Origin of the sequence: Sorangium sp. So ce117, assembly GCF_051524395.1 — a bacterium.
GTDB classification, from domain to species: Bacteria; Myxococcota_A; Polyangia; order Polyangiales; family Polyangiaceae; genus Sorangium; species Sorangium cellulosum_B.
The window spans coordinates 2,997,819-3,113,161 of record NZ_CP150309.1; the positions used below are offsets into that span (position 1 = coordinate 2,997,819).

The window sequence follows — 115,343 nt, forward strand, 5'->3', positions numbered from 1 at the left end:
GTGGCCCAGCGCCTCGGGCAGCCTCGCGGCCCCGATCTGCGCGACGCGGAGCCCCGGGATCGCGAGCGCGAAGTCCGCGTCGGCGAGGCCGGCGGAGCGCTCGAACGCGGGGCTCCCGAGATCGGGCAGCGCGAGCCCCGCGGCGGCCAGCGCGGCGCCGTACAGGGCGCCGTGGTGCCGCGCGGGGTCGCCCTCGCCGCACTCGAGATAGAACGCGTCGAGGCAGGCCGCGCCGAGCGCCCCGTCCGCGTGGCGCACGCGCACCACCGCGGCGAGCCAGCACCCGTCGAGCAGCGCGGTCGGCGCGTAGCCGAGCAGGGCCCGCGCCGGGTCGGTGCTCTCGTCGCCGGGCGCGGCGCCTCGCTCGTCCTCATCGCGGAGCGCGGTCAGGGCCGCAAAGAACGCCTCGATGCCGTCGGGGGCCGCGGCTTCCGGCGCGGGCTCGTCCGCGAGATCCTCCGGGGCCGGCTCGCCGGCCCGCAGCCTGCGATAGATCGCGCGCGGCGACGCACCCGAGGCGCGCGACCGAGGGCTCACCGCGCGGTCCGATACCGGGGTATGAAGGGCGTTCATACGACCGGACGACGCAGGCTGCCGGCGCCTACCCGCATCTGAACGACGTTATGCGGGCGCGCGACCGGCGTCCACACAGGGCACGGATCTCACGCGAGCCGCTGCAGGAGCCCCGCGAGCCCCAGCGCCACCAGCGCCCAGCCGAGGCCGCGCACCAGGCGCCCGTGCCATGCGCCGAGCCGCTCGCGGTAGCGCGCCAGCAAGCGCCCGAGCGTCGCGAACCAGCTCACCACGCCCGCGGCTGCGCCCACCGCGAGCGCGGCCGCGTGGGCCGGCGCGACCGCAGGCGCGAGGGCAGGGTACGCGCGGAGCACGGCGCACGAGGCGATCCACGACGCCAGAAACGACGGGTTGAACGCGACGAGGAGGAACCCGGTCAGGAGGGCCGAGAGCGCCGATGTCGCGCGCCCGGAGGAGGGCGCCTCCGAGGCGCGTCGCGGCGCGAGCGCCAGGGCGAGGCCCATCGCCACGACGAGCGCCGCTCCGCCCGTCCGGAGGGCGCGATCGATCGCGGGGTGCGCCTCGAGGACCCACCCGAGCCCGCGCGCCGCGGCGAGCGCCCAGAGGCCCTCCGCGAAGGCTCCTCCGATGGCGAGCAGAAGGACGCGCCGGGGCTGCCCCGCGAGCGCGGCGGCCACGAGCAGGACGGCCAGCGGCCCCGCCGCCGGGATCGAGCCGAAATAGCCGAGCAGGAACCCCACGACCAGCGCGAGCGCCATGGTTCATCATTATCAGCGTGCACCTCATCAGCGTGCACTTCGTGCTTTCACTTGAGCGCGGATCCATGCCCCTTGAGACGATTTTCCCTCCGCTGGCGAAGCCAGGAGGGGTATGGCCGGCGGCGCTGGGTCGAGGTTCATTCACACAACAAGGAGACCAGTTGAATGTCGGTAATTGCAGCGCGGCGACCGAATACTGGTACGTGAATACGGCGGCTCTCGCGGCGCGTCGCGGGCCCGGGGATGGCGGCGGCCTGCGAGGGGGCGAAGGCGGGCGGCCCGGCCCGTTGACCGCGGGGAGCGCAAGCGGCGAGACTGCCCCCGCCATGAGCGAGAGGCCGGCCCCCAATCCTTTCCAGCCCCCGCAGGCGAGCCTCAGCCTTGGGCCGGCGCGGGCGCACGGATCCGCCGGCAAGGCGCTGCTCTTCGGCTTGCTCGCAGACCTCGGGCTCACGATGGTGCTCGGGATTGCGTTCTTGTTCGCCTATGCGGTGTTCCTTGCCTCCATGGGCGCGACCGACGACGGTCTCGCGAAGGCACTCACGTCGCCCTCGGAGGGCTTCACGATCACCCTCACGGTGATCGGCACCTTCGGTTCCGCGATCGGTGGCTACACCTGCGCCCGCACCGCGCGGCACATGGAGTACCGGCTGGCGTGGGTGCTCATCGCGCTCTCGCTCGTGCTGGGATGGGTGCTCGTGGGAGACGGGACTTCCGTGACGCTGGCGCTCGTCACGACGGTCCTCACGATCGGTGGCACCCTGTTCGGCGCCTGGGCCGGCGCACAGCAGAATCGGCGGCGGGGGTAGACTCTATGCCCCGCGTGATGCCCGAGCTCGAGACGGAGCGCCTGCGGATCCGCCCCTTCACCCGCGGGGATCTGGATGCCTGCCATCGAATCCTGGATGGCGGCGACGAGCAGGGAATGAGCCTGGAGCAGCGCCAAGAGTGGCTCGAGTGGTGCGTGCTGAGCACCAAGTTCCTGGCCGAGCTGTACCAGCCGCCGTATGGAGAGCGAGCCGTGACGCTCAGGGACGGCTCGCTGGTGGGCGTGGTCGGCGTAGTGCCCTTCGTCGACTCGCTGCGCGGCGGTCCGGGCGGCGTCGCCAGCGCGGATGTCGCGCTGTACTGGTTCATCGCGGCCGAGCTGCGCGGCCGGGGCCTGGCCGCCGAGGCCGCCCGAGCGGTAGTGCGCCACCTGTTCGACGAGGAGCGCCTCGACCACGTCATCGCCACCACCGAGCCCGACAACCTCGCGTCGCAGGCCGTGATGCGCAAGCTCGGCATGACCGTCGAGTGGGCGCCGAACCCCCACGCGCCCGAGCCGCGCGTGATCGGGACGCTGACACGCGACGCCTTCCGCTGAGCTCCGATCGCGCGCGCTTCACGAGGCAGCACACTCTCTTCTGGCAGTTTCAACCCGGTCGTCGCCTTAACGTAGCGCCAGCGTGAACGCGAGCCCGAGGCTCACGCGCAGATCATGGACCGCCTGCACATCGAGGGCGGGCGGCAGCAGCCGGTACTCGCCCTCGAACACCGCGGCGATGGGTTGATCGTCGATCGCGGCCAGGATCCTCTCGACGTGCGCGGCCGAGCGCACGAGGACTCGCCAGCGCTCTTCGCTCGTCCAGTGCGGGACGACGTCGCCTCGACCATCGAAGACCGTCAGCCCGTCGCCGCTCTGGAGCCGCAGCCGCAGCGAGCCCGCGGTCATGGGTGCGATCCGGTGGACGACCCTGGGCTCACCGAGCGTGCGGCGCGCGGGCGCGGCCTGGGGAGCGGGGGACTCCGCGTAAGCGTCGATGTCGTAACGGACCCCGAGCCCGATCTCGAAGCTGCGGCCCGCCTCGCCCGTGCGCCACGGATCGAGCATCGCCGTGGCGCGCGCCACGCCGAGCCGGATCAGCGGCGCCGAGGATCCGTCGCCCTGGCGCCGCGGGATCGAGGGGATGCTCACCCGGCCCACCTCGGCTTCCACGCCGATGTCGAAGGGGAAGGGGACCGCGATCGGCGGCGACATCGGCAAGACCACCCGCGGCGCTTCGTCGTGCCGCAAGAACGACGCGCCGTACAGGGCCGCGTCGAGCGCGGGCACGCCGTCGAGCGCCTGCCCCGCCGGAGACACCCGGCCGGCGAGGACGCGGTGATCCGCCTGCCAGACCACGCGGCCAGGCCCGGAGCCCGTCACGCTGCGCGCGCGGTAGGACAGGCCCGCGTCGATCTCGGGCTCGATCGCGATCGCCCCGCCCGCGCCCCGGTGCAGCGCGGACGCGACGCCGAGCCACACCCGGCTCGCCGGGTCGAAGCGCACGCGGAAGCGCCGGCCCTCCTCGGAAACAGCGGTATCGCCGCCGCCCGCGCGCTCGCTCTCCTCGCTCTCCTCGCGCGCCGGCTCGGCGCGGCCGGCGCGCGGGGAGAGCGCCGCGGCCGCCGCCAGGACGAGCAGCGCGGCGAGGCGCCGAGCCGTCACGGGTCCTCGAAGACGGGCATCGGCTCGAACACCCGTGGGGGAGCCCAGAACGACACCCGTAGGCCCGCGGCGGCCTTGACCTCCACGTCGCGAATGTCGCTGTCGAGGTCGTTGCGGCTCACCCCCATCGCGGCGAGCCGCAGCGAGATGGGCTGATCGTTGATCGCGAGGAGGATGCCCTCGTAAGCGATGGTGGCCTCGAGTCGGTTCATCACCTCTCCCCTCCCGCTCCCGGCCGCGATGCTCGGGCGCCGGTAGGTGAACGCGGTCGAGAGCGCGTGGAGGCCGCCCTCGCCGAGGCTGAAGCGCGATTTGAGGGCGCCCGTCGGGCCGACGTACAAAGCGCCTGTATCCAGGCCGTCGTCGATCTCCGATCGGCGCTCCCAGTACTCCCCCAGATCGGCGCCCGCCTCGAGCCGGATGTGGCTGTACATGTCGTTCGACTGCCACGGACTCCACGCGAGGTGGACCTCGCCGAACTCCACGTCGAGCGTGTCGCGGCGCGCGGGAGGGCGGTCGTTCACCGACACCACCCGGAAGCCCCAGCCCATCCGCGGCGAGATCGCGTGAAGCCGCGGCTTGCCGACGAAGGTGCTGAGCCAGTGGGCCGGCCGCCGGTGCAGGTGCTGGTAATCGTAGCTGAGGAGCACCCCGGAGAGCTCGAGATCGTCGAACGTGGCCGACCCCTCGAGGATGCGCAGGTCATGGCGGGCGCGGGAGCGCGTCGAGAGCACGCTCACGTGGATGCCGGCCTCGGCCCTCCCGCGGCCCAGGGGGAAGCTCGCGGGCACGGGGAGCCCGTTCTCGCCATGGAACGTGGGCAGCCAGGACGCGCCCAGGTAAAGCCGGTTCAGCAGATCGAACTTGACCTGAAATGCCTTGCCCTCGGCCGAGCGCGCGTAGCCCGGCGGCGACTCGGGGATCGCGGCGACGAGGCGGGCGCCGCGCGCGGTCAGGGCCCGGTAGGCCGAGGCGTCTTCGATGACGTTGCACGGCTGCACCTTGTCGAGCGCGCCGCCGTCGTGGGCCAGGTGATCGGGCGCGACGAGGCAGCGCTCGCCGTCCGGGCCTGGCTCGCATTGAACGCGCACCGCGCCGCCGTCTGGCGACCGGATGCAGCGAACGGGCTTGTCCCAGGAGAGCTGCGGCGGCTCGCCGGGGCGAGCAGGCGCGGACCAGAGCATCGCCGCCGACAGGGGGGCGAGCAACGCGTGAATCCGAGGCGGACGTCGTCTCAAAGCACCCTCACGAGGCAAAGGAGCTCCACGGCGGCAAAGCCGCCCGCGCTGTACGCGAGCGATTCATCAGGCGCTTCGCGGGCGCCGGAGGCGATAAAGCACGCGTCGTGCCCTGCGAGACGGTGTCGGGGCGCGCGCCGCGCATCCGAGAATTCCGAGAATTCAGAATGCACCGACTTCTTCGCGGGGGCGAGGTGCGAAGCGGTCAGCGCGGCGACCCCTGCTTGGGGGGCAATACATTACCCAGGCGCGCAGGGTTCTTCACGGCAGGCTGCGGGCGCTTCGCCATCGACGGTCGCGGCTCGCGTCGTTCGGGTCGAGCCACCGGCGTCGAGGGACCGGCGACGTGGTAATTGCCGCGCAGGTTCGAGTGGAACCTCTGATTCTCCGGGGTGTATCCGCAGTGGAACACCCAGTTGTAGACGAGGTTGTTACTCCACTTCGTCGGCGGATCGCCCACCTCGGACCCGAAGCGAGGGGTGCGGGTCCGAGTCGACGTTCTAGCCGGCCTCCGCCCGCGAGATCCACCGGAGCGCCTCGGGCAGGACGTCGGCGACGGCGGCGAGCGCGTCGTCCCCGCCGATGCGCGCGATGAGGGGCGCGAGCTGTTCGACGCCGCCCCAGCGGCTCAGGGTCGCGACGAGCGTGACCTGATCGGCTGCGTCCCCGAGGCTCACGGAGAACAGCTTCGCTGCGTCCGCCAGTGACATCCAGGGTGCGCAGCGCACCACGCTCTCCAGCCCGTCGGTGCCCGGGTCGTCGTGGTAGGCAGCGACGGCGCGCGCGGCGAGCGCGGGGCGCGACGGCTCGGGACCAGCGCGGCAGAGCGCCGCGAGCGCCATGATACGCGCGGCCTCCGAGCCGCCTCCGCCACCTCGTTCGGCGATCTCCACCGCGGCCTCGAGCCCGAGCACCCGGATCGCCTCGGCTGGGTGATCGCACACGAGCCCCGCGGCGACCCATGCAGGATCGAGCGCAGCCACCGCCTTGCGTGCGGCTTGCACGAGGGAGCGGCCGCCCTCGGTCGCCGCGGCGCGGAGCAGCGGCCGAGCGCCGTCGATGCCGCCGCCACAGAGCTGTCGGATGACGTCGATCGTGCGCCCAGTGGCGTCGAGCTCGGCGAAGCGCACGGCCACGGCGCTGGGGAGAGGGGAGGCCTCCTCCACTAGCCTGGAGAGCTCGGCGAGCCCGAGGAACGGAAGCAGCGCCGCGGTGCACGCGTCGGTGTCGTGCCTCTCGGCGTCCTCGTCGTAGTCGACGAAGAAGGCATCGAACGACATCGAGACCGCGCGGACACGCTCGTCGTCGGGAAGTACTCGCAAGAGCGGCGCTAGCGCGTTCGCGCGCGACGTCGGTGGAAGAGGCAGCGCCGCGCGAAAGAGGGCGAGCGCCTGGTCCTGGCCGAGCAACTCCGCCGCGGCGAGGCACGCGAGCGCGTGCCCCGGCTTCGCGCTCGACAGCGCGCGCTCGATGGCTTGCTGGACGAGGGCTTCAGCCTCGGATGGCGGCAGGATGTTGGCGGCGGTGAGCCACGCATCCAAGTAGATGTCGGGCCCTTTCTCTGCGCGCCACGTGGCGGAGACCGCCCACCGCGCCCACATCGCTGCCTCATCGCCCGATGCCGCGCGCGCCGCTGCGAGCAATGCCGACGCATCTTCCCATCCATCGCCGCACCAGGACGAGCCGCGTTGCCGCACCACGCCCAGCGCGCGCCCTGTGATGCGCTCGCGGATCGGTGGAGAAGCGTGCGCCGCCAGCCCGAAGAGCGCGACGGCGAGCGCTCGCTGCGTGTCGTTCCACGTCTCGTTGTCGGGCTGGTCCGCTCCAGGGGGCCACGCGTGATGCAGGGTTGCGAGCGCGCCTTGCGCGATCGCGAGCCTCACGATGCTGGTCACCGCTTCGGGCGGGAGCGTCAGCGCGTCCGACGCGTGAAGCTGCGCTGCCATCGAGCGTCGCACGCGCACAAGCTCCGTACGGCGCGCCGCGAGATCTTCTCGTGAGCGCGGCCAGGCCCACCGCGGATCGCAGAGCGGGAGGAGATCGGCGTCCCGCGCGCTAAATCCGACGAGGTGGTCGCCGGCGTAACGGCGGAGATAGGTGACCGCGCCGAGCTCGGGTGAGCGGATGTCCTCCCAGGCGCCGACGAACGCTCGGGCAGCTTCTGCGAACCGCCGAGCGGCGAGCGCGGCTTGCTCCGGTCTCGCTGCCACCCACGCGGCGCGCAACACTTCGTGATGAAAGCGGAGCCGGTGATCCTCCGTGCGCCGTTGGAGCACCGAGCCGATGATGTCGCCATGCGCGTCGAGCCATCTGGCTACCTCGTCTGCCTGTGTGTCGAGGAGCGACGCAAGTTCGGCGATGTCGAGCGGTGCGAACGCGCACGCGACCAGGGATACGAGCATCGCCAGCCGCTCGGCGCCGCGGTCGCCGAGCGACGTCGCCGCCGTGTCTACATAGGCGCTTGGACCTGGCCCATCGATCGCCGCCCAGGCGAGTTGGTCGCGGAGAGGCGGGTCGATCTCGTCCATGCGGAACCCGTCGACCAAGACATACGCCACGCTCTCGGGGTGGAAACCGCACCGTTCTGCCCACCGCTCAGCGACGTCTCGCGCGCCAGAGACCGCCACCACGACACGGGCGGCTGGCCCCAATTCGCCAAGCACCGAGCAGCGGGCGTCATCCGGCCAGTCCACGCAAGCGTCGGGGGAGATGAGACCTATCAGGAGCTGCGGCTGGCCGTCGTCGCCATCCCAGTTCACGATCCGATTTCTGAGGCTCGATCGCACGCCGAAGTGAAATTCGTCAAACCCTGTTCCTTCGGGCCAGGGGCCGGCCGAGAGCCGCGCGAGCGCCTCTTCCTCGAAGGCGGCGCCAAACACGCGTCCGGCGTGCACGAGGAGCTTCAACGTCCCAGGAACCGTGATCGAGCCAAAGAAGCGCTCAACAATCGTGCTCTTTCCCGTGCCGGGTGGGCCGTGGACGACGCACGCCGCCGGACGCCCTGCCTCGTGCCAGGAACGGAGGGCGCTCAGCGCTCCGGACTGGCCTTCTCCCAAGAACCGTCCCACCATCGGGCTCTCCTCAGCATGAGAAAGATGCAACGTTATCTTCGTCTGTACTTGCCGAATTTGCCGCGCTTCCCCTCCTCGCCGACGACCGCATGGCTGATCTCGAGGTTCGCGAACATTTGTTGGCAGAGGTCGCAGGGGTTGACGCGATTGCCTCCTTTTGTTTGAAACGTTTCGATCGCTATGTTGGGGTTGTCGAATTTTGCTTTGAGCCGGCGGTTCACTTCTGCTTCTTTTTCCTCAGGGGTCATCGGCGTGAACGGGCTCTTCCTGCTTCCCTTCTTTTTCGCCGCGCTCTGCTCGCTTTCGACCTCGGCTTTGATGTCGTTCTTCATGCGCTGGAGCGCCTGGGTCTCTGCGCACGAGTTCTTGTGGTAATCGTGCGGGATCTGTCCGCCCGCCTCAGGTCGTTTGTGCCTTGCTTCGTCGATGTTGTATCCTTCGTACAGCACCGTCGCCGGCCGCGTGCTGTTGTCGACGATGCGCGTATAGACGAGCCCCCACGGGTCCCCGTAATCGAACGGGTTGTTCCTGGCGTACGCGAACGCGTTGAGTCCGCCGAGCGGTCCCGCCGGATCCGGCGAGATGTACCGGCCGAGCGCGGGGTCGTAGTACCTGTAGCGGTTGTAGTGGAGCCCCGTCTCTGCGTCGGCGTACTGCCCCAGGAACCGCAGCGGCGTCGCCGCCTGCGCCCCCTCCCGCATCGCGGCTGCTCCCCACGCCGTCCTCGCGATCTCGGCAAGGATCTGGCCGTCTCCGTCGACGAGCCGCTCCGGGAAGCCCGCCAGATCGTTCACATAGTAGACCCACGCCCCCTCGTGGAGCTCGCCGCCGCGCCGCACGATCTCCCGGTGCGCCCACGGCTCGCCGTCCGGACCGAAGCAGTAGCGCCGCTCGAACCTCACCGCGTCGGCCTCGGTGGTCTCGTGCAGCAGCGTGTTTCCGTGCCAGTAGAAGCGTGTGCGCCGGAGCAGCGCCCAGCGACCGTCGACCGCTCTCCGATACACCTCCTTCTTGAGCCGCCGCGCGAACGCGTCGTAGGTGAACTTGACCACGCTCCCATCGGGCAAGATCACCTCGGACAGCGTGCCCGCCTCCGCCCACCTGTAGGATGTGACGCGCTCGCCAGCGCTGGTCTGCATGTGCCGTTCGGCGAGCCTTCCGAACTCATCCCAAAGAAGCGCCATCGCGTCCGCGCGTAGGAGCACGTCGCCGCCGCGGTATTCCCGGCCCGCGCCCGTCTCGCTCGCGTCGTGCACGTTGCCAGCCGGGTCATAGGCGAAGAGCTCGCCGCGCGTGCCCTCCGGGACCGCGGCGAGGAGCTGTCCGAGCGCGTCGTGCTGGTAGCGGGTCAATCCGAAGCGCGCGTCCCACAGGGCTGTGAGCTCGGACGACCCGTTGTACTCCATGCGTTGATAGATGGTCGCCCCGGCCTCGGGCGCGCTCACCCACGCGGGCTCCCCTGGGCGCGCGCGTTGCTCCATCGCCGGCGATGTCACGTACCGCTCGGCGAGCCTGCCCGCGAGATCGTAGCGCAGCAGCACACGCCCGCCGCGCGAGAGCGCGCGCTCGATCTCGCGCCCTGCGCGGTCGAGCCGCACCGCCATCTCTTCGGTCCCGTCGAGCCGCACCGTGAAGCGACGCCCTGCGTAGTCCCGCCGCCATTCCGCGCTATGGCCGAGCGACGTCCGTAGGCGCACCGGGAGGCCGATGGCGTCGTTTTCGACGTGGACCTCGAACCCCTGGCCGTCGACGATCTGCCGCTCCTTGACGATCGCGCCCCCGGCGTCGCGCACGAACTCCACCCTCCCGGACGCATTCTCGGCGGCCAGCACGTCATCACGGAAGTCGTACTCGAACGTCTCCTCGCTGCCGTCGGCTCGCGTCCGCTTCACGATCCGCCCGAGGAGGTCGCGCTCGAGGAACACCTCGTGGCCGTTCGCGAACGACACCCGCACCACGCGGCCCGCCAGGTCGTGATCGTAGCGGATCTCGCGCCCGTCGAACGTGTGCTCGCCCAGCTTCAGGCCGGTCGGCCCCAGCTCGAACGCATACGTTTCGCCGTGCGCGTTGACGATGCGGACGAGCCGCTCCTTGCGGTCGTAGCGCAGCCGGACGGTGCTCCCGTCGGGCAGCCGCGCCTCGGCGAGCGAGCCCGTGCCTCCCCTCACGAGGACCGTCTGCCGCCCGCTGGGATCGACCTCCTCGATCATGTTGCCCAGACCGTCGTGCTTGAACCGCCACATGAGGCCCCCAGGCTCTTCCACCGAGAGGAGCAGCCCCTTCTCGCTGTACCGGTAGCGGGTGACCGCGCCGGCCTCATCGCGCACCGACGTGCATCGGCTGAGCTCGTCGTATGTCGCCTGCCAGAGCACCACGCCGCGCTCGTCCGAGGCCTCGACGGAGTTGCCGTGATCGTCGTAGCGGTAGCGCCGGCCCCGCCCGTTCGGGGCGATCGTCTCAACCGGCAGCCCGCGCGTGTCGTAACGCACCTCGAACAGCGCGCCGGTGGGATCCTTGATGAGGAGCGCGTCCTTCAGGTACTCGACGACGGTCTCGCCGCCGTCAGGATCGACGATCCGGGTGATGTCGCCGTTCGGCAAGCGCTCGATGCACGTCACCTGCCCGAGCGCGTCGACGACACGCGTCTCGTTGCCGAACAGATCGCGTTCCCAGCGCGTGGTCGCGCCCATCGCGTCCGTGTACGAGGTCAGGTGGCCGCGCGCATCGTAGGTCCGGGCGAAGACGCGCCCGTTCGCTACCGCCTTGTCGGCCTTGCCGTGCTCGTTGCCGACGTACCGGAATGTGCACGCCGCGTCGGCGACCTCGCTGTAGCCGTGAGGGCCATACTCGACCTTGACATGGTGGATGCCCTTGGCCCTGGTGCGCCGGTCGGCGAGGAGCTCGGGCAGGTCGTCGGCGAGGCACGGATCGATGCCGCTCTCATGCTCGCCCCACGACTCGACGCCTCTGCCCTCGTCGTCGTAGCGGAAGAAGAAGGTCTGGCCAGTCGGCAAGCGATAGGAGACGAGCCGATGGTCGTCATCGTACATGTACGCCGTCGCGTGCCCGTCCGCGTCGGTCACCTTGGCGAGGTTTCCTGCGGGATCGTGCTCGTACGTCGCGAAGCGCACGACGCGTCCGGAGGCGCACACGACCCCGAGCGCCGCCATCCGCCCCTCGCGGGTCGTCAGGACACGGATCGTCCGTCCTACGCAGTCCACGATGCGCGACAGCGATGCCCCGCTGTAGTGGAGCTGGATCCGGTTCCGGGCGCGGTCCTCGACCGCCGTGAGGTGGAGGCGCCGGCGCGCCGGCTCGCCTAGGTCCGGCTCGAAGATCCGCCGCGTGCCGTCGGGCATGTCCAGCGCGAACCCCTCCTCGTGCCGGTGGAGCACCCATCCGTGCGGCCCCATCACGCCCGTATCCCGCTCGACGACGCCGAAGGGCACGTCGAGTCCGTCCTCCGTCCAGACTTTGGCGCTCCCGCCGCGGCTCAGCTCCACCTCCCACGCGAACGTGTGCGTCCAGCCGTGCCCTAGGCCGATGTCCCGTTCGCGGCTCGTCGTGGAGTAGGAGCGCGCGATCTCGAGCGGCAGCGGCCCGCGCAGGGCGAGGTCCACGACGGGCGCGGTGAACACGCGGCCGGTGATCACGTCGATGGGATCGCCGTGCGACGCCGCGCCGCTGTTCTTGCCGCCGTGGTGCTGCGGGCATCCGCCGCCATCCTTCCCCGGCGAGCCGCAGGCGCTCTTACCGCCACCGCCAGCGTCGCTGCCTCCGCTGCTGCCGTCGGAGCCTTGGCCGTTCTTCGACCCCTTGCCGCCGCCCGACCCGCTCCCGCCTCCGTTGCCCCCTCCGCCCATCACGAAGATGCCGGGGTTCATGCCGGGAATCGCGGGGATGTTGGGTACGGGAGCGGTTCGCGCCAAGCGAGCACCTCTGGTAAGGAGCTCGGAGCAGGCCCGAGCTCCTCCGAGCTGTCAAGCACACCGGTGGCACGGCGACCCAAACGGCTGGACAACGGTAGAGGCTGTGGTTCGATGCGGCAGGAGCGAGGCGATCGTGGCCGGCAGCGGTACGGCCCTGTACGCTGGCGCAGGCGTTGCCGCGTCGAAACTGGAGCTTCTGATGCGTGCCTTCAAGGTAGGGGAATGAGCACCTGGAACATTCGCTCCGAGACGGAGCTGGTCTCGCCGGGCGCTGCGGAGACCGAGGGCAAGGCGGAAGCGGTCGGGGAGCTCGCGACGACCGGCGTGACGCTGGACGAGATCGTCGAGACGACGGCGGCGGTGCTCCCGGAACGACAGGCGCCGCCGATCGCTGCCGTCGCAATGTGCACGGCGCGTGTCGTATCGATCGAGGGCAAGACGCGGAGAGCGTCGATCCTCGCCCGGGGCGCCAATGTGCCCGTACTTGCCGAGATCGCACCCGATGTCGATCTCGAGGTGATCGAGGACGCCCGCGCGAACGGCGACGCCGTTCTGGTCGAGACCTGCGGGGGTGAGCCGCCGCTGATCATCGCCGCGCTCAGGACGCGGAGGCCGCGCGAGCTCCGCCTCCGCGGGGAGAAGATCTCGATCGAGGGCAGCAAGGAAGTGTTGCTTCGCTCGGGTTTCGGTGCGCTCCGAATCCACGAGAGCGGCGATATCGAGCTGGTCGGCGGCGCCATCAACGCGGTGTCACGGGGGCTCTTCCGCCTCGTGGGGCGGCTCGTGCGGTTGAACTAGTACAGCGTTCCCCAACTTCGTCCCTGGATCGGCGATGTGCCTGCCCCGCTACGAGCTGAGCCGGCCGGGCTGACGAACAAAGCGAGTTCGTCGCTGGACGTCGACGCAACGCCGGCGGCGCAACGCCAGCGCCGGGCCAGCTACTCGATAGGCGCGAGCGTCCAGGGGAAGTCGGTCATCATCAACTTGAGCAAGTCCTGCCACAGGCCACGGAGGCCGGTCTTCTCCCACTTGCCGGTGTGGGTTGCGATCTCGAGCGGCCACGGAGCCGCGCGCCCGCTGAGGAGGACGGCCACGCTCTCGACCGGGGGGATCGCACCGTCGCCCCGGCACGGGTCGCCCGCGGCGCGGAGCGAGAGGACGAGCAGAACAGCGTACTCGCACATGCGGAGCGCGAGGTCGCTCTCTGGCGCGACGATGAACTCCAGCTGCACGAGGCGCCGCTGACCGCCGCCGCGGAGCTCGAGGACCCGGGCGATCCTGCGCTCCAGCGCGGTCAGCTGTGTCTCGACCCACGAGAACGCTTCGACTGGAAATGAAAGCCTCAGCCCCTGAGCAAGCTCGTCGCCACAGCGCAGCGCGATGTGCCGCAAGGCGATGTCGTACTGACCCATTCAACCGCTCTCCACCTCGGGCGCATGCAGCGAGAGAGGCCGCTGCGCCCGGCTGCCCCAGCGCTCCACCTCGACCCTCGACCGGCCCTGTGCCGGCCGAGGTGCTCTCGTTGTGGATTCCGGGCAGGAGGCGCTGACGATCGGGAAATGAGACGAGAGGCCCGCCGCGCTCGCGTTTTTACGTCATCTCGTATCCCGGAGTGCCCTCTCGCGGAGCCCCGTGTCCTGATGTCGGGGCGCACGCAGGTCACACGGCGTGACCAATCCGGGAGTCTGGCCGGAATTCATCGAGTGGGAGACGGCTGCTCCGGCGCGCGCGGGATCACCGCATGAGCCCGGCACGCCGTTCGAGGATCCAGCACGACCGTACCCACCCGAGAGACGCCCCGATGCCTTCCGTGACCCACGAAGCCCTGGTAGAGCTGTTCAAGAACCGACCCACGCTGGCCGCCGAGATGCTGCAGGACGCGCTCGGCCAGCGGGTACCGGCCTTCACGGAGGCGCGCGTCGTGGCCTCCGATCTCGCCGAGATCGTGCCCTCGGATCGCCGGGCGGATGTCGTCGTCGTGCTGCTGGTCGGCGAGCAGCAGCGGCCCGCGATGGCGACCGTGGTCGAGGTCCAGCTCGGCGTGGACCCGGACAAGCCGTACGTCTGGCCGGTGTACCTCGCCCAGACGAGGGCGCAGCACCGCTGCCCGACCTGGCTGCTGGTCGTGACGACCGACCAGGACATGGCGCGGTGGTGCTCGCGGGTGATCGCCATGGGCCATCCTGGAGCGACGCTGACGCCGCTCGTGCTCGGGCCGGAGGGCGTCCCGGTCGTCACGGGCGCCGAGCAGGCGAAGGCCGCGCCCGAGGTGGTCGTGCTGTCGGCGATGGCGCATGGGCAGAGCGCGGCGGGCGAGGCGATCGGCGTGGCATTCCTGGCGGCGGCCGTCGAGCTCGGCGAGGAGCGCCGCGCCGTCTACGGGGACCTGGTGCTATCCTCGCTGAACGAAGCGGCGAGGCGGACATTGGAGGCGATGATGAAGGCCGGATACCAGTTTCAGAGCGAGTTCGCACGTAGCTACGTCGCGAAGGGGAAGATCGAAGCCAAGGCGCAGGCCGTTGTCGCCGTCCTGGAGGCGCGTGGTTTGGAGATCCCAGCCGAGGTCAGGGAGCGCGTCCTCGCGAGCACCGACCTCGACGAGCTGGACCGCTGGATCCGCCGCTCCGCGTTGATCAGCGACGCCAGGGAGCTCCTCGCCACGACCGCTTCCTGAACGCGTTCCCCACGCCATCCGGGCACGCGCAGCGAGCGAGGCCGCTGCGCCCGGGTCCGGCCATCAGGACACGCCACCCGGTCATCAGGACACGTCACCCGGCCATCAGGACACGTCACCCGGCCATCAGGACACGTCACCCGGCCATCAGGACACGTCGCCGGCCATCAGGACACGCTGGCCGGCCATCAGGACATGCGCCCGGCCATCAGGACATCCCACCCCGACTCTTTCCCCACCGGTCCCCCTCGCTCGCGTCCGGATCGTGCGTCTGCTCTGAACAGCGCTTCGAGCGGACTCATCTTCGCGTCTCCGCGCCGCGCCCGGAGGGGGCGAGGGACGCAGGAGGAGGGGTCGAGCAATCATCATGGCAAAGCAGGGGAAGGATTACGATCGCTGGGTCAAGGCCGCCGCCGAGCAAGGGCGGACCGACAACCCGCTGAGCCTGCCGTACGATGTCGCCGTGCGCGAGGCGGTCGCCGCCGCGGCGTTCGTGAAGAGGTACTGGGAGCCCGACGGCGATCGCCCGGGCCTCAAGCGCGTCAAGAATCGCCTGCCCGCTTCGAGCAGCGACGATCTGCTCTCCATCGTCCATGCCGTGCAGGAGGCGCAGACTCGGCTGCTCCTCATCGTCGACCCCGCCGTCGCCGACGTCGGAGAGCGCGCCAGGTTCGTTGTCGATGAGCTCGAGTCGGCCCTCGAGTTCCTGCTCGACGACGACGTCGACGAGCCCGCCGACGCGCAGCTCGCGCGCATCAAGGAGTTCCACGCGCAGGACTGCCAGCGCTCCAGCGCCCTCTCCCAGGCGCTCCGCGACTACGCGGGGCTCGCGGCGTCGCTCGAGGAACGCCTGGTCGAGGCCGATGAGGAGTTCGATGTCCGCCTCATCGCCGAGGCCAGGAAGCTCGCGGAAGACCTGCAACGGCGAGCGCTGGAGACGATCCCCGACGGCGACACCTCGGCCGCCGCGGCCGCGATCCGCAACCAGCTCCTTCACCTCATGATCGAGCGCGTCGGCGCCATCCGGAAGACGGCGGCGCACGTCTTCCGCCGCCATCCGGAGATCGTCCGCGAGGTCACGAGCGCCTACGAGCGGCGCCGCCGCGCTGCAGCGCGGCGGGAAAAGGCCCGCAAGGCCGCAGAGGGCAAGGTTGTCGGCAACCGGCCGGGAGCAGCGCCTCCGCCTCCACCCGCGGCGTCCGCGATGTCGGCTGGCGCTCAGCCCGCGTAAGCTTCGCCATCCCCCGCCCGCGCCGCGCTTTCTTTCCGCATCTGCGGTGCGTCGGTCCTCCGTGACAACTTGACAACCGCACCCGTTGGCCGGGCGCGTCTCCGCAATCCATGCTCCCGCCCGCTTGCGCTCCGCCCGCGACCGGCGCAACCCTCGGGCTCATGAAGACCCGCGTGCGTCACCCGCCGCTCCCGCGCTTCACGGGGCCGATCCTGGTCGCCGTGGCCGCGGCCCTCTCTCTGTCCGGGCCGAAGCCCGCCCTGGCAGCTCCGCCCGAGGCTACATCCTCGCCACCGCAGTCCGCGGCCTCCCAGCCGCCGAAGCTCGACATCCCGTTCACCAAGTACACCCTCAAGAACGGCCTCACCGTGATCCTCCACGAGGACCGCGCGCTGCCGATGGTCGCCCTGAACCTCATGGTCAAGGTCGGCTCGCGGTTCGAGGAGCCGGGGCGCACCGGCTTCGCGCACCTGTTCGAGCACCTCATGTTCATGGGCACGCGCCGCGTCCCCACGAAGCAGTTCGACGCCTGGATGGAGGCCGAGGGCGGCTGGAACAACGCGTGGACCAGCGAGGACCGGACCGCCTACCACGAGGTGGCGCCGGCCCACGCGCTGCCGCTCCTGCTCTGGCTCGAGGCCGATCGGTTCTCGTCGCTCGCGGACAGCATGGACCTCCCCAAGCTCAACGCGCAGCGCGACGTCGTGCGGAACGAGCGGCGCCAGACGAGCGAGAACGAGCCCTACGGCAAGGTCGACCTCCTCATGCCCTCGCTGATGTACCCGCAGGGACACCCCTACCACCACCCCGTGATCGGCTCGCACGAGGACCTCCAGGCCGCGACCGTCGACGACGTCACGACGTTCTTCCGGCGGTGGTACGTGCCGAACAACGTCTCCCTCGTCGTGGCCGGCGACTTCGATGCGCAGAAGACGCGCGATCTCATCGAGCGGCTCTTCGGCGGCATCCCGGAGCGGCCCGTCCCGGCGGCGACCACGCCCTCGCCCGTGAAGCTGAGCGGCGTCGTGCGCAAGACGATCGAGGACAACGTGAACCTCCCCAAGGTGATCATGGCCTGGCATAGCCCCGCGCACTTCGCGCCGGGCGACGCCGAGCTCGACCTCCTCGCCACGGCGCTCGATCAGGGGAAGGCGAGCCGCCTCTACAAGGCCCTCGTCTACGACAAGCAGCTCGCCCAGGAGGTGAGCGCCGTGCAGCGCTCCGGCGATCTCGGCTCGACGTTCACCGTCGAGGCGATCGCGCGGCCAGGCGTGCCGCTCGAGAAGGTCGAGGCCGCCATCGACGCCGAGCTCGCCAAGGTGCGGGACGCGAAGCTGAGCCGCGAGGAGCTCGATCGGGCCAAGAACCAGTACGAGACCGCCTTCGTGACGGCGCTCGAGTCGGTCGCCGGCCGGGCCTCGATGCTCAACCAGTACGAGACGGCGAAGGGCCAGCCCGGGTTCGTGGAGCAGGATCTGAAGCGCTACCGCGACGCGACCGCGGAGTCGCTGCAGGCCTACGCGAAGAGCACCCTGGACCCGAACGCCCGGGTGATCCTGCGGGTCGTGCCGAAGGGCAGCGAAGAGGCGAAGAAGGCGGTGACGAAATGAGAGCGAGACACGCAGGCGCGATGATCGCGCTGGTCGCCACGGCCCTCGGCTGCGAGCCGAGGACGCCGGCGCAGTCCGCCGCCCGGGCGGAGGCGCCGCGTCCGAGCGCCCCGCCGGCGGCCGCGAAGCCCGCGGACCCGCTCGGGCCCAAGCCGGAGCTGCCGAAGCCGCAGCCGTTCACGCCGCCGGCGCCGGTGGTGCTCGACGGGCCGAACGGCGCGAAGGTGTGGCTGCTCGAGCGCCACACGCTGCCGATCGTGTCCGTGGCCATCAGCGTCGCCTCGGGAGCGGCGGACGATCCGAAGGGCGCGGCGGGGCTCGCGCACATCACCGCGGACATGCTCGACGAGGGCGCGGGGACGCGGAGCGCGGTGGAGCTGTCCAGCGCGATCAACGACCTCGGCGCGACGCTCTCGGTCGGCGCGCGCGCCGACGGCAGCGTGGCGACGCTCTCCGTGCTGAAGAAGAACTTCGACAAGGCGTTCTCGCTGCTCGCCGACGTTGTCGCGCGCCCGCGGTTCGAGGCGAAGGAGTGGAAGCGCGTCAGCGAGCTCTGGCAGAACGACCTCAGGAAGCGCGGAGACGACGCGACGCGGGTCTCGGGGCTGGTCTCGATGGCCGCGCTCTACGGGCCGGGCACGCCGTACGGGCACCCCGTCGACGGCCTGGTCGCGGACGCGAAGTCGATCGGGCTCCCGGCCGTGAAGGCGTTCTACAAGGCGGCGTGGCGCCCGGACCGCGCGGTGATCACCGTGGTCGGCGACATCACCCGGGACGAGCTGCAGCAGGCGCTCTCGCGCGATCTCGGGACCTGGGCGGCGAAGGGCGCCACGGCGAGCGCCGCGCCGGGCACGAAGGGCGCGGCGGCAGCGCAGGGCGCGGCGGCCGCGCCGGCGTGGAAGCCGCCGCGGCTGGTGCTCGTCGACCGCCCGGGGGCGCCGCAGTCGGTGATCGCGGCCGTGCGGGAGGGGGTCGCGGCGAGCGATCCTCGGCGGCCGCTGCTCCAGCTGGTCAACTCCGCGCTCGGCGGCTCGTTCACGTCGCGCCTGAACCAGAACCTGCGCGAGGATCACGGCTGGTCCTACGGCGCCGGCTCGACGTTCACCGAGACGAGGCTGCCGGGCGCGTTCGTGGCGCGGGCCTCCGTCGTCACCGAGGCGACGGGACCCGCCCTGAAGGAGATGCTCGCCGAGCTCGCCAAGATGGCCGACTCCGGGCTGACCCGGGACGAGCTGGCGAAGGTGCAGGCGCAGGACCGCGCGGATCTCGTCTCCGCCTACGAGACCGTGAACCGCACCGCCCAGCGCCTCGGGACGCTGGCGCGGCTGAAGCTGCCGGAGACGTTCGACGGCGACGCGAGCAAGGCGCGGCAGAGCGCGACGCTGGCGAGCCTCGCGGAGCTCGCGAGGGCCGTGGATCCGAAGGCGGCGACCGTCGTGGTGGTGGGACCGCGGCAGGAGATCCTGCCGCAGCTCCAGGGGATCGGCCTCGGCGAGCCGGAGGCGTGGGACGTCGAGGGGCAGCCGATCCAGCCGAAGAAAGAGCCCTGAGCGGCGCGCGCCCTGGCCGGGCGCTCCTCCCGCCGCGCGGGCAGCGGGAGGAGCGGGCGGCACGATCGCGCCCTCAGGGCGCGGTCGGCTTGAAGTCGATCGGGCTGCTGGGCGCGCCCTCGTGCAGGACGCCGTCGCCGAACCAGTAGACGAAGCGGGGCTCCTCCGCCCCGTCGAGGTGGGCCTCCAGCCGGACGATGGCGCCCGGGGTGGTGGTGAACGTCATCGCGTCGATGTCCGAGCCGGTCTCGGCGTGGAAATACGCGACGCCGATGTCGACGAGGCGCGTCTCGTCCGTCTTCTCGATCTCGATCCCCGCCAGGTCGATGAGCTCGGACGCCGTGTCGACCGAGGCATAGAGATCGAAGCTGCAGACGACCTTGGAGATGTTGGTGTCGCAGGTCGTCCAGAGCGTCCACGTCCCGCCCTCCGTGTACTCGACGAACACGCCGACGCCCTCGCCCGGCTCGGTGCTCAGGGTGGCGTCCGTGTCGATGGCGACGAGCCGCACGTCGTCCGCGGGCGGCGGGGGAACGGTGTCGTCGTCGCCGTCGTCCCAGTCGTCGTGGACGTGATGGCCATCGTGGTCGCCGTCCTCGTCGACGATGATGCAGCCGGCCGAGGCGAGCGGCGCAGCGACGAGAAGGAACGACCACAGCCCCAGTGAACGACGCTTCACAAAGTCAGCGAAAAGAGTCATCGGATCTGCTCCTGCTCGTGGACGTCGCAAGACGTGGACCAAGCGCTACCTGGACCGTGGGCGACCGGACGCCGGCGCCGTCTTCCCCGGAGCCGGACCTGACGGAAGGTGGATCCTGGGGCGCGGCGGGGACGACGGCGCGCTCGGGAGCGCGCGCGGCTTCGCGCTGGGCTGCGGCGCCGGCGTCGCTTGCGGCAATGGCCGCGGCGCCGTGGCCGACGGCGATCGGTGCGGGAGGGCACGCGTGGCGGCCGGCGTGCCGACGGCGCGCGGCGCCGAGGCGGCCGGCGGCTCCGGGGCGGGGACGGGCGACGGCGGCGTGACCGTCGGCCGCGAGGGGCGGTGCGATGGGCTCGCGCCCGCGTCGGAGACGCCCCGCGCGGGGAGGCCGGGCCTGGCGATCGGCGCCGGAGCGTCGCCGCCGGGCGTCCCCCGCGGGTGCAGCGGCGTGCGCAGCGCGGGCGCCGCGCGACGGTCGTCGCCCGCGGGGGACGCCGGACGGCGCGCTGGAGGGGGCGCGAGGCGCGCGTTTGGCGTCGTGCTCCTGCGCGCGTAAGCGAGGGCGCGAGGATCCGGCCTGTCGCGGTGCCTCGGCGCTGCCGAGGAGGGAACGCCGGCCTCCGCGAGCGACGGCGACGCCGGGCGGTAGCCGCCAGGACGGATGCCGTGGGGCGGGCTCGGGCGGCCCGCGCCACCATCGCCGCGCGGGCGGACGTCGGCGTGCCCGGGCCTGCCAGCGGTCGGCCGCGCCGGCCTGTAGGTGTGCGAGTGCGCGGCGACGCGCCGGACGACCTCGCGATCGCGGATGACGTGCGTGTGGACGTGGCGATGGAACACGTGCGTCGTCGGGCAGAAGACGTACGCCGCGGGGGGAACGGTCCACAGCGAGACGGCGACGCCGCTGCTCCAGTAGTAGGTGGGCGGCATCGGGGCCCAGCCGACGTAGCCGGCGTCACCGACGCGCCAGACGACCCACGCCGGGGCGTACGTGCGCCCCGGGATCCAGGCCCAGCCGTGGGAGGAGATCCAGACCCAGCGGCCATAGTGGAAGGGGATGTGGCCCCACGCGTAGTCGCTGACCCAGAGCCAGTCGCCGTCGTCGGTCAGCGCCCAGTGGCCCGCGGTCTGGTAGGGCGCGAAATCCGGGCCGACCACGACCGCGGAGGGCACCCAGACCGTGCCGTAGCCCGGGGTGTCGATCCAGGTGCCGTACGCGGCGAGCGGCTGCTGGAACTCGACCAGGGCGCTCGGGTCGGTGTCTTCGTACTCGTCCGCCTCGAGCTCGGCGTTCACGCGGACGTCGACCTGGACCGGCGGGGGCTGGGCGGCGGCGCTCGCGGGTGCGGCGATGAGCGCGGCGAGCAGCGGCAGGGCGCCGCCGAGCCCGCGGAGCCGGGCCCCGGGGATGCCCGGCGCCGCGGGTGCAGGGCGCAAGGGGGAAGCGGACAGCGGGAAAGGCATCGGCAGCATGATGGGTCCTTCTGGAGGGGGGTGCCAGGGAGAGGTCGGGCTGGCCTCGGGCGCCCTCAGATCTCTTCAGACGTCCCTGCGCGCCCGACGTTGCACATTGCAGGCCACCATCCGGAGCGCCGCGCTTGTGCGTCATGCGCCGCGGCGTCCGACCGAGGTTGAGGCTCGGCGCCCGACCGAGGTTGAGGCCGCGGCGCCCGACCGAGGTTGAGGCCGCGGCACCCGACCGAGGTTGAGGCATGGGCGCCCGACCGAGGTTGAGGTGCCGGCGCCCGACCGAGGTTGAGGTGCCGGCGCCCGACCGAGGTTGAGGTGCCGGCGCCCGACCGAGGTTGAGGTGTCGGCACCCGACCGAGGTTGAGGCAGCGGCGCGCGCCCTCGCCGGGGGCTCCTCCCGCAGCGCTGGCAGCGGGAGGAGCGGCGGGATCGCCCTCAGGGCGCGGTCGGCTTGAAGTCGAGCGGGTTGCTGGGCGCGCCCTGGTGCAGGACGCCGTTGCCGAACCAGTAGACGAAGCGAGGCTGCAGGACCCCGTCGACGTAGGCCTCCAGCCGGATGATGGCGCCCTGGGTCGTGGTGAACTCCATCGCGTCGATGTCCGAGCCGGTCTCTGCGTGGAGATGCGCGACGCCATCGCTCACGAGGCGCGTCGAGTCCTTCGTCTCGAGCTCGATCCCCGCGATGTCGAACAGCTGGGACGACGTGTCCACCGAGACATAGAGATCGAAGCTGCAGATGACCTTGGAGGTGTTGGTGTCGCAGGTCGTCCAGAGCTTCCACGTCCCGCCGGGCGCGTACTCGAGGAAGATGCCGATGCCCTCGCCCGGCGGGCTGCTCAGGACCGCGCCCGTATCGATGGCGACGAGCCGGGGGTCGCCCGCGGGTGCACGTGGCGGAGGGACGCGGCTGTCCCCCTCGTCCTCGTCGCCGTTGTGCACCGGGGGTTCATCGCGGCGGGCATCCTCGTCGTCGGCGAGAACGCAGCCGCCCAAGCCGAGGGGCGCAGCGACGAGCAGGAACGACCATATCCCCACGGAACGACGCTTCATAAAGTCGGCGGGAGCAGTCATCGGTTCTTCTCCTGCGCGCGGACGTCGCAATACGTGGACCACGCGTCACCTCGACTGCGGGCGACCGGATGCAGGCGCCGGCGCCGCCTTCTCCGCAGCCGGGCTTGACGGGATGCGAATCCTGGGGCGCGCCGGGGACGACGGCGCGCTCGGGATCGCAGGCGGCCGCGCGACCGTCGCGCTCGCGTGCAGCGCCGGTGTCGCCGGTCGCATCGGTCGCGGCGCCGAGACCGACGGCGCGTGGTGCGGGACCGCGTGTGACGTGGTCGGCGTGGCGCCGACCCGCGGCGTGGCGCCGACCCGCGGCGTGGCGCCGACGCGCGGCGTGGCGCCGACCCGCGGCGCGGCGCCGACCCGCGGCGCGGCGGCAGCAGGCGGCGTGGCGACGACGTGCGGCGTGGCGCCGACGCGCGGCTCCGGGGTCGAGGCGGGGTACGCGGGTGTCCGCGGGGCGTGCAGCTCGCGCGCCTGGGGCCGGTCGCCGCCCGAGGGAGCAGGGGGCGCCGAGAGACGCGGCACGGGCGCCGGCGCGACGTGCGCGCTCGGCGTCGCCGCTTTGCGCGAATAGGCAAGAGCGCGCGGGTCCGGCCTGCCGCGGAACCTCGGCGCGTCCGACGACGGAATGCCGATCTCGACGAGCGAGGGCGACGCCAGGCGATAGCCGCCAGCACGGCTCCGGCCGGACGGGCTCGATCGCCCCGCCCCATCCGGGCGGGACCAGCTGCGCTCGGGCCTGCCCGCGGTCGGCAGCGCCGGCCCGTAGGCGCGCGAGCGCCTGGTGATGCGCCGGATCTCATCGCGATCGCGGACGACATGCATGTCGACGTGATCGTGGAATACGTGCGTCGTCGGGCAGAAGACATACGCCTCAGGGGGAACGGTCCTCAGCGAGACCGCGACGCCGTTCCGCCAGGAGTAGGTGGGCGGCATCGCGCTCCAGCCGACGTAGCCGTCACCGCCGACGCGCCAGACGACCCACGCCGGGGCGTACGCGCGCCCCGGGATCCACGCCCAGCCGTGGCCGGCCGTCCGGATCCAGCGGCCATAGTGGAAGGGGATGTGACCCCACGCGTAGTCGCTGACCCAGAGCCACTCGCCTTCGTCGGTCAGCGCCCAGTGCCCGTCGGTCTGGTAGGGCGCGAAGTTGAGGCCAACCTCGGACCAGGAAGGCACCCAGACCGTGCCGTAGCTCGGGTCGTCGACCCAGGTGCCGTAGGGGGCGAGCGGCCGGTAGAACTCGATCAGGGCGCTCGGATCGGTGTCCTCGTACTCGTCCGCCTCGAGCTGCGTCTGCGCGCTCACCCGGACCTCGACCTGGACCCTCCGGGTCGCGGCGGGCTGTGAAGGAAAGGTCTCATCAGCGCCGTACGGGGCGTAGCTCGCGCCCTGCGGATACCCCTCGGCGGCGGCGCATGCGGGCGCGGCCATGAGCGCGGCGGCCAGCGGCAGCGCACTCCCGAGCCGGCGGAGCCGCGCTCCGAGGAGGCGCGGTGCCGCGGCCGACGGGCGCGAAAGGGAAGCGAACAGCGGGAAATGCAGCGATACCATGCGGGTCCTTCCGGAGAGAGGTGCCAGGGAGAGGTCGGGCTGGCCTCGGGGGTCCCGAGACCTCTTCCGCCGCCCTTGGACGTCCCTGGTGCTCGAATATTGCAGCCACGCTGCAAACGATGTTCCGCATCGCCCGCGCCGGCGCTCCACGCGGCGTGCACCTGCAGCGCTCGCTCGCTCGATCGAGGTCGCGCGCGGCGCTCCTCAGTCCAGATCGCTGTCGTCGAGCGCCGGCGTCTCGTCCCCCGGAGGCGGCGCTCTTCCGGGCAGCGCCGGCGGCCTCGGAAGGAGCGACAGCCGCGCGTGCGCGTCGGCCAGCTTGCGGTCGGCCTCGCGCAGGCGCCGGTTCAGCACCCGGATCACGGCGTCCGCGATCTCGGCCGTCTCCCGCACCGCCTCGTGGAAATCCTCGGCGGAGACCCGGAGCAGCTCCGCGTCCTCGGTCACCACCGCGGTCGAGGCCCTCGGCTCGCTGTCGAAGAGCGACATCTCGCCGAACACGTCGTTCGCGCCGAGGCGCGCGATCTCGCGGCCGTCCAGGGTAAGGCTCACCTCGCCCGAGATGATCGAGTAGAGCGCGCCGCCAGGCTCACCCTGGCGGAAGATGACGTCGCCCCGGGCCAGCGACACAACGAGCGAGCCGCGCGCCAGCGCCACAAGATCGTCGCCGGCCACGCGGGAGAAGAGCGGAACGCGCTGCAGGAACAGGACCTTCTCGATCGTCGTGTACATCTCGTCCTCGGGGTCGATGCCGGTGCCGCCGGTGACCGCCCAGTATCGTGCGTAACGGGCCACCGCGGGATCCTCATCGGCCCGCAGCGCGTCCAGCCGCTCGCGGGCGCCCGGCGGCGACGTGACGGCGACCGCGATGGCGGCCGCCTCGCGGACCAGCGGGTCCGGATCGTAGGTCGCGGCGAGCGCGTCCCCGGCGGCGCCGGAGATGGAGTTCCGGGCGACGGCATCGAGCGCGAGCGCGGCGCTGTAGGGGTCGCCGCGCACGATCTCGTGGCGGATCCAGGAGATGACCCCGGCCTCCGGCGGCAGGGGCCTCCGAGGGAACGCCGCGGACAGCTCGAGCAGCCGCTCGACGAGGGAGACGAGGCGCTCGCGCAGCGGGCGGTCGAGCAGCGACTCGAGCACCTCGAACGCGTTGGCCCGCAGCGCCGGATCCGGGCCGAAGACGTGGGTGCGCACGAGGGCGACGACCTCGCGCGGGTAGGCGAGCTCGCACAGCCGGAGCACGCGGATGAGCCCCTTCCGCAGCCGGCGGAGCAGGTGCTGATCGAGCAGCGCGCCGACGACGCGGGGGCGCACCGCGATGTACGCCTCGCGCGTGCGGACGTGCTCCAGCGTCTCGTCGTCGATGCAGGCGCGGATCACGCGGAGAGGCGCCGGCGGCGCGCGCAGCGCGAGGCGCAGGCGCGACGCCGACGCGAGCACCTTCTGGCGGAGGGCCTCGTTCGGGTCGTCGATCCGGGCGAGCAGCACGTCGAGCGCGTCGTGGCTGCAGAGCCGCGCGAGCACCCGCGGGATCGCGAGCCGCACGGCCCGCGGGGTGTCGTCGTCGCCGAGGCGCGCCGCGAGCTCGGGGATGGCGTCGTCGCCGAGCGCCTCGATGGCCCGGGCCGCGGCCGGCGCGAGGGCGCGCTCGGCGAGCGCGTCCGCGAGCAGGGGGAGCAGGCGCGGATCGGCGACGCTCGACGAGGAGCGCACGGCCGCGCGCCGCACCGCGGGATCGGGATCGCCGATGAGCCGCGCGAGCGCGCGCTGGAGCGACGCGTGGCCGACCAGGCCGAGGATCCTGGCGGCGGCGACGCGATCGCGGGGCGACGGGCTGTCGAGCAGCGCGCGCAGCCGCGGCGCGCCCTCGAGCATGCCGTCGAGGCCGCAGTAGCGCAGGAGCGCGGCGATCGCGGCGGCCCGGAGCGCCTCGCCGCCGGGCGCGTCCGCGGCGGCGCGGGGCGCGGCGCCCTCCCGCGCGAGCGCGAGCAGCTCGTCGTGGGCGTCCTCCCGCAGCAGCGCGGCGAGCGCGGCGACGGCGGCGACGCGGACGTCGGTGTTCCGGTCGTGGATCGCCGCGCGCGCGATGCTCGCCCCCTCCTCGTGATCGAGCTCGGCCGCGAGGCGCACCGCGAGCGCGCGCACCCTGGCCGAGCCGTGGCGCGCGAGCGCGGGCACGGCCTCGCGCACGAGGGTCGGGTCGAGCTGCTGGAGCTGTTCGACCGCGAAGAGCACCTGCACCATGGCGCGGCTGTAGAGCGCCTCCTTGAGGATCGCGCGCGTCTGGGGGCCGTACACGACGCTGTCCGGCTCGATCTGGCGGCGCATCAAGGTCCGGCGCATGGCGTCGAAGTAGCCGCGCCGCACGAGCGGGAGGAGGGCGATGGCGGCGGCGCAGAGCGGGAGGGAGTAGACGCCGATCCACGCGGCCTCCTCGACGAGCGCGGGGCCCGTCGCGGCGGTGGGCGCCACGACGAGCAGGATCAGCGCGCCGAGCCCGTAGCCGAGGGGCTTGGCGATCGTGGAGACGAGCGTCCGCACCCGCTCCCGCAGCGCCGGCGGGAACGGGAAGAACAAGAGCTGCATCGTCGCGTCGTAGATCGTGAGCTGCAGCGCGTTGTCGCTCAGCTTGAGGATCGCGCCCCACGCGAGCGACGGCGCCGCGAGCAGCGCGACCGTGCTCGCGGTGAACGCGGCCGGCATGGCGAGCAGCCCGCCGAGCACGCCGTGGCGCCGGAGGACCCGGGGGGTCGCGACGAGCTGCACGAGGAGGCCGACCACGCCGACGGCGCCGTAGAGGAACCCCATGAACCGGGTGAGGTCGTCGACCTGGGGGTAGGCCGTGAGGGCGATCGCCTTGAACTGGTAGTCGCCGATCGTGAGGACCGTGAAGAGGAGGAAGGTCAGCAGCGCGACGGTGAGGGCGTAGCGCGATCGCCACACGTCCATGCGCGGAAGGCGGGCCTGGAGGAGCTCTTCGTCGCCGGACGGGGGGCGCCCGAGCGGGTAGCGCCGCGCGAGCGCGCTCGTGAGCGCGGCCATGGCGAGGAGCGCCGCGATGAGCACGAACAGGAGGTTCTCGGTGCCGATCCACCGGACGACGGCGCCCGTCGCGAAGCCGCAGGCGACGGTGCCGACGACGCGCCCGCTGCCGATCAGGCCGAAGAGGCGCTTGGCGCTGCGCGGGTCGTGCAGGTCCTGGGCGACGGCCCAGACGAGGACGGCGGTGAAGTTCGCGATGATCTCGGACCAGATGTAGAAGACCAGGTAAGCGGCGCGCACCTCCTGGCCGATGAGGACGCGCAGCAGCGCGAACGTGGCGGCGCCGAAGAGGGCGAAGGCGACGCAGAGCTGGGCGCGCGGCAGGTGGCGGGCGACGCGGTCGTACGCGAGCGCGGCGACGGCGGAGGCGACGCCGTAGACGATCCACATCGGCGCGATCCAGGTGACGGGGAACCTGGTGAGGAAGAGCGCGTCGCGCGCGGAGCGGCCGACGACGAAGAGGAGGGCGGCGAGGAAGAGCAGGCAGAAGAGCAGCGCGGTCCGGTGCAGCTCGACGCGGGTGAGGGGGACGCCGAGGACGGCCGTGTGGGCGTCAGGGGCGGCGCCGCTCGGCGCCAGCCGGCTGGGCCGGCTCGAGGTCGGGCGCACCGACGGGGTGGCGCCGGACGCGGGCGCGCCTTCCGGGCGCGCGCTGGGCTGGCCGGGCTGCCCGGCGCGCGCCGTCTCCGGCGCCGTGGCGCGCTCCTTCGCGCTCGGCCCTGCCTTCGAGCCCGGCTGCGGGGGAGCGGCGTCGGTCGAATCCACCTGCCTCAAGCTAGCCGAGCTCTCTCGAAGAGCGCGTGTTTCGGGCCACGCAGCCGTCCGCCGGCCCATGGCGCTGCGCGGCGGTCCGCTCACCCTGCTCCGCGGCGCCGATGCCAACTTGTCAGGAATGGACGGCGACCATGGCCAGCTCGTCATGCGGCGCGCCTCCGAGCCTCCGAGGTGGGGCGTCGAGGACGCCTCCAAGGACGCCTCCGACGGGACCGCGGGGGCCTCCGAGGGCGCGTTCGACGCGGCATCCGGCGCGGGCGCACGCGGGCGCACGAACGATTTCCGCGCCGTTCGAAGGGCTGTGCGAGGCATTTGCGGCGTGGTACGAGCTGTGCTGAAAGGACGCGCCCATGGACACGACAAGGTATCTCGTGCGGTCCCGGCGGCGAGGGCGTCGGCACCTCCCCCGGCTTTGCGCGGTGGCCCTCGCGGCGGCGGCGCTCGCCGGAGGCGCGCGCCAGGCCGGCGCGACGGTGAGCATCAGCAACCAGGTGGTGCGCACCAAGGTCACTCGCCCGGACGCGCAGAACCCCCTCTGGATCAGCCATGAGGACTGCGTCACCGGCAACGATCTGGAGCTCACGCTCACGCTGACCACCCCGACGAGCAGCGATAGCCTCGAGGTGTGGGTCACCGAGTCGACGGATTGCACCCAGGCCGAGAATCGCCAGCCCGGCGATTACTGCAAGCGGCTCCCGGTGACGCCCGGCGTGGATGAGACGGTGGTCGTCACGCTGCCGGCCAAGGAGATCGCGAAGCAGCTCCTCGGCGCCGACGACTGCGAGGTCACGTCGCGGGGGAGCACCGAGGCGGTCAAGATGATCGTTTACTTCCTGCGGCTCTCCTCCGCGGACGACAGCGAGCCGGAGTTCGCGAAATGGGAGCAGACCAAGGTGGACCTCCAGGGCCCGAAGCCGCCGACGAACGTGCAAGCGCACTCCGGCGATGGGCGTATCCTCGTCGATTACAAGCAGAACGAGGCCGATGAAGTGCTCGGCTACTATCTCTACTGCGACGACGGCGGGCAGTCCTCGCCTGCCTCGAGCGGGGCAGGGGCAGCCGGCGGAGGCGGCGGAGCGGCGGGAGCCGGCGGCGGGGCAGCCAGCGGAGGCGGCGGAGCGGCGGGAGCCGGCGGCGGGGCAGCCGGCGGAGGCGACGGCGCGGCGGGAACCGGCGGGGGAACGACGAGCGGCGGCAGCTCCGGCTGCCAGTCGTCGCTCCTGGTGCCGGGGGAGATCCCGGACTCCGCGCAGCGGTGCGGCAGCGTGGGGAGGGCCAGCCGTGGCGAGGCCACGGAGAACATCGTCAACGGCAGGTCGTATGTCGTCGGCGTCGCGGCCTATGACCAGGTGGGCAATGCCGGGCCGCTGTCGGCGATCTCCTGTGCGACCGCGACCGACGTCGACGGGTTCTTCGAGCAGTACCGGGACGCCGGTGGGCAAGCCGGTGGGGGCTTTTGCAGCATCGAAGGGCCGGTGGGGGCGGGCCGGTGGGCCGCTGCGCCGCTCGCCGCCGTCGCGGCCGGCGCGGCGCTCGGGTTGTTGCGCAGGAGCCGTCGTCGTCGACGCCACGCGCACGCGCGTTCCTTCACGCAGGAGAGCGAATGAGCTGTCATCTCCGTCATCAGGCGGCCGCCTGCCTCGCCGGCAGCGCGGCGCTCCTCGCCGCCTCCGTCGCCGGCGCCCAGACGAGCCCCGGGATGGGCGACTGGCGGCAGCACGATCGCTCGAGGATCCAGCGAGAGGAGCGCTATGCGTCTCCTCAGAGCTTCGCGTTCGAGCTCCGCTTCGCCCCGTACTCTCCCCAGGTCGACGAGGAGTTCTCCGGCGCGGGCCCCTACGGGAAGACCTTCGGCGACGGCCAGGAGTTCTATTTCGGGGTCGAGGTCGACTGGCTGCCGCTCCGGATCCCGTACGTCGGCGCCATCGGCCCAGGGCTCGGCTGGGGGTACACGTCGGCGTCGGCGAGCGCCTTCGTGGCGGGCAGCGACGAGAGGGCCGAGGCGGAGGAGACCTCGCTCACGATCATGCCGATGCACCTGTCCGCCGTGCTCCGCGCCGACGAGCTGATGCGCAAGACGGGCGTCCCGATCGTGCCTTACGCGAAGGTGGGCCTGGGGATGGGGTTATGGACCTCGACGTCGGGCCCTGTCACGCCGAAGCCCGATGGCGTCCGGGGCGAGGGCATCACGTGGGGCACGCACCTCGCGTTCGGCGGGATGCTCGCGCTCAACTGGCTGGACCGCCGCTCGGCCTCCCAGCTCGATGAGACGACGGGCATCAACCACACCTACCTGTTCGGCGAGTGGATGTTCGCGAACCTCGACGGGCTGGGCTCGCGCCCGCAGATGCACGTCGGCACCTCGACGTGGGTCCTGGGGCTCGCCTTCGACATGTGAGGCGCGGCGCCGCGCAATGGGTGCGCGGCACGCGGCGCCGGTACGCGCTTCACGGCGCGCTGCCTTCGAGCGGCGCGCCGCCGTCGTCTTCCTCGATCACCGTCGTTCCCCGCGGCCGGGCGGTCGTCGCGCGGCGCGGGGGGCTGTCGCTCGCGAAGGTCTCGACGGTCTCCTTGGACGGGGCTCCGACGATGGGCACGACGAGCTCGCGCGCGGCGCCCTCGCGCTCGTACGTGATCTTGAGCTCGCTGGCGCTGGCCAGGGCGCGATAGGCCGCGAACAGGTCGTCCGGGCGCTCCAGGGTCGTGCCGTTGACCTGGGTGACGACATCGCCGGTCTTGAGCTCGATGCTGCTCCAGTCCGCGGGCAGCGCGAGGATCTTCCAGCCGATGAACGCGCCCGCCCGGACGACCTCCTCGACCGGCACGCGCCGCAGGATCCAGGGCGGCCCCTGCAGCAGCACCCGGTCGACGTCGGCGCGGGCGAGCTGCCCGGCGGGCACCGCCTGCTTGGGCGGCGCCGCGCTCTGCGCGCGCGGCGCCGGAGCCGCTGCCGGGGCGGCCGTCTGCGGCCCGCCGCACCCTGCGACGACGGACAGGGAGAGACATGCGCCGAGCAGGAGTCTTACGGGCGTCGACATCGGCGGGACTATGCGCAGCGGACCCGAGGAGGCCAAGTTCGATGCGCGCGCCGGGGGCGATGGCGGATGCGATGGGGACGCGAGCGGCGATCCAGCTGAGCCGCAGGGCCGGGGTCACCGGGCTCCCGGGCCGCCGGGCTCGCGAGGGGCGAGGATCGTCGGAGAGGGTCGGGGAGGCGGGATTTGAACCCGCGACAACGAGCACCCAAAGCTCGTGCACTACCGGACTGTGCGACTCCCCGGGCAGAGCGCGTCCGCGAGCGGGACCATAGACGAGGCGCCCTGCCGGGGCAAGACAGGTCGCGCCGATGGTCGAACGCGTCGAACGCGTCGAACGCGTCGAACGCCCGGCGCCGGCCGATCGAGCGCCCGGCGTCGGCGAGGCGTCGGCCGCGCGGCGCCCGCGTGGCTTTTCAGGTGCGTCGCCGCGTGAAAGGCGCTGAAATGAGGGCGCTGTATGAGCGGGACGGTAGCGTCGCTGTCGGTCCATCATCTGGCCGTGGTCGTGCGCGACCTGGTGCGGGCCGAGGCGTTCTACGCGGGCGTCCTCGGATTGCCGGTGGTGCGGCGCTGGACGGACGAGGCCGGAGCGCCTCGGTCGGTGTGGCTCGAGCTCGGGGGCGGCGCCTTTCTGGCCGTGGAGCGGGCGGGCGCCGCCGGGCCGATGCGCGCGGACGAGGCGCCAGGCTGGCACTGCGTCGCCCTGGGGATCGCGCCGTCCGAGCGCGAGGCGTGGCGCCGCCGGCTGGCCGCGGGCGGCGTGGGCGTCGAGCGGGAGAGCGCCTACACGATGTACGCGCGCGATCCCGACGGGAACCTGGTGGCGCTCAGCCACTACCCGCACCCGCAGGCGGGGCCGGGCTGATGGCGCGGACCGTGTGCAGTGCGCGTGGAGCGCCGTGGTGAGATGATGGAAGGTCGGGCGGCGCGCCAGGGACCTGGAAGCTGCTCGAGGGCCTGCGCGTCGAAGGGGAACGAACGAGCCGGAGGGTTTCAAGATGCCGCGTTCAACGTCCGATTCCATGTCGCCTGATGCGCCCGTGTCGCTCGTGCTCCCCTGCGGAGCGATCGGGCTCGTGGGCGGCTGGCTCACGGCCGACGTTCTCGAGATGGACGACCTCGTGCCCCGCTTCCTGCTCGCGGGTGTGACCCCGATCGTCGCGGCGCTGCTGGGTCACTACCTGACGCCGCGGATCGGAGGCGTCTGGGGTGATGGATCGATGGCGTTCGGCGCGGGCGATGCGCCGGCGGACGGCCTGCCGTGGGTCGACGCGCCGGGGAGGTGGACCCGGCGGGGGCCGTTCGTGGCGGGCGTGCTGGCGCTGTGGGCCATCGTGGTGGCCGGCGTCGTGAACGGGATGACCATCGGGCTCGTGGCGGGGCCGGCAGGGATGATCATCGGCGCGGCGTTCGGCGCCGTGTTCGCGCTGCCGTTCGTTCCGGCGCTCGCGGTGGTGCTGATCGCGGCGAACCGCGTCGGGCGGGCGCGCCCCGGCTCGATCGTGGCGCTCTCGGATCGGCGGGCGGTGTGGGCGGCGACGGCGGCGGTGATCGCGGTCGCGCTCCAGCTGGGGTCGGGGCTGGCGGGGGCGGCGGCGCCCGACCTGGAGCGCCTCGTGGCGGTGATGGGGTTCGCCGTGGTGGCGGGGCTGTGCGCGCTGGACGCCCTGGACATGGCGAGGGTGCTGAAGCTGCCGCGGGAGCGGAGCGGGGCGGGGGACGAGGTCGCGGAGCGGATCGCAGCGGAGATCGAGGCGGGGGCGACGGGGGTGATGGCGGCGGGAGACGAGGGCGGTGCGAGCGGCGCTGCGTGGGCCGGGGGGAAGGGGACGGGGGAGAGGATCGATCTCGGCCTCGGGGACGAGGTGCAGGTCGAGGTGGTGAGGCCGACCCACGCCTACCGGGGGGCGCAGCAGATCGCCCGGGTGGTGCGGGGGAACCGCGAGCGCGCCGTGGCGGCGCTGCGGGCAGGGCTGATGCGGGGCGCGGGCGCGCTGGCGATCGGGGCGGCGCTCTGGGGCGAGGTCTGGAAGTGATCGAGGCGCGCGGAGGGCGGAAGAGCGCGGGATGGCGGCCGGCGGAGGAACGCGGGCCGGTGAGGCGCGGCGGAAGAGCGGGCTGGACGAGGGCGTGGCTGGGGATCTGGCTTGATGCGTGAGGCGAGGTGTGCCAGGGTCCGGCGCCCGTAGCGGCTGTCGCCCCTGCCCCCGTAGCTCAGTGGATAGAGCAGCGGTTTCCTAAACCGAAGGTCGCAAGTTCAATTCTTGCCGGGGGTGCTAGGTAAATCTAGGTCATTCCGCAGGGTTAGCCCCCATCGGCTACCGGACGGGGCGCGACAGGACGGGACGCTACGACCCACCCGGCGTGGCAACCGTGAGGCAACGGGATCGACGACCTGCGCCACGATTAGCTCGAGCGAGCCCCCTCGGCGTGGACGAACTCCTGGAGCTTCTCGCAGCAGTACGAGTAGAAGAAGCTCCCCTCCTCCGCGGGGTCCGGCTCGGCCATCGTCGAGCCGCCATGGTCGGGGCACCGGATGTGCGCGTAGTCCTTCTCCACGAGCTCCGCCTGGCCCTGGATGTCCGAGCCCTCGCCCAAGGACTCGTCGAAGTCCCCGACGTTCAAGCCCATCCTGGTCGACGATTACGAGAAGGTTACCGACGCCAGGCTCCAGGAGACGTGCAGCGGGTTCGGCGCCCGCGTGTGCCCCAAGGTCGGACTGAAAGAGGTCTTGCCCATCGAGGGTAGCGGCCTGCCCTCCGAGCTCTTCCGGTACGCCCTCCAGGCGCACTTCGACTTCGTGGTCGCAGACGCGAAGAGCATTCCGCTCTTCGCGGTCGAGTTCGACGGGGCATCCCATCGTTCCGAGGTGCAGAGGCGCCGCGACGAGAAGAAGGACGCACTCTGCGAGCGGTTCCGGTTCCCGATCCTCCGCATCAACTCCAGGTACCTGAATAAGAAGTACCGCGGCATGGACCTGCTGAGTTGGTACGTAGATGTGTGGTTCGCTGCCCATGCGTTCTTCGACGCCCAGGAGAAGGGAGCCGTCCCGTGGGATGAACCCTTCGACCCTTTCCTCTTCGTGTCCTGGTCCGACCACAAGCGGCGGTTCCCCTTGTGGTTGACAATTGAAGTGCAAATGGAGATCCAAGCGCTCAGGGAGGCGGGGAAGTGCATCCAAAGCGCCCCATCATTCATCATTGGAGCCGACGACAAGGACAACTGTCACGCCTTGGCATGGATGAAGATCACTCCAGAAACCGGCGTCTATGCGACCACGGGAATGCGCAATCAGCTATTCCCGGTCGCGCCGGGAGATGCGCTCCAGCAGATCGTCATATTCGACCTGCATCGTGAGCTGCGACGAACCCTCTCAGGTGAAGCTCAGCCCCTTCCCTGGGAGCAGATCACCATCAGGATCAAGGCGTGCTTGACGATCGGCTCGGGGCCGGCCCTCCACGGGTCGGCCATGCAGACCTCCCGGCGTCGGAAGGCCCTGCCCCGGTAGTGGCTCGCCTCGTGCCAGGCGATCGACCAGAGCCAGGCCCACAGGGCTCGCCGAGGCTCGCCCCCCGGCTGAGGCCGATAGCGTCCCTTACCGATCGAGGTCCAGGCGCCGAGCATCACTTCCTGGCTTCAGCCGGGCGCCCCCTTCTTCTTCGCCTCCACGGCCTTCTCGATCTCCTCCTCGATCAGCCGCTCCATCCTGTCCTCGAAGGTGCGTCCAAAGATGTACGGCACGGCGACGGAGAATCCCGTCTCTCCGGGCTCTCCGTCGCACCAGGTGACCGGAAGCCCAGAGTTCTTGAGGGAGTGACGAGCCGTCTCGAAGGCGAGCTGTAGAGCTTGCACGGCGTCCACACCGTAGGCGGAATCTCGCACCGCTTCCCCAAATCCCTGAATATCGACCGGGCACGCCCAGTCGCCGGACGCCTTCTGCACCGGCTTGCCGATGGTCACGGTCACCACCCGACCGGGCTCGCCCACGACCGAAAGGCGGCGTTCTGCGATGGGTTCGAGCGGAGTGTCGTCCTGCATAGGACGCACCTTGCGGCCCCTTCCCGCAGGGTGTCAAGCGGACATCCTCTTCACGTACCGTAGTGCCAGTAACACCAGCCGAGGCACGCGACCAAGCTACCCTTCGCCGCCGCCCAGCAACCCGCCCTCAAGCGAGGGTCCGGTGGTAGCTGGGCGCAAAACTGCTCCATCGCCTGCTGTCCGTTCCGACATGCCCGGTTGCACTCGTCCAGGGAGTCAGGCAGTTCGACCTCGCCGCTGGCCGCTTCAGGTTCGTCCACCTCTGGCGATGCTCCACATCCCACCATCGTCGCCAGACGTGTGGCTCTTCGGCGCTGCTCGGTGCGGCGACCGGGAGCCAGGTCCTTGGTCGCCTTGTCGATGGCGAAGAGCTGGTGAATGAAGCCGAGCGCCGTCATCGCACGCTCCCGGTCCGACGACATCGCTTCAAAGAAGCGCCGGCGGCAATGGGCCCAGCAGCCGACCTCGGTGACCTGTTCGGTCCGGAACAGCTCGTCGTAGACGCTCGATGCGTCGGCCTGGACGTAGCCCTTGTATCCGCGGAGAAACTCCTTGGGGCCATCCTGGTTGTGACGCGGCGTGAAGCGGAAGAGCACGTGGTCTCGGTCGGCCACGAGCACCCAGAAGTGTCCACGCCGGCACTTGTCCTTGGCCTGGACGAGCACTCATGGCTCCCGATCTCGACGAGAAGGCCCCGGTCTTGCGGGCGTTCCGCCTCGCGCCCGTGGTCTACGACGAGCAGATCTCGGGCGAGGAGCGCGAGGCGGTCGCGGCCGGCGCGGCGGGGCCGTTCATCCTGCACGAGGAGGTGATGGTCGAGATCCGGCGGCGAGCATGTTCTCGACGGCGTCTGCCGCGGCGGCGATCAGCGGCAGGCTGTCCGCCCCTTCTCCTCGATCTCCTCGGCGTCGGCTACTCGGCTCGGTCCGATCGACCGGCTGCGCGTTCAGCGGCCCTCCCGGCGGCTGGACCGCTGAACTTTCCGCCGCGCTGGGGATGGAAGCCCGCCGCGCCGCCTGCTATCGCTGGCCCGATGGCGAAGAAGAAGCCCGCGTGGCTCTCGATTCTGCCGGGCAATCTGGATCCGTCGCGCTTCACGCTCGACCAGCTTCGGAACGTGAAGGCAGCTCACGCCTTCCTTACCGAGAGGATCGAGGGGCCGCCCGGTTTCGCCGAGTACATGCGTGCGTACCGCTTTCTCCTTTTCTTCGGCATCGCGTGCGTCGCGGAGAACAAGTACCCGGCGCTGACCCGCTGCTGGAAGGACTTGGAGAGGCTCTTCATGAGCGACCCGGCCTTCGAGGACGGCGTCTTCGTCCAGAGCTGGGCGCTGATGGACTTCCCCTTCGGCCCCGAGCGCCAGACTGCGCTCGACTACTTCGAGGAGTTCCTCGAGGGGACCGAGGAGGGGCCGGGGTTTTTGCGCTTCATCGACGAGGCGCGCAAGAGCCGTCTCGGCCTCTACCAGGACGCCGGACGGACGAAGACCGTCGCGAACTTCCGCGAGCTGATCTCGGGTCGGACCATGTCGGCATTCCCGTCGGTCGATGCCTACGGCAAGGGCGAGATCCTCCTGACGCGCGCCATCGGCCACGGCGAACAGATCTTCCTCTGGGGCGACCCGAAGGGTTTTCCCAAGGAGATGAAGAGCCAGATCGAGAACATGGTGCGCGACAAGCTCTTCTACTTCATCGAGGAGACGACGCCCGAGGCCCAGTTCGAGGCGTTCATGAGGCTCGCCGGTCCGTACTGGATGTCGTGCGTCACGAAGAACGACGCGATCCCCATCCTCGAACCGGACCACTACCGAACGTACCTCGAATCGAAGTAGCTCTCGCCGATGCGGCGGACCACCGCCTCGAGCTCCTCGGCGGGCGCTTCAAACCCTACCGTCGTCGGCCTTTCGGTCGCCGGCTGCGCGACCGAAGTCGGCGGACCGGAACCTCATCTCCGGTCTGGCATGGGCATGCGGAGGTCGCGGTCGCAATGCCATTCTCACGGCGCGACTACGGAGGCTGCCATTCCGAGGGCCCGCCCGTGCGGTCAAGCACCTTGCGCATCTTGGCGAGGGGCACATCGACGGCCTCCAGATCGCGAATTGGCTCGTCCTCGGAGGCCCTCGTGCTCCCCACCTCATGTCGGTAGTCGATGAGCTTGTAGACGCAGTCGAGCGCGCCGCGTGGAACGCGCTTGAGGGCCTGCTGGAAGAGTGTGCTTGCAGACGGCACGGCGAGCGCAACGTCGAAGAGCGAGAGGAGCGCGAAGCAGCCGACAACTTGATTTTTCACGAGGTGATCGTCGTCCCAGAGCCAGCACTCGATCGGCTCGTTCACAGGTGAATCGTCGGCGGCCATCCGCACCAGCACGCCGTAGGCGGGCCGATAGCGCAGGGCTCCGAGCGCCATCGCCGTATAGGCCCGCTCGCTCGGGCTGGCGGAGCTGAGCGCTTGAATCAGCCCTGGACCCGCGACCTCGCCGATGTCGTCGACGAGGCGCGCGACGTCGAACGCATCACGCGCTGGCACCACATCGGAGAGCCGCCGCGCGATCGTGCGTCGAAGCTGGGTCGGGAGGCGCCCGCCGGCGACCTCGGCGCATCGGGCAGCGAGCAGCGTGGCCACCGGCGGCTCACCCCGATCCGCTTCGAGGAGCTCCCGAATGAACGCGGCCGCGTCCACCTCCGGTATGCCCGCTGCGTGAACGATGGTCTCATGAAACCACGGATTGTTTCGCGTCTCGATGAGGAAGTCGAGCGCGCCGATCCTGACGTGATCGAGCGCGTTCAGGTACGCTTGGTAGGAGAGGTCCGCGAACGAAAAGAACCCGGGGCGTGGCTCGATCAGCAATCCCTGGTGCCGGCGGATCTCTTCGACGACGCGCTCGACCATCCCGTCGATGTCCTGCGCGAGCTCTCCGAGCTCACGGGCGTCGCCGGCCGCTTCGCGATCGAGCGGGCCGTCCTGGGGATCGCGGTCGCTGTCGCCGTGTTCATCCTCATCCATGTCTTCTTCGTCGTCTTCTTCGTCCGCCCTGCGGAGGACGAGGCGCGGCCCCTCGACCCAGCGAGCGCCGTTCAACTGCTGTCGCAGGAGCGCGGCCAGCGGCTCCACGGGGAGCTCGACAAGCTGGTCGCAGTGCATGCGCCAGGCGATGGATCCGAAGAGGAGCCGCCGGTCGCGCAGATCGAGCGACTTCAGGATCGCGTCGGGCGAGAGCTCTTCGCCGGCGTAGCGCTCGAGCAGCGCGTCGATGGTGGAGGCGATCAAGGACGTGCGGCGCCCCGGATGCCGTCGCGCCAAGAAATGATGCGCCGCGACCACGCGGGAGCAGGGCTGCGGCAAGAGGGTCGCCGTCACGAATCCGCGCAGCTCCACGCGTGTATAGCCCGGGATCCCCGTGCGACGCGGGCGCGTCGTGACGACCATCGGATTTCCCGGATTGGCCTCGGCGAACGCCTCGACCGACTCGGAGAGCCTCCTCGCGCCGGATCTCGCCTCATCGAGCCCGTCGACGAGCACGAGAGCGCGGCGCTCCTCGAGCGCACGGCGAAGGAGCACGACCCCGCCGATCGGCGAGAGCTTCGCGATGGTGTGTTCGCTCAAGCGTGGGTCGTCGAGGAGCGATACGGGGACGACGAACGGCACGAGCGTCCGCGTGCCCGGACGGTGGTCTGCTGCGGCCCGCGCGGCGAGCCGCGCGATGAGCGCCGTCTTTCCCGAGCCTCGCCCGCCGACGACGAGCACGCGCTCGTGGCGGGCGAGGAGCTCGGGCACGGTGCATCGCGACGGCGCATCGACCCGGCGCGGCAAGACCTCCATGTCCACCGGGCGCTGCTCGTTCCGGATCAGGACGCGAACATTGGTCTGGCTGTGCTCCCTCCAGACCGAGTCCACGTGGTCCCGCTCCACGGACAGGAGGACCCCTGCCGGATCGTCCGACGCGCTCGAGGTCGCGTCGGTCCACAACCATCTGCGCAGGTTGTCGTCATCCATGGCGTGACAATGCATGGATGCGGGCGCGGGCACCATGCGGTGGGGTGGAAATTCCGCAGTCTCTCCGGCGCGCCTTCCGGTCGGAGGAACTCGGGCTCACGCGCGCCCCGTCTGCGCCCGCGGCCGGCGGCACGGCGACGCCCCGCCAGGACGCGGCGGGCCGACCGAGGCGCCATAACGGGCTCGACGGCGCGCCGGCCGCCCGCGCTTGCCTGACGCTCGCCCCGCGTGTTGGTGCGCCCTTTGCTGAAACCCCGGCTCCCCGGAGGACATCTCATGACCGAACGCAAAGACCCCGCGAAGCCGTCGTCCAGTGTGCCGGCGCCGACCGAGAAGGGCGCGGGCAGCGCGAAGCAATCGATGGGTGGCCCGTCGGCGAAGCCGCGGGCGGCACGGACGAAACGCAGCCTCCTCGAGCGCGCGGCGACCGCGCTCGGCAGCGGGACGAGCAGTGAGGACGCCCGGGTGCGCCACGCGGCAGCAGCCGACCGCCTCGACGCGAAGATCGATGCCACGGAAGCGCTCGTCGCCGCGATCCCCGAGAACGTGAACAAAGGCGCCGAGTACGCGCTACGCGGCAAAATGCCACAGCCGCCGCAAGGTGCCACGGCGAAGCCCGAGAACCTCGACGCGACCGCGAGCACGATCACCGAGAGCAACGAGTCCGAGAAGAACGGCGCCAAGGCGGCGCCGGGCGAAAATCCGAACCAGGGGCCTCTGCAGAAGCATCGGGTCGACTCGCTCGGTCGGGCGCTCACGACGAACCAGGGCGTGCCCGTCGGGGACAACCAGAACTCGCTGCGCGCGGGGCTGCGCGGCCCGACGCTGCTCGAGGACTTCATCCTGCGCGAGAAGATCACGCACTTCGATCACGAGCGCATCCCCGAGCGCGTGGTGCACGCGCGCGGCTCGGGCGCGCACGGCTACTTCGAGTGCACCGAGGACATCACCTCGCTCACCAAGGCCGCGCCCTTCGCCAAGGTCGGCAAGCGGACGCCGGTCTTCGTGCGCTTCTCGACCGTGGCGGGCGAGCGCGGCAGCGCCGATACGGTGCGCGACGTGCGCGGCTTCGCCGTGAAGTTCTACACCGAAGAGGGCAACTGGGATCTCGTCGGCAACAACATCCCTGTCTTCTTCATCCAGGACGCGATGAAGTTCCCCGACGTGGTGCACGCCGTCAAACCCGAGCCGCACCACCAGATGCCGCAGGCGTCGAGCGCGCACGACACCTTCTGGGACTTCATCTCGCTCATGCCCGAGTCGATGCACATGGTCATGTGGCAGATGAGCGACCGGGCGATCCCGCGCAGCTTCCGGACGATGCAGGGCTTCGGCGTGCACACCTTCCGGCTCGTCAACGCGGCCGGCGAGGCGACGCTCGTGAAGTTCCACTGGACTCCCGTGCTCGGCACGCACTCGCTCGACTGGGACGAGGCGGTGAAGATCGCGGGCGCCGACCCCGACTTCCACCGTCGCGATCTCTGGGAGGCCATCGAGGGCGGCGCGTTCCCCGAGTACCTCTTGCAGATCCAGACGTTCACGGAGGCCGAGGCCGAGCGGTGGAGCTTCGATGTGCTCGACGCGACCAAGATCGTGCCGGAGGAGCTCGCGCCCCTGCGCACCATCGGCCGGCTCGTCTTGAACCGCAACCCTGACAACTTCTTCGCCGAGACGGAGCAGGTCGCGTTCTGCACGCAGCACATCGTGCCTGGCATCGACTTCACGAACGACCCGCTGCTCCAGGGGCGCAACTTCTCGTACCTCGACACGCAGCTCACGCGCCTCGGCGGGCCGAACTTCCACGAGATCCCGATCAACGCGCCTGTCGCCGAGGTGCACAACAACCAGCGCGACGGGTTCCACCGCCAGGCGATCAACCGCGGCCGCGTGAACTATGAGCCCAACTCGCTCGCCGGTGGCTGCCCCTTCCAGGCCGGCGCGCGCGGCTTCGCCTCGGTCGCCGAGCGGCTCCTGGCGCAGCAGGCCGCGACCGAGCCGAGCAAGCTGCGCGCGAAGCCCGAGAAGTTCGCGGACCATTACACGCAGGCGCGCCTCTTCTGGGCGAGCCAGGCGCCCGTCGAGCGCCAGCACATCGCGCGCGCCTTCCGCTTCGAGCTGACGCGCGTGCAGACGCAGGCCATCCGCGAGCGCATGGTCCGGATGCTGCGGAACGTCGACGAAGGGCTGGCCGCGCAGGTCGCGGCCGACCTCGGCATGGCGCTCCCCGAGCCGCTCTCGATGGTGGCGCCGCCCGTCAAGGACCCGGAGGTCGCCGTGTCGCCGGCCCTGTCGCTGTTCGCCCGGCCCGGCGATGGCCGCATCCTCGGCCGCCGGCTCGCGATCGTCGTCGCCGACGGCGTGAGCGGGGCGGAGGCGGGCGCGCTCTACGAGGCGCTGCTGCTGGCGGGCGCGGTGCCCCGCTACGTCGGCGCGCGCCTCGGGGTGGTGCGCACGGCCGAGGGCGACGAACTGCCGGTCGAGGTCACGATCGAGGCGGCCCCGAGCGTCCTCTTCGACGCCGCGGCGCTGCTGCCCGGCCGGGGCGCGGCGGCGCTGGCGCGCGACGGGCTCGCTGTCGAGTTCGTCCAGCTCCAGTACCGCCACTGCAAGCCGCTGCTCGTGCCAGCGTCGGCGGCGCCGCTCGCCGAGGCCGCTGGCATCAAGGCGGCCGCGGGGGCCGACCCGGGCCTGCTCGTCCTGCCGGACGACGCGGTGTCCGCGGCGGCGCCGGCGTTCGTCAAGGCGATCGCCATGCACCGCGCGTGGCAACGCCAGACCGAGCCGCCGGCGGTCTGATCCGGCCTCCCGTCAGCGGGTCGACGCGACGGGCGCCATCACGGCCCGCAGAGCTCCAGGTTCGGCGGCGGCGGCGCCGGGTACGCGTCGGTCGCCGTCTTCGCGAACTGGCACGCGAGATCGTCCGGCTGACACCCCGCCTGGGAGATGCACGCGCCGCTCTCGTCCGTCCCCTGACACAGGCACTCTTCATCTCCCGGGTCGCAGATCTCCACGAGCTCCATCATCCCTTCGTCCTCGTGGTTCAGCTTGTGGCAGTGCGCCACGAACTGGCCCGTGAACTTCCGGGGGTTCATGATCACGTCGCGCGGCCCGTCCTCGACCTGGACCCACATCGTGTCTCGCCAGTGGGCGAAGTTGGGCTCCTTGTTCGACGTGTTGGGGCACACGAGGAACGGGTTGATGTGGATATGGAAGGGGTGTCCGTCGAACGCGCGGATCTCCCACCGCTCCGCGCTGCCGACGGTCATGACCCGATCGCTCCGGTAGCCGCGGGCGCGCCGCTCGTCGAATTTGCGGCAGCTGATGTTGGGATCCGGGCAGATGCACACCGGCGCGTCCGGATCGACCTCGTGCGGGTGGTCTCCCGGGTCACAGGACATGAGCGCCACATCGCTGCTGAGGTCGGGCGGGTTGCTCCCCGGCGTGGGCACGAGGAGCACCACCTTCTGGTGCACGGCCTCGACCGAATCGCAGCTCACCTCCATCTCCTTCCCGTCGACCGTGCCGGTCCACGACGTCGGCGGCGCGAGCGCGGCCACGTCCGCCTCCGCGGGCAGGTTCACCTCGGTGGGCTCGCCCGCGCTCGGGTCCACGTCGACGATCGCGATCACGCTCCCCAGGAGATCGTTCGGCCGGCGCCCGACGAGGCAGAGCGTCTGCTTGCCCTCAGGCATCTTCACCATCACGTCGGCGCGGTACCCGGGGGAGACCCACACCGTGTCGCTCCTGTAGAGCTGCGGGAGCGTCAGCCCGTCGCGCGCGATCTGCGTCGTCTCGATGGGCGCCTTGTCGAAGTCGGAGCACGAGGCGTCCTTCGCGACGTGGAGCTTCATCCCCATCTCGTCCGGGCTGCCCGCGTAGACCATGCGCCAGCGCTCCACCTGCCCGGGCGGCGTCGTGAGCCGCGGCCTGAGCTTGCCGTTGATCAGCGTGGCCCGGAGCGACTCGACAGCGAGGAAGTCGGTCACCGACAGGTTGTCCTCGGTGCAGGCCTCTCCCTCCTTCAAGGGCACCGTGTTCTGGTGATCGATGGCCACCTGCGTCATGACCATCACCCGCTCTCTGGCCCTGGCGATGCCGGGCAGCTCGTCGAGCGCGCCCTCGATGAGGAGCGCCCCGGCGGCCCCATCCATGACCTGGATGGCCGTGGAGCCGTGGATGTGAGGGTGGTACCAGTCCGTGCCCTCGTGGTGGATCCCGTCCTCGTCCAGGTCCCACCGGTACCGGGCGCTCTCGCCCGGCCCCACCTCGTGCAGCACGTGGTCGCCGAAATACCTCCCCTCGGGCGCGCAGCCGTCCCCTTCGCACGGGTCCGCGGGATCGTCCGTCGCGAAGTTGGGCTGCACGTGCAGGCCGTGGCCGTGCAAGTTCGTGAGGTTGAAGTCGTGGCACGACCTGTTGCCATGGCCCATCATGCTCGCGATCTCGCGGAAGTCGCTCTTCGTGAAGTCGTTGTGCAGGGTCACGTGGACCTTGCGATCCTCGCCCTTCGGAATGCGGATCGTGGGGCCGCTCGTCATTCCGTTGTACGCACGGAGACAGAACCGCCGCCCGTCGATCTCGACCTCGCTCGGGCCGAAACGCAGCTCGTACGCTCCGTCCGCGCCCGGCTGGAGCTCGGGGGGGTCCTCGTACGTGGACGTCGTCTGCGGCGTCGTGCTCGTCGTGCTCGTCTCCTCGCCTCCGCTGCAGCCCGCGGGCGCCGCGAGGGAGAGGGCCAGCGCCGCGAGCGAGCCTGTGCGCCTGAGCGCGTGCGAATCGTCTCGTGCCATCAACTTGTCTCCTCCTTTCGCGACACTATCGAGCGGCGCCGTATGTGGATGGCCGAAGACGGTCACCCATGGCTAGAATGCGGACAGTGGCAGGGTGTATGGACCTCGAAGAGCTTCGCGCCTTCCTCGCCGTGGTCGAGGCCGGCTCCTTCCTGGGCGCGGCGCGCGCGCTCGGCTCGTCGCGCACGACGCTCCGGCGTCAGGTCGCGTCGCTGGAGGCGCGCGCCGGCGTCCTCCTGCTGGAGAGCGTGCGGAACGGCGTCGTGCCGACCGAGGCCGGGCAGGTGCTCGCCCGGAAGGGGCGCGGCATGGTGCAGGAGGCCGCCGCGCTCCTGGCCTCGATCCGGGAGGTGGGCGACGCGCCCTCGGGCACCCTGCGGGTCATCCTGCCCGTGGGGCTGCCGCCGCACATGATGACGCCGCTGTTCGCCGCCGTTCGTAGCGCGTATCCGAGGCTCCACGTCCACTGCCGCTTCAGCAACGATCCGCTGGGGGAGGCGCTCACGGACATCGACATCGCGGTCCACTTCGGTGAGGACGCGCCGAGCGGACACTGGATATCGCACGTCGTCCTGCGCGTCCGCGAGTGGCTCATCGCCAGCCGCGCGTACCTGGAGCGGCGCGGCACGCCGCAGACGATCGACGATCTGAAGCACCATGAGCTGTTCGCGTGGCAGGCCCCGGGCGAGGACGCGCGCACCTGGCGGACATGGCGAGGCGCGCCGTTCACCGTGGAGCCGGCGCTCATCGCGACGGACATCCACTTCATCCGGCACTGCTGCATCTCCGGCCTGGGCATCGGCCTCGTCCCCGACGCGCTCGTGCCCGACCCCGACGTGGGGCCGGACGTGCTCGTGCCGGTCTTGCCGGACGTGGTCGGGCAGGAGCGGCCCGTGCGGCTCAGCGTGCCGGGGGCGCTGTCGGAGATACCGAAGATCAAGGTGTTCATCGGGCACGTGCGCGCGTCCCTCGGGAAGCTGTAGAGAGCGGCGGTCACCCGCTTCGGATACGGGCCCACCTCGACGTTTTCGGTGCTCAGCGCACAGGAGTGCGCTTGCGCGCCGAAAACGCCGATCTGGGCCCGTCTCCTGTGCGGGAGACCGCCGCTCAGCTCTGCATGTCGCAGAGGTGGGCGGAAACCGCTGTAGAGCGACAAGCGGGTTGAAACTGCCTGAAAAGCGCAGAATTTCGAATCGCCGGGGCGCCATAAGACGCCAAGATATTTGTTATTCTTATGGCGTCTGGCACGCCAGGCAGAAATGCCGCGCTCCCCCCTCTCAGCCCGCGCCCTCTCCCTGCCGCAGATCCTCGATCAGCGCCTCCACCACCCCCTCCTCGTGCACCGCGCGCCGCTCGTCGCACATGGCCGCGCAGAGCTCGTCGTCCCAGGCCGCGGCCACGGGCACCCCGGCGAGCTCCGACCCCTTGGGCGCGGCGCGGTAGTCCGCGGCCCCATACCGCCAGGGCAGGGCGCCGTGCCTCCCGACCACCACGTTCCCGATGCGAATGCCGCCCCAGTCGAAGTCGCCGTGGTACCGCAGCGTCGCGCCGGCGCCGCGGAGCCGCTCCAGGAGGAGCCGCGCCGCGGTCCGGACCTGCCCCTCCACGCAGACGAGCGGCGCCCCGCGCGGCCCGAGGCGGTCGGCCGCCGCCGAGAGGACCGCTGGGTTCTCGCAGACGAACACCTCGCGCCCCGACACCTCGAAGCGCGGCGGCGCGCGCCACAGCTGCCGGACCGAGAGCCGGCAGGGCTCCCCCGCCGCCGCGTGCATCGCCAGCACCCGCCCGGCCAGGCTGTCCGGCGCCGCACCCACGTTGAGCACCAGCACCGGGGCGCTGAGGTCGTCCAGAAGCACGCCCGCCCGGTCCCACGCCTCCCGCCGCTCCGCCGCGCGCTCCCAGCGGGTCGCCCCGGAGAGCGCCGCCGCGAACCGGATCACCAGCGCGCCGAGCGGCGCGCCCGCGTCGAGCGCGTGGCTGTCCCCGGTCACCGCAGCCGCGAGCTCCGCGAGCGCAACGCCCTCGGCCGGCAGGCGGCGCACCACCGAGACGGCCTGCCGGAGCAGATGCCGCGCCGCCTCGACGTCGCCGCACGAGAGCCGCCGCACGAGGCCGGACGCGCGAAGATCATCGAGCCACACGCCGACCTCGGGCCGGCCATCGCCCGACGCCGCGGCCTCGTCGAAGACCGCCTGCCAGCCCGCCTCGAGCCGCGCCGCCTCGGCGCGACGGTCCACGAACGGCCCCGTCAGCACCTCGACCGCCGCCTCCACGCCCGCGCAGAGCTCCGCGTCCCGGAGGAGCTGCGCCAGCTCGTCCAGCGAGACCCGCAGCGCGCCGCCGTGGGTCACCCGGCCGAACAAGCGCTCGACCGCAGCGCGCTCCGCGGCCGTCGGGTCGCGGCGCTGCACCACGGCGCCCCGCACGGGCTCGCCGCGCTCCAGCCGCCGGCGCGCCTTGTCCACGATCCACCCGAGCTCCCGGGCGCCGAGCACCGCCCGCAGCCGATCGCCGCTCACGAGGGCCCGCCGCCGAACAGCGGCCCCGTCACGCCGTCGGGGCGCGGCTCCGGCGGCGCCGCCGCGGCGGCCGAGCGCACCCGCTCTCGCCCGTTCCACACCCACCGGGTCACGCCGACCGCGTCGATGCCAGGCCTCACCGTGAGCTGGTGGATCGACAGGCCGGGCAGCGTCGCGTAACACCCCCACTCGCGCTCGCTCGTCATCACGAAATCGAGGTCGAACGCGGCGAGGAGCCCCATGCACTTCGCCCGCATGTCGGGGTCGATGCCCACGAACGCCTCGTCCAGCAGGATGAGCCGGGGGGCGTGCGGGTGCGCGCTGCGGTAGTGCGCCGCCGCCGCGGCGAACTGCGGGATCGTCAGCGCCAGCGCCTTCTCGCCGCCAGACCCCGTCCCGTAGGTGCGCCTCGTCAGCCGCTTCCACGCGCCGTCCTGGTGGCGCTCCACCGCGAACGCGTGCCACCCTCGGTAATCGAGCGCCGTCGAGAGCTGCTCCTGCCAGCTCGCCGCCTCGCCGCGAGAGCGCACCTCCTCGATGCGCTCCTTCAGGAACCGCGCGAGCAGCTCGCGGTCGCCCGGCGACCAGGTGCCGCCCGCCCGCAGCAGCCGATGCCGGGCTTCGAGGAGCCCGGGCGGGCCGTCGACGAGCGGCGCCCACGAGAAGCGGAGCCTCATCCCGGTGCTCGTCGGCCGCGCGGCGAGCTCCTGGTTCATGTCGCGCACCATGGCCTCGCACCGGTGCAGGAGATCGTGCAGGTGGCTCGCCACCTCGCCGATGAGGTGGTTCTCCAGCACCTCGCGTTCGCGCGCGTCGAGCACCGTACGGCGGTGCGCCACCTCGTCGGCCAGCATCGCCTGGAGGTCGTGTACGGCCCACGTCCGGTCCTGGAACGGCACCGTCACCGCGACGAGGCCGTCCTCGCTCGTCGTCTGCGGCCCGTAGCCGTGCGGCAGGAGCGCGTCCCGCAGCGCCTCGACGTGCCGGAAGATGCCCCGCTGCAGCCGCTCCCACGCCCTGTCGTCGTGCTCGACGTCGCCGCTCGACGCCTCGATCCGCCGCGCCACCTCCACCGCCCGCGTCGGCGACCACCCGGCGGCCCCCTCCGTCCCGGGCTCGACGTCCGCCATCTCCAGCACGGACAGGAGCCGCGCCCGCGCCATCGCGGCGAGCGCCTCGACGTGCCCCGCCCGCTCGCGCGCCGCGCGCTCGAGCCCATCGCGAAGCGGATCGAGCTTCGCCTGCGCGCGCGCCTCGGCCACCCGCGCGTCGCCGTGCGCGCGCTGCGCCGCGCGGTGCTCCGCGTCGCGCGCCTCGCGCCGCTCCCGCGCCTCGGCGAGCTGGCGCAGGATCTCGTCGACCAGCGCCCCCGTCGTCCGCTCCAGCGTGTCCCGGTGCACCTCCGCTTCGTGGAGGCGGGAGGCGGCCCGCTGGCGCGCCTCGGCGCGGGAGACCGCGCGCCCCTCGGCGAGCCGCGCCTCCTCCTCGGCCTTCTGCGCGCGGCGGAGCGCAGCGGCGGCGCCGCGCGCCGTCGGCCACATCGCCGCCGCGGCGTGGACCAGCGCCGCGAGCGCGGCGTCGTGCCGGTCGAGCGCCCCGACCCACGCCGCGAGCCCGAGGTCCGCCGCCGCCCGGTCCCGCTCCGCGAGCGCCTGCGCCTCGCGCTGCCGCCGCGAGAGCGCGCGCTCCTCCTCCTCCGCGAGCGCGGCGCGGGCGTCGACCACGGCCGCCTCCGCCGCCTGCTCCGCGGCCAGCGCGCGCCGCAGCGCCGCGGAAGACGGCGCGCTGGCCGCCTCCTCGCGGGCGACGCGCGCGCGGCGATCGAGCTCGGCCCGCGCGGTCAGGGCGGCCGAGCGCGCCGCCGCCGCCTCGCGGAGCGCCTCCTCGATCGCCGCGAGCCGCCGCTTCCGCGCCGCCTCGCGCGACGCGTGGCCGATGTGCTCCGCCTCGGCCTTGGCAGAGGCCCCGTGCAGCGGGCCGAGCGCGAAGCTGCCCGAGACGTCGGCCCAGATCCGGCCCGCGCAGCGGCCGGCGCCGATGCGCGCCAGCACGGCCCGCACCACGTCCGGCGGCACCGGCGGCGCGCCAGGCGCTCCCTCGACCGCGAGCGCAGGCGACGCGCGCAGCCAGCGGCCGAGCTGCTGCTCGCGCGGGAGCGCCTGCTCCCCGGCGGCCGAGAGCGCCGTGTCGAGCACCCCCTCGGCCAGGAGCTCGCCTTCGGGCGTCACCCAGGCGTCGAGCAGCCCCGCGGCCTCGAGCGCGGCCTCCAGGCCCGCCCGGCCGGCCGCGTCGAGCTCGGGTTCGAAGTCGCACAGCTGCCACAGCGGCGCTCCCGGGCGCCCCTCGCGAGCGCCCGGCGCGCGCGAGGGCGGCGGCTCCGGGCCACGGTGCGCGCCGCGCTCGAGGGCGGCCCGCTCCTCCTCGAGCGCGCGCCGCGCCTCCTCCGCCACGGCGAGGGCGCGATCGGCCTCGGCCCGCGCCGCGGCGAGCCGCCCCTGGGCGTCGGCGAGCGCGCGCTGGGCCGCCAGCGCCGCGGGGCTCTCGCCGTCGCCGTGCTCGGCCCACGCCGCGACCGCGTCGGCCACGTCCTCGACGTCCGTGCCTCCGATCGGGAGCTCCGAGAGCCCGCGCGCCCACGCGCGCCACGCGTCGACGAGCGCGTCCGCCTCCGCCTCCCGCTGCCCGAGCGCCGCGGCCGCCCGCTCCCGCGCGCGCTCGAGCCGCGCGGCCGCGCCCTCCAGCGCGGCGTCGGCGCGCTCCCGCGCGGCGCGCGCCGACGCGAGCTCGCCGTCGAGCTTGCGCAGGTGCGCGACGCCCCGGCGGCGCTCGGCCACGGCCGCGTCGAAGCGCGCCTGCGCGCCCGGGAGCGCGCGGCCGCCCGGGTCGGCCTCCCAGCCACCGGGCAGCGCCGGCGGGGGCAGGCCGACCTCCGCGCCGGCGCCCTCCGCCGCGGCGACCGTCGCCGCGAGCGCGTCGCGCTCGGCGCGCGCGCTCGCGGCGGCCTCCTCGCGCTCGCTGCCGCGCCGCTCGGCCTGCTCGACGGCCCGGCGGTGCTCGAGCTCCGCCTCTCTCGCGTCGTTCGCCGCGGCCTGCGCCGCCCCCCGCGCATCGTCGAGGGCGCGCGCCTGGTCCATCTCGGGGCGCCGGCTCAGGGTCTCGACCTCGCGCGCCGCGCCGCGCGCCGCGCGCTCGGCCTCCTCTTCGCGCGCGGCCGCCTGCTCCCCGGCGGCCCTGGCCTCGTCGAGGCCCGCCTCCGCCGCCCGCAGCTCCCGCATCACGGCCTCGTACGTGGCGTGCCCGCTCCGCACCGCGGCCGCGCGCCGCCGCGCGGCGACCCTCACGTAGCGCCGGTACTCGTCGAGGAACGCCGACGACGCCGCGCTCGCCGCGGCGAAGCCGTCGAGCGCCGCGCGATCCGCCTCGAGGCTCCTGAAGGACTCGGCCAGGTCGGCCACGACCGCGGGCGGCACGGGCGGCAGCGCCGTCGAGAGCGCCCTGGAGAGCTGCGCCTCGTCGAGCTTTCGCGACAGCTGCGGCTGCCGCAGCTGGATCAGGAGGTCGAGCAGCGCGCCGTACCGATCGCCGAGCTGGAAGAGCCGGCGATCGACGGCGGCGCGGTAGGCCGCGGCGCTCGTGAACACCTCGCCGCTCCCGCCGATCTCGGCCTCCAGCCGCTCCCTTCCGATCGCGGCGCCGGCGCTCTGCAGGAACAGATCGCGCCCGACGCGCTTCGAGGTGACGAAGAGCCACTTGCCGGCGAGCCCGCGGCCCTCGACCGCGTGCAGCCCGCAGCCGAGCGTCAGGTAGTGCTCGGCCCCGTCGTCGTCGCGCCGGCCGAGCTCGAGCCAGGTGTAGCCGCGCCGCTCCTCGTAGCGGCCGAGGAGCAGGTTCCACTCGACGCGCTTCGCCGGGTCGGCGTCCGGCTCCAGGCGGTGGGGGCTCACCTCGCCGTCGAGCAGGAACGGCAGCTGCAGCGCGAGCACGCGCGACTTGCCGCTGCCGTTGTTGCCGCGCAGGAGCAGCCGGCCGCCCTCGAAGACGAACTCCTCGCTGTCGTAGCGGTAGAGGTTGAGCAGCCCGCTGCGGAGCGGCTGCCAGCGTCGGGTCACGGGGGAAGGCAGGGTCATCGCGTCTTCCTTGGTGTCCTCGCGCGCGGCGCGCCGTCGGCCCGGCCGGCCGGAGCGCTCAGGCCGGCCAGCGGCGCCTCGGAGCGCGATGCGCCCGCGGGTCCCGAGGGGCCGGACGGGGCGACGACGGCGTACCGGGCGATGGCGGGGAGCGGCGCGATCCCCGCGGGCGTCCAGCGCAGCAGGCGGAGCGCGGAGAGCCGATCGAGCGCCCTGTCGGTGAGCTCCACCTCGGCGCCCGCGCCGAGCGCCGCCTTCCTCCAGCGCCCGCGGTGCTCGGCGACGAGCTCCGCCACGCGCTGCTCGACCGCGGCCCGGCCGACGAGCCTGCCGTCGCGCGCGCGGCCCGCGAGCCACTCCGCCACGAGCAGCGTCAGGTGCCCCTCGGTGCCCTCTTCCGGCATCGCGAGATCGCTGAGCTCCTCGTCGGGATCGACCATCGCCAGCCCCTCGCGCCGCGCCTCGGCGACGAGCCCTGTCGCCCGCTCGATCTCGTCGACGATGAAGGGCCGCTGCGTCGTGAGGTACGCGCGCTCCTCCGGGGCGAGGTCCTCGTAGTAGACGACCGGATCGTCGAGGAGCCTCCGGAAGAGCCGGGCTCGCAGCGCCTGATTGCGGGCGTCGTCCGTCTCCGGGGCGAGCTCCTCGACGATGCCGGCGAGCCGCGCGGCGAGGTCCGCGGCGTCGGTCGCCTCCAGCGTCGAGGGCCCGCGGCGTACGTTCAGCATGGCGGCGACGGCGGGCCGGCTCACGCTGTAGAGCACGTCGCGGCGCTGATCGGCGATGAAGCCCTGCTCCTCGCCGGCGACGCGCGTGAGCACGCGCAGATCGAGGAGGAGGCGGACGACGTGGACGAGATCGCGCCGCTGGTCCTGCACGTCGAGCTCGAAGGCGCCGGCGCGGGTGAGCGCCGGGTCGTCGGCGAAATACCCCACCATGCGCTCGGCGAGCCGCCCGAGCGTGGTCTGGCGGTCCTCGCCCTCCAGCGCGAGCAGGGCCAGGCAGAGCAGCACGTAGCGGCGGCGCGTGAACGGGGTGCCGTGGTGCGGGTCGAGCGCCGGCCGCGTGCCGTCGGCGAGGTCGGCCGGCGTCTTGCGCAGGCGCGCCTGCTCGGGCTCGACGAGCAGCGACCAGCGGGGGTAGCGGGCGAGCCAGGCGCGGAGCGCGGCGGCGTGCCGTCGCACGAGCAGGAACGACGCGGCGTGCGCGCCTGCGGCCGGAAGGAGGGGGTGGCGCAGGAGGGCCCGCAGCGCGCTCTGCCGCTCGTGGCGCTCCTGGGCCTCGAGGGCGCGCGTCATGGGCGCTCCGCGGGCGAAGGTCCCGGCGGGGCGGGCGCGCGGTGCCAGGACGGGGCCGCGTCCTCGGGGGCGGGCGCGCGATGCCGGGACCGGGGCGCTTCGTCCGGCGCGAGCGAGCGGAGCGTCAGGAGGTGATCCGGTCCGCGGAAGGTGCCCGATGGCGTCTCCACCGTCGCGACCTGGCCGTCGTTCGTGGGGACCAGCGAGATGGCGATCGCCCCGTCGGCCGAGGTGGTCTCGCCGCCGCCCGCGGCGAGCGCCTCGCCCAGCCAGTCGAGGAGCATCTCGAAGGCCAGCGGATCGAGCCGGCCGAGCTCGGACAGGCGCGTCGGCCGGCCTGTGGCGAGCCGGGCGCGCGCGTCGGCGATGGCGCGCTCGTCCTCATCCTCGTGCGCGAGCAGGAGCGCCTTCTCGCGCGATCGATCGATCACGTCGCTCGGCCGCCCGGGCCGCGCGTGCCGGCCGGTGGCGCGGAGGCGCGGCGAGATGCGGAGCGGCGGCGCGTCGAGCCACGAGCGGCTGGCGGGGACCGGCGCGGCCTCGCGCTCGGCCATCGCCTCTTCGTTGACGAAGAGGTGCCGGGTCGAGGCGAGGGCGAACGCGGCGCGCCAGAGGCGGTGGGCGTCCGCGTCGCTCGGGGCCTCGGCGAACCACCGGGCGAGGGTGCGGAGGTCGGCGGCGCGGTCGCTGCGGGTGAAGCGGCGGTCGTGCAGGCTCGCGACGGCGGAGAGCAGGGCGGGGATGGCGGCGCGGGCGCGGGCCCTGAGCTCCTCCGCCTGCGACGGCGCGCCCGGCCGGCCGATGAACCAGCCGCGGACGCCTTCGATCCGCGCCTCCCACCGCGCGGCCGCTGCCCGCTGGTCGGCCTCCTCGCCGTCGAGCGCGTCGGCGACCTCGCGCCTGCCGGCGCTGTCCGCGAGCCGCTGCGCCGCCGCGCCGTCGACGCGGCCGAGGAGCTCCGCGATGTCCGCCGTGGCGATGACGAGCTGGCCGACGAAGCGCTCGAGGTAGTCGATGAGGCGCTGCTTGTACGCGAGGAAGCTCGCCACGCCGGCCGCGTGCAGGTCGATGCTGCGCTGGAGGCTGCCCATGAACGCCTGCGCCTGCGTGGTGAGCTCGCCGAAGCGCGCGCGCAGCGCCGAGAGCGCGAGGTGGACCGCGCTGTCGTCGAGCTCCGGCCGGGAGAGCATCTGCGCGACGCTCTCCAGCAAGGTGCGGATGTCGTCGAGCGCCGCGGCCTGGAGCTCGCCGCGCTGCGCGAGCGCCTCGAAATAGGCGCCCAGCGCGCGCTCCACCGCCTCTCCCTGCGGGGTGAGCTGGTACAGGAAGCGCGGCCGGTAGAACTCCTCGACGGTCGCGACATCCGCCGTGTCCAGGTGGGATTGCAGGTTCCCCCATTCGCAGAGCTTCTGGAGCGCCGCGTCCACCGCGGCCGGGTCGAGGCCGATCTCCCGGACGGCGCGGAGGACATCGGCCGGCCGGAGGTGCAGCACGAAGCGCTCCCGCGCCTCCACGAACGAGCGCATGATGGCGCGGTAGAGCGCCGCGTTCTCGGCCGTCAGGTAAGAGAAGGCTGGAAGCTTGGCCGGCGACTCTTCCATGATGACCGCACGCTCGCGCCGCGGGGCGTTGGCCCGCCATCGAACGCCGGCGCTACCTACTACCGGCGTCGCGTGGCCGTCAATGGAGGGGGCGCGCGGCAGCATCACGAAGCGTGCGCGGAGTGCATTGTTATTTGTCCGGTTGAATTCTCATGCACGGTGTTCTTTTGTTCTCGGGGCTCCCCGTCCGGAGGGGGTCCGATCGAGCGGGCCGTCCCTCCAGCAACCGTCGAGAGAGTGCCATGGCGAAATACCCTCGGAGAATCGCGACCCTGTGCGCGGCCGCCGCGATGGCGGTGACGAGCTTCGCTGGAACGGCGAGCGCTCAGATCGCGGACGCCGTCTACGAGGACGTGAGGGACATCATCGAGGATCTCATCCAGCGGGAGGTCGCCGAGGCGGTCGTCCCCAACCTGGTGTGCCAGACGGCGCGCCGGGCGAGCACGGAGCAGCAACTCAAAGACTATGTGGGGATCGTCGACCAGCTCGGAGATGCCGCTGACGGTCCTGCGAAGGAGGCGCTGGAGAAGAAGCGCGGCGAGCTGAGGCTCAGCATAAAGAGGGGGTTCCCGATCCTCACCTATTTCCCTCTCACGCTCCAGCGGGTCTTCCGGCGGCAGTTCAACGCGATCCGGACGAGCGTCACGGACGAGGCCGCGGGCTTCGCGGGGCACATGGTCTATGTCGGGCTGACGTCGAGCGAGGGCCAGATAAGAAAGCCGCAGGGGACGCAGAGCATCGAGCTCCTGCACAAGTTCGCGAGCGCCGACGACGCTCGCGCCGAGCGCGCGGCGCCCAGCAAGCTGACGTGGACCAGGCTCGACCCGCGGTCGCTGAACACCTGTGTCTCCGTGCTCAAGGAGGATCTCGCGTCGGGCGTCACGGACGCAGGCGCGCCGTCGCCGCTCGAGAAGGACTGCGGCGCGAGCGCAGCGTCAGGGACCAGCTACGCCTGTGAGCTCGCGTTCGCCGTTCGCGCGATACTCCAGAGGAAAGACGCCCTGGCGGAGGAGCACTTCATCCGGGCAGCCGCCGTCGTGGTCGGGGCGACCGCCGCGAAGGCCCTCGAGGTGACGGACGACGCCGTGAGGAGAACACTCCTGGACGAGGCGGTCCTGGTCACGAGAGACGTCCTGCGCGGCGGCAAGAAGCTCGACGAGATCCTCCCTGTCCTCTTGTCCGCCGCGCCAGGCACCGCCGAGGCGGACGCAGCCGCTCGTGCCCGGGAGCTGCGCTCGAGGTTGAGCAACCTCGAGCGCCTCCGGGTCCAGTGGAACATCGGCACGCGGGGCGGGGCGAACAACCTCGATCTCGTGAGCTTCGTGAACGTCATCGGCGCCGCCGGCGGCGCCCTCCGCGATCTCTGTGACAAGGACCTGATCGGCCAGATCTGCGCCCAGATCGAGCGACAGTCCTCGGCGCTGACGAAGATCGGCGACCTCCAGGCGGACCTCTGGCCGGCGATCCGGCTCGCCAGCCAGGGAGAGTACGGGGAGGCAGCGAGCCGCGCGATCAGGACGTTCTTCTCCTCGCGGCCTGGAGGCGAGGGGGATCAGGTCGAGATCTACCGGCGCTTCGCCGAGGCGCTCATCGTCTATGTCCTCGCGACGGTCAACGACAAGAACCCTTCGGACGCCGACCGGGCCGCGTTCCGGGAGGCGTCCGTCGAGGTGCTCCGGGAGCTGGGCACGGGGGGCGGCATGGATCGACCGTGGGGTCACGCCTTCTACAGGCCCGACATGGCGCTGCGCGTGTCGTGGAGCCCGAGCTACATCGACGGCGAGGGCGGATCGCCGAGGATCGTGCCCTCCGCAAACACCATCAACCTGCGCGGCGTCGTGCGTTATACGGATGCCTATTATTTCGCCATTCAACCCTCCTTCATCGACCTCCTCGCCCCGCTGAGCGAGCTCGCGCTCCGGCGCTCGGAGGCGGTCGAGTACGAGGATTCGGGCCGTGTCCTGCTGAACGCCGTGACCCCTCGGATCGAGGTGATGGTCGGCGTGCCCGCCCTCTCGAAGCACCTCGTCGTCTCCGGCGGCGCTTCCCTGCGCCTCTCGGCGCCCTTCAAGAAGAAGGATCAGGAGGGGTGCGACGGCACCTGCTATCGCTACAAGTTCCTCTGGAACAAGAAGGACGATGTCCTCTCGGACCCGGCTGGGCTCGGGTTCATCGAGTTCGGCTTCGGGGTCAAGTACCTGCTCTGAAGCATCTCCTCGAATTTATTCGGGAAAATTCACAGGGAGACGGGGAGGCGAGGAGTAGAATCCCAGCTCTCCCCGCCTCCCCGTCTCCCTGTTCAATTTTCCGCTGAAGATGCAGGTGCGCAGACGAACTGAAGCTGTATACTTGACAGTTGTAGTGTCTCGATGCAGGATGCTCCTCGTGATGACGTACAAGCTCGACGAGCTCGCGGGCGAGGCAGGGGTGGCGCCGCGCACGGTGCGGTACTACGTGCAGCGCGGGCTCCTTCCGGCGCCGGAGTTCCGCGGGAAGGACACCTCCTACGGGCGAGAGCACCTCGCGCGGCTCCGCGCCATCAAGGTCCTCCAGCAGGCGCACTTGCCGCTCGAGGAGATCCAGGCGCGCCTCGCGGGCGCGGGCATCGACGAGATCGAGCGCATCGCCGCGGGGGCGCCGCCGCGCGCTCTGGAGGCGCGCTGCGCCGGCCCCGAGGAGGCCGCCGCGGCGCCGCCCGGGGCGAGCCCGCCCGCCGCCGCGCCGCGCGGCGCGCGCTGGGAGCGGGTCGAGATCGCCGACGGGGTGGAGCTCCACGTGCGGACCGACGCCCCGGAGAGCTCGCGGCGCATCGCCCTCGATATCGAGTCTCGTTACACAACCCTTGCCCCGAAAGGCTCGCGATGAACCCCTCCCACGATCCTTCGCACCCGTCGCCGATGTCGTGTCTCCGCACCTCGGAGGGCCACCCGGTCCCGCTGCTCGGCGTCTCCCTCTCGGGGGAGGTCCTCGGCGGCGCGGCGCGCCTCGTCGTGCGGCAGCGCTACCGGAACGAGGAGCGCCGGCCGATCGAGGCGATCTACACCTTCCCGCTCCCGGGAGAGGCGAGCATCGCGGGCTTCGCCATGGAGTGCGCCGGCCGCAGGCTCGAGGGGGAGGTCAAGGAGCGCGAGGAGGCGTTCCAGGCCTACGACGAGGCCATCGCCACCGGCCACGGCGCGGCGCTGCTCGACGAGGAGCGCCGCAACGTGTTCACGGCGAGCGTCGGCAACCTCCTGCCGGGGGAGGAGACGGTCGTCGAGGTCACGTTCGTGCAGGCGCTCACGGCCGACGAGGGGGCGCTGCGGCTCATGATCCCGACCCTCGTCGCGCCCCGCTACATCCCCGGCGCGACCGGGGGCGACCGGACCGCGCACGGCGTCCAGGAGCCCACGGGCGACGTGCCCGACGCCGACCGCATCTCCCCCGAGATCGCGCGGGTCGACTACGGGATCACCGTGGATATCGTCTTCGATCTCGGGCGCGACGTCGCGATCGAGAGCCCCTCGCACGCGCTCTCGGTGCGCCGCGAAGAGGGGTATCGCCAGCGGGTCTCGCTACGGAACGACAAGGCCGCGCTCGATCGGGACATCGTGCTGCTCGCGGCGGGCGCGCCGGGCGTGCAGGCAGGCGTGGTGTGCGACAGGACCAAAGGCCAGGAGGGGACCTTCGCCCTCACCGTGGTGCCGGACCTCTTCGATGTGCACGCGAAGCGGGCGTCCTCCCGGCGCGACGTCGTGTTCGTCGTCGACGTGTCGGGATCGATGCAGGGCGAGTCGCTCGACCAGGCGAAGCGCGCGCTCCGGCTGTGCCTCCGCCACCTCGCCGAGGGGGATCGGTTCGGCGTGATCGCGTTCTCCAGCGATTTCCGGGCGCTCGAGCCGTCGCTCGCCCCCTTCACGCAGGTGACCCTGAAGGCCGCGGACGCGTTCGTCGAGGGCCTCCGCGCGGACGGCGGGACGGAGATGCTGAATCCGCTGCTCGCGGCCGTGGGCATGCTCGGCGACGCGGAGCGAGACCGCGTTGTCGTGCTGCTGACCGACGGCCAGGTGGGCAACGAGGCGCAGATCGTCGATCGCGTCGTCAAGCAGGGCAAGGGGGCGCGGATCTACACGTTCGGTATCGGCACGAACGTGAGCGATGTGCTGGTGAGCGATCTCGCGCGCCGGACGGAGGGCGCAGCGGAGTTCATCCACCCGGGCGAGCGCATCGACGAGAAGGTCACGGCCCAGTTCGCGCGGGCGACGGCGGTCCGGATCACCGGGCTCGAGGCGCGCTTCGAGGGGATCGACGTCGGCGAGCTCGCGCCGGCCGAGCGCCCTGCGCTCGTCGACGGCGAGCCGTGGGTGCTCTACGGCCGCTACGGTCAGCCGGGGATGGGGCGTCTCTCCCTGCGCGGGACCCTGCGCGGGGAGCGCTTCCACCTCGAGGTGCCGGTCGAGCTCGCGGCGGAGGCGTCGCGGCCTGGCCTCGAGGCGCTGTGGGCGGGCGCGCGGGTGCGGGAGCTCGAGGAGTCGGAGCGCGGGCTTTCCGGCAAGCGCGCCGAGGCGATGCGAAAGCGCATCGTGGACCTCGCGGTCCGGCACCGGGTGGCGTCGAAGCACGCGTCGTTCGTGGTGATCGAGCGGCGGACGGGCGACCGGCGCGCCCACGGGCAACCCGAGGCGCGGCCCGTGCCGGTGAGCGCGCCGGCGGGGTGGGGGATGTCGAGCCACCGCGGCCCGGCGGCGTCCGTGCCCGTGCTCGACGCGATGATGGTGAGGGCGATGGACGGGCGCGGCCCGAGGAAGGGCGGCCCGGGCGGCCCCGTCGTCATGAGATCCAGGGCCCCCGCGCCTGCTCCCATGGCGTCCGCCGCCCCGCCCAGGCCGGCGCCCGCCGCGGGCGGTCTGCTGGCGCGCGCCAAACAGCTCTTCCAGCCGAGCGAAGAGGCAGCGGGCGGCTCGGACGAGCGGTCGGTGAGCTGGGTCGCGCCCCCGGCCGCCGCCGCGCCGGGCGGCCCCGCGTCGCCGCACCACGTGCCTCCGCCGGCCCCGGCCCCGGCCGCCGCGCCGGCGCCGAGCGCCGTTCCAGGTGGGGTCTCGTCCCAGGGGGACGGCCTGGGGCGCGTCTTCGAGGAGCAGCTCGCGTCCGGGCTCTGGGAGCGCGGCGACTCGACCGATCTCGGCCGGCTCTCCAGCACGGCCCTGTGCCTCGCGGCGTGCCATGACCAGGGCGTCGACTCGGCCCACCCCATCTACGGCGCCCAGATCGCCAAGGCGATCGAGGCGCTCTGCGCGCTGGCCGCGTCGGTCCTCCAGCGCGGCGGCGCCGACGGGGAGGTGGCCGCGGCGCTCGCGGCGGCCTACCTCGTCGCGGGCGGCCGGCGGCTGCGGGCGCGGGTCCGCGACGCCGTGGCGGCCGCCGCGCCCGAGGCGGTGCGCGCGCTGCTGGGCGAGCTCGGGGACGCCGACGCGCTCAGGCGAAGGGTCGAGGAGCTGCGCGGCGCATGACAGGCTCGCCGCGGCCGGACGGCCGCGGCAGCCCTCGCATCGCCCTCACGGGTACGTGTCGTCCCCGCCCTTCGTGCCGGCTCCCGGGCGGGTCTCGCCAGCCGGGGCTGCGCCAGCCGGGGCTGCGCCAGCCGGTGCAGCGCCAGCCGGTGCAGCGCCAGCCGGTGCAGCGCCAGCCGGTGCAGCGCCAGCCGGGCGAGCGGGGCCCTCCGGGAGCTGCGCTGTCCCCTCGATGACGATCTCCACGCGCGGCTCCGCCGGTTGCGCCGGGGCGCCGCCGCCCGCGTCGGCAGCCGGCAGATCGGCGAAGCTCGCCAGGCTGAGCCGCGCGAGGGGCACGCCGGCCTCCTTGGGCTGCGCGAGGAAGAGCAGCACGGCGCGCGCCTGGGCGACCGTCACGTCCCAGCCGTTGCGCCACGCCACGCCAGGCGTGCCGCTCGCCGTGTGGCCGACGACCTGGTAGCCGAGGCCCTTGAGCGGCTCGTTGCTGCGGATGATCGCGGCGATGTCCCTCAGCACCTTCTCCCCCGCCGGGGAGAGCGCGTCGCGGTTCCCCTTGAACAGGACCCGGCTCGGGATCGAGATGACCACGCGGCCGTCGCGCGGCGCGACCGTGACGTCTCCGGCGGCGACCGGCAAGAACGCCCTGAGGACGTCGCTGTCGCGCTCCGACGCCGGGCGGGCCCCGGCCGGCTCGCCGCGCGGCGGCGTCGCGCCCAGCCCGACGTCGAGGCCCGAGATCGGATCGTTCGCCCAGTGTGGATCGGCCGCGGCGCCGCCGCGCGGGCCCTGCTCTTCCAGCTGGCGGACGCGCGCCTGGCTGGTCGCGAGCTCGCGCTGGAGGCGCTCGGACCGGTCGAGCTGAGCTTGCCATTCGAACTCGGTGTAACCGCACCCGGCGAGGAGCGCAGACGCGACCAGCGCGGCCAGGCCGCGCCCGGCCAAAGCGGCCCGGAGGGCGCGGGGAGGGGAGGCCTCGGCGCGCCTCTTCGCGCTCACCTCTGCGACACCCGAAACAGGCAATTGCACTTTGCAGGCTCCTTCTCGCCGGATCATCCGGATCCATCCTTCTCGCGCCGGTGCGCTGAGCGGGCGGGAGCCTATCCGAGCGGCGGTGATCCCACAAGGCGCGGCCGGGCCGGGGCGCGCCCCGGCCTCCAAGACCTGGGCAGGGGACCGGGCCGAGGGACCGGTCCGCTCCGGGATCGATCCGCCCGCGCGCGGTCCCGCGCTCGTTCGCGGTGCGGGTGAGCCTGCCTACGACAGCCGCTCGTGGCCGGCGCCGTTCGGCGGCGAGGCCTGATGCACTTTCCTGCGGTGCTCGAGCTCGGCAGAGATGAGCCGCACGAGCTCCGTCGAGAGGACGATCGCCTCCCGAGGGCCATATCCATGCTTGCTCAGCTCCCGCGCGACCGACTTGGCCAGGATCTTCATCGCCGAGTCGATCTCTCCCGGCGTCTTCGATGTCGACGTCGAGAAGAGGCTCGCGGTCATCCGGGTGTCGGCGCCTCGCCCCTGGCCGTCCTCGGGCGTCCGGTGCAGCGTCGGCTCGCGCTCCGGAGGCGCTGCGCTCCGGAGCGATGGCCGATCGATCGCGTGGCTTTCGTGGTTCTCGGCCGATGCGGGCGTCGTCGTGCTCGTCGTGCTGTCCGTATGCCGCGATGTCATGTTGTGCGCACTCACGGTGGATCCCCGTCGTCGTTTAACGGTTTTCTCGCCTTCGTCCTTCGTTCCCGCGCGAGAGGTGCTGTTCATCTCGAGCTCATGCCGCGCGTCGCCGCGGCAGGCATCGGTGGATTTACGTCGCGAGACGAAGTTGACGGCAAAAAAGCAGGAATGGCACCTGCCAGGGTAGTGTGGAGGCGGACCACATCGGCCCCTGACCCCACGATAGCAGGGCTCCGATAAAGGGCATCACTTCATCGGTCGTGCGCGCGCGAACACCCATGTTCGCGCGCGCCGCCGGTCGACGCCGAGGGGGCGCTCTCGCGAGACTGCAACTCTGAGTGTGCGCGCCAATGCTCCGCCCGCAGGGGGCGCCGTCCGCGGTGCGAGCGCGAGAGGTGGCTTGCCCGGGGCAGACCCGGGTGCGTCTGGCGCGCTCGCGCCGCGGGGCGCGGGGCGCCGCCGCCCGCGCTGCGCTCCGCCGGGGAGCGCGGACGCACGCGCGCGCGGATGAGGGACAATCGACGTTGAGCACGGATGGCGAGTCGGATGTTCGCTGGTCGGACAGGGCTTGTTAGGAATCGCACGCCTTCCATTGACGATGTGTGTTTCCTGCGGTATTCGATGGAATCGTTGGCGGCCCGACGCTGCGGCGCCATGGGCGTCCGGAGGGAATTCCGGGCTTTGTAGAGCCGGCGGCGCGGTAGGCGGTCGATCGACGCGACGTCCTTGCTTCCGTGTGCCGCTCCATGGCGCCGTTCGCTGCGGCTCGGCCGACGCCGGACGTTCCGAGTTCATCATGTGTAGGGGGGAAGTATGGCCACACTGTGCAGGCCGGAGGTCGCGGTTCCGGAGTTCATCATCACGCGGGAAGACACGCTGAAGCTGGCGGAGCGGTTGCACGCGAGAAACCCGCAGCTGAAGCTCGTGCTGCGGCTCATCAACGGCACCGGGGTGCAGAAGCGGCACATCGTGCAGCCGCTGGAGCAGGCGCTCGCTCACCCTGGTTTCGAGATCAGAAATAGAATTTACGAACGGGAGGCCAAGCGACGGGTGCCGCCAGTGATACGGCAGGCGCTGGAGAACGCCGAGCTCACGGCGCGGGACATCGACGCCATCATCTTCGTCTCGTGCACCGGCTTCATGATGCCGTCTATGACGGCCTATCTGATCAACGCCATGGGCTTCCGGCACGATACGCGCCAGATCCCCATGGCGCAGCTCGGCTGCGCGGCCGGGGCGGCGGCCATCAGCCGCGCGCACGACTTCTGCGCTGCGCACGCGAAGGCCAACGTGCTCATCGTGGCCTGCGAGTTCTGCTCTCTGTGCTACCAGCCGACGGACGACGACGTCGGATCGCTCCTGTCCGACGGCCTCTTCGGGGACGCGGTGGGCGCGGTCGTCGTCCGGGGCAGCGGGGGCACCGGCATCCGGCTGGAGCGGAACGAGGCGTATCTCATCCCGGACACCGAGGAGTGGATCTCGTACGCCGTCAAGGACACCGGGTTTCACTTCCGGCTCGACAAGCGGGTCCCCGGGACTATGAAGCCCCTCGCCCCCGTGATGCGCCGGCTCGTCTCGAGCCACGGCTGGGACGTGGGTAACCTCGACTTCTACATCGTCCACGCGGGCGGTCCGCGCATCCTCAACGATCTGTGCAGGTACCTGGAGGTGCCGCAGGAGTCGTTCCGGTACAGCAGGGCCACGCTGACGGAATACGGCAACATCGCGAGCGCGGTGGTGCTCGACTCTCTAGGACGCCTGTTCGCGGACAGGCCGATGCCCGACGGCGCGCGCGGCGTGATCGCGGGGTTCGGCCCGGGGATCACGGCGGAGATGGCCGTCGGTTCCTGGGTGAACGATCACGGCCAGAGCAGGGGCGGAGCGCGTTCGTCCTCCGCCGCGTGACAGCGGCCCTGTCGCTCCTGCCATGAAAATCGTGTGAGAAGAGGAAGGGAAGGCTGATGACCAACGCATCGCTCAAGACGCCGTCGCTGAGGTTCACGCTCGGAGGCGACCGTCCCGTATGCCGCATGGGTTATGGCGCCATGTACCTGACCGGGCCGGGCTACTGGGGGCCGCCGGCCGACCCGGACGCGGCCGTCCGGCTCCTGCGGCGCGCCGTCGACCTCGGGGTGAACTTCATCGACACCGCCGACGCCTACGGCCCGGACACCAACGAGCAGATCATCCGCCGCGCTCTCCATCCGTACCCGGCGGGGCTCGTGATCACCACGAAGGGCGGGCTGCTGCGCTCCGGACCGGAGGACTGGACCGTCCAGGGGCGCCCGTACATCGTCCCGTGCGGGCGTCCAGCGTACCTCCGCCAGCAGGTGGAGATGAGCCTGCGAAACCTCGGGCTCGAGCGCATCGAGCTCTATCAGCTCCACCGCATCGACCCGGCCGTACCGCTGGCCGATCAGCTCGGCGAGCTCGCGCGGCTCAAGGAGCAGGGCAAGATCCACCATATCGGCCTCTCCGGGCAGCCCGAGGTCACCGTGGAGCAGCTCGCCAAGGCGCGCGAGATCACCGAGATCGCCGCCGTGGAGAACCTGTACAACGTCGCGGACCGCTCCGGGGAGAAGGCCCTGCGGTACGCCGAGCAGCACGGCATGGCGTTCATCCCGTGGTTCCCCATGGGACACGGCGATCTCGCCAAGCCCGGCAGCGTCCTCTCCGGGCTCGCCAAGGAGCGCGGGGCGACGCCCGCCCAGCTGGCCCTCGCCTGGCTGCTGCACAGGTCGCCGTCCATCCTCGCCATCCCCGGCACCTCGTCCATCAAGCACCTGGAAGAGAACTGCCGCGCGGCGGACATGAAGCTCGACGAGAGCGAGCTGGCCGCCATCGAGGACGCCGCCGCCGCCGCGAAGACGTGGCGTCCATCGGCGTCGGAATCGGGGTCCGCCCACACGGAGGAGATGCCATGAGCACCCAGCTGCAAACCAGCGCCGCCCACCCGAACGTCCAGAAGCTGCGCACCCTCTACGCCGATCTGTCGCGCATCGGGGAGTTCGTCGCCGACGACATGGTCCTTCACACAGCGCACCGGGAGCTCTGCCGCGACAGGGCCGCCGGCCGCGTCGTCGGCAAGGCGGCCGCCGCCACCCACGAGCGCGAGCTGATCCGCATGACCGGCGGCACCCTGCTGATGGACGTGCAGCACATCTTCGCCAACGATCACTTCGGCGCCGCGTTCGGCGTGCTGCGCGCCCACCTCGGCGGCGCGAGCCTGGCGATGCCGTTCTGCGGGGTCTGGCGCTTCCGCGGGGGCCTGATCACGGAGCACTGGGAGAACGCGTACGACGTGGCCTCCGTGATGGCGTTCCTCGGCGACGAGAGCGGCTCCCCGCCCGCCTGAGGCGCCGAGGGGCCGCGCCGCGAGGGCCTCGCCCCACCCTTTGTCGTTCCCGCCACCCTCCCGGATCTGCTACTGCTGCGCGCCGCGCCGGTGCCCTCCCGGGCACGGCGAGCTCCCCCGGGGAGCGCGCTCGCCGCACGTCAGCCATGGCTCAAGGTTACCTCTTCCTCATCATCGCCCTCGTCTTCAACGCGACAGCGAACATCCTGATGAAGCTGGCGTCGCGGCGCGTCCCCTCGATGGAGGGGCTGTCCCTCGTCGAGAAGTGCCTCGCGCTCGTCACGAACTACCACCTCGTGCTGGGGCTCGTGCTCTTCGCGTCGAACATCCTGTTCTACGTCCTGGCGCTCAAGCGCATCAACCTGTCGATCGCCTATCCGATCATGTCGTCGGGCGGCTTCCTGCTCATCTCGGTCTTCTCCGTCTACGTCCTGCACGAGACGCTGACGGCGCTGCAGATCGGCGGCATCGTCCTGATCGCGGCGGGGATCGCGCTGCTCGCGTACAACATCGCCTAGAGCGACAAACGGGTTGAAGTCGCACGCAAAGAGCGAGAAGTTGGGACGCCAAGAGACGCCAAGAGACGCCAAGAGACGCCAAGAGACGCCAGAAGATTTATTGTTTTTTTTTGGCGTCTTCTGGCGTCCTGGCGTCTCATTTCTCGGGTTTCCAGGCTGCTCGTTGTTCTAGGCCTCCGCGGCGCGACGTCGGACTGCCGGACCGGCCGCCCTCGGCGTGGCGCCATGGTACGGTGGCGCGCGCCTCGCGCCCGAACGCCCCCACCCCGGAGACCGCCGCCATGCGCAGCCGAACGCTCCCGCGTGCCTTGCTCGCCGTGCTCCTCGCGACGCTCCTCGCCTCCACTGCGTGCCATGGCGCGCGGAACGACGCCGCGCACCCCTCGCCCGGCCGGGCCGGCGCCGCCTGCGGGCGCGGCGATCCGATGACGCGGACCGAGCTCTTCTTCGGCCTGGACCGGTTCGAGCTGCCCCCCGTGACGCAGGCGGAGTGGCAGCAGTTCGTCGACACGGCGATCACCCCGCGCTTCAAGGACGGGCTGACCCAGTTCGATGTCGACGGCCAGTACCTCGCGACGACGGGGAAGCTCATCCGCGAGGACAGCCGTCTGATCATGCTCCTCCACGACGGCGGCCGGGTCGCCTCGGACGCCATCGACGCGATCCGCAAGGAATACAAGGTTCGCTTCAACCAGGAATCCGTGCTGCGCATCGACGAGCCCGTCTGCGTCGGCTTCTGACGCCTGGAACCGCCGCTGAAGGCAGCGCTCCGCCCGCCGCGGGGACAGCGCATGTCCCGCGCGTGTCTGTTCGGAACACCGCCTGTTCTCTCGGCTCGGCGGGCCCCTGATCGCGAAGATTCTTGACCCGAGGGGGGCTGGGAGACAGAGTTTTATTACAACTGCCAGGCTTCGGTCGGCGCATGGCCGCGCATTGCATCGCGCGCATCCGTCGGCGTGCTCGTGCCTGGCGTTCATACAAAAAGCGTTCGACGCGAGCGCTCCTGCTCGGCTCCACCCGGAGCAAGGAGATCCCCGTGCTGATGAGGCTTCCCTGGCGGCCCGGATGGGCCATGACGATGGTGGCTGTCCTTGGGTGCTCCGGCTCCGAAGGGCCTCCTCCGGAGGAGGAGAGCGTCCTGGAGAGTCAAGATGAGGTGCGCTACGACTTCCATGCACCCGCGTCTGGAAGGACGGTGTTCGCGGACGTCGTGGCCATCGATCAGATGTTCGTCTACGATCGCCTCGGCGCGTTCAACCCCGGGGGCATGGTGTACGCGCTCCGCCGGGACGTGGTGGCCGCCGATCCGTCGAAGTCCATCGGTCCTGGCAACGCGACGCTGCGGCCGGGCAAGCGCCCGAGGCCCCTCGTCCTGCGGGTCAACGCCGGCGACAGGCTCTCCATCTCGTTCACCAACTGGCTCACGCCCGCGACCGGCCCGCTGCCGAGCACCTCCGCGTCGACCCGTGACGCCTCGATCCAGGTGGTCGGGCTCCAGATCCGGAACATCGACGCGCTCGCGGGCGACGTCGGGAAGAACGAGAGCTCCCTGGCCGCGCCGGGCGAGACGCGCACGTACGAGCTCTTCGCCGGCCGCGAGGGCACGTTCCTCATGCACAGCGGCGGCGCCATGGTCGGCTCGGAGCCCGGGCCGGGGCGGCGGATCTCCCAGACGCTGTACGGCGCCGTCACCGTCGAGCCGCCGGGCGCGGTCGCGTACCGCTCGCAGGTGACGGCCGCCGAGCTCTCGGCCGCCTCCCTGAACCCCTCGAACCCGGACGGCACGCCGCGCATCGACTACAACGCGGTCGACGCGTCCGGTCAGCCGATCCTGAAGATCATCGACGACGCCGGCGAGATCGTGCACGGCGACGTCAACGCCATCATCGCGGGCTTCGACGAGACGGAGGCCGGGTCCCCTGCCTCCGAGAACATGGGCTATTTCCGCGAGTTCACGGTGCTCTTCCACGACATCCTGAGCGTCGTGCAGCCCATCGCGGAGTACCAGGCGGACCCGCGCTACAACGGCGTGCGCACCGGCTTCGGCATCAACTACGGCGCCGCCAGCCTTGGCAGCGCCGTCTTCGCCAACAAGCGGAAGATCGGCCCGAGCAAGCGCTGCGAGGAGTGCAAGTTCGAGGAGTTCTTCCTGAGCTCGTGGGTCAACGGGGATCCGGCGCTGAACATCGATCGGGACGACGCCGGCAACGCGACAGAGGCGCTCTATCCGGACGACCCCTCGAACGTATCCCACGGTTACCTCGGGGATCCCGTCCGCGTCAGGAACCTCCACGCCGGCCCCAGCGAGACGCACGTCTTCCACCTCCACGGCCACCAGTGGCTGCGGTCGCCGGGCAACGAGAAGAGCGCGTACATCGACTCGCAGACCATCGGCCCGAGGGCCGCCTACACGTATGACATCACCTATGGCGGAGGCGGCAACCGCAACCTCTCCGTGGGAGACGCCATCTACCACTGCCACCTGTATGCCCATTTCGCGCAGGGCATGTGGGGGCTCTGGCGCACACACGACGTCTTCGAGGCGGGCACGCCGGACCGCTCGCTCCCGGACGGCGAGCTCGCGGCAGGGACGCCCACGCCCGCGGTCGTGCCGATCCCCGGCGTCGCGCTGGCGCCGATGCCGACCTACGAGCGGACGTCGGTCAGGATGGCCGACGGGAAGACCGTGGAGCGTGACCCCATGCCGGGTTATCCGTTCTACGTCGCCGCGGTCGCGGGGCACCGGCCGTCGCAGCCGCCCCGCGACATGGAGCACGACGGCGGGCTCCCGCGCCACTACATCGCGAACGTCCCGCCGGGAGGCGCGGCGGTCGGCGGCCGCGGCCTCTTCGACGTGCAGCTCTCCAGGGCCGACGTGCAGCTCTTGCCGAAGGACGGCACCGCGTCGGAGGTGGCGGCCGCCAACTTCCACGCGGGCGCGTTCCCGGGCGCCGTGCGCGCGCCGGAGCGCTACGGCTTCCCCGTCAAGGGCTACCCCGCCTTCACGGCGGACGGCAAGCCGGCGCTCTTCCTCGTGAACGGCCAGCCGCCGGCCGCGGGCGCCCCCTTCGCGGACCCGTGCCCGCCAGACGCGCCGGTGCGCACCTACCGCGCGGCCTACGTCCAGACCAACGCCCCGGTGAACCGGGCGGGCTGGCACGACGCGCAGGCGCGCATGATCGTCCTCGAGAAGGACGTCGAGGCCACCCTCGACGGCACGAGGGCGCCGGAGCCGCTGTTCATCCGCGCGCAATCCGGCGAGTGCGTTGTGTTCCACGCGACGAACCTCATCCCGGCGGCGCTCGCGGCGGACGACTTCCAGATCTTCACGCCCACCGACGTCATCGGCCAGCACATCCACCTCGTGAAGTTCGACGTCACCTCCTCGGACGGCGGGGCGAACGGCTTCAACTACGAGGACGGGGCCCTCGCGATGGAGGAGGTGGCGGCGCGCATCCAGGCGGCCAACGCGCTCGGCGGGGCCCTCGCCGCCGGCGTCAGGAGCGGCGAGCCCGGGGCGCGCGTACGGCTCGAGGACCCGACGCGCCACCCGCGCATGACCAGCCCGTCGCTCGGGGCGCAGACCACGACACAGCGCTGGTTTGCCGATCCGATCATGAGCGAGGCCGGCCAGGACCGCGCGCTGAGCACGGCCTTCACCCACGATCACTTCTCGGCCTCATCGCACCAGCACCACGGGCTCTACGGCGGCCTCGTCGTCGAGCCGGCCGGCTCGATCTGGCGCGATCCGGAGACCGGAGCGCTCTTCGGCGATCGCAGCGACGGCGGGCCGACGAGCTACCGCGCCGACATCCTGTTTCCGCCGGGCGACCCCCGGAGCCCGTTCCGCGAGTTCAACCTGAGCATCGCCGACTATGGCCCCGTCTACGACGAGTGCGGCCGGCCGGTGAACCCGTCGTCGCAGGCGCCCGCGCCGCTGCCGGTGGCCATCACCCATGGGCCCTCCACCCCCGACGCCATCTCGTGGCGTGACTCGGGCGTCGGGCTCATCAATTACCGGAACGAGCCGATCCCGCTCCGGATCGCCGAGCGCAACTGCAGCACGCGCGCGGTCGTCCAGAAGAGCGGCGACGCCGGCGCCATGCACAACGTCTTCAGCTCGCGCGTCCACGGGGATCCCGCGACGCCGCTGCTCCGCGCGTACGAGGGCGATCGCACGCTGATCCGCCTCACCCAGGGCGCGCAGGCGGAGCAGCACGTGTTCACCGTGCACGGGAAGAAGTGGCTGAACGAGTCGACCGATCCCGACAGCGGCTACGCCAACGGGCAGGTCATCGGCGTCTCGGAGCAGGCGGATCTCGCGCTCGACGCGGCGCCCCTCTTCCGGAAGAACGCGGCGGGCGGCGCGGACTACCTCTATGCGGGGGCGCCGACGGACGATCTCTGGGAGGGGCGGTGGGGCATCCTGCGCGTCCACGGCGAGCGGCAGGCGGATCTCCTGCCGCTCTCGGGCGCGTCGCTGCCGAGGGGCAGGCGCCGGGAGGTCGAGGTGTGCCCGCCCGAGGCGCAGAAGAGGCCGTATGTCGTCCACGCGATCACCGCGAAGGGCAACCTGCCGGGCGATCGCCTCACGTACAACACGACGTACGGGCTCCACGATCCCAACGCCATCCTGTTCGTCCTCGAGGAGGATCTGGCCGCCCTGCGCTCGGGCGCGCGCCCGCCCGAGCCGCTCGTCCTGCGCGCGGCGGCCGGCGAGTGCGTCGAGGTCACGCTCGTCAACGACCTGCCCGAGGATCTGCCGAAGTCGCCTCACTGGAACTACAACGCTCCCATCGTCGACGGGTTCAACGTCAACCAGGTGAAGCCGTCGAACCGCGTCTCGCTGCACCCGCAGCTCGTGGCGTATGACGTGACGGTGAGCGACGGCGCGAACGTGGGCGAGAACCCCGATCAGACGGTCGAGCGCGGGAAGCAGCGGACGTACACCTGGTATGCCGGCGATATCTCCGTGACGACCCGGGGCGACGTCCGCTGGCAGCCCATCGAGCTCGGCGCCGTGAACCTCAAGGACATGGCGGACGTGGTGAACCACCCGATGCACGGCGGGATCGGCGCGCTGATCGTCGAGCCGGAGGGCGCCGTCTGGTACCCGAGCCGGAACTCCCGCGCGGCCGCCCAGGTGAAGTACCGGGACGAGAACGGCTCCGAGATCTGGTTCCGCGAGTTCGTGCTCCTCTACCAGGACGAGGTGCCCTTGCAGTCGGATCAGGCGGCTTTCCGCTGCCTCAACCCGGCCCTGGGCTGCGGCGCCACCCTCGCGAACGTCGCTGGCCCTCCCGATCCCGACTTCACTGGCCACAAGGCGTTCAACTACCGCGCCGAGCCCATCTGGGCGCGGCTCGGCGTGGGGCCGGACGCGCCTCTCGGCACCCGCCCGGGCCTCGACGTCAGCGGCGCCTTCAGCTCGGCGGGGCGCGGCGATCCGGCGACGCCGGTCTTCACGGCGGGGCGCTATGACCGCGTGCGCTTCCGGGTGCTGCAGGCCTCGGGGCACCGGCGCCAGCACTCGTTCGGGCTCTCGAACACGGAGTGGGCGTACAACCCGTGGGCGCAAGGCTCGGGATCCCGGTACCAGGGCCGGAACAGCAAGAGCTTCGCCGTGAGCGCGCACAGCGGCATCGGCCCCATGACCGCGTGGACGGTGACTCCCTACTTCAGGTCGGGCGGCATGTTCGAGGTCCCCGGCGATCGCCTCTACATGGACCAGTCGAACGCCATGCTCACCGGCGGGCTCTGGGGCATCTGGCGGGTCACGCCGTGAGCGGGAGGAGGGGCCTGTGATGCGACGGATCTCGATGGACGGCGCCTCGATGGGCGCGCGCGGACTCTGGCTCTCGCTGGCCTGGCTCAGCGCCTCTGCGGCGCTCGGCTGCGGCCGGAGAGAGGCGCTCCCTGCCTCGGAGGACCCGGGGGCCGAGCGGCCGGCGCAGCCGGCGCAGCTCGCGCCGCCGGCGCAGCCCGAGGAGCCGGCGGCTCCCCTGCAGGAGAGCCGGGTCGAGCGCGATGGGCTCTCCATCGCGTTCGCCCTGCGGCCGCTGGACCGCGGCCAGCAGGGCGGGGGGACCGGCCCCGGGGCGGCGCCGGCCGCGGCGGTGGCGGGCTCCGACGTCGTGGCCGAGTTCACCATCACCGACGCGTCCACGGGCGCGCCGGTCCGTGGCCTCACGCCCCTCGGCTGGATGTCGCGCCGCGCCGGGGCGGACGGCGCCGCCGCGGCGAGCCTCTCCAGCGGTGCGCCCGCGGCGAGGCTCGCGAGCGGCGCGTCCGCGGCGAGCCTCGCGAGCGGCGCGGTCGACGCCGCGCCGGACGAGGCGGCGTGCCGGGGGAAGATCAAGAGCTTCATGGCGGGCCTCCTGTCCGTGCGCCCCGAGGTCGACATGAACGCCTACCTCCTCTGGACGCTGAACCAGGACAACTCCCTCTCGGCCATCAACCCGCAGGTCGCCCTCGCCAGGACGCAGCTCCGGAGCGTGGTCAGCCTCGCGGGCCGCGGCGTCTCGTTCGTCATGCACCCCGACCGGGAGAGCCTCTACGTCACGCTCCGGGGCGGGCACGGCCTCGCCGTTGTCGACACGCGGCGGGGGCTCGTCCGGACGAACGTCCCCGTCGGCCAGGATCCGTCGCGCGTCGTGGTCGCCCCCGACGGGCGCACGGTCTGGGTGGGCAACGACGGCGACGGGACGGTGAGCGTGATCGACGCCCGCTCGACGGACGTCCTGAAGACGCTCCCGGTGGGCCCGGGCCACCACGAGATCGCCTTCACCGGCGGCGGCCGCGCCGCGTGGATCACGAGCCAGCAGGGGGAGTCGGTGGCCGTGGTGGACGGCGAGACGCTCGAGCCGCTCGGCGAGATCGCGGTGGGCGAGGGGGTCGTCTCCATCGCGGCGAGCGATGAAGCGGGCGTGGTCCACGCGGCGAACGCCGCGCGCGGCGAGGTCGTGATCCTCGACATCGCGCGCCGCGCCGTCGCCGGGCGCGTCGCCCTGAAGCCCGGGCTCGGCGCGCTCCAGTTCGACCCGCGCGGGCGGTTCTCGTTCGCGCTGAACCCGTCCGCGAACGAGGTCGCCGTCCTCGACGGCGCGACGGGCGCGGTGGCGCACACGCTCACCGGGCTGGCCGCGCCGGACGCTGTCACCTTCACCGGGGCCTTCGCCTACATCCGCAACCGGGGCGCCGCGCGGGTCTCGCTCGTCGACCGGTCGGCCCTCGGCGGCCCGGCGGCCCCGCCCCTCGTCGACATCGCGGTCGGCCAGGGCCCGCCTCTCGCCGCCGCGGCGCCGCCAGGGCCGGCCGCGCTCGCCACGCCCATCGCGCCCCTGCCCGAGGGCAACGGCGCCCTCGTCGCGAGCCCGGCCGACAAGGCGCTCTACGTCTACGTGGAGGGCATGATGGCCCCGATCGGCACCTTGCCGAGCTACGGCCGCGAGCCGCGATCGATCCTCGTCGAGGACAGGTCGCTCAAGGAGGTGCGTCCGGGCGTGTACGCGACCACGGTGCGCCTCGGCGAGGGGGGGCTCTACGACGTCGAGCTCCTCCTCGACCGCCCGCGGACGGGGGTGTGCCTCGAGGCGACCGTGGCGCCCGCGCGCTGCGCCCCGGGCGATGGCGAGGCCGACGCGTCCGGCTGCGGGGGCGATCCCGTGAAGGACATCGCGATCGCGCCGCTCTTCGAGCCCGATCTGCGGCTCGCGGCGGGCGAGCCCGCGACGCTGCGCTTCCGCGCGACCGCAGGCGAAGGGGGCCCTCCGCTCGACGCGCTCGACGCTGAAGACATCGAGGTGATGGTCGTCCGGTTCCCGGCCGGGTACCGCTTCCGCGGCGCGCCGCGGGCCGAGGGGGACGGCACGTTCTCCGTCGCGTTCACCCCGCCCGCGCCGGGCCAGTACCGCTTCCTCGCCGCCGTCCCTGGGCGCGGGGCGCCTGTCGGCGCGCTCCCGTTCGTCCCGCTGCGCGTCTCCGCGCGCGGCGCCGGCGCGCAGGGCGGAGGTGCGCGATGAGGCCCGGGGCGGCCCTCGCCGCGGCGGCCCTCGCGCTCGCGATCTGCTCGTCCGCGCGCTTCACGCCCGCGGAGGGCAAGGCGCCGCGCGTGGAGCGGATGAAGATCGGCGGCGTCTCCCGGGAGGACGACGCCGCCGCGGCGCGGTACTTCACCAACACCGAGCTCGTCGACCAGCACGGCCGCGCGCACCGCTTCTACGACGGGCTGCTGCGGGGCCGGAAGGTGCTCATCAACTTCGCCTTCACCTCGTGCAAGGGCGTCTGCCCCACGATGACGGCGAACCTCGCGCGCGTGCAGGCGCTGCTGCGGGCGCGCGGGCAGGCGGTGACGATGCTGACGATCACGGTCGACCCGGAGAACGACACGCCGGCCGCGCTGAAGGAGTACGCCGCGAAGTTCAAGGCGGGCGAGGGCTGGTATTTCCTGACCGGCACGCCCGAGAACGTCGCCACGGTGCTGAAGCGCCTCGGCGGCCAGGTGAAGCGGCCCGACGAGCACACGATGACGCTGCTCGTCGGCGACACGTCGACCGGCATGTGGCTGAAGGCGTTCGCCACCGAGGAGCCCGAGGCGCTCGCGCGCGCCGTCCAGCACCTCAACGACCCACGGTGAGGCCGACATGCGTTTCCTGTCGCTCGGTGCATTGAAAGCGCTGGTCGTTCTCCTCGCCGGCGCGCTCGCCGCGGCCTCGTGCGGCCGCGGGAGCGCGCCTCCCGGCGAGCACGCCGCCCCCGCTCCCGCGGGGCCGCCTGGGCATCCTCTGGACGTCTCCGCTGCCGCGGGGCCGCCTGGACTCTCCGCGGATGGCGCGGCGGAGGTGCGCGCCTTACCGGCGACGGGCGTCGAGGTGCTGGACGAGGAGCTCGTGGATCAGGACGGCCGGCCCGTCCGTCTGCGCGAGCTCGCCAGGGACCGGGTGATCGCCGTCAATTTCATCTTCACGACCTGCACGACGATCTGCTCGCCGATGACGGCCATCTTCGGCCGGCTCCAGGCCGGGCTCGGCGACGCGCTGGACCGGGACGTGCGGCTCGTCTCGATCTCGCTGGACCCCGCGATGGACACGCCGGAGCGGCTGAACGCGTACGCCGAGAAGTTCGGCCGGCGGAAGGGCTGGTCGTTCCTGACGGGGCGGCGCGAGCGCGTGAACCGGGTGCTGGACGCGCTCGGAGGGCGCGCGCCGATCAAGGAGCGGCACGCGCCGATCACGCTCATCGGGCGCGAGGCGGAGGGCCGCTGGACGCGGGTCGAGGGCATCGCGCCGCCGGGGCGCCTCGCGGACGAGGTCCGGGCGTTCCTTCCGCCGCGAGGGGCTGCGGCGCGGAGCGCGGGCGGTGGATAGGCCGAGGGCCGGTTCTGGCAGGGGGCGGCTCGGCCTCCTGGCTGCGGTGCCGGCGGTGGCGCTCTCCGCGGTCGCGGCGTGGGCGCTCGGCCGTGATGAGGGAGCGCCCCGGGCGTACGCGCCTGCGGCGGGCGAGGTGGCGTCGTGCGAGGAGCTCTCGCCGGCCGCCCGGCGCGGCAAGCGCATCTACCAGCGCGGCGCGACCGAGGACGGCCGGGCCATTGAGGGCGCGATCGCCGGCGGCGCGGCGGCGCTCTCCGGGCGTGAGGCCGCCTGCGCGGGCTGCCATGGCCCCAGCGGGGAGGGGACGACCGAGGGGGGCGTCACGGCACCGCCGCTCGCGGCCGAGCGGCGCCTGGCGGCCAGCGGCGAGCGGGGTGGGGGAACAGGGCGGGGGAGGGGGACAGGCGAGGGGGCGATGACCGCCGCCGCGCTGGTGACGGCGATCCGCGAGGGGCGAGGGCCTGCGGGGCAGCGGCTGAGCCCGGTGATGCCGCGGTACCGCCTGGCGGAGGCGGATCTATCGGATCTTGTTGACTATCTGGGTTGTGTCGGCCGGGATCTGGACCCTGGCGTCACCGCGGGCTCGGTGGCGCTGGGCGCCGCGTTGCCGCTGACCGGGCCGGATGCGCCGGTGGGCGCGGCCGCGCGCGACGTGCTGATGGCGGCGTTCGCCGAGGTGAACGCGCGGGGCGGCCTCTACCGGCGGAGGCTCGAGCTGCGCGTGGAGGACAGCGCCGGGCCGTCGGGCGAGGCCGGAGCGACGGCGCGCCTCCTGGACCGGGGCGTGCTGGCGCTGGTGGGGAGCGCCTTCGACGGGGATCCGGCGCTGCGGGCGCGCCTCTCGGAGGAGCGGGCGCCGCTCGTGGGGCCGTTGGCGCTGGCGGGGACGGGCGCACCCGGGTTGGCCGGCGGGGCGGGCGCACCGGGGTTGGCCGGCGGCGCCCCTGGCCGCGCGCGGGATGTCGCGGCAGGGGCCGACGACGTCGTGTTCCAGGTGTTGCCGGGGCCCGACGTGCTGGCCCGCGTGGCGGTCAAGCACCTCGCCGGCGCTCCGGCGAACGCGGGGGCGCTCGCGCTGGTCGTGCACACGCGCGACCGCGCCGGCGAGGCCTGGGCGTCGGGCGCGCGCGCGGAGGCTGCTCGCCGCGATCTTCCCGCGCCGCCAGCGCTCTCCTTCGAGCCCGGCCGCCTCTCGCCGCGCGACGTGGCCGGCGCGGTGCGGGCGCACGGGGCGCGAGCGGTGCTCTTCTGGGGCTCCGGCGCGGACCTCGTGAGCGTCAGGGCGGCGCTGGACGACGCCGGATCGGCCGCGCCGATCTACGCCTCGCTGGGATCGATCACCGGGAGCGCCGGGGCGCCGTCCCGCGAGCTCGCCGGCCGCGTGCTGTTCCTGTACCCAGGCTCCCTGGGCGAGCGGGAGCGGGCATCAGAGGATGCGCTGGAGGCGTTCCTGCGCCGGGCGGGCGTGGCGCCGGGGCCGCTCGGGGTCCAGGCGAGCGCCTACGTCGCGGCGCAGATCGCGATCGAGGCGCTGAAGCGCGCCGGCGCCCACGCGACGCGGGAGGGGCTGATCGCGGCGCTCGAGCGGCTGCGCGACTTCGACGCAGGCCCGGCGCCGCCCGTGACCTTCGCCCGGAACCGCCGGACCGGCGTCCTCGGAGCGAGCCTTCTCTGGATGGATTCGACGTCCGACACCGCCGTGCGAGCGTCGGAGTGGATCGAGGTGGTCCCCTAGAGGTAGAGGACCGATCACGTTGAAACCCGGAGAATTTTCACAGGGAGGCGGGGAGGCGGGGAGGAAGAAAGAATGAATTTCTTTCTCTTGCCGTCTCTCGCTCCCCGCCTCCCCGTCTCCCTGTGAAATTCCTGCTTTTTCTCGTGGTTTCAACCCGTTTGTCGCTCGTGCGCCAGGCCAAGCCTGGGCGAGGAGGATGCGATGAGCTGAAACTTCGCGAAGAAACCCGGCGGGTGAGAGTCCCGTCCGGCAAGGTTGGCCCACCAGCCGGAAGCGAGTCTTGCGTGGCGCTGGGTGACCGGCGGCGCGAAGCGTAGACAGCGAGCGTGCGGGCCGTGGGATAGAGCCTCGAAAGAACGGAAGTCGTGGGGCCGACGCCGTGAGCGTAGCGGAAGGCAACATCGTCGCGTCAAGAGCGAGCCCGGGTAGCCCCCACTCGCAGGGCCTGGCGCGGCGACCCACCGGGGTCAGAGACCAGGGCACGTACGCAAGGGTTTCCCGAGGAACCTGGGAGATCCCGCCGCCTCCACCGAGAGGTGGAACCGCCGAGCGGAGCGCAAGCGAGCGGAGCGGGGGCGGCGGGAAGTCGGAGTGCATTCGTAGTACCGCGGAAGCGGGGGAACCAACCCGAGGGACCCCGTGGAGGGAAGGGGAGCACCGGGACACGGGATCGTTGGAGGGAAAGATGAAGGAGACATCGGGCTCCGAAACCGTCTGCACGAAACTCGAACGGATAGCGGAGCTGGCGCGGCAAGCTCCCAGCATGGGGCTGACGACGCTCGCCCATCACATCGACCTGGACTGGATGCGCGAAGCCTACCGACGAACGCGCAAGGACGGCGCGCCCGGCGTGGACCGGCAGACCGCGGAGCATTACGCGGAGCAGCTGGAGGACAACCTCCGGTCGCTGCTGGAACGAGCCAAGGCGGGCACGTACCGCGCGCCGCCGGTGAGGCGGGTCCACCTCCCGAAGGGCAACGGGGAAACACGCCCGATCGGCATCCCGACCTTCGAGGACAAGATCCTGCAGCGCGCGGTGGCGATGGTGCTGGAAGCCATCTTCGAGCAGGATTTTCTTGACTGCTCGTACGGCTTCCGGCCTGGCCGCTCGGCACACCAAGCGCTCGCGTCGTTCTGGGACAAGGCGATGGAGATGGCGGGTGGATGGGTCATCGAGGTCGACATCCGAAAGTTCTTCGACACGGTGGACCGTCAGCACCTGATGGCTGCGCTGCGCCGCAGGGTACGAGATGGCGTGCTGCTCCGTCTCATCAGCAAGTGGCTGCACGCGGGAGTGCAGGAAGACGGTAGCGTCAGCTACCCGGAGGCCGGCACACCGCAGGGCGGTGTGATCTCGCCGATCCTGGCGAACATCTACCTGCACGAGGTGCTCGACACGTGGTTCGAGCGCGACGTCCGACCTCGGCTTCGAGGCAGGGCACATCTCATCCGCTACGCGGACGACGCGGTGCTGCTGTTCGAACTGGAAGAAGACGCGCGCCGGGTGATGGCCGTGCTACCGAAGAGATTCGGCAAGTACGGGCTGAGCCTGCACCCGGACAAGACGCGCCTGCTGCCGTTCCGGCGGCCGCCGAAGAGACCCCCGCCGAGCGGCGGGGCGTCGCCGACGTGGCCGTCGACGTTCGAGCTGCTCGGCTTCACGCATCACTGGGGCAGGTCGCGGCGAGGCAACTGGGCGATCAAACGCAGGACCGCCAAGGACCGCTTCAGCCGCGCGCTGCGGCGCGTGGCGGAGTGGTGCAGGGACCACATGCACGATGAGCTGAACAGCCAGCAGGAGGGCCTGGCCATGAAGCTGCGGGGTCACTACGAGTACTACGGGATCACCGGGAACTCGGAGGCGCTCCGTCGCTTCGCCTGGGAGGTCGTGGCGGTGTGGCGCAAGTGGCTCGATCGCCGCTCGCAGAACGCCAAGATGACCTGGGAGCGTATGCACCGATCGCTGGAGAGGTACCCCCTTCCGCGGCCGCGCATCACGCACCCCGCTCCTGCCCGCTCGTAGCGAACCCGTGTCCCGAAGAGCCGGATGCGGGAATTCCGCACGTCCGGATCTGTGGGGGGCCGGGGGGTAGTCGACCCCGGCCTACCCGACTATGGCGGGGCCATCCCGACATCGATCCTCCCTGCCCACGCACCGTGCTCTCGTGACCAGGGCGAGTGCAGCCATCGCGCGCGCGTCCTCGCCCGAGCCGATGAGCTCAGCGACCCAAAGTGATGGGAGCCTCCCCGGGCTGGTTCCCCATGCGGGGGCGCGCTAGGCTCGGCGCTATGGGTGATCCCACCGCGATGCGGAACATGAGCGCCGCGGAGTACCTGGCGTGGGAGCGGAGCCAGCCTGCGAAGCACGAGTACCATCTCGGCGAGGTGTTCGCGATGGCGGGTGGCAGCCCTCGGCATAACTTGCTGTCAGGCGCCATGATCGCGGAGCTTCGAGCGGCCGTTCGCGGCAAGGGGTGCCACGTGCTGACGTCCGACCAGCGGATCTCGGCCGAGCAAGGGCAGCGCTACGTCTATGCGGACTCGGTCGTTGTGTGCGGCCCCATGGACACGGAACCTGGCACGAGCGATGTCCTCACGAACCCGTGCATCCTTGTCGAGGTCCTCTCGCAGAGCACCGAGCCCCACGACCGCGGCAAGAAGTGGGCGGCGTACCAGCGCCTCGCCTCGCTGACCGGCTACGTGCTCGTTTCGCAGACGTCTGCGCGGGTCGAGCACTATCGTCGCGAGGCGGATGGCTCCTGGCGCTACCGGGTGCTGGAGGCCGGCGACACACTGACGCTGGCGAACGGCGCTACCATCTCGATCGACGCGGTGTACGAAGGCGCGTTCGAGCTCGCCGGCGACTGACGTGGGCGGAGGCCGCGCGCCCGTATTCGCCACGAGGCCGGCCTATCGGTAGCCACCGTGGCTGTTGCGCGGACCGGAAGACCGATCCCAGAGGATCGATCACCTCAAATTCAACCGCAAGGGCGCAAGGGGCGCAAGGGGCCCCTCGCCTGCCTCGCGGTGCGCTTGTCTCCGCGTCGCGGGGCCACGGTTCGTCACCGCTGCCGCTCGTCCTCGTCGTCGTCGTCGTCGTCGAACAGCGCGCCAACTTTCAGGACGATCGCATCGAAAGGCTCGGGCCTGACCCGATCCTCCCGCTCGGCCGCCAGCACCAGCAGATATCCTTCTGTCGTCCACCGGTAGACCATGAGCGTCTCCGTCTCCGGGTCGACGATCCAGTAGTGGGGCACCTTGCAGCGCTGGTAGGTTCGGAGCTTCTTGAACAGATCGTTGCGGCTGTTCGACGGCGAGAGCACCTCACATACCCAGTCCGGCCGTACCCGGATGGGCACCTCCCGAGGCAGCTCCGGCAAGCGCTCGCGCAGCCACCCCGTCACATCGGGACGGTAGACCTCATGGGTTTCCAGCTCGACCTCGACCTCGGTCGCGAACCACCAGCCACCGGGCCAGCGGCCGCCGGGCCGCCGGTCATAGGGGCCGCTGATCCGGCTCCCGATCCGGAGCTGGGCGCGCCCGTGCGGGCCGCTCGGCATGGCCTTGCGAACGAGCTCGCCACCGATGACCTCGTGGAAACGCTCGCGCTCGGGGATGGCCAACAGATCGTCCGCGGTGGCGAGGCGACGGGCGGAAGCGGCTCCGGACATGCCCGCAGGATAGCGCTGGCGGCTCTCGAGGGCACCACAGGCGTCGCCGACGCGTCACTGCGGCCGACCAGAAGGCGAGGGCGCCCGCCCCTGACGACCTCGCCCGGGGAAGCTCGCCGCAGCCCTACGGGAGCCAGCTCGACGCGTGCTCGCGCGCGAGCTCCGCGAAGGAGCGCGGCCGAGCGCCGGTCACGTCGAGCACCGCATCGCTCCGCTTCGGCCGGCGGCGACGAGGACGGCGTAGTCATGGGCGCTCTTCGATACCGCTTCGTTCGGATGCACGCATACGAGCCCGCGCCAGTCGGCGGGCGCCTGATCGTCGATGAGGATGTTGGGCTTGGGCAGGAAGCCCATGAAGCAACGCTCGATGCCAAGTTCGCGCGCGGAGTTTTCGGCGTAGTCGGCGCCACCCGTGCTCCAGCAATACAGCACGAATCCCTCTTCATGGAGCTGGCGCACGTGTTCGACGACCGCCGGCATCGGGATCCGTTTCGAACCGAAGGAACGGACGAGCGTATCGTCGACGTCGACATAGGCCACGAGGTGTTTTGCGTTCATGACAACCTTCCGTCTAGCCCGTGACGCACGCGAGCGTCAAGGTGCTTCCCTGGAATGGTCAGAACATGCGTGAGCTCGTCTAACGGCCTAGGCTTCGGCCGCGCGAAGGGCGGTCTGAGGCAGAGCAAGAGAGAGTACACAGGGAGGCGAGGAGGCGGGGAGGAGAGAGATTACACAGGGGGACGGGAAGGCGAGAGATGTATCCAGACCAAGGTGGAGAGGCGAGAGGTGGAGACCATCGAACCTGATGGTTTGAACGACTGAGCCCCATCCCTCGCCTCCCCGCCTCCCGTCAGGTGCCCCCAGCGCTTCGAACTCACCAGGGGCGCTCGTCAGGACTGGCAGGATCGCGCTGTCATCCGCCGGAGAGCCGCGCCGCGAGCTTGCCCAGCGCCTCCGGGGTGCCGCGGACCGTGACGGAGACTGCGTCGCCATACTCCTCCCGGACCACCTGGAGCCGATCGCGCAGCTCGGCGAGCACGCCGTGACGATCGTAGGGAATCGAGACGGTCTGCTCGACGAGGTGCTGCGCGAAGAAGGCCTCGATCCGCGCCCGGAGCGCGTCGGCGTCCCGGTGATCGAGGGCGCTCATCAGGAGCGCGCCCGGGTGCTCGCGGGCGAGCGCGTCGCGCTCCTCGCGACCCAGGCGGTCCGCCTTGTTGAGCAGGAGCAGCGCCGGCGTCTCCGCGGCGCCGATGTCCGCGAGGACCTGCTCCGTCACGCGGATCTGCGAGCGGAACGCCGGATCGGCGGCGTCGGCCACGTGGAGCAGGAGCCACGCTTCCCGCGCCTCGGAGAGCGTGGAGTGGAACGAGGCGACCAGTGCATGGGGCAGCCGGTGGATGAACCCCACCGTGTCGGCGACGAGCACGGCCGGCGTCGCCGGCGGCGAGAGCTGGCGCACCGTCGTCCCGAGCGTCGCGAAGGGCCTGTCCTCGACGAGGGCGTCGCTGCCCGTCAGCTGGCGCATGATCGACGATTTGCCCGCGTTGGTGTAGCCGACGAGCGCCACCCGGAAGCTGTCTGCGCGGGCGAGGCGGCGCTGCTCGGCGCTCGCCTTGAGCTGCTCGAGCTCCCTGCGCGCCGCGGCCATCCGGTCCCGGGCGCGCTGCTTGGCGAGCTCGACGTTCGTGTGGCCGCGGGAGGCGCGGCCGCCGCCGCCTTCGCGATCCGGTCCTGGTCCGGAGGTCGCGCTTCAGCTCCTCGATCGCCGCCTGGATGCGCTCGAGCAAACCCGCGACGATCGTCGGGTCGTCCTCGACCTGCGCGTCGACGTGGGGTCGGTCATCCCGGCGGCGGCCGCCTGCGGCTTGCCTTCGCCCCTCCCGCTCGGTAGCGTCGGTCCCGGGTAGATTTTGGTGCCGGCCCCGATCGTCGTCGACATCGCGTCGGGCCCTGCCGTGCATGGCGAGCTCCCGGCGCTCCTCGTCGAGGCGTGCTCCCGCGCCGCCGGCGGCGGCGGGTGCGCGCTCGGCGACCCGAAGCGCGCCGGGACCCCGGTCCGGGCGCTCGCCGTCGTCTGGCTGGACGGCCCGGACCACCGCCGCCTGCGGGTCGACGTCGCCTCCGTCGGCGCCCCGGAAGGCACGCTGTCGTCGCGCGAGATCGAGTTCCGCGAGGAGGATCCGCTGCCCGACCGCTACCGCACCGCGGGGCTCCTGGTCGCGGCCCTGGCGTCGGAGCGCGCCGGCGCCCCGGCGCCGCCCGAGCCGACCGGCGCGGCGGCGGCCGGCATCGAGCCGGCGGTCGCCGCCGCGCCGCCGCCGCGCCCGCTGGGCTGGTTCCTCGCCGCCGGCGGGCTCGTCGGCAACGGGCTCGATCGCGGCCCCGCCGGCGCCGCGGGCCCCGCCCGCGCCGGCGCCTGGGTCATGGCCACGGCGCTCGACCGGCGCTCGGGGTTCTTCGGGACCCTCTCGGCGTCCTATGCCACGGCCCTGCGCGAGCCGGCCCCGGGGCTGTCCGTGCAGTGGCTCGCGCTCGGGGGCGGCGGCGGCATCGCCGCGCCCATCGTGCCGCTCGACGCGCTCGTCCGGGCGAGGATCGAGGCCGCCGCCGACTGGGTGATCGCCTCCCCGGGCGACCCGAAGAAGCCCGAAGAGACAGGGCACGCGTGGACCCTCGGGACCCGCACGGCGATCGACCTCGTATGGCCGGCCGAGGGCAGCGTGGCCCTCCTCGGGAGCGCCGAGGCGTTCGTGCGGATCCACCAGACCGACCTCCGCGTCCGCCCGAAACCCGAGGCGGCGCTGCCGAAGGGCGGCTTCACGGGGATGCTGGGGGTGCAGCTGCGCCTGCGCTGATTCCGCGTGTCAGAAACCCCGCCAGAAACATCGGTCGATGACGAGCGGTCGCCGGAAACAGTAGCGATTTTCCTGGTTTCCGCCTGTCTCCCCGCCGAGGGCGGCTCCAATGTGGCCCAACGGGGCGCCCTCCGTCGCCGCGTCGTCAACGGGGCCGCGTTCACTCCACAGTCTGCGGCGGCAGGAACAGGGTGCGCCGCCGGTGCCGGCGCTCGATCAGCGCGTAGGTAAAAGAAGCCGGATCGCAGCGCGAAGAAGTGTAGCGCAGCAAACCTCGCGCACATCAGGGCGGGCGGGTGGTCGGCATGATCTCGATCGGCGATCTCGTGCACTGGGCGAGCCGCGAGCAAGAGGCCGAGATCAAGATGCTCACCGAGTACGTACAGGGCGTATATAAGGGGCAATCCCCCGCGGCGGCCTCCAGCGGACGCGCGCGGGGCGCGTCCAGGGGGCGACGCGGCGATCGGCGGGAGCGCGCCCTGCGCTGGTATCGAGCAGTCCCTCAGCGGCCGCCGCACGGGCCATCCAGGACGGCGAGCCAGGCTCCGCCCTCGCAGACGAGGGCGACAGCTCTTCCGTGACTATCCTTGACACAGACGTCCTCGTCCGTGTCGGCGCAGGCACAGCCGACCGCGCCGAGATCGTACGCCCTCTCGAGGTTCTGCGTGGGGCTGAAGCACACGGGAGCGAGAGGCGCGCACGGGCCATCCTCGACGGCGTCCCAGCGCCCGTCGTTGCAGACGAGGGCGACTCCGCGCCCGGTGCTGTCATCGACGCACACGTCCTCGTCCGCGTCGGTGCAGGCGCAGCCGACCGAGCCTGGCTCGTACGCCGTGTCGAGGTTCTGCGTGGGGCTGAAGCACACGGGAGGGAAAGGCGCGCACGGGCCATCCTCGACGGCCTTCCAGCGCCCGGCGTCGCAGACGAGGGCGACGTCGCGCCCGGTGCTGTCTTCAACGCACACGTCCTGGTCCGTGTCGGCGCAGGCGCAGCCGACGGCGCCCGGCGTATACGCTTTATCGACGTTCTGGGTGGGGCTGAAGCACACGGGCGGGGGAGGCGCGCACGGGCCATCCACGACCGCCTTCCAGCGTCCGGCGTCGCAGACGAGGGCGACGCCGCGCCCGCTGCTGTCATCGACGCACACGTCCTCGTCGGCGTCGGTGCAGGCGCAGCCGACCGCGCCTGGCTCATACGCCGTGTCGAGGTTCTGCGTGGGGCTGACGCATTCGCCACCGTCCCCATCCACGGTACAGGAGAACATCTGCGCTGACAGGACCACACCCGCCAAGAGCCTTGCTGAGAGTCTCATAATTCACCTTCCTCTGCGCAACGGCATTGCAAGATGAGGGCCGCCGAACAAAAGCCCGGGCACTCCAGCTCTTGCGTGTGGCATGGCTGTCACGCTCTGGCACAACTCGCGCCGAGGACGCCAATCTCTAGATCAATCGCTCCGTCGCGCAGCGCTTGCACGTTCTTGTCTGGCTTCGGCGCAAAGCGCAGTCGCACCTTCGGGGCTGCGTCCATGACCGTAGCGATGAGCCGGGGACCAACGACCTCCACGAACCCATCGCCTGCGCGAAGGTTGAACGTGCGCTCGAGACGTGCGAGGTCGAGCGCCGAGGGGGCCGGTGCCAGCACCGCGTGCGCCTCGCGGGCGAGATTCCGCACCCGCTCGCGGAGCTGGGCAGCGTGCGGCGTCGGCACGAGCCCTCGTCCAGCGCGGACCAGCAGCGGGTCGCCCGTGACGGCGCGGAGGCGCGCGAAGGTGCGGCTCATGGCGGACGAGCTGATGCCGAGCGTCCGTGCCGCGCCAGCCACGCTCCCCTCGGCGAGCAGAGCGTTGAGAGCGGTCAGGAGGTTCAGATCAGCATCGGCCATCGCAAGGCAACTATAACGACGGCTTGAGCCCGTCGCCAGCGTCGCATGCAGGATCGAGTTGCGTCACGGGCCGCTGAAGGGACCTTCGTCACTGGGATGGCGTCTAGCGCAAGTATCAAGTGCGTTCGGCACACCTTCCGAAACGGCCCGGCGAGCATACGCTCCAATCCTGGCCGCAACGGCGGCCGGAAGGGCGGTCTTCACGTGAAGCATAACAAGAAGGTCTCGAATCGTAGGTGCATCCCGCGGACTCGGCTTCGCGCTGGTCGAGGAGTAGCTCAAGCAAGGCTGGCTTCGCTCTTCGCTTCCCTCGCGCTGCACGGTTGTGGCGCGGGCACCCCTGACGACACCGCCGGATCCCCTCAGCCCACCCCAGCTTCGAGCGATGCGGTCGCGCCCGGCGACTGCGAGGGCCTACGCAGCCTGTCGCTGCCGCACGTGACGATCGACGACGCGCACGTCGTGCCCGCGTCGGATGCGTCCGCGGAGCAGGCGGCGCTACCCGCCTCGTGCCGGGTCCTCGGCACGTCCCGCCCGACGCCCGACTCCACCATCCGGTTCCTCGTCGCCATTCCGCAGGGGCCGGCGTTCAATGGCCGCTTCGTCCAGGTCGGCAACGGCGGATTCGCAGGCAGGATCCGCGAGGGCTCGATCCTGGGCATGCTCTCCGCTGGCAACGCGGCGGCCGGCACCGACGGCGGTCACTCCTCGCCCGACGGAAGCGACGCGACGTGGGCCTTGGGGCACCCCGAGAAGGTCGTGGACTTCGGGCATCGTGCCCTCAAAGAGACCACCGATGCGGCGAGAGCCATCGTCCTCGCGTACACGGGCAAGGCGCCGTCGCGGTCTTACTTCTTCGGCTGCTCGGACGGCGGCCGCGAAGCGCTGATGGAGGCGCAGCGCTACCCCGACGACTTCGATGGCATCGTGGCGATCGCGCCTGCCAACAACTGGACGAACGTCTTCTTCGGCGGGGTGTGGGCGCAGCAAGCCTTGCACCGCGACGCGGCGCACTACCTCTCGCCTCCGAAGCTGCAGGTGCTCCAGGCCGCGGCGCGAAAGGCTTGCGCCGCGAGCGACGGGGTCATCGACAACCCGCTCGACTGCCGCTTCGACCCCGCGGTGGTGCAGTGCAACGGCGCTGAGAATGACGATTGTCTTACGGCCGCCCAGGTCGAGACGGCGCGCGCCATCTACGCGGGGCCCAAGAATTCGCGTACGGGCGAGCCCATCGTTGCCGGCTACGAGCCTGGGTACGAGGCCGAGCCGGGCAGTTGGCAGCAGTGGATCACCGGACAGACCGCGGATGACCGGAGCGCGGAGTGGACGAAGTTCGCGAGCACCTTCTTCTCGAACGTCGTGTTCGACGATCCTCAGTACGACTTCATGAAGCTCGACTTCGACGCCGACCTCACCGCGACGCAGGCGAAGGTATCGTCGATCCTGGACGCAAGCGATCCGGACCTTTCGCGATTCCGGCGGCGCGGCGGCAAGCTAATCCAGGTCCACGGGTGGGCGGATCCCGCGATCCCGCCCCGCAACTCGATCCGGTACTTCGAATCGGTGCGTGCGAAAATGGGAGACACCGCCGACTTCTACCGGCTCTTCATGGTGCCCGGGATGCTCCATTGTCTCGGCGGGCCCGGTCCCGACGATCCGCGCGCGGTCAATCCTCGCGCGATCGAAGCAGCGCTGGTGGACTGGGTCGAAGGCGCCAAGGTGCCCGATGAGCTACTCGCGAGCACGGGGACCAACGCGAGCGGTGCCACGCCGGCCACGCGTCTCCTCTGTCCCCACCCTTTGATGGCGCAATGGGACGGCAAGGGCGACCGCGGGCGCGCGGAGAGCTACGCATGCGTTGCGCCATGAGCAGCGCCAGGAAGATGGAGGCCTCCGGGCGCCATCCTGAGCGCGTCGGGAACAGCAGCGATTCTGGTAGCTTCCGCCTGTTTCGCCGCCGAGGACGGCTCCGGTGTGGCCCAACGGGGCGCCCTCAGCCGCCGCGTCGCCGTTCGACGCGAGCGGCGAGGGAGGTCGCCATCACTCCCAGCCGGACATGCCGTTCGTGTCGCGCAGGATGGCGTGGACGGCGTGCACCCGACCGCCGGACATCTTGATCATGTGCATGTCCAGATGCCCGTCCGTCTGGAAGTCGAAGATGGTGAGGCCGATGGCGATGCCGCGCACCTCGTCGGCCAGGATGACGCGCGGGGTGAAGGTGCCGCCGGACCCAGGATCGCCGGCGCTGCAGGAGGCTCCGGCGCCGCAAGCGAAGTTGCCGCCTCCGTTCTCCAGGCGCTTGCAGTCTCCCGTGACGTTGCAGACGCCGGAGGGGAACGCGCGGAAGTACTTGTCGATCCAGCTCGTCAGCTCTTCCCGGGTGGCCCGCTGGGCCTCCGGGACCTCGTCGTGCCAGCCGATGTCGTCCGAGATGGCGATGATCGCGGCGGGATTCGAGGCGACCGAGAAGGATGCCGTGTAGTCGCCCGGGCGGACGACGATCGTCTCGATCTCCGTCATCTCCGAGCCTTCGACCTTGATGCGGAGGGCGACGGGAAGATCCCTCCCGCCTTCCGGGATCACCGCCTGAGCGCCGACGCTGCACGCCTCGGTATCCAGGGCACGCTGGGAATGCTTCACCTCGCCAGCGTTCTTCCAGAAGTCCGTCGTGCCGATCTCGGCCTGCACGGCGTTCTCGGTGAACTTCACGCCTCGTGCCAGGGGTAGGCTGGAAGGATCCCCGGCGGCGAGGGCGGCGAAGTAGTCGTCCAGGAGGCCATCCAGGAGCTCGCGCGTGCAGCCGCCACCCGGAGCGCCGCCCGACCCCGTCGCTCCGCTGGTGGCCGCTCCGGCTCCACCGCCGCTGGAGGTGCTGCCGCTCGGCCCCGCGCCGCCGGTCGACGTCGTGCCGCCGCTGGCGCCGCCCGATGAGGCGCTGCCGGTCTCCGGCGTGCCGCCGGCGCCTCCCGCGGAGCTCTGGCCGCCCGAGCCCACCGTGGCGCCCGAGGCTCCACCACCTCCGGTGCCGCCCGTGGCGTCACCGTCTTCGCCAGGGCCGCAGGCGCCCAGCGTCAGGGCCAGGACGATCCCGAGAGAGAGGAACGAGCTAGGGTTCATGTGTTTACCTCCGCGCTGGATCAAAGCTCGCCGGCGAGCGTCGGCGCCGTCCAGTCGATGTGGTCAAGGTGGTTGGGCTTGTTGGGCAGGTCCGTGGCGAAATTGCCCGTCGCCGTGGCGTCGTTGCCCTTCAGGAACTTGTCGACCATGGCGTTGAGGGATGCAGTGTACTGCGAGCGCCAGCTGCAGTGGCTCCCACCTGCGCCCGTGTAGGCCATGTGGTCTCCGACGCCGAGCGCCTCGAAGATCATCTTGCCGACGTTGGCGGTGACCCACGCCGAGTTCCGATCGAGCCCGTTGTACATGGTGCTCGGGTTGTCCACGATGTAGAGGCCGCGCGGAGCGATGAGGCCCATCATCTCGTGCATGTCGACGGGCAGCTTGTTCGTGTTGTCGGCCCCGGCGTTATTGCCCGTGGTGAACTGACCGAGCGCCACCTCCGAGAGCCAGCGGACGTAGCTGATGCCATGATAGGGCCATTCGGAGCCGCTGTAGCTATCGAGCACCTCGACGAGGCGCAGGCCGATCGTGCCCCCGAGACCCGACTCCACCGGGATGGTCAAGGCGATGCGGTTGTCGAGCACGCCGGCGACGAAGGCACCCTTGCCCCAGCGTGAGCAACCCGTCACACCCACCCGGCGCGGATCGATGACGCCGGGGTTCTGCTCCAGGACGTCGAGGACGCGGCTGATCTGCCAGGCCTGTGCCGTGAGGTACCCCGCGGGATGGTTCGAGCCGTACACGCTGTAGAACGGCCCGTTCTTCGCGCCGCTGGTGCCCGTCGACTCGATCGCGGAGAAGGTGATCGTCGCGACGCCGCTCGGAACCGGCATGCCGCTCAGGCCGCCGTAGCCGATGATGGCCGGGGCGGGCGCCGTCGCCCCGTTCATGTTCACGGTGAGGTTGAACGAGCCGCTGCCGCTGCCATCCTTGACCTCGACCGTGATCCTGCTGGTGCTCACGGTACCGGTCACGGCTCCCTTTGCCGGGACGGGCTTGTCGCCGTAGATGAACTTGTAGGCTTGCTGGAGGATCTCTTCGCGCCGGCAGGCCCACTCGCTCTTGCTGGCGATGCGGCTGCCGTCCATCTTCTTGAAGGGGTCCGGCAGCTTCGCGTTCCCCGTGAGCGAAGAGACGCTCGGCATCGGTCCGACGGTGCACCCGGCTCCAGGGTTTTCCACCTCGCCCCACTCGGCGCTCCCGGCGTTGCCGCCGTCGCCGCTGCCCCCGGCACCACCGGTTCCCGGCGCTCCGCCCGTTCCGGCCGGGCCCCCGCCCCCGGTGCTGGCTTGGCTCGTCGTCGCGTCGCCGCCCGTCCCGGTCGGGGTACCGCTCGAAGAGGACGGTCCACCCGTGCCCGTCGGCGTCCCTCCGGTGCCGCTGCCGCTGGCGCCGACGCCCCCCGTGCTGGCTGCAGGGCTTCCTCCTGCACCGCTGGGATCCTCCGAACCGCCTTCGCTGCCGCAGGCGGCGAGCATCCAAGGCAGCACTGCGAACAAAGCCAAAGAAATCGTGGGACGTGCAGTGCGTAGACGCATATCGAGCGCTCCTCGTGAGGTGTCGTGAAACAGGATCCCGCTGGGGTCGGGCGGTGGGATGGCGGACGAGGGCCCGACCCGCGCGCGCCTCCGAAGTTATTCCCCACTTTGCCGGTCGTCTTCAAGCTGATTTTGTGCTACTTTTCGTAACGTTCGTGCGCCGCGCGTACCGCTCAGATGGACTGTTCTCGGTTCTTGCGAAATGTCGATTCTTGCGAGATGCGCACGGACGTGCAGCCGGTTCGCTGCTTTGACGGCCTGCCGCCGAACGAGCTCTTGCATTGGGAAGGCAGCTCTCACGAGCCCTCTCCGCGCCAGGTCGTCAAGGTCGACCGGTGCACGCTGCGAGTCGCTGTTTCGATGGATTTACGAGAGTCAGCTCCTCGATGTTCATGGCACTCCTTACCCTGCCAAGAATGACACCCTCGCACCGGCGCCGCCGCCGTGGTGATCCGACCGTCATGCCCCCTCTCATGCCCAGGATGCCTCATCCCATCTAGAACATCCCCCGATCAAGCCGCGCCCCTTCGGACCAGGGCCCGCAGGCGCGGCGAGAGGGCGCGGCCCGAGAAGAAGAGGTCGCGGAACCAGCGCTGCGCCGGGTCGTCGTCGTGGCGCTGCGACCACACGGCGACGACCTGGGCGGCGGGCAGCTCGAAGGGGGGCGCGAACACCCGAAGCCCGAAGAGCTCGCGGGCGCGGTGGGCGACGCTGCTCGGGATCGTGCAGAGGAGGTCGGAGCTGCGCACGGCGAGGGGCGCGGACATGAAGTGAGGCAGGCGCAGGGCCACGCGCCTGGTCTTGCCGAGGCGGGCCAGGGCGCGGTCGACGGCGCCGTCGCGGTGGCCCTCGACGCTGACGAGGACGTGGCCGAGGGCGACATAGGTGTCGAGATCGAGGCGGCGCTTGATCGCCGGGTGGCCTTTACGGGCCATGACGGCGAAGGGATCCTGGTAGAGCGGGGCGCGGCGGAGGCCGGCGGCCGGCACCGGCTGCGAGGCGCCGAACAGGGCCAGATCGATCTCGCCGAGGACCAGGGAGGGGGTGACGTCAGGGGAGAAGCGCTCGATCTCCAGGCGGACGAAGGGGGCGTGTTCGCCCAGGTGGTCGAGCACGTCGGGCAGCGTCGTGAGCTCGAAGTAGTCGACGGTGGCGACGCGGAAGGTGCGCGCCGAGCTGCGCGGATCGAAGGGCTCGGGGGATGCGAGGGCGCGGCGGAGCTGCTCGAAGGCGGCGGGCAGGGCCGCGCGGAGCTGGAGCGCGCGCGGCGTGGGGGTGAGACCGCGGCCGAGGGGGACGAGGAGGGGATCGCCGAAGAGCTCGCGCAGGCGCGCGAGGGAGTGGCTCATCGCCGACTGGCTGACGTGGGCGCGGCGCGCCGCGGCGCTGACGCTGCCCTCGACGAGCAGCGCCTCGAGGGCGGGGAGGAGGTTCAGGTTGATGCTCCGGACATCGATCTCGCTCATGCCTGGCATGAGATACATCCCATTTTCCTCATGGGTCCAGCGGCGCATGCTGGGCGCCTATGAGAGCGTGCGACGTCGAGGTCATGGTGACGGGGGGTTCGGGGTTCATCGGGCGCTGGCTGCTGGCCGAGCTGACCCGGACGAAGGCCGTGGCAGCGCCGGTGCGCCGGGCGCGGCAGCGGGCCGCCGAGCTTTCCGCGTTCGTCGACGCGCACGGCGGCGATTCGCGGCGGCTCCTGGTGGTCGAGGGCGATGTCGAGGCGGCGTCGCTCGGTCTGTCGGAGCGCTTCGAGCAGGTGCGCGACGTCTATCACCTGGCGGCGCGCTTCGCCTTCGGGCTCGGCGTGCAGGAGGCGCGGCGCTGCAATGTCGAGGGCTCGCTGCACGCGGCCGAGTGGGCGCTCGGGCGGCCCCACCTGCGGCGCTTCGTCTACCTCGGCGGCTACCGCATGATGCACGCGAGCGCCCGGCCGGGCGCGGAGAGCGTGCTGACGCAGCGAGCGCGGGACCGGCTCTACCGCCAGCACGGCGCGTACGAGGGGTCGAAGCACGAGTCGTTCCTCGCCGTGCGCCGCTTCGCGGCCGAGCGCGGGCTGCGCTGGACGGCCGTGCATCCGAGCAGCGTCATCGGCGACTCGCGCACCGGCGAGACCCCGCAGCTCACGGGCGTCGGCGAGATGGTCGAGCAGCTCTGGCGGGGCCGCCTGCCGGCCCTTGTCGGCAGCGAGCGCACCTTCCTGCCGCTGGTGACGGTCGACTACCTGGCGCGCTTCCTGGCGAGCGTGCCCGAGCGCCCGGAGACCGCGGAACAGGACCTCTGCGTCCTCGACCAGGCGACTCCGCGGCTGCCCGCGCTGGTCCGCGGCATCGCCGCCCACCTGAGGCGCAGGCCCCCGGCGTCGATGCTGCCCCTCGGCCTGGTGCGCCTGTTGCCGGAGGCGCTCACCGGGGTGACGCGAGAGAGCCTGTCGTTCCTCGCCGAGGATGCGTATGACACGAGCGCGGCCGAAGCCCACGCCCGCGCGGTCGGTCTGGTGATGCCGCCGATCCACACCAGCGTGGAGCGCTGGTGCGACTACCTGGTGGCGACGCGCTTCGGCGCCACACCCGCGAATGCGCCCGACCGCCGGCCGGCGTCCTCCGTCGCCTGATCCGCGATCGGGGCCGCGCCGGCGGCTCGGCGCCGCTCGTGCCCGGCCGCCGCTCCTCGGTCGCGGCGGGCGACGTGGGCGAGCCGATCGAACACGGCGACCTCCCGCGGTCCTAGGCTCTCCCAGAATCCCGGGGGTTCCGACGGATTGCGACGGTTCGCCCCCGCGGAATCGTCCTGCCAGGATTTCTCCGGCAGCGAGAACGGATTGGGAGAAAGCTCAGCAAATTCAACGACGCCGAGCGCGCCCGCGCTCGGGACGCCGATCAAGCACGCTTGCGTCGCCTGAAGGCGAGCCCGCCCGCGACCGTCATGAGGAGTAGACCTGGGCGCCCAGGTGCCTGGCCACCCGGCATCGAGCATTCGCACCCACCGTCCTCCTCGGGTGTGCCAGCGCCGCCGGCGCCGGCACCGGCGCTGGATGCGCTCGTCTCACCGCCTGATCCCTGGCCGGCGGAGCCGCCCATGCCCTCACCACCAGAGCCATCCAGTCCTCCGGCGCCCGCGCCGTCACCGCCCGCGCCTCCGTCGCCGTCATCGCCCGCGCCGCCGTCGCCGTCGCCGCCCGCGCCGCCGTCGCCGCCCGCGCCGCCCGCGCCGCCGTCGCCGCCCGCGCCGCCGTCGCCGCCCGCGCCGCCGTCGCCGCCGTCGCCGCCCGCGCCGCCGTCGCCGCCGCCCGCGCCGCCGTCGCCGCCCGCGCCTCCGCCGCCGCCCGCGCCGTCGCCGCCCGCGCCGCCGTCGCTGCTTTTGACAAACGCCACGAACGTCTGCGAGCGCCCCAAGGAGAACGTGGTCACGCTGCTCAGCGTCTCGTCGGTCTGAATGACACCGCTGAGTCGGCTGCCCACGACGATCTTCCCGTCGTCGTTGAGATCGAGATCCGAGAGGCTCCCGAGGTCCGCGATGATGCTGGCCACCAGCGCCCCCTCCGGATCGAAATGATAAATGCTCCCGTCCCAGGAGGCGCCGAAGACGTCTCCGGTGGCGTTGACGGCGATCCCGCGGCAGGGGAAGGCCAGGTCGAAGGTCCGCACGCGCATGAGCGTGGACGGCGCATAGACCTCGACGCTGCGCTCCCCCGCGAGGACGTACAGCAGGCCGTCCAGCCCGAGCGTCAGATCGATGGGTGCGCTCCCGCTCGCGAACCTGGTTGCGGTCCCGGTGGCCAGCTCGAACCGGACGACCCCTGTTGCGGGATCCCCCGCCGTCGACATGTCGGTGACGAAGGTGTAGCCGCGGAAGGTGGCGATTCCGCCGTAGGAGACATTGTTGGCCGTGCTCCACTCCGGGTAGGTCAATGCGGACCAGGTCGCGCCCACGGGGTCGAGGATGCTCAGGAATGGATCGAACGTCCCATCATAGGTGTGGACCAGCCCGGTCGCGTCCACCACGAGATCGCGGATCCACTCGGTTCCCGGCCGCGCGCCGCCGCCGCCGTAGGGCACCGCGAACGTTTGAACCACGTCACCTGCCGTGGTGCACTCGATGATCATGTTGTCCTGCGATACGAGCAGGTTCCCCTCCGTGAGCGGGGCCGCGCCGGCGCTCGCGGAGGAGACGGAGAAGACAAGCGCAGTGACTGCGGCGCGCAGCGTGGGAAGGCTTCGACGAAGATGCATCACTTTCATCCTACCGGACCTCGTGCCGCACGTCCGCAGTTTCGTCATGGCGTCGCCATGCAGCATCGCGGCGAGAGGGGCGTCGCCTGCGCACGCCGCCGCGCTTGCCTCCCGGCACAGGCCTGTGCTTGCTCGCTCAGATGGGTCTCAGGCGACAGCGGCGCGCGCCACACGCCCGACGATCGTCGCCTACCTGATGCCGAGGACCCTCAGGTCGCCCGCTGCGACGCCAGCCGTTTCATCAGGTATGCCTTCAGGGCCTCGTCGGTCGGGAGTCCGATGGCGATGGTCAGCGCCTCGACGGCCGGGTCCGTGTCGCCGGCGCGGGAGAGCAGGTGACCCTTTGCGGCCCAGTAGGGTAGTGCAGTCATTTGAACATGAAGGCGGGAAGGCGGGAAGAAGACCTGAATGATCTTCCCGCCTTCCCGTCTTCATGTGGACCCTCTCGGGGCAAATCGGCTGCAGGTGCTCCTCCCCGGCCTTGCGGGTCTGCGTTCGGCGGACGGTGTCGGTCTGCTGTCGGCGCGCCGCAGTCAGCAGCCAGGCGTCGAATCGCATGTCGTTGGCTCCTCCAGCGGAACCGGATGTCCCGCTGTGACAATGACGGGCGAGCCTCACGGATTTCTACCGGCCCCCGGAGAATCTACTCCGCAGCGGCGGCGCGCAGAAGAGCGCGAAGCCGACGCGTGAGATCGGGGGCCGTCCTTCGCCCGGGCGGATTGGCCGCCGCAGGGTTCGGGCGAACGGTCGATGTGGTCGGCGATGCGACCTCGGCCCTGTCCGCCCGACGTGGTTCAGCGGGGGGCGCGACCGAAAGCCCCGCCAATCGGATCGAAACCCCCGCCCTGTCGAGGCTGCACGAGGGGTGATACTCCCCTGCTGAGGGCGGTCCGGGCGACCGTCCGCCGAGGAGAAGGCGTGATGAAGACGGACGAGCACGGGAAACACGCAGTGAACTTCGGGCGCGAGCGAGCCTTGAGCTACGACGACCAGGTGCGTCGCTTCTGGCCGGGTTATGGCGTCATGCAGCAGGTCATCGCCGAGGTGATCGCCGCTGCGCTCCCCGACAGGGAGGCCGCGTCGCTGCTGATCGTCGGCGTCGGGACCGGGAGCGAGGTGAAGCCGCTCGCGCGCTACGCGGGGGCCGGCGTTCGTTTCACGGGCGTCGACCCCTCGCCGGAGATGGTCGCCGTCGCGAGCGAGAGGCTCGCGGCGGAGGGCCTCCTCGAGCGGACGAGCCTGCATGCCTGCGAGCTGCGCGATCTCGCGCGCGGGCCCTTGTTCGACGGCGCCCAGATGATCGGCGTCCTGCACCACGTCCCGGGCGATGAGGCGCGCCTCGATCTCTTGCGGGAGGTCGCCGGGCGCCTGAAGCCGGGGGCGCCCTTCGTGATCGGCTGTCGGACGGGAGACGATCCGCTGCTGAGCGCCGTCGAGGACCGGCGGGCCCTCGCGGAGGGGCGGCCACCCGAAGCGGCGGAGCAACGACGGAAGGCCATGGCGTCGTTGAAGATGCCGGCCTCGGACGCCGAGGTCTTCGCGCTCCTGGCCCAGGCAGGCTTCATTGCGCCTCGCCTGATCTTCTGCGAGCTGCAAATCCAGACCTGGGTGACGCGCTACGACCCGTCCACGCTCGGCGCGTGACGCGGCGACACGCGGGGCCGCGGCTCCGCCCGATGTTGCTCCTGGTCAACCCGGCAGGGCTCGACGCTGCGGTAAGGGAGAAGGGGGAGCGTGTGGCGGAATGCCGCGGTGAGGCACGCGTGCGGTTCGCGCGTGGAAGGGAATGACAGGCGATGAGGTGCGCTCATCGGGCGCGAGCGCGTTCACGCAAGCTCCTTCCGCGCGCCTCGCAACGAACGCTCAGCCCGCACGCCTGGACCGCGCTTTGCAGTTATACAAGACATGCTGCAAGACATACATCAGCACGCTGCGTTCATCGTGGGAGTCATGGGGTTCTCGCTGACGCTCGGCTGCGCCGGCGAGCCTGGGACAGAAGAGGCGCTCCAGGAGAGCCGCGATGCGTTTTCAACGGCGCCGGGTGAGCCGAACCACGAAGAGATCACCAGCACCGCGCTGTCGTTCCTGAAGCCTGCGGTGATCAGCGCGCTGAAGATCGGCAATGTGTCGACGGACGCCGAGTTCCACTTCAGCAATGCTGCCCACTTCGATGACTGCAACTTCAGCGGAGGAGCCGCCTTCATCGCCGGGAAGCAAGCCGAGGCGGTGGCGGCGCTGGGCCCGGGCATCGCGCAGCTAAGTGGCGATGCGCTGGCATTGCTGGCGTTCTCCCGTTCGCTTCACGCGGTGCAGGACTTCTACGCACACACGAACTGGGTCGAGCTCGGCGGCGACGTCCTCGTGGACCAGTCGCTCACGGCGTTCCCCGCGCTCGCGCCGTACTCCGCGGTGCCGTCGACGGGCTTCATCGTCGTGCAGGGCCGACAGCCGAGGGGGGCGGCGGTGACTCGCGACGACGATGCGCCGTACCCGGAGTACGCGATCGTGACCTTCCGCCAGCGGCGGACGACCGCCCATGGCCTTGTCTCGGGCACGGTCGACTACGAGCCAGGCGACTACTGTCCGCCCCCGGTGGCGATGACCCACGACGAGCTCAGCAAGGACAAGACCTCCTTGACCGATCGCGTCGAGCAGCACCTCGCGGCGAAGTCGCTCGCCATCCAGCAGACGCGTCATGAGTGGTGCCGGCTCAATCAGCTCGCGCACGATGCGTGGGGCGACGCCGGGACCGCGCGCCTCGCGGCGTGGGTGGCCGACCCGAGCTCGGCGCCCGACTGCTCCACCGAATGAGGCGGAGGCGTTCTGGCGCACCTTCGCCCGTCACGACCCGTCACAAGGCGACAGCCACGGGGCACTCCACATCGCGCGCATCGCGACAGTTTTGTTACTCCCGCGGCGCTGCGGCCAAGCCTACGTTCTGGGCGAGCCCGAGGCTCGGCGAAAGGAAGGCACCCATGGCGCAGCACGAAATCACGAACCGCACCGCCTGGATCGAGAAACGCAAGGCGCTGCTCGAGCAAGAGAAGGCTCTGAAGCGGGCGCAGGATGAGCTCGCTGCGGCTCGGCGCGCGCTGCCCTGGGTTCGGGTCGAGAAGAGTTATCTCTTCGATGGCCCCAACGGCACGGAGTCGCTCGCCGAGCTGTTCGGCGCGCGCTCGCAGCTGATCGTCTATCACTTCATGTTCGCGCCGACGTGGGAGGCGGGCTGCAAGAGTTGCTCGTTCTGGGCGGACAACTGGGGCGCCGCCGTGCAGCACCTCGAGGCCCGGGATGTGACGTTGCTCGCAGCTTCGCGGGCGCCGCTGGCCAAGCTGGACGCGTTCAAGCGGCGCCTGGGCTGGACGTTCAAGTGGGTGTCCTCGGGTCAGAGCGACTTCAACTACGACTTTCAGGCCTCGTCCCGGGACGACGAGCGCGAAGCGGGCGAGGCCGTCTACAATTTCGCGACCCTGCCACCGGGCAGTCCGCCCGACATGCCGGGGTTCAGCGTCTTCTACAAGGACGCTGACGGCGCCGTCTTCCACACGTACTCGACCTTCGGACGAGGCATCGAGATCGCGAACACGACGTACCAGCTGCTCGATCTGGTGCCGAACGGCCGTGGCGAAGCCGGGCAGCGCGCTCCGGCCAGCATGTCGTGGGTGCGGTACCATGACGAGTATCCGAAGAGCGCCTGAGCGGGGGATCTCGACGTAGCTGCAGGCAGCCAGGGCGGCGGGGAGAGCAACGGTATAGAGCACGTCGAGCGCGCGTTGAGCGAGCGCCCGCGCAGTTGCGCAGCCGCGCGCGCAACGGCGCTCCACGGCTGGCGCGATGCCCCGGCTTTTCGGCCCGATCGCGCTGGTACACCCGTTGCTAGTGGTGGGGACGGCGCCCGACGTAGAGGAGGGCAGAGCAGCTGTCGTCTCGACAGCGGAGCTCCGCCCTCGGGTCGTGCGGCCAGAGAAGGCCGCGATGGCAGCCATGGAGAAACACATGAAGACGAATCTCAAGATCGAGTCGCTCCGCCGTGGTCCCCGGTCCGTTCTCGCGCTGCTCCTCGTGGCGGCCGTGCCGGCGTGCGCCGCCGCGCCGGCGGAGGAGCCCATGGTGGAAGATCCCGCGGACGAGAGCGTTGATGCGAGCGAAGAAGCGCTGCGCTCGGGCGACGCCGCCGGCTGGGCTTTCTACAACGGATCCGGGCTCGTCCCGGTGCGATCGTTCAACTCGTCCGGGGGCGCGACGCGTGTCGTGAGCTCCGGCGTCGGGGTGTACACGGCCACGTTCGATGGCCTGAGCGGAAGCGGCGGCAACGTCCAGGTGAACGCGGCGGGGGGAGACGGCCAGCGGTGCAAGGTGGCCTCGTGGGGGACCGCCGGGGCGGCGCTCCAGGTCAACATCCGTTGCCACACGGCGGCTGGCCAGGCGGCGAACTCTCCCTTCATCGTCTCGTATGCTCGCTTCGCGGGGGGCACGGCGGTCTCAAGCGACGGAGCCTATGTGTGGGTAGACCGGCCCAGCACCGATGTGTTCACCCCCTCGCCGACGTATCAGTGGGGCGCGCCGTCGACCGTCAACCGGACCCGCACGGGCCGCTACATCGTCACGCTCGCCGGGCAGGCGTCGGACGGCGGATCCATGCTCGTGACGGCGTATGGGACCGGGGCCGAGTACTGCAAGACGGCGGAATGGCAGCGGGTGGGGACGGACACGGACGTCGAGGTGCGCTGCTTCGGTCCGGGCGGCGCGCCGGCGGACTCGCGCTTCTCGCTCAGGTACATCCGCGACGTGCGTGACGCGGCGACCGAGAGCGGCGGCTTCGTGTGGGCGCACGACCCGACCGCGGCGAGCTACACGCCCTCGCTCACGTTCCAGCACCACCGCATCACGTCCGAGTGCAACGACATCACGGAGGTCCTCACCGCGCAGCGGCTCTCGACCGGGCGCTATTTGATCAAATATCCGGAGATGGGCAGCGGCACGGCGGTCCCGAGCGGGGCGGCCCTGGCCACCGCGTACGGCACGGGTCCCGAATACTGCAACGTGACCGGCTGGAGCACTCCCGCCTCGGATCCGGACCTGCTCGACGTCGGTGTCCGGTGCTTCAACGCGAGCGGGTCTCTCGTGGACACGCAGTTCACGCAGACCTACTTCGCGAACCTGTTCCACGCCTGCTGACCTGCCGGGAGGCGGCCGTCCCGCGGCCGCCTCCCGGAGAGCGGACGAAAACGCGGTCAGCAGCTGCGGGAACCAGCAGCGTCGACGTCGCGGACGCTACGTTCCCCCTCCGCCGGTCGGCAGCGCAACACGGCACGTGGCATGCTCCGTGCCTGCTCCTTGCGAGCGTGACCAATTTTAACGACTCACGAGGAGGCCTGGTGCAAGGCGATGATGCCGGCCGAGGCTCGGCCGCAAAGGGACGGCCGACGGCAACCGCCTACATCAACCGCATTGCCACGGCCGTGCCGCCGCATGACGTGCACTCCTCTTTTGTCCGCTTCGCGAGCACGCTGTTCAGCGACGAGCGCAGCCGTGTGCTGTTCGGGCGGATGGCGGACAAGGCGCAGATTTCACACCGGTTCTCCGTGCTGGCCCCGAGCGTCGAGGTGGGCGGCGCCTCGATCGACGCGGGGCGGTTCTACCTGCGCGGCAGCTTCCCGACGACCGCGGACCGCATGCGTTTGTACGAGCAGCACGCGCCGGAGCTCGCCGCGCAGGCCGTCTCCGGCCTCGACCTCGGGAGCACGGCGCGCCGGATCACCCATGTCATCGTGACGTCGTGCACCGGCTTTTCCGCGCCGGGCATCGACCTCGAGCTCGTCGAGCGCTTCGGCCTCGATCCATCGGTCGAGCGCACGATGATCGGCTTCATGGGGTGTTATGCGGCGATCAACGCGCTGAAGCTCGCGCGGCATATCGTGCGGTCGGCGCCCGAGGCGCGCGTGCTCGTGGTGAACGTCGAGCTGTGCACGCTGCACCTGCAGGAGGCCATCGCCATGGATCAGATGCTGTCGTTCCTCCTGTTCGGCGACGGCTGCGCCGCGGCCGTGGTCAGCGCCGAGCCGACAGGGCTCGCGCTCGACCGGCTCCACGCCGTCGTGGTGCCCGGGACGCGCGAGCTCATCACGTGGAACATCCGCGACCTCGGCTTCGAGATGTTCCTGTCCGGCCGCGTGCCGGGCGCGATCGACCGGGGGCTCAAGGCCGCCGCGGGCGTGATCCTCGACGGCGCCGCGCCAGGCGAGATCGACCTCTGGGCGGTGCACCCCGGCGGGCGGTCGGTGCTCGACGCGGTCGAGCACGCGCTCGAGCTCGGGCCGGCCGCGCTCGCGGCGTCGCGCGACGTGCTCGCGCGCTTCGGCAACATGTCCTCGGCGACCCTCATGTTCGTGCTCCAGTCGATCGTCGCTGACGCGCGGCCGGGCATGCGCGGATGCGCCATGTCGTTCGGTCCAGGTTTGACCGCCGAGACGATGCTGTTCCATACGGCCTAGACCGATGAGCGCCCTCGACTTCTCGCGTCGATCCACGCTCGACGAGCTGATGGATACCGAGGCCGTGGGCTTCGAGGAGTTCCGCGCTTGCCTGGTCGATCTGGCGCAGGTCAACCGGCTGACGCTCGCTTACCGGCCGACGTTCGCGTTCCTCGAGCGCCTCGTCGAGCGTGGCCTGCCCGAGAACCGGCCGCTGGAGGTGATCGACGTCGGCAGCGGCTACGGCGACATGCTGCGGCAGATCGACGCGTGGGCCAGAGAGCGCGGCATTGCCGTCTCGCTCACCGGCGTCGACCTCAACCCGTGGTCGCGACGGTCGGCCACCGAGGCGACTCCGCCGGGCCGGCCGATCACCTGGGTCACCGCCGACGCCTTCGCCTACGAGCCGCCCGGCGGCATCGATGTCGTGTTGAGCTCGCTCTTCACGCATCATCTCCCCGATCCGGGGGTCGTCCGTTTCCTCGCCTGGATGGAGGCGAAGGCGCGGCTCGGCTGGTTCATCAACGATCTGCACCGCCACCCGCTGCCGTATCACGTCTTCCGCCACCTCTCGCGCCTCGCGGGCTGGCACCGCTTCGTGCAGCACGATGGCCCGGTGTCGATCGCCCGCGCCTTCTCGGCGAGCGACTGGCGGTGTCTCATCGCCGAGGCCGGGCTCGATCCGCGCGCCGTCGAGGTTCGATGGTGGATGCCGTTCCGGCTCACCGTCGGGAGGCTCAAGGTCCCGTGAACGACGCTGTCGTCGTCGGAGGAGGCCTGGCCGGGGCGGCGGTCGCGCTGCTCCTCTCGCAGGCGGGGCGCGAGGTCACGCTGATCGAGCGCGAGGCCAGCCCGGCGGACAAGGTCTGCGGCGAGTTCCTGTCGCGCGAGGCCGCGCTCTACCTTGCGTCGTTCGGGCTCGATCTGCGGGCGCTCGGCGCGGTGCCTATCGAGGCCGTGCGCCTGGTCGAGCGCGATCGGGTCGCGGCCGCCGCGCTGCCGTTCCCCGCGCTCAGCCTGTCGCGCCGCGTGCTCGACGAGGCGCTGCTCGCGCGCGCCGCGGCTGCGGGCGCGTCCATCCGGCGGGGCGTCCGGGTCCAGGCGCTCACGCGGGCGGGCGCGGGTTGGGGGGCGCGGCTCGAGGACGGCAGCGCGCTCGAGGCGCGCGCCGCGTTCCTCGCGACCGGCAAGCACGACGTCCGGGGCCTGAGGCGGCCTTCCGGGCTGCAGGACGATCTCGTCGCCTTCAAGCTGCACTGGCGGCTGTCGCCGCGGCAGGCGGCGGAGCTCGACAGGCACGTGGAGCTCGTGCTGTTCGAAGGCGGTTATGCCGGTCTCCAGCCGGTCGAGGGCGGTCGAGCGAATCTCTGCCTCCTCGTCCGCAAGAGCCGCTTCGCCGCGCTCGGGCAGCGCTGGGACCGCCTCCTTTGCGCGATGCGCGAGGGGTCGCCGCACCTCGACGCGCGGCTCGCGGGCGCGGAGCCGTGCCGGGAGCGGCCGCTCGCGCTCTCGGCGATCCCGTACGGCCATGTCCAGCGCCGCGCGGACGGGATATGGCGCCTCGGCGATCAGGCGGCGGTCATCCCCTCCTTCTCTGGAGACGGCATGTCGATCGCGCTGCACAGCGCGCGGCTCGCGACCACGGCGTACCTCGAAGGGGCGAGCGCGGAGGCGTTCCAGCGCCGGCTCTCGCGCGACGTGCTCGGGCAGGTGCTGCTCGCGACCGGCCTCTCTCACTGCCTCGTGCGGCGGCCCGCCCAGGCGGCGCTCGGCGCGGCGGCGCGCCTTTGCCCGGGCCTCATGGCGGCCGTGGCCGGGCGCACGCGCGTGTCCGAGGCGGCGCTCGTGCGCGGAGGGCTGCCTGTCGCCGCGTTGCAGGGCGGGCTCGGGCCGCTCTGCGCGACACGCTAGCACCAGGCGCTCCACGGCCAGAGGCGGCGCGCCGGGATCGCGGAAGATCCTCCGCCGTTCAGCCTGCTTTCGGGCGGACCGGCTACTGTGCATGAGCATGGGAACCGCCGAGCCCCACCCCGCCAGCCGCCGGCTCAGGCTCGTCTCCACCCAGGGCGCCGGGGGCCAGCCCTCGCCCGCGCCCGCCAGCGACGAGGAGATCCTGCTCGCCTTCCAGCGGGGTGAACGAGGGATCGGCCTGCGGCTCTACGAGCACCTGCTGCCGGCCGTCGACCGGACCCTGTACCGGATCCTGGGTTGCCGCGAGCAGGACCACGCCGACCTCGTGCAGGGCGCGTTCGAGCAGATCGTGAGCACACTTACCAAACAGCGGTTCGCGGGGGAGTGCAGCCTGGCGGGCTGGGCGTCCGTCATCGCCTGCCACGTCGGGCTGAGCGCGCTGCGCGCCCGCCGGCGCGAGCGGAAGGTCATCGATCGCACGCCGGGGTCGCCGGAGCCTGGCGCCGGGCCCGAGCCGCCCTCGCAGGGCGCCGATCCCGAGCGCGAGGTGAGCGCGCAGCGCGATCTCGAGGCCCTGCGCCGGCACCTCGCCGCGATGGACGGCGACCGCGCGACCGCGCTGCTGCTCCACGCCATGGGCTATTCTCTCAAGGAAATCGCTGACTTGACCGGTGTTTCCGTGGCCGCGGCCCAGTCGCGGCTGTCGCGGGGGCGGCGGGAGCTCCAGGCGCGCTTTGAACCCGAGGCGGCGGCGCGACGCGACCCCGCTGGACCCGAGGAGCCACGATGAAGCAGGACGACGTTGACACCACCCCGGAGGATCGCGCCGCGGCGGCTGGCGTGGACGGCGTGGAGGCCTCGCTGCGGGCGCTGGTAGAGCAGCCGGTGCCGCCGCTGCCCAGGATCCAGGCGAGGTACCTCCAGCAGCGGATCGCCGGCCGCATCGACCAGCTCGTCGCCGACGCGGCGGAGCAGCGCGCCCGCGCCGCCCGGCGGAAGCGGGCCGCCCTGGGCGCGGCGGCGCTGGCGGCCGCCCTGACCGCGGCGGCGGCCGGCGTCTTCGTCGTGGTCCGGCCGCGCGACGCCCCGCCCGCAGCGGCGCAGGTGACGGCGCTCCAGGGCTCGGTCGAGATCGCGGCCGGGGGCGCGACCCGCTCGCCGCCGTCGCTCGCCCTCGTGCCGCTCGCGAGCGACGAGGAGCTCCGGACCGGCGAGGGCGCGCGGGCGAAGGCGTCGCTCGCGACGGGCGCCACCGTCGAGGTCGGGCCCTCGACGCGCGTGAGGTTCGCGCCGGTGGGCGCCGGGCGCGACCGCGCAGGTGACGTCGTCGCCCTCGAGCAGGGCAGGATCGCCGTCGACGTGCCGCCGCTGCCGGCAGGCACGAGCCTGTCGGTGCGCACGTCGGACGCCGTGGTCACGGTGCACGGGACGCGCTTCTCCGTCGAGCGGCGGCCCGTTACCGCGGGAGAGCCGGCCGAGACGCGCGTGTCGGTCGTGGAAGGGCGGGTCGCCGTGCACCGCGGCGAGGTCGAGCGCTTCCTGAGCCCAGGCGAGACGTGGTCGTCCCGCGACGAGGAGCGCCGGTCGGACCGGCCCGCCGAGGGACGCCCGGGCGACGCGCCGGCGCCGCCTCGCGACCCCGGACAGGACAGCGCCGCCGGCGAGGGCGGCAGGGGCGACGGGGCAGGCGAGGGCGGCGCGGGGGAGCCGCGCGCGCCGCGCGACGCGCGCCAGGCCCCGTCGCGCGCCTCGCTCACGGCCGAGAACGAGCTGCTCCAGGGCGCGATGGCGGCGCGGCGGCGCGGGCAGCCGAGGCGGGCGATCGAGCGGCTCGATCTCCTCCTCGGCCGCTACCCGGACTCGCCGCTCGCCGAGATCGCCCGCGTGGAGCGCCTGCGCGCGATCGAGATGCTCGGCGACAAGGACCGGACGGCGGCCGAGGCGCGCCGGTACCTCAAGGACTACCCGCAGGGCTTCGGGCGCGAGGAGGCCACGTCCTCCTCCCGCCCCGGCGGCGCTCGCCCCTGAGCGCCCGCGCGCGGGGCCGTCTCGATTTTTGACGAAACCCTGCCTGCTCCCGGCGCCTCCGGCGACCTTCACTTCATCGAGGAGATCATCGCGCCGGCGATCGGGTTCGCCGGCTGCGCTCCAGGTCGTGCTTGCTTTCCAATTGGGAGGATCCCGATGCGTTCATTCGCGTTGACAGGGTGGTTCTGTGGTGGGCTGTTGTCGCTCGCGGCCTTCGGCTCGGGCTGTTCCCTATCGGGCACAGGAGACGCGGACGGCCGCATCGTCTCCGGGGAAGACTGCGTCCCGTCGGACGACGAGGGCGGCGCGCCGGCGCCGAGCTTCCCGGGATCCGGCATGTCGGGCGCGGGCGATTCCATCACCGCGGACCTCGATCCGCTGTCGTGCGGCGCGAGCGCGCGGGGGGTCCCGGTGGACGGGACCGAGCAGGTCGACTGTTATTACACGAACAACGACCCGACGACCCCGATGGCCTTCGTCGAGCGGGTCGTCGAGATCGCCGAGAGCGAGGAGCTCGTGCACGTGCGGCTGACGCTCAACCCCGCGTTCGTCGACAACACGTATGGCGAGACGGCCATCGGGTGGGGCGACGGCGAGGAGCCCGGCGGCGCGCAGCCTGGCGGCCCGGCGCCCGGCGGCCCGAAGCCCGGTGACGCGCCGAAGCCGAAGGGGCACGGGGGCCACACGTTCAAGGATCTCGTGGGCAGCGACAAGGCCCAGTTCCAGCTGACGAACGGGAAGGGAGAGCTCGTGCTCGACTTCTACGTCGACTACATCTCGGTCGACGAGGCGAGCCCCTCCGGTTATGCGTCGCTCGGCGTGGTCGGCGGAGAGGGCAAGATGCTCCTCGGAGACGCCGGCGCCGTCGTCGCGGCGACCACCTCGCTCGACCGCGATCTCAACGCGTGCGGGTACGGCGCGTACCTCGAAGACTCCCCGGAGACGGACGAGAACTACACCCCCAATTCGGAGACACCGAACTGGGATTACCGCGTTGTCTACGACGTGTGGGTGAGCGCCTCGGCGTTCGGCGCGGCGGGCTTCGGCGACGCGACCATCAGCTATGTGCACGCCTCTCCGAGCAAGTACCCGTCGGACACGGTCACCGTGACGCCGGGGCCGTGCCCCACGCCGACGTGTGAGGGCGACGACCCGCCCGCCGGCGGCGGCGGCAGCGATGCAGGTGAGGATCCGGGTGGAGGCGGGGAATGCAAGGAGTCGGGTGAGGCGTGCACGGCCAGCACGGACTGCTGCTCGGACAGCGACGTGTGCGCTAGCGGCGTGTGCCAGCAGATCGTGATCCCGCAGTGAGCCGGTGATCCCTGGCTCCGGCGCGCCGGCGCGCCGGCGCCAGGGAGGTGCTGACGAGCGAGGTCATGGTCCTCGCATCCGGCCGCCGGAGGGGAGCCCGCGGCGCGAGAGGCCGATCCCCCGAGTTATTCGGGAAGATTCACAGGGAGGCGGGGAGACGGGGAGTGAAATCCCATCAATCTCCCCGTCTCCCCGCCTCCCTGTTCAATTTATTTTCTCTGAAATGTGAACTGGTGGCCCCCCGGCGCCGTGGCCGCCGTGCTCGCGGAGGACGCTACTTGCCCAGCAGGGCGTTCATCACCCTGTTGTAGGTCTCTTTCTTCCCGTACTGGTCGTTGAAGAGCAGCGACTGCGAGCTTTGCCCGTTGCACAGCGCCCCGCTCCAGCTGTTGAGCCACGACCTGCCGTCGTTGATCCCCCAGAAGGTGATGGCGGTGCACTTGGGCTCCTTGAAGCAGACCGCGACAATGTCGTGGTAGTACGTGAGCTGCTCCTCCGCCGTGACCACGCCGCCGCAGCGGTTGATGTCCATCTCGGAGATCAGCACCTCCAGGCCCAGGTCGGTGAAGCGCTTCATGTTCGCCGCCACGTCCGCTCCACCGGCCTCGTTGTTCGGCGGCCCGATGTGCATCTGGAACCCGACGCCGTCGATCGGGACCCCCCGATCGACCATCCCCTTGACCATTTTGTAGACGAACTCGACCTTGTCGTTGCGCGCGTCGATGCTGTAATCGTTGTAATAGAGCTTGGCCTTCGGATCCTGCTCTCTCGCGATCTGGAAGGCGAGGTCGATGTACGATTCCCCGATCTGGTTGTAGAACACCGTGGGCCTCATGCGGGGATTGCCGACCCCGGTGTCGCTGTCGGTCTGGACGGCCTCGTTGACGACGTCCCAGTGGTCGAGCCGGTCCTTGAAGTGCCCCATCACCTGGACGATGTGCCTGCGCATGGCCGCCTCGACGTTGGCCTTCCCGGTCATCGAGCTCATCCAGCCAGGCAGCTGGCTGTGCCACACCAGGGTGTGGCCCTTGACCTTCATGTTGTTCTGGCGCGCCCAGTTCACGATGTTGTCCGCGGAGCCCCAGCTGAAATTCCCAGCGCTGGGCTCGAGCGAGTCCCACTTCATCTCGTTCTCCGCCGTCACGTAGTTGTGCTCGGCGGCGGCGACGCGCTTGTAGTCGTTGTTACCGAGACCACCGCCGGAGATGGCCGCTCCGATCAGCAGCGGGGGGTTCGCCTTCTCACCGGCCTCCCTCAGCGTGCTGGCGCTCGCCGCGGGGACTCTGGGGCTGGCGCCGCCGCCCGTACCATCGCTGCCGCCCGTGCCCTCGCCGCCGGTGCCACCGCCGGTGGTCGCGCCGCCGCCGGTGCCGCTCGTCGCGCCGTTGCTGGCGCTCGTCGTGTCGCCGCTGCCGGTGGTCGCGCCGCTGCTGGCGCTCGTCGTGTCGCCGCTGCCGGTGGTCGCGCCGCTGGGGGTGCCGCTCGTCGTGCCGCCGCTGGTGGTGGTGCCGCCCGTCGCGCCGCCGCTGCCGGTCGTCTCCCCTCCATCGCCGTCACCGCCGTCCGAGCAGCCGGCCGCACACAGGAATGCCGAGAGGAGAAGTGTAAAGGGTGCTGATCTCATGCTCGCATGCTCCAAAGTAAAATGTATTTACTAACTCACGCGACCTGGTGCCTTGATCATCCGCGGGGCCACGTCGCGCGCGGGCGGCACCCGAGGTGGTGCCGAACCGGCAGTATATCGGCCGCTGTCTCCCAAGCATACAGCTTCACGAGGCGGACCCGAAGGATAAGGGGCTCCGGAAGGGAATTCCAGGGCCGTTTGAGAATTTTGACATGGGGATAATGTGCGCCCGAGACCGAGTCGGTAGGGCGCCCCACACGCGGCTCGCCGTGCTCCTGGGGTGCACCTGCTGCTGGGGCGCACCTGCTCCCCGGAACGAGCAGGAGGTCGCCGCAGACCTCGACGATCGCGCGACGAAACGTCCTTTGGCGCCGGCGTTCAGAGGCGGCGGGGAGAGGGGAAAGTGATCTTCACATTCCGGATCTCCTGGCGCGCGGTGGCGTCTCCCGTGCCGGGCCCGCCCACGGCCGTCTCTCCTGTCGTCTGGAGCATGAACCCCATCCCGTCGCCGTCGCCGAGGCGGAAATCGAACGTCGCGGTGAAGGCGTCGGCGGCGAGGGGATGCCGGTAGATGATGGTGCCAGCCTGTTCGTGTCTGGCGTCGGTGAGCACGCCAGACAGCCTGTCGGCATCTCAGAAGGCGTCTCCGTTGAAGATCCACTTCTCCGGCGGTGAGACCATGTCCGCGGCGACGCTCACGGCGCAGGCTGTCCCAGCGGGGCACGTGCCCTCGTGCGTCTCGACGAGCGGCGCCGGTCCATGGCATGGATGGGCCTCATGGCCGAGCGCTCCATCTCGATCCCGATCGTCGATAGCAGCCCTGTCTCGGGCGTGATCCACGTCCCGAGGACGCGGGCGAAGCGCTCCGGCGTGGCCGTCGTCCTTGGCCATGGCGCCGGCAACGACATGAACGCGCCCCTCGTCGTCGACGTCGCCGGGCGGCTCTTGGCGCGCGGGCACACCGTGCTCCGCTTCAATTTCGTCTACAAGGAGCTCGGCCGGAAGGCGCCCGATCGGCAGCCGCTCCTCGAGAAGGCGTTCGAGGCGGCGATCGAGAGGGTGCTCGAGCACGGGCCGGAGCGCCTCGTGATCGGCGGCAAATCGATGGGCGGGCGGATCGCGTCGCTCCTCGCGGCCCGCGGCGTCCGCGCGGACGGGCTGCTGTTCCTGGGCTATCCGCTCCACCCCGCGGGCAAGCGCTCCCCGCTCCGGGACGCGCACCTGCCCGCGATCCCCGGGCCGCTCCTGTTCCTCCAGGGCACGCGCGACCCGCTGTGTGATCTCGCGCTCCTCCGGCCCGTCCTGAAGCGCCTCGGGCAGCGGGCCAGCCTGCACGTGATCGAGGGGGGCGACCACTCGCTCGATCTCCTCAAGTCCGCGGGGCGGACCAGGGAGAGCGTGCTCGAGGAGATCGACCTGGCGATCGACGGTTGGCTGAAGGCGCGGGTCCTCGCCGCGCGCCCGAAGGCGCCGTGACGGCGAGGGCCCGATGCACGGCGCGCCGGCCACGACTACGACCACGTAAACGTCCGGATATAGGAGAACGTGGCCAGAAGCGTGGTGAACGCCTATGGCGTCCGCGGCATGGGCTCAAGAGGACGCTCCACGCCGTGTGATCGGGCCGTCCGCGACGAGCGGCGCGCTCGATGAGCCGCCGTCGTCGCGCTCGCGGCGCGGCGTCAATTGATGATGGCCGGGTCCTCGATCGTGAAGCACTCGACGGACGACGCCGCGTACTTGATCGCGTTGTACCAGAACTGCGAGATCTGGAAGACCTGCGCCGCGGATCTCTCGTAGCAGGGGCTGTTCGGGTCCGTGTACATCTGCGGATTGAGGCACGCGGCCGTCCCGCGCCACTGGCCCGAGTAGGTCACCCACTCGTCCCCGAACGCGACGACATGGCCCTTGCCGATCTCCTCGTGCACCGCGAAGTTGTTCCTGCCGTCGGTGCTGTCGACGGTCGCGGTCGTCGATTTGATCGAGCGCGCGATGTAGGCGCCCACGCTCTGGATGTTCCTGCCGAGCGGCGTATCCTGGTTCCAGGTGCCCACGGCTACGGGGAGATCGCCTCCGAGCGGCAGCGAGCCGCCCCAGCAGTTGCAGTTCGCGCAGCCGCTCCGCGCAGGGTCGATCAGACCGTCGGCATTGAACTGGATGTCCGTGAACGAGAGGAGCTGGTTGGTCGCCGTGATGTCGTGGATGGTGCATCCCTGTCCATTGCACTGATACCCGCTCAGCGCGATGAGGCCGCCGCCGTTGTTGACCCAGTCCTTGAGCGCGTTCACCTCGTCCGGCGAGAACTGCCACGGCTCCCCGTCGTCGTTCTGGGCGCCCTTCGTCACCATCCACTGGAGGAGGATCACGTCGTACTTGGCGAGAAACTCCGCCGTGAGCGTGGGCTTCTCCCGGTTGTAGTTGTCGACCTGGGCCGTGCTCTGCGTGTTGAGCCAATCCTGGAGCGCCGTGGTGCTGTCGCTGCTGCACGGGCCCCAGACGCCTTCGCGGCCGATCGACGCGATGCTGATGCAGGTGCAGTTGCCCGCGTCGTCGCAGGTCGTCTGGTGACCGGCGTCGGGCGGCGGGTCGGCGCCCGGCCCCGTGCTCGTCAGCCCGATCTCGCCGCCGATATCGTCACCGGTGCTGGTGCTGCTGACGCTGCTGCCGCCGGCGCCGCCGCCGCCCTGGCCGGCCGCGCCATTCCCCGTGGTGTTGCCGTTGCCGCCCGATGAACAGGCGATGACGGGCAGCCAGAGCGCTGCGAGCACAGCGCAGCAACGCGTCGCGAAATGAAGTCTTGTCATGATCCATGAGACTATCACTCCCCGCGCCTGGCCGGGAATCCAAAATGGGGGAGGATCTCCACCCGAAGCGCTACAGGCTGCTTGATTTCCAGCTCCAGCCGCGCGAGCTCCCTGCGCGACAGCTCCGGCGTGAGAGTCGCCCCATGCTCTACCGGCCGGACAGGCGCGAGCAACGATACGAGCGTGGCGCTCGACCCTCGCGGTGTCTTGGGCGCAGCCATGCGCACGTGTGGCTGCGGGTGCGTGTGGTGTGGGCGAAAGAAGGAGGTGCTAGCGGAACGGTCGGGAGTGCGGGCGCCGGAAGCGTGCTACGCGGTTTCGTGAGCTCTCGCAGGGCTTGCGTTTGGCACACAGCGTCAGACGTCGACGCGCCGGGTCTGCCGGGAGGATTGAAGCTCTCCCCGGAGGGTGTCGACACCTTGCCGGAGAGTTGAAATTCGATCTGGAGGGTGTCGACAAGGCAGTGGCCGGGCCAGGTCGGAACGGGCGGCCGGATACGCCGGAATACGCAATGCAGGATTCCATCTGGGCGAAATCCTTGGGACGAGCGGCTGTGATGCCCGACCCCGTCTGTGCTTCACGGGCTGCGAGATAGGGCGGCGCTGCCGAGAGCGGGCGGTCGACGCGGCGGCGTGTGACGACGCGAGCTCGTCCCGAAATGTGCCTCGGCTTCGACAGCAATGTCGCTGCGGAGCTCGACGAGACCTGCCGCAAACGTTGCCGCGACCGAGCCAGTCGTTTATGTCTGGGAGGGGCCTCTCTGGGAGGGCAGGCGCTTGCCGGATGCGTTGAGAGGCCGTTCGCGACGCACGCCAAGGTCCAGAGTGTCGTCCCCTCGAGGAGATTTTCTCATGTGGCGCCATGAATTGAGGAACTGGGTGGCTGCCTGGATCACCCGGACGGCGGTTCGGTCGGCATCCACCGTCATCGCCGCTACTGCCGCGGCGCTCGCCGTTGCGGGCTGCACGTTCGGCGATGACCCGCAGAGGGCGCAGCCCATCGTCGGGAACTGGTTCGATCAGCACTGCATCCCAGCGGAGTGCTTGCTCGAATGTTGCCAGGGGTGGAGTTATTCTAGAAAGCCGCTCCTCCACGGAGGACAGTGGTATGGCACTCAGTGCGAGAACGTTCGGAGTAAAAATGCTGCCTATTCGGAGTACGTTTCTCTGATGTTGGACGTCCAGAATTGGTGCACTGAGGACTTTACCTACTTCGAGTCGGGATACTGTGCAGTCGTTGAGCCCCCCGACGTCGTCAAAGAGTTCGGCCCCGATGGACAGCCCGTGTATGCGGGGTTAGGCTTCTTGGTCTGCCCGCCGAGGGGACAGCCAGCGGCGCACCCGATGGAGGATGTGGAGATCCTCCCCGAGGAGTGAGGGGGGTAGTGATGGTCATGCCTGCGCGCATCCTCGCGACCGCCATCATCGTCGCCTCCGCCTTCGTCCGACCCTCGAAGGTCTTTGCCCACGAAGCCCCCTGCACGGCCCCCGAGCCCTTCAACGGGTTCTGGGGCGGTGGGCAGGTTCAAGTGAGAGAGCGCGTGGCGGGAATTCCGCTCCTCGCCACGACACGCTTATGGTACAGGCAGATTCGATACTCTCCCTGCGCCAGCGGGATTCCCGTGTTCCCTCCTGGGGTCGGCGAAGCGAGCATCAGCGTGGGGGTCCCTCTCTTCGACAATCGGCGCGGCGGCTTGCTTCTGCAAATGGTCGCCCGGGGGCAGGGCTCGCAGAGGTCGAACGAACCCGTGAGCGGTGTCATCACGGGCGCACCCGCCACCGCGGGCCACATCAACCTTTGGGAGACCTCGCTGCCGTTGATCCAGCTCACGGGGGCTGTGTCGGCGGCCATTATGCCGCAGTCCTCAGACGTTCCTCTGTCGATTGCGTATTTCGGCGGTGTGCGGTTCTACGCTCTTCATAACAAGCACGCGCAAGCGAACTTGGGGATCATGGTCGGCGGTAAGAATGCTGTCGTCAACGCTGTTCCCTCGCTCGCGGTCCGGGGCAGCGAGCTGGCGATATGGAGTCATAAGGTTGCGATCGGATTAGAGCTCCGCTCACCCATCGAGTTCTCTGGTGGCCCGATACCCGTTCGGTGGCGGCTCTGGGGCGCCTTGACCTTCGCGCTCGACAAGCTGGACGACCACGCGCGCGACACGCAAACGCACCGGCCTTCCTTCGACCTGGTCCGTTCACCCGTCGAAGCCGCCCCACCCACCCAGACGGCCTGGGAGATGACATTGTGATCACCTCCGTTCATTCGGCAGACAGTCCGAATCTTTTGCGGCATCTGCGGAATGTCTCTTGCACCTCGTTGGTCAGGTTGTTCTTTGTTTTAATTGCGCGGTTTTGTTGTGACTGTGAGATTCTGAATTTTTCGTCTTGCGTTAGCTCGTCTTCGTTCAGATGTTCTGGAAAGCCCTCGAATTTTGAGCACTTTTCGAGGCTATTGACGAGAAACTCTCCAACCCCCGCCTCGTCCACGCATGACGCGCTGTATGTCAAGACGAACAGCAAGTTGCTGTGATCTGTGATGGTGCCGCAAACATGGGCATTGGCCAAGGTCTCTCGTGTTATGCATTCCTTTACCTCCTTTTGCAGCGCCTCGACCTTGGCGGTCTTCTCCAATCCGGCGTCGTCCGTCTCTCCCGGAGGAGACGCCGCCGTGGCCGGCGGGATGGCTGTCGGTTTCGCGCGCGCTCTCAATTCTCGTCGGCACGCCGCGAGCGCTCGCTTCACCTCCGCATCAGGGATGGACGCCGCGCTCTTGTCCATGGCTGGAGGTCTGCGCTCCCTCGTCGCCCAGCCGACCAGCACGCCACCACCAAAGACGAGGCCGAGCGCGGCCACCGCGATAAGGAGATGAACCATGAGGTCAGCGCTCTTGGTGCGTTCGCTCATGCGTCAATCTCCCTGAGGCTTCGGTGCCTGCTTCGGCATCGGAGGCAGCTTCGGGGGCGTCTCCGTGCACGTCCAGACGAACTCTTTCAGGCTGCGGAGCAGATCATCTTCGGTGAGCGTCTCACGAACCCGGATCGCGTCCGCGATGAGGCTCGATTCTTCCTTGGTGAGGTCGTTCGAGCGAAGATCCGCGGGAATGTCCGAAAGCGCAGCGCAGCTCTCGAAGTTCTTCTCGATGAGATCGGCAGACCTGGACTTCGGCCCGCACATCAACCCATCCTTGGGCAAAGCCATCAGCGCTTTGAACTGGCGAGCCGCGGCGATGCAAAGCTCAGCGTCGACCAGGATCTCGCCTTTCCTGCACCGTTTTAGCTCCACCGCGAGCTCATCCACGGTGGCCGCTCGTTCGGGAGTGTCTTGTCTCTCTTCCCCCGGAGGAGCCTCGGCCGACGAGGCGGGCGCTCGCGGCTCCGAACGGGCTACCAGTTCTTCTCGACATGCAGCGAGCTCTCGCCGGCCTCTCCGCATCCAGGGATCCGAAGCAGGATCCGCTCCCTTCTCCTTCGCAGGCGGCCTCCGGTCCAGGAGGGACCTGCCGACCAGTACGCCAGAGCCAAAGGCAGGGACGAACAGAAGCGTCGCTCCGAGAACACGAATGGCATACCCCGTTTTCTTGGCGTTCTCCGTCACGACCCGCCCTCTGCTCCAGCCTGCTTCTCCTCCGTGGCGCGCGCCGCGTTCAGCGCGAACAGCCTGTCGATCAATGCGTCCTCGAACGCGCTCCGCGCCTGCCGCTCTCCCGGCGTCGCGGGCTCCGCGTACGGGGGGACCTCTATGCCGTCGAACCTGTAGGCCGCCAGGACGGCCCGGTCCATCTCCTCGTGGAGGGCGCGCAGCTCGACGATGCTCGGTTCCTTGCAGCCTCGGTCCTTGATGAGGTTGTACGTCTCCGTCAGCCCCAGCCGTGACGCCAGCATCCACCGCGCGCGGGCGGCGTAGAGGCGCTCGCCGGCGGCCTCGACGCAGCCGCCCTCGGCGAGGTGGTCCGGGCGAGGGAAGGGGAACGTCTCCACGCAGTCCGACGGCGCGTACCGGAGGCCCTCTCCCATCGTCGAGGAGAGCAGCCGTGCCCACGCCTCGTGCGCGCGCGACTGGAGGACGGCGAAGCGCGCATGGTCGTCGATCGCGAACACACACAGCTGGTCCGAGAACGTCCGGCCCGCGGGCTGGAAGGCGAAGCACAGGTGCTTCGTCACCCGCGCCGCGACGAGGCACCGCTCGATCGGCGCGATCCTGCGCCGGAGCTCAGGCCGCGTGTTGGCGAACTGCCACCAGCGCGCCCGGTGGCCCGCGTCGATGCCGGTGCCCTTCAGGCGATCCCGCGCCGGCTTCACCCGGGTCCGCACGATCGAGAGCAGCGCGGGCCACCGGCCGGCCTCCTCGAGCCCGCGCTCGCCGAAGTCGATCACGTGACGGTGCGGGCTGTGCGAAGGGGACGAGTTGACCTCCTCGCCGCCGAGGAACGGGCGGAGCACCTCGCCGGCCGCAGGATCGCCCGCGAGGAGCGCCTGCGCCTCGCCGTCGGTCAGGACGAAGCCGTCGCCCCGGAGGAAGCAGCCGATGAAGCACAGATCCCGGCTGGCCCCGAGCGGGCGCGGGTCGGGGCGCTCGGGCATCGCGCGCAGGTGCGAGTTGATGTGGCCCACGGGCACGCCGTCGAGCCGCGGCGGCGGCACGCCGTCGCCCGGCGACATGCCCAGCGCGAGGTGCACGACGGCGACGTGGACCGCGGCGTCTCCCGGCCACGGGACGCTGCGCACGGCGTGGTAGATGACCGCGCCCCCCGCCTCGACGAGCGGCCTGAGGCCCGAACGCCGGGTGTCGCCCTGAGCTATCGTGTTCGTGGCGATGAGCCCCACCGTCCCGCGGCGCCCGAGCAGCGCGGCCGCGCGGCGGAAGAAGTGGGCCGCCAGATCGGTGTTCTTCGTGGCGCCGTGCAGCTGCTCGAGCCACGCGGCGTAGAGCTCGCCGTGATCCGTCGAGATCCGCTTCCCGCCCAGGAACGGCGGGTTCCCGACGAACGCGCCGAGCCGCGCCGGCCGCGGCTCGCGGGCGCCGCTGGGCTCGTCCGGGCGCGGCTCCTCGAACACCTCCGGGAGCTCCAGCGGCCAGTGGAACGCAGGCAGCGGCGGGGGCCCCCCGGGCGTCCCCTCGCGGAGCGCCCGCTGCATCGACAGGAGCTCTTCCGAAGGCGGACCGCCGCCTCGGAGCCACGCGATCGCGAGCTCGGCCCGCCGATCGCGCTCCTTCAGCCGGTCACGGTCCTTCTCGTGCGCGAAGAACGCCCCCACGACGAGGTCGCCGAGCAGCCGCGCCCGGGCGATCGCCGCGTCCGCCTCCTCGGCCAGCCGCGCTCGCCGGCGCGCGGCGCCGGCGTCGTCGCCTTCCGGGACGTCCGGCCCTCCCGGGTATCGCAGGCTCGCCGGGAGCTGCGCTTCGTCGCCTTCCGGGACGCCCGGCCCTCCCGGGTTTCGCAGGCTCGCCGGATGCTCCGCCTCCTCGGCGAGCCGCCGCCGCAGCTCGAGCGCCCGCGCCACCGCGACGTCGATCGCTTCGCGAAACGGCGGCGCTGGCGCCGCGGGTTTCCAGTGGAAGCCGCGCAGCTGGGCAAGGTCGAGGCCGACGAGCGAGTCGCCGTGCCGGAGGGCGTGATCGACGAACGTGAACGGCTCGTCCTGCGCGCGCGTCACGAGCCAGAGCGACAGCCTCGCCAGGCTCACCGCGAAGGGGTTCTTGTCGGCGCCGTAGAGGCAGCGCCGCGCGACGAACCGCCGCGCGTGGCTCACGGCGCCCTCGCCCGGCAGGGCGAGCCGCGCCGCCGCCGCCGCGTCGCCGCGCGCGGCCTCGCGCGTCCAGGCGGCCACCACCTGGTCGGCCAGGTACCGGCACGCCTCCATGAGGAACGCGCCGGAGCCCATCGCCGGATCGCAGATCGCGAGCCGGAGGAGCGCCTCGGACGCGGGCTCCTCGCCCAGCTGCCGGAGCAGCGGCTCGAGCGTCCGCGCGACGATCGGCGCGGACAGGCTCCTCGGGGTGTAATGCGAGCTCGTCCGCCGCCGCTCGGCGATCGGCTGGAGGAACAGCCGCCCCGCCCCGAGCACGTCGGTGTCCCTGGCGCGCAGCGGTCCGAGCGCCTCGAGGACGCCGGCCGCTGTCTCCGCGGCGACGAGCGCCCCCCCGAGCCTCGCCGCCTCCCGCCGCGAGATGCCCGCCCGCTCGGCGAGCCACGCCGCCCGCCGCGCCGTCGGCTGCGCGAGCGCCTCGGCCGCGCCCACCCAGACCCTGTCGGGCCGGAGGCACACCGTCGGCCCGGCCGCGCGCTCGACCCGGTAGCCCATGAGCGCCTCGTAGAGGCCGCCGAGCTGCTCGACGTCGATCGCCCGGTACGACAGCGGGCGCCCATCGAGCACGAGGAGCCGCTCGAGCACCGCGTGCACCGTGCCGTCGTCCACCGACGGCGCGCGCGGCGCCGCGGGGTCGTCCAGGGCCGCGTGCTCCAGGAACGGGTATCGCTCGGGGTCGAAGAGCTGCCCTCCCCGCGCCGGCAGGGTCAGCTCGGGGTGGCGGATCCCGTGGAAGACGGCGCGGAACAGCGCGGTGAGCCGCGCCCACGCCCCGAAGCGCCGCCGCAACGCGCCCGGGCGCTCGCCGCGCTCCGCCGCGAGCTGCTGGAACAGCGGGCGCACGCCGAGGTGCGCCGCGTAGTACGGGTCCGAGGCCGGCAGGAGC

Annotated in this window: 85 protein-coding genes, 2 tRNA genes and 1 pseudogene (2 of these 88 cut by a window edge); 47 read left to right on the forward strand and 41 right to left on the reverse strand. The window is 71.4% G+C overall.

The features are described 5' to 3' along the window. Positions 1-537, reverse strand: partial view of an iron-containing redox enzyme family protein gene (locus WMF46_RS11395; RefSeq protein WP_437985633.1) — the 5' portion only. Its footprint begins 1,707 nt before the window's first position; 537 of the gene's 2,244 nt are visible here — the first part of the coding sequence; it begins with the start codon at positions 535-537; its stop codon lies beyond the left edge, outside the window. Positions 538-662: 125 nt separating this feature from the next. Then, a complete protein-coding gene (locus WMF46_RS11400; protein WP_437985634.1) occupies positions 663-1,292 on the reverse strand; it encodes a LysE family transporter in 630 nt (209 codons plus the stop codon). A 326-nt stretch (positions 1,293-1,618) separates the two neighbouring features. On the opposite strand from WMF46_RS11400, the gene WMF46_RS11405 reads away from it, so the two are divergent. Continuing rightward, entirely contained in the window at positions 1,619-2,101 is a 483-nt protein-coding gene (locus WMF46_RS11405; protein ID WP_437985635.1) for a hypothetical protein, read from the forward strand. Positions 2,102-2,118: 17 nt separating this feature from the next. Continuing rightward, positions 2,119-2,658 carry a GNAT family N-acetyltransferase gene (locus WMF46_RS11410; protein ID WP_437985636.1) on the forward strand — a complete coding sequence of 180 codons (540 nt, stop codon included), beginning with the start codon at positions 2,119-2,121 and terminating at the stop codon, positions 2,656-2,658. A 66-nt stretch (positions 2,659-2,724) separates the two neighbouring features. Here WMF46_RS11410 and WMF46_RS11415 read toward each other — a convergent pair whose 3' ends face one another. From WMF46_RS11415 to WMF46_RS11430, 4 genes are all read right to left on the reverse strand, one after another. Continuing rightward, positions 2,725-3,762, reverse strand: coding sequence for a hypothetical protein (locus WMF46_RS11415; RefSeq protein ID WP_437985637.1), 1,038 nt, complete (start codon positions 3,760-3,762; stop codon positions 2,725-2,727). After that, positions 3,759-4,970, reverse strand: coding sequence for a hypothetical protein (locus tag WMF46_RS11420; RefSeq protein WP_437985638.1), 1,212 nt, complete (start codon positions 4,968-4,970; stop codon positions 3,759-3,761). Before WMF46_RS11420 ends, WMF46_RS11415 begins: the two co-directional genes overlap by 4 nt. Positions 4,971-5,500: 530 nt before the next feature. Then, positions 5,501-8,071, reverse strand: a complete 2,571-nt coding sequence (locus WMF46_RS11425) for a hypothetical protein (RefSeq protein WP_437985639.1) — start codon at positions 8,069-8,071, stop codon at positions 5,501-5,503. Between the two features lie 32 nt (positions 8,072-8,103). Beyond that, entirely contained in the window at positions 8,104-11,955 is a 3,852-nt protein-coding gene (locus WMF46_RS11430; RefSeq protein WP_437985640.1) for an RHS repeat-associated core domain-containing protein, read from the reverse strand. Between the two features lie 267 nt (positions 11,956-12,222). Here WMF46_RS11430 and WMF46_RS11435 point away from each other — a divergent pair, with 267 nt between their 5' ends. Continuing rightward, on the forward strand, positions 12,223-12,798 hold the full coding sequence (locus WMF46_RS11435) for a hypothetical protein (protein WP_437985641.1): 576 nt from the start codon (positions 12,223-12,225) through the stop codon (positions 12,796-12,798). A 140-nt stretch (positions 12,799-12,938) separates the two neighbouring features. On the opposite strand, the gene WMF46_RS11440 is transcribed toward WMF46_RS11435, so the two are convergent. Next, positions 12,939-13,412: a hypothetical protein gene (locus WMF46_RS11440; protein ID WP_437985642.1), complete on the reverse strand. Its 474-nt coding sequence runs from the start codon at positions 13,410-13,412 to the stop codon at positions 12,939-12,941. A 389-nt stretch (positions 13,413-13,801) separates the two neighbouring features. Here WMF46_RS11440 and WMF46_RS11445 point away from each other — a divergent pair, with 389 nt between their 5' ends. The 4 genes from WMF46_RS11445 (at position 13,802) to WMF46_RS11460 (ending at position 19,065) form a co-directional block, all read left to right on the forward strand. Then, positions 13,802-14,674, forward strand: a complete 873-nt coding sequence (locus WMF46_RS11445; protein ID WP_437985643.1) for a hypothetical protein — start codon at positions 13,802-13,804, stop codon at positions 14,672-14,674. A gap of 367 nt (positions 14,675-15,041) precedes the next feature. Next, positions 15,042-15,905: a hypothetical protein gene (locus WMF46_RS11450; protein ID WP_437985644.1), complete on the forward strand. Its 864-nt coding sequence runs from the start codon at positions 15,042-15,044 to the stop codon at positions 15,903-15,905. A gap of 161 nt (positions 15,906-16,066) precedes the next feature. Next, a complete protein-coding gene (locus WMF46_RS11455; protein WP_437985645.1) occupies positions 16,067-17,515 on the forward strand; it encodes a M16 family metallopeptidase in 1,449 nt (482 codons plus the stop codon). After that, positions 17,512-19,065 carry a M16 family metallopeptidase gene (locus tag WMF46_RS11460; protein WP_437985646.1) on the forward strand — a complete coding sequence of 518 codons (1,554 nt, stop codon included), beginning with the start codon at positions 17,512-17,514 and terminating at the stop codon, positions 19,063-19,065. Before WMF46_RS11455 ends, WMF46_RS11460 begins: the two co-directional genes overlap by 4 nt. A 73-nt stretch (positions 19,066-19,138) precedes the next feature. Here the strand turns inward: WMF46_RS11460 and WMF46_RS11465 are convergent, their stop codons facing one another. The 5 genes from WMF46_RS11465 to WMF46_RS11485 all read right to left on the reverse strand — a co-directional run bounded on the left by WMF46_RS11465 (position 19,139) and on the right by WMF46_RS11485 (position 27,658). Then, a complete protein-coding gene (locus WMF46_RS11465) occupies positions 19,139-19,744 on the reverse strand; it encodes a hypothetical protein (protein WP_437985647.1) in 606 nt (201 codons plus the stop codon). A 66-nt stretch (positions 19,745-19,810) separates the two neighbouring features. Further along, positions 19,811-21,235 (reverse strand): DUF6600 domain-containing protein, encoded by a 1,425-nt coding sequence (locus tag WMF46_RS11470; protein WP_437985648.1) that lies wholly within the window; start codon positions 21,233-21,235, stop codon positions 19,811-19,813. Positions 21,236-21,667: 432 nt separating this feature from the next. Beyond that, positions 21,668-22,303, reverse strand: coding sequence for a hypothetical protein (locus WMF46_RS11475; protein WP_437985649.1), 636 nt, complete (start codon positions 22,301-22,303; stop codon positions 21,668-21,670). 45 nt (positions 22,304-22,348) lie between these two features. Further along, entirely contained in the window at positions 22,349-23,851 is a 1,503-nt protein-coding gene (locus WMF46_RS11480; RefSeq protein ID WP_437985650.1) for a DUF6600 domain-containing protein, read from the reverse strand. 204 nt (positions 23,852-24,055) lie between these two features. Continuing rightward, entirely contained in the window at positions 24,056-27,658 is a 3,603-nt protein-coding gene (locus tag WMF46_RS11485) for a HEAT repeat domain-containing protein (protein ID WP_437985651.1), read from the reverse strand. 359 nt (positions 27,659-28,017) lie between these two features. Here WMF46_RS11485 and WMF46_RS11490 point away from each other — a divergent pair, with 359 nt between their 5' ends. Together WMF46_RS11490 and WMF46_RS11495 are read left to right on the forward strand one after the other, a co-directional pair. Then, positions 28,018-29,274, forward strand: a complete 1,257-nt coding sequence (locus WMF46_RS11490) for a hypothetical protein (protein ID WP_437985652.1) — start codon at positions 28,018-28,020, stop codon at positions 29,272-29,274. Continuing rightward, complete coding sequence (locus tag WMF46_RS11495; RefSeq protein ID WP_437985653.1) at positions 29,271-30,065, forward strand: MXAN_2562 family outer membrane beta-barrel protein; 795 nt, start codon at positions 29,271-29,273, stop codon at positions 30,063-30,065. The genes WMF46_RS11490 and WMF46_RS11495 overlap by 4 nt, the downstream gene beginning before the upstream one ends. 49 nt (positions 30,066-30,114) lie before the next feature. Here the strand turns inward: WMF46_RS11495 and WMF46_RS11500 are convergent, their stop codons facing one another. Together WMF46_RS11500 and WMF46_RS11505 are read right to left on the reverse strand one after the other, a co-directional pair. Beyond that, complete coding sequence (locus WMF46_RS11500) at positions 30,115-30,705, reverse strand: serine protease (protein ID WP_437551905.1); 591 nt, start codon at positions 30,703-30,705, stop codon at positions 30,115-30,117. Positions 30,706-30,873: 168 nt separating this feature from the next. Continuing rightward, a tRNA-Pro gene (locus WMF46_RS11505) sits at positions 30,874-30,947 on the reverse strand. A 215-nt stretch (positions 30,948-31,162) separates the two neighbouring features. Between WMF46_RS11505 and WMF46_RS11510 the strand changes: the two genes are divergently transcribed. The 3 genes from WMF46_RS11510 (at position 31,163) to WMF46_RS11520 (ending at position 32,981) form a co-directional block, all read left to right on the forward strand. Then, positions 31,163-31,570, forward strand: a complete 408-nt coding sequence (locus WMF46_RS11510; protein ID WP_437944121.1) for a VOC family protein — start codon at positions 31,163-31,165, stop codon at positions 31,568-31,570. Between the two features lie 157 nt (positions 31,571-31,727). Continuing rightward, on the forward strand, positions 31,728-32,741 hold the full coding sequence (locus WMF46_RS11515) for a hypothetical protein (protein ID WP_437985654.1): 1,014 nt from the start codon (positions 31,728-31,730) through the stop codon (positions 32,739-32,741). 167 nt (positions 32,742-32,908) lie between these two features. Continuing rightward, positions 32,909-32,981: transfer RNA gene (locus WMF46_RS11520), tRNA-Arg, on the forward strand. Positions 32,982-33,111: 130 nt separating this feature from the next. Here WMF46_RS11520 and WMF46_RS11525 read toward each other — a convergent pair. Further along, positions 33,112-33,303 carry a hypothetical protein gene (locus tag WMF46_RS11525; RefSeq protein WP_437985655.1) on the reverse strand — a complete coding sequence of 64 codons (192 nt, stop codon included), beginning with the start codon at positions 33,301-33,303 and terminating at the stop codon, positions 33,112-33,114. On the opposite strand from WMF46_RS11525, the gene WMF46_RS11530 reads away from it, so the two are divergent. Further along, complete coding sequence (locus WMF46_RS11530) at positions 33,284-34,213, forward strand: DUF2726 domain-containing protein (RefSeq protein ID WP_437985656.1); 930 nt, start codon at positions 33,284-33,286, stop codon at positions 34,211-34,213. The two genes, WMF46_RS11525 and WMF46_RS11530, sit on opposite strands and share 20 nt — an antisense overlap. A gap of 128 nt (positions 34,214-34,341) precedes the next feature. On the opposite strand, the gene WMF46_RS11535 is transcribed toward WMF46_RS11530, so the two are convergent. Together WMF46_RS11535 and WMF46_RS11540 are read right to left on the reverse strand one after the other, a co-directional pair. After that, positions 34,342-34,743: a DUF6968 family protein gene (locus WMF46_RS11535; protein ID WP_437985657.1), complete on the reverse strand. Its 402-nt coding sequence runs from the start codon at positions 34,741-34,743 to the stop codon at positions 34,342-34,344. Between the two features lie 50 nt (positions 34,744-34,793). Beyond that, positions 34,794-35,408, reverse strand: coding sequence for an IS66 family transposase (locus tag WMF46_RS11540; protein ID WP_437985658.1), 615 nt, complete (start codon positions 35,406-35,408; stop codon positions 34,794-34,796). 2 nt (positions 35,409-35,410) lie between these two features. Between WMF46_RS11540 and WMF46_RS11545 the strand changes: the two genes are divergently transcribed. Then, positions 35,411-36,574, forward strand: a complete 1,164-nt coding sequence (locus tag WMF46_RS11545) for a hypothetical protein (protein WP_437985659.1) — start codon at positions 35,411-35,413, stop codon at positions 36,572-36,574. Positions 36,575-36,749: 175 nt separating this feature from the next. On the opposite strand, the gene WMF46_RS11550 is transcribed toward WMF46_RS11545, so the two are convergent. Beyond that, the gene (locus WMF46_RS11550) at positions 36,750-38,735 is read right to left on the reverse strand and encodes an NACHT domain-containing protein (protein ID WP_437985660.1); all 1,986 of its coding nucleotides are present in this window, start codon (positions 38,733-38,735) and stop codon (positions 36,750-36,752) included. A 276-nt stretch (positions 38,736-39,011) separates the two neighbouring features. Between WMF46_RS11550 and WMF46_RS11555 the strand changes: the two genes are divergently transcribed. Further along, positions 39,012-41,531: a catalase gene (locus WMF46_RS11555; protein WP_437985661.1), complete on the forward strand. Its 2,520-nt coding sequence runs from the start codon at positions 39,012-39,014 to the stop codon at positions 41,529-41,531. A gap of 38 nt (positions 41,532-41,569) precedes the next feature. Here the strand turns inward: WMF46_RS11555 and WMF46_RS11560 are convergent, their stop codons facing one another. Then, positions 41,570-43,525 (reverse strand): multicopper oxidase family protein, encoded by a 1,956-nt coding sequence (locus tag WMF46_RS11560; protein WP_437985662.1) that lies wholly within the window; start codon positions 43,523-43,525, stop codon positions 41,570-41,572. A gap of 98 nt (positions 43,526-43,623) precedes the next feature. Here WMF46_RS11560 and WMF46_RS11565 point away from each other — a divergent pair, with 98 nt between their 5' ends. Beyond that, on the forward strand, positions 43,624-44,508 hold the full coding sequence (locus WMF46_RS11565) for a LysR family transcriptional regulator (RefSeq protein ID WP_437985663.1): 885 nt from the start codon (positions 43,624-43,626) through the stop codon (positions 44,506-44,508). 294 nt (positions 44,509-44,802) lie between these two features. Here WMF46_RS11565 and WMF46_RS11570 read toward each other — a convergent pair whose 3' ends face one another. Genes WMF46_RS11570 through WMF46_RS11585 form a run of 4 tightly spaced genes read right to left on the reverse strand, consistent with a single transcriptional unit; the run spans position 44,803 to position 53,070 of the window. Further along, positions 44,803-46,044: a TIGR02679 family protein gene (locus tag WMF46_RS11570; protein WP_437985664.1), complete on the reverse strand. Its 1,242-nt coding sequence runs from the start codon at positions 46,042-46,044 to the stop codon at positions 44,803-44,805. Then, positions 46,041-50,171 (reverse strand): TIGR02680 family protein, encoded by a 4,131-nt coding sequence (locus WMF46_RS11575; protein WP_437985665.1) that lies wholly within the window; start codon positions 50,169-50,171, stop codon positions 46,041-46,043. Before WMF46_RS11575 ends, WMF46_RS11570 begins: the two co-directional genes overlap by 4 nt. Continuing rightward, a complete protein-coding gene (locus WMF46_RS11580) occupies positions 50,168-51,469 on the reverse strand; it encodes a TIGR02678 family protein (protein ID WP_437985666.1) in 1,302 nt (433 codons plus the stop codon). Before WMF46_RS11580 ends, WMF46_RS11575 begins: the two co-directional genes overlap by 4 nt. Then, the gene (locus tag WMF46_RS11585; RefSeq protein WP_437985667.1) at positions 51,466-53,070 is read right to left on the reverse strand and encodes a TIGR02677 family protein; all 1,605 of its coding nucleotides are present in this window, start codon (positions 53,068-53,070) and stop codon (positions 51,466-51,468) included. Before WMF46_RS11585 ends, WMF46_RS11580 begins: the two co-directional genes overlap by 4 nt. Positions 53,071-53,312: 242 nt before the next feature. Here WMF46_RS11585 and WMF46_RS11590 point away from each other — a divergent pair, with 242 nt between their 5' ends. From WMF46_RS11590 to WMF46_RS11600, 3 genes are all read left to right on the forward strand, one after another. Further along, positions 53,313-55,277, forward strand: a complete 1,965-nt coding sequence (locus tag WMF46_RS11590) for a hypothetical protein (protein ID WP_437985668.1) — start codon at positions 53,313-53,315, stop codon at positions 55,275-55,277. A 181-nt stretch (positions 55,278-55,458) separates the two neighbouring features. After that, positions 55,459-55,935, forward strand: a complete 477-nt coding sequence (locus WMF46_RS11595; protein ID WP_437985669.1) for a helix-turn-helix domain-containing protein — start codon at positions 55,459-55,461, stop codon at positions 55,933-55,935. Beyond that, positions 55,932-58,559, forward strand: a complete 2,628-nt coding sequence (locus tag WMF46_RS11600; protein ID WP_437985670.1) for a VIT domain-containing protein — start codon at positions 55,932-55,934, stop codon at positions 58,557-58,559. The genes WMF46_RS11595 and WMF46_RS11600 overlap by 4 nt, the downstream gene beginning before the upstream one ends. A gap of 45 nt (positions 58,560-58,604) precedes the next feature. Here the strand turns inward: WMF46_RS11600 and WMF46_RS11605 are convergent, their stop codons facing one another. Both WMF46_RS11605 and WMF46_RS11610 read right to left on the reverse strand, forming a co-directional pair. Next, entirely contained in the window at positions 58,605-59,588 is a 984-nt protein-coding gene (locus WMF46_RS11605) for an OmpA/MotB family protein (RefSeq protein WP_437985671.1), read from the reverse strand. A 228-nt stretch (positions 59,589-59,816) separates the two neighbouring features. Next, positions 59,817-60,227 carry a hypothetical protein gene (locus WMF46_RS11610; RefSeq protein WP_437985672.1) on the reverse strand — a complete coding sequence of 137 codons (411 nt, stop codon included), beginning with the start codon at positions 60,225-60,227 and terminating at the stop codon, positions 59,817-59,819. A gap of 813 nt (positions 60,228-61,040) precedes the next feature. On the opposite strand from WMF46_RS11610, the gene WMF46_RS11615 reads away from it, so the two are divergent. The 12 genes from WMF46_RS11615 (at position 61,041) to WMF46_RS11670 (ending at position 78,071) form a co-directional block, all read left to right on the forward strand. Beyond that, positions 61,041-62,132, forward strand: coding sequence for a type III polyketide synthase (locus WMF46_RS11615; protein ID WP_437551916.1), 1,092 nt, complete (start codon positions 61,041-61,043; stop codon positions 62,130-62,132). A 56-nt stretch (positions 62,133-62,188) separates the two neighbouring features. Further along, the gene (locus WMF46_RS11620; RefSeq protein ID WP_437985673.1) at positions 62,189-63,151 is read left to right on the forward strand and encodes an aldo/keto reductase; all 963 of its coding nucleotides are present in this window, start codon (positions 62,189-62,191) and stop codon (positions 63,149-63,151) included. Then, a complete protein-coding gene (locus WMF46_RS11625) occupies positions 63,148-63,582 on the forward strand; it encodes a nuclear transport factor 2 family protein (RefSeq protein WP_437985674.1) in 435 nt (144 codons plus the stop codon). Before WMF46_RS11620 ends, WMF46_RS11625 begins: the two co-directional genes overlap by 4 nt. 146 nt (positions 63,583-63,728) lie before the next feature. Further along, positions 63,729-64,100 (forward strand): DMT family transporter, encoded by a 372-nt coding sequence (locus tag WMF46_RS11630; protein WP_437908519.1) that lies wholly within the window; start codon positions 63,729-63,731, stop codon positions 64,098-64,100. A 281-nt stretch (positions 64,101-64,381) separates the two neighbouring features. After that, complete coding sequence (locus tag WMF46_RS11635) at positions 64,382-64,840, forward strand: DUF3574 domain-containing protein (RefSeq protein ID WP_437985675.1); 459 nt, start codon at positions 64,382-64,384, stop codon at positions 64,838-64,840. 332 nt (positions 64,841-65,172) lie between these two features. Further along, entirely contained in the window at positions 65,173-69,885 is a 4,713-nt protein-coding gene (locus WMF46_RS11640; protein WP_437985676.1) for a copper oxidase, read from the forward strand. A gap of 19 nt (positions 69,886-69,904) precedes the next feature. Further along, positions 69,905-72,121 carry a YncE family protein gene (locus WMF46_RS11645; protein ID WP_437985677.1) on the forward strand — a complete coding sequence of 739 codons (2,217 nt, stop codon included), beginning with the start codon at positions 69,905-69,907 and terminating at the stop codon, positions 72,119-72,121. Then, positions 72,118-72,735: an SCO family protein gene (locus tag WMF46_RS11650; protein WP_437977534.1), complete on the forward strand. Its 618-nt coding sequence runs from the start codon at positions 72,118-72,120 to the stop codon at positions 72,733-72,735. Before WMF46_RS11645 ends, WMF46_RS11650 begins: the two co-directional genes overlap by 4 nt. A gap of 7 nt (positions 72,736-72,742) precedes the next feature. Next, the gene (locus tag WMF46_RS11655; RefSeq protein ID WP_437985678.1) at positions 72,743-73,465 is read left to right on the forward strand and encodes an SCO family protein; all 723 of its coding nucleotides are present in this window, start codon (positions 72,743-72,745) and stop codon (positions 73,463-73,465) included. Continuing rightward, a complete protein-coding gene (locus WMF46_RS11660) occupies positions 73,458-75,203 on the forward strand; it encodes a cytochrome c/ABC transporter substrate-binding protein (RefSeq protein WP_437985679.1) in 1,746 nt (581 codons plus the stop codon). The genes WMF46_RS11655 and WMF46_RS11660 overlap by 8 nt, the downstream gene beginning before the upstream one ends. A 685-nt stretch (positions 75,204-75,888) precedes the next feature. Beyond that, a complete protein-coding gene (ltrA, locus tag WMF46_RS11665) occupies positions 75,889-77,226 on the forward strand; it encodes a group II intron reverse transcriptase/maturase (RefSeq protein WP_437981098.1) in 1,338 nt (445 codons plus the stop codon). 266 nt (positions 77,227-77,492) lie between these two features. Next, complete coding sequence (locus WMF46_RS11670) at positions 77,493-78,071, forward strand: Uma2 family endonuclease (protein WP_437985680.1); 579 nt, start codon at positions 77,493-77,495, stop codon at positions 78,069-78,071. Between the two features lie 194 nt (positions 78,072-78,265). On the opposite strand, the gene WMF46_RS11675 is transcribed toward WMF46_RS11670, so the two are convergent. The 3 genes from WMF46_RS11675 to WMF46_RS11685 form a co-directional block, all read right to left on the reverse strand. Beyond that, positions 78,266-78,874 (reverse strand): Uma2 family endonuclease, encoded by a 609-nt coding sequence (locus WMF46_RS11675; protein WP_437985681.1) that lies wholly within the window; start codon positions 78,872-78,874, stop codon positions 78,266-78,268. A gap of 189 nt (positions 78,875-79,063) precedes the next feature. Continuing rightward, positions 79,064-79,432: a DUF705 domain-containing protein gene (locus WMF46_RS11680; RefSeq protein ID WP_437985682.1), complete on the reverse strand. Its 369-nt coding sequence runs from the start codon at positions 79,430-79,432 to the stop codon at positions 79,064-79,066. A 355-nt stretch (positions 79,433-79,787) separates the two neighbouring features. Beyond that, complete coding sequence (locus WMF46_RS11685; protein ID WP_437985683.1) at positions 79,788-80,525, reverse strand: HflX GTPase family protein; 738 nt, start codon at positions 80,523-80,525, stop codon at positions 79,788-79,790. Between the two features lie 265 nt (positions 80,526-80,790). On the opposite strand from WMF46_RS11685, the gene WMF46_RS11690 reads away from it, so the two are divergent. Then, positions 80,791-81,732 (forward strand): hypothetical protein, encoded by a 942-nt coding sequence (locus tag WMF46_RS11690; protein WP_437985684.1) that lies wholly within the window; start codon positions 80,791-80,793, stop codon positions 81,730-81,732. Between the two features lie 502 nt (positions 81,733-82,234). Here the strand turns inward: WMF46_RS11690 and WMF46_RS11695 are convergent. Further along, positions 82,235-82,981 (reverse strand): hypothetical protein, encoded by a 747-nt coding sequence (locus WMF46_RS11695; protein WP_437985685.1) that lies wholly within the window; start codon positions 82,979-82,981, stop codon positions 82,235-82,237. Between the two features lie 173 nt (positions 82,982-83,154). Then, positions 83,155-83,613: pseudogene (locus WMF46_RS11700) on the reverse strand (LysR family transcriptional regulator); the annotation flags it as partial. Between the two features lie 438 nt (positions 83,614-84,051). Here WMF46_RS11700 and WMF46_RS11705 point away from each other — a divergent pair. Next, positions 84,052-85,482 carry a tannase/feruloyl esterase family alpha/beta hydrolase gene (locus tag WMF46_RS11705; protein ID WP_437985686.1) on the forward strand — a complete coding sequence of 477 codons (1,431 nt, stop codon included), beginning with the start codon at positions 84,052-84,054 and terminating at the stop codon, positions 85,480-85,482. Between the two features lie 171 nt (positions 85,483-85,653). Here the strand turns inward: WMF46_RS11705 and WMF46_RS11710 are convergent, their stop codons facing one another. The 3 genes from WMF46_RS11710 to WMF46_RS11720 all read right to left on the reverse strand — a co-directional run bounded on the left by WMF46_RS11710 (position 85,654) and on the right by WMF46_RS11720 (position 89,734). Beyond that, a complete protein-coding gene (locus WMF46_RS11710; protein ID WP_437985687.1) occupies positions 85,654-86,730 on the reverse strand; it encodes a hypothetical protein in 1,077 nt (358 codons plus the stop codon). 20 nt (positions 86,731-86,750) lie between these two features. Beyond that, a complete protein-coding gene (locus tag WMF46_RS11715) occupies positions 86,751-88,220 on the reverse strand; it encodes a glucuronyl esterase domain-containing protein (RefSeq protein WP_437985688.1) in 1,470 nt (489 codons plus the stop codon). A 560-nt stretch (positions 88,221-88,780) separates the two neighbouring features. Then, a complete protein-coding gene (locus WMF46_RS11720; protein ID WP_437985689.1) occupies positions 88,781-89,734 on the reverse strand; it encodes a LysR family transcriptional regulator in 954 nt (317 codons plus the stop codon). A 59-nt stretch (positions 89,735-89,793) separates the two neighbouring features. Here WMF46_RS11720 and WMF46_RS11725 point away from each other — a divergent pair, with 59 nt between their 5' ends. Continuing rightward, complete coding sequence (locus WMF46_RS11725; RefSeq protein WP_437985690.1) at positions 89,794-90,885, forward strand: SDR family oxidoreductase; 1,092 nt, start codon at positions 89,794-89,796, stop codon at positions 90,883-90,885. A gap of 265 nt (positions 90,886-91,150) precedes the next feature. Here WMF46_RS11725 and WMF46_RS11730 read toward each other — a convergent pair whose 3' ends face one another. Both WMF46_RS11730 and WMF46_RS11735 read right to left on the reverse strand, forming a co-directional pair. Continuing rightward, on the reverse strand, positions 91,151-92,503 hold the full coding sequence (locus WMF46_RS11730) for a hypothetical protein (protein ID WP_437985691.1): 1,353 nt from the start codon (positions 92,501-92,503) through the stop codon (positions 91,151-91,153). Between the two features lie 209 nt (positions 92,504-92,712). Then, a complete protein-coding gene (locus tag WMF46_RS11735; RefSeq protein ID WP_437985692.1) occupies positions 92,713-92,874 on the reverse strand; it encodes a hypothetical protein in 162 nt (53 codons plus the stop codon). A gap of 550 nt (positions 92,875-93,424) precedes the next feature. On the opposite strand from WMF46_RS11735, the gene WMF46_RS11740 reads away from it, so the two are divergent. The 10 genes from WMF46_RS11740 (at position 93,425) to WMF46_RS11785 (ending at position 104,226) form a co-directional block, all read left to right on the forward strand. Next, positions 93,425-94,147, forward strand: a complete 723-nt coding sequence (locus tag WMF46_RS11740; protein ID WP_437985693.1) for an SAM-dependent methyltransferase — start codon at positions 93,425-93,427, stop codon at positions 94,145-94,147. Positions 94,148-94,408: 261 nt separating this feature from the next. Continuing rightward, positions 94,409-95,314: a hypothetical protein gene (locus tag WMF46_RS11745; RefSeq protein ID WP_437985694.1), complete on the forward strand. Its 906-nt coding sequence runs from the start codon at positions 94,409-94,411 to the stop codon at positions 95,312-95,314. 164 nt (positions 95,315-95,478) lie between these two features. Beyond that, on the forward strand, positions 95,479-96,201 hold the full coding sequence (locus tag WMF46_RS11750) for a DUF899 domain-containing protein (protein ID WP_437985695.1): 723 nt from the start codon (positions 95,479-95,481) through the stop codon (positions 96,199-96,201). A gap of 298 nt (positions 96,202-96,499) precedes the next feature. Next, positions 96,500-97,681: a hypothetical protein gene (locus tag WMF46_RS11755; protein WP_437985696.1), complete on the forward strand. Its 1,182-nt coding sequence runs from the start codon at positions 96,500-96,502 to the stop codon at positions 97,679-97,681. Positions 97,682-97,881: 200 nt separating this feature from the next. Next, positions 97,882-98,997 carry a type III polyketide synthase gene (locus WMF46_RS11760; protein WP_437985697.1) on the forward strand — a complete coding sequence of 372 codons (1,116 nt, stop codon included), beginning with the start codon at positions 97,882-97,884 and terminating at the stop codon, positions 98,995-98,997. A 4-nt stretch (positions 98,998-99,001) separates the two neighbouring features. Next, on the forward strand, positions 99,002-99,727 hold the full coding sequence (locus tag WMF46_RS11765; protein WP_437985698.1) for a methyltransferase domain-containing protein: 726 nt from the start codon (positions 99,002-99,004) through the stop codon (positions 99,725-99,727). Then, on the forward strand, positions 99,724-100,887 hold the full coding sequence (locus WMF46_RS11770; protein ID WP_437985699.1) for an NAD(P)/FAD-dependent oxidoreductase: 1,164 nt from the start codon (positions 99,724-99,726) through the stop codon (positions 100,885-100,887). The genes WMF46_RS11765 and WMF46_RS11770 overlap by 4 nt, the downstream gene beginning before the upstream one ends. 91 nt (positions 100,888-100,978) lie before the next feature. Then, on the forward strand, positions 100,979-101,677 hold the full coding sequence (locus tag WMF46_RS11775; protein ID WP_437985700.1) for an RNA polymerase sigma factor: 699 nt from the start codon (positions 100,979-100,981) through the stop codon (positions 101,675-101,677). Continuing rightward, positions 101,674-102,915, forward strand: coding sequence for a FecR domain-containing protein (locus tag WMF46_RS11780; protein WP_437985701.1), 1,242 nt, complete (start codon positions 101,674-101,676; stop codon positions 102,913-102,915). The genes WMF46_RS11775 and WMF46_RS11780 overlap by 4 nt, the downstream gene beginning before the upstream one ends. A gap of 156 nt (positions 102,916-103,071) precedes the next feature. Continuing rightward, positions 103,072-104,226, forward strand: coding sequence for a hypothetical protein (locus WMF46_RS11785; RefSeq protein WP_437985702.1), 1,155 nt, complete (start codon positions 103,072-103,074; stop codon positions 104,224-104,226). A gap of 274 nt (positions 104,227-104,500) precedes the next feature. Here WMF46_RS11785 and WMF46_RS11790 read toward each other — a convergent pair whose 3' ends face one another. Continuing rightward, a complete protein-coding gene (locus tag WMF46_RS11790; protein WP_437985703.1) occupies positions 104,501-105,850 on the reverse strand; it encodes an endo-1,4-beta-xylanase in 1,350 nt (449 codons plus the stop codon). A gap of 378 nt (positions 105,851-106,228) precedes the next feature. Beyond that, entirely contained in the window at positions 106,229-106,462 is a 234-nt protein-coding gene (locus WMF46_RS11795) for a hypothetical protein (RefSeq protein WP_437985704.1), read from the reverse strand. A gap of 165 nt (positions 106,463-106,627) precedes the next feature. Here WMF46_RS11795 and WMF46_RS11800 point away from each other — a divergent pair, with 165 nt between their 5' ends. Beyond that, complete coding sequence (locus WMF46_RS11800) at positions 106,628-107,326, forward strand: alpha/beta hydrolase family protein (protein ID WP_437985705.1); 699 nt, start codon at positions 106,628-106,630, stop codon at positions 107,324-107,326. A gap of 203 nt (positions 107,327-107,529) precedes the next feature. On the opposite strand, the gene WMF46_RS11805 is transcribed toward WMF46_RS11800, so the two are convergent. Continuing rightward, positions 107,530-108,651: a hypothetical protein gene (locus WMF46_RS11805; protein WP_437985706.1), complete on the reverse strand. Its 1,122-nt coding sequence runs from the start codon at positions 108,649-108,651 to the stop codon at positions 107,530-107,532. An 878-nt stretch (positions 108,652-109,529) separates the two neighbouring features. Between WMF46_RS11805 and WMF46_RS11810 the strand changes: the two genes are divergently transcribed. Both WMF46_RS11810 and WMF46_RS11815 read left to right on the forward strand, forming a co-directional pair. Then, positions 109,530-110,027: a hypothetical protein gene (locus WMF46_RS11810; RefSeq protein WP_437985707.1), complete on the forward strand. Its 498-nt coding sequence runs from the start codon at positions 109,530-109,532 to the stop codon at positions 110,025-110,027. A gap of 11 nt (positions 110,028-110,038) precedes the next feature. Next, entirely contained in the window at positions 110,039-110,899 is an 861-nt protein-coding gene (locus tag WMF46_RS11815; RefSeq protein WP_437985708.1) for a hypothetical protein, read from the forward strand. Positions 110,900-110,909: 10 nt separating this feature from the next. Here WMF46_RS11815 and WMF46_RS11820 read toward each other — a convergent pair whose 3' ends face one another. From WMF46_RS11820 to WMF46_RS11830, 3 genes are all read right to left on the reverse strand, one after another. Continuing rightward, complete coding sequence (locus WMF46_RS11820) at positions 110,910-111,554, reverse strand: hypothetical protein (RefSeq protein ID WP_437985709.1); 645 nt, start codon at positions 111,552-111,554, stop codon at positions 110,910-110,912. A gap of 3 nt (positions 111,555-111,557) precedes the next feature. Then, positions 111,558-111,947 (reverse strand): hypothetical protein, encoded by a 390-nt coding sequence (locus tag WMF46_RS11825; RefSeq protein WP_437985710.1) that lies wholly within the window; start codon positions 111,945-111,947, stop codon positions 111,558-111,560. Between the two features lie 293 nt (positions 111,948-112,240). After that, on the reverse strand, positions 112,241-115,343 hold the 3' portion of the coding sequence (locus WMF46_RS11830; RefSeq protein WP_437985711.1) for a DNA methyltransferase. The gene runs 236 nt beyond the window's last position; only the last 3,103 of its 3,339 coding nucleotides appear in the window; its start codon lies beyond the right edge, outside the window; the stop codon is at positions 112,241-112,243.

What these genes read in the sequence shown, in the direction of transcription:
- WMF46_RS11400 (WP_437985634.1), bottom strand. Translation starts at nt 1,292, where the DNA reads ATGGCGCTCGCGCTGGTCGTGGGGTTCCTGCTCGGCTATTTCGGCTCG.
- WMF46_RS11405 (WP_437985635.1), top strand. Translation starts at nt 1,619, where the DNA reads ATGAGCGAGAGGCCGGCCCCCAATCCTTTCCAGCCCCCGCAGGCGAGC.
- WMF46_RS11410 (WP_437985636.1), top strand. Translation starts at nt 2,119, where the DNA reads ATGCCCGAGCTCGAGACGGAGCGCCTGCGGATCCGCCCCTTCACCCGC.
- WMF46_RS11425 (WP_437985639.1), bottom strand. Translation starts at nt 8,071, where the DNA reads ATGGTGGGACGGTTCTTGGGAGAAGGCCAGTCCGGAGCGCTGAGCGCC.
- WMF46_RS11430 (WP_437985640.1), bottom strand. Translation starts at nt 11,955, where the DNA reads ATGAACCCCGGCATCTTCGTGATGGGCGGAGGGGGCAACGGAGGCGGG.
- WMF46_RS11435 (WP_437985641.1), top strand. Translation starts at nt 12,223, where the DNA reads ATGAGCACCTGGAACATTCGCTCCGAGACGGAGCTGGTCTCGCCGGGC.
- WMF46_RS11440 (WP_437985642.1), bottom strand. Translation starts at nt 13,412, where the DNA reads ATGGGTCAGTACGACATCGCCTTGCGGCACATCGCGCTGCGCTGTGGC.
- WMF46_RS11445 (WP_437985643.1), top strand. Translation starts at nt 13,802, where the DNA reads ATGCCTTCCGTGACCCACGAAGCCCTGGTAGAGCTGTTCAAGAACCGA.
- WMF46_RS11450 (WP_437985644.1), top strand. Translation starts at nt 15,042, where the DNA reads ATGGCAAAGCAGGGGAAGGATTACGATCGCTGGGTCAAGGCCGCCGCC.
- WMF46_RS11455 (WP_437985645.1), top strand. Translation starts at nt 16,067, where the DNA reads ATGAAGACCCGCGTGCGTCACCCGCCGCTCCCGCGCTTCACGGGGCCG.
- WMF46_RS11460 (WP_437985646.1), top strand. Translation starts at nt 17,512, where the DNA reads ATGAGAGCGAGACACGCAGGCGCGATGATCGCGCTGGTCGCCACGGCC.
- WMF46_RS11470 (WP_437985648.1), bottom strand. Translation starts at nt 21,235, where the DNA reads ATGCTGCCGATGCCTTTCCCGCTGTCCGCTTCCCCCTTGCGCCCTGCA.
- WMF46_RS11475 (WP_437985649.1), bottom strand. Translation starts at nt 22,303, where the DNA reads ATGACTGCTCCCGCCGACTTTATGAAGCGTCGTTCCGTGGGGATATGG.
- WMF46_RS11480 (WP_437985650.1), bottom strand. Translation starts at nt 23,851, where the DNA reads ATGGTATCGCTGCATTTCCCGCTGTTCGCTTCCCTTTCGCGCCCGTCG.
- WMF46_RS11490 (WP_437985652.1), top strand. Translation starts at nt 28,018, where the DNA reads ATGGACACGACAAGGTATCTCGTGCGGTCCCGGCGGCGAGGGCGTCGG.
- WMF46_RS11495 (WP_437985653.1), top strand. Translation starts at nt 29,271, where the DNA reads ATGAGCTGTCATCTCCGTCATCAGGCGGCCGCCTGCCTCGCCGGCAGC.
- WMF46_RS11500 (WP_437551905.1), bottom strand. Translation starts at nt 30,705, where the DNA reads ATGTCGACGCCCGTAAGACTCCTGCTCGGCGCATGTCTCTCCCTGTCC.
- WMF46_RS11510 (WP_437944121.1), top strand. Translation starts at nt 31,163, where the DNA reads ATGAGCGGGACGGTAGCGTCGCTGTCGGTCCATCATCTGGCCGTGGTC.
- WMF46_RS11515 (WP_437985654.1), top strand. Translation starts at nt 31,728, where the DNA reads ATGTCGCCTGATGCGCCCGTGTCGCTCGTGCTCCCCTGCGGAGCGATC.
- WMF46_RS11530 (WP_437985656.1), top strand. Translation starts at nt 33,284, where the DNA reads ATGTCCGAGCCCTCGCCCAAGGACTCGTCGAAGTCCCCGACGTTCAAG.
- WMF46_RS11535 (WP_437985657.1), bottom strand. Translation starts at nt 34,743, where the DNA reads ATGCAGGACGACACTCCGCTCGAACCCATCGCAGAACGCCGCCTTTCG.
- WMF46_RS11545 (WP_437985659.1), top strand. Translation starts at nt 35,411, where the DNA reads ATGGCTCCCGATCTCGACGAGAAGGCCCCGGTCTTGCGGGCGTTCCGC.
- WMF46_RS11550 (WP_437985660.1), bottom strand. Translation starts at nt 38,735, where the DNA reads ATGGATGACGACAACCTGCGCAGATGGTTGTGGACCGACGCGACCTCG.
- WMF46_RS11555 (WP_437985661.1), top strand. Translation starts at nt 39,012, where the DNA reads ATGACCGAACGCAAAGACCCCGCGAAGCCGTCGTCCAGTGTGCCGGCG.
- WMF46_RS11560 (WP_437985662.1), bottom strand. Translation starts at nt 43,525, where the DNA reads ATGGCACGAGACGATTCGCACGCGCTCAGGCGCACAGGCTCGCTCGCG.
- WMF46_RS11565 (WP_437985663.1), top strand. Translation starts at nt 43,624, where the DNA reads ATGGACCTCGAAGAGCTTCGCGCCTTCCTCGCCGTGGTCGAGGCCGGC.
- WMF46_RS11575 (WP_437985665.1), bottom strand. Translation starts at nt 50,171, where the DNA reads ATGACCCTGCCTTCCCCCGTGACCCGACGCTGGCAGCCGCTCCGCAGC.
- WMF46_RS11580 (WP_437985666.1), bottom strand. Translation starts at nt 51,469, where the DNA reads ATGACGCGCGCCCTCGAGGCCCAGGAGCGCCACGAGCGGCAGAGCGCG.
- WMF46_RS11585 (WP_437985667.1), bottom strand. Translation starts at nt 53,070, where the DNA reads ATGGAAGAGTCGCCGGCCAAGCTTCCAGCCTTCTCTTACCTGACGGCC.
- WMF46_RS11590 (WP_437985668.1), top strand. Translation starts at nt 53,313, where the DNA reads ATGGCGAAATACCCTCGGAGAATCGCGACCCTGTGCGCGGCCGCCGCG.
- WMF46_RS11595 (WP_437985669.1), top strand. Translation starts at nt 55,459, where the DNA reads ATGACGTACAAGCTCGACGAGCTCGCGGGCGAGGCAGGGGTGGCGCCG.
- WMF46_RS11600 (WP_437985670.1), top strand. Translation starts at nt 55,932, where the DNA reads ATGAACCCCTCCCACGATCCTTCGCACCCGTCGCCGATGTCGTGTCTC.
- WMF46_RS11610 (WP_437985672.1), bottom strand. Translation starts at nt 60,227, where the DNA reads ATGACATCGCGGCATACGGACAGCACGACGAGCACGACGACGCCCGCA.
- WMF46_RS11615 (WP_437551916.1), top strand. Translation starts at nt 61,041, where the DNA reads ATGGCCACACTGTGCAGGCCGGAGGTCGCGGTTCCGGAGTTCATCATC.
- WMF46_RS11620 (WP_437985673.1), top strand. Translation starts at nt 62,189, where the DNA reads ATGACCAACGCATCGCTCAAGACGCCGTCGCTGAGGTTCACGCTCGGA.
- WMF46_RS11625 (WP_437985674.1), top strand. Translation starts at nt 63,148, where the DNA reads ATGAGCACCCAGCTGCAAACCAGCGCCGCCCACCCGAACGTCCAGAAG.
- WMF46_RS11630 (WP_437908519.1), top strand. Translation starts at nt 63,729, where the DNA reads ATGGCTCAAGGTTACCTCTTCCTCATCATCGCCCTCGTCTTCAACGCG.
- WMF46_RS11635 (WP_437985675.1), top strand. Translation starts at nt 64,382, where the DNA reads ATGCGCAGCCGAACGCTCCCGCGTGCCTTGCTCGCCGTGCTCCTCGCG.
- WMF46_RS11640 (WP_437985676.1), top strand. Translation starts at nt 65,173, where the DNA reads ATGACGATGGTGGCTGTCCTTGGGTGCTCCGGCTCCGAAGGGCCTCCT.
- WMF46_RS11645 (WP_437985677.1), top strand. Translation starts at nt 69,905, where the DNA reads ATGCGACGGATCTCGATGGACGGCGCCTCGATGGGCGCGCGCGGACTC.
- WMF46_RS11650 (WP_437977534.1), top strand. Translation starts at nt 72,118, where the DNA reads ATGAGGCCCGGGGCGGCCCTCGCCGCGGCGGCCCTCGCGCTCGCGATC.
- WMF46_RS11655 (WP_437985678.1), top strand. Translation starts at nt 72,743, where the DNA reads ATGCGTTTCCTGTCGCTCGGTGCATTGAAAGCGCTGGTCGTTCTCCTC.
- ltrA (WP_437981098.1), top strand. Translation starts at nt 75,889, where the DNA reads ATGAAGGAGACATCGGGCTCCGAAACCGTCTGCACGAAACTCGAACGG.
- WMF46_RS11670 (WP_437985680.1), top strand. Translation starts at nt 77,493, where the DNA reads ATGGGTGATCCCACCGCGATGCGGAACATGAGCGCCGCGGAGTACCTG.
- WMF46_RS11675 (WP_437985681.1), bottom strand. Translation starts at nt 78,874, where the DNA reads ATGTCCGGAGCCGCTTCCGCCCGTCGCCTCGCCACCGCGGACGATCTG.
- WMF46_RS11680 (WP_437985682.1), bottom strand. Translation starts at nt 79,432, where the DNA reads ATGAACGCAAAACACCTCGTGGCCTATGTCGACGTCGACGATACGCTC.
- WMF46_RS11685 (WP_437985683.1), bottom strand. Translation starts at nt 80,525, where the DNA reads ATGGCCGCGGCGCGCAGGGAGCTCGAGCAGCTCAAGGCGAGCGCCGAG.
- WMF46_RS11710 (WP_437985687.1), bottom strand. Translation starts at nt 86,730, where the DNA reads ATGAACCCTAGCTCGTTCCTCTCTCTCGGGATCGTCCTGGCCCTGACG.
- WMF46_RS11720 (WP_437985689.1), bottom strand. Translation starts at nt 89,734, where the DNA reads ATGAGCGAGATCGATGTCCGGAGCATCAACCTGAACCTCCTCCCCGCC.
- WMF46_RS11725 (WP_437985690.1), top strand. Translation starts at nt 89,794, where the DNA reads ATGAGAGCGTGCGACGTCGAGGTCATGGTGACGGGGGGTTCGGGGTTC.
- WMF46_RS11730 (WP_437985691.1), bottom strand. Translation starts at nt 92,503, where the DNA reads ATGCATCTTCGTCGAAGCCTTCCCACGCTGCGCGCCGCAGTCACTGCG.
- WMF46_RS11735 (WP_437985692.1), bottom strand. Translation starts at nt 92,874, where the DNA reads ATGACTGCACTACCCTACTGGGCCGCAAAGGGTCACCTGCTCTCCCGC.
- WMF46_RS11740 (WP_437985693.1), top strand. Translation starts at nt 93,425, where the DNA reads ATGAAGACGGACGAGCACGGGAAACACGCAGTGAACTTCGGGCGCGAG.
- WMF46_RS11745 (WP_437985694.1), top strand. Translation starts at nt 94,409, where the DNA reads ATGCTGCAAGACATACATCAGCACGCTGCGTTCATCGTGGGAGTCATG.
- WMF46_RS11750 (WP_437985695.1), top strand. Translation starts at nt 95,479, where the DNA reads ATGGCGCAGCACGAAATCACGAACCGCACCGCCTGGATCGAGAAACGC.
- WMF46_RS11755 (WP_437985696.1), top strand. Translation starts at nt 96,500, where the DNA reads ATGAAGACGAATCTCAAGATCGAGTCGCTCCGCCGTGGTCCCCGGTCC.
- WMF46_RS11765 (WP_437985698.1), top strand. Translation starts at nt 99,002, where the DNA reads ATGAGCGCCCTCGACTTCTCGCGTCGATCCACGCTCGACGAGCTGATG.
- WMF46_RS11775 (WP_437985700.1), top strand. Translation starts at nt 100,979, where the DNA reads ATGAGCATGGGAACCGCCGAGCCCCACCCCGCCAGCCGCCGGCTCAGG.
- WMF46_RS11780 (WP_437985701.1), top strand. Translation starts at nt 101,674, where the DNA reads ATGAAGCAGGACGACGTTGACACCACCCCGGAGGATCGCGCCGCGGCG.
- WMF46_RS11785 (WP_437985702.1), top strand. Translation starts at nt 103,072, where the DNA reads ATGCGTTCATTCGCGTTGACAGGGTGGTTCTGTGGTGGGCTGTTGTCG.
- WMF46_RS11790 (WP_437985703.1), bottom strand. Translation starts at nt 105,850, where the DNA reads ATGAGATCAGCACCCTTTACACTTCTCCTCTCGGCATTCCTGTGTGCG.
- WMF46_RS11800 (WP_437985705.1), top strand. Translation starts at nt 106,628, where the DNA reads ATGGCCGAGCGCTCCATCTCGATCCCGATCGTCGATAGCAGCCCTGTC.
- WMF46_RS11805 (WP_437985706.1), bottom strand. Translation starts at nt 108,651, where the DNA reads ATGACAAGACTTCATTTCGCGACGCGTTGCTGCGCTGTGCTCGCAGCG.
- WMF46_RS11815 (WP_437985708.1), top strand. Translation starts at nt 110,039, where the DNA reads ATGGTCATGCCTGCGCGCATCCTCGCGACCGCCATCATCGTCGCCTCC.
- WMF46_RS11820 (WP_437985709.1), bottom strand. Translation starts at nt 111,554, where the DNA reads ATGAGCGAACGCACCAAGAGCGCTGACCTCATGGTTCATCTCCTTATC.